This is a genomic window from Streptomyces tardus, from assembly GCF_018101125.2.
Taxonomy (GTDB): domain Bacteria; phylum Actinomycetota; class Actinomycetes; order Streptomycetales; family Streptomycetaceae; genus Streptomyces; species Streptomyces tardus.
The window spans coordinates 807,095-922,437 of record NZ_JAELVF020000001.1 but is presented as its reverse complement, the minus strand read 5'-3'; the positions used below and the strand labels follow the sequence as shown (position 1 = coordinate 922,437).

The 115,343-nt window shown below is 71.5% G+C and carries 89 protein-coding genes and 8 pseudogenes (1 of these 97 cut by a window edge); 47 read left to right on the top strand and 50 right to left on the bottom strand.

The genetic code is table 11. The features are described 5' to 3' along the window. Positions 1-1,044: the final stretch of a DNA helicase PcrA gene (gene pcrA, locus JGS22_RS03970; RefSeq protein WP_211041330.1), read on the top strand. It extends 1,491 nt beyond the left edge of the window; only the last 1,044 of its 2,535 coding nucleotides appear in the window; its start codon lies beyond the left edge, outside the window; its stop codon occupies positions 1,042-1,044. Between the two features lie 355 nt (positions 1,045-1,399). Here the strand turns inward: pcrA and JGS22_RS03965 are convergent, their stop codons facing one another. Both JGS22_RS03965 and JGS22_RS03960 read right to left on the bottom strand, forming a co-directional pair. After that, positions 1,400-3,649 carry a M23 family metallopeptidase gene (locus JGS22_RS03965; RefSeq protein ID WP_308405502.1) on the bottom strand — a complete coding sequence of 750 codons (2,250 nt, stop codon included), beginning with the start codon at positions 3,647-3,649 and terminating at the stop codon, positions 1,400-1,402. A 251-nt stretch (positions 3,650-3,900) separates the two neighbouring features. Further along, positions 3,901-4,761 carry an esterase/lipase family protein gene (locus tag JGS22_RS03960; protein ID WP_211041332.1) on the bottom strand — a complete coding sequence of 287 codons (861 nt, stop codon included), beginning with the start codon at positions 4,759-4,761 and terminating at the stop codon, positions 3,901-3,903. Between the two features lie 314 nt (positions 4,762-5,075). On the opposite strand from JGS22_RS03960, the gene icmB reads away from it, so the two are divergent. Then, positions 5,076-5,486 (top strand): coenzyme B12-dependent isobutyryl CoA mutase small subunit, encoded by a 411-nt coding sequence (gene icmB / locus JGS22_RS03955; protein ID WP_211041329.1) that lies wholly within the window; start codon positions 5,076-5,078, stop codon positions 5,484-5,486. A gap of 194 nt (positions 5,487-5,680) precedes the next feature. Here the strand turns inward: icmB and JGS22_RS03950 are convergent, their stop codons facing one another. Together JGS22_RS03950 and JGS22_RS03945 are read right to left on the bottom strand one after the other, a co-directional pair. Beyond that, on the bottom strand, positions 5,681-7,417 hold the full coding sequence (locus JGS22_RS03950; protein ID WP_211041328.1) for a DUF5691 domain-containing protein: 1,737 nt from the start codon (positions 7,415-7,417) through the stop codon (positions 5,681-5,683). Continuing rightward, the gene (locus tag JGS22_RS03945) at positions 7,414-8,772 is read right to left on the bottom strand and encodes an SWIM zinc finger family protein (RefSeq protein ID WP_211041327.1); all 1,359 of its coding nucleotides are present in this window, start codon (positions 8,770-8,772) and stop codon (positions 7,414-7,416) included. Before JGS22_RS03945 ends, JGS22_RS03950 begins: the two co-directional genes overlap by 4 nt. A gap of 271 nt (positions 8,773-9,043) precedes the next feature. Here JGS22_RS03945 and JGS22_RS03940 point away from each other — a divergent pair, with 271 nt between their 5' ends. From JGS22_RS03940 to sucD, 5 genes are all read left to right on the top strand, one after another. Next, positions 9,044-10,180: an ATP-binding protein gene (locus JGS22_RS03940; RefSeq protein WP_211041326.1), complete on the top strand. Its 1,137-nt coding sequence runs from the start codon at positions 9,044-9,046 to the stop codon at positions 10,178-10,180. Then, positions 10,177-12,630, top strand: coding sequence for a DUF5682 family protein (locus JGS22_RS03935; RefSeq protein ID WP_308405500.1), 2,454 nt, complete (start codon positions 10,177-10,179; stop codon positions 12,628-12,630). The genes JGS22_RS03940 and JGS22_RS03935 overlap by 4 nt, the downstream gene beginning before the upstream one ends. Then, on the top strand, positions 12,627-13,871 hold the full coding sequence (locus tag JGS22_RS03930) for a vWA domain-containing protein (protein WP_211041325.1): 1,245 nt from the start codon (positions 12,627-12,629) through the stop codon (positions 13,869-13,871). The genes JGS22_RS03935 and JGS22_RS03930 overlap by 4 nt, the downstream gene beginning before the upstream one ends. Before the next feature lie 232 nt (positions 13,872-14,103). After that, a complete protein-coding gene (sucC, locus tag JGS22_RS03925; protein WP_211041324.1) occupies positions 14,104-15,276 on the top strand; it encodes an ADP-forming succinate--CoA ligase subunit beta in 1,173 nt (390 codons plus the stop codon). A 45-nt stretch (positions 15,277-15,321) separates the two neighbouring features. After that, entirely contained in the window at positions 15,322-16,206 is an 885-nt protein-coding gene (gene sucD / locus JGS22_RS03920; RefSeq protein WP_211041323.1) for a succinate--CoA ligase subunit alpha, read from the top strand. A 172-nt stretch (positions 16,207-16,378) separates the two neighbouring features. Here sucD and JGS22_RS03915 read toward each other — a convergent pair whose 3' ends face one another. Further along, entirely contained in the window at positions 16,379-17,743 is a 1,365-nt protein-coding gene (locus tag JGS22_RS03915; protein ID WP_211041322.1) for a sigma-70 RNA polymerase sigma factor region 4 domain-containing protein, read from the bottom strand. A gap of 164 nt (positions 17,744-17,907) precedes the next feature. Here JGS22_RS03915 and JGS22_RS03910 point away from each other — a divergent pair, with 164 nt between their 5' ends. After that, positions 17,908-19,806, top strand: a complete 1,899-nt coding sequence (locus JGS22_RS03910) for a cell division protein PerM (RefSeq protein WP_216814829.1) — start codon at positions 17,908-17,910, stop codon at positions 19,804-19,806. Positions 19,807-20,322: 516 nt separating this feature from the next. On the opposite strand, the gene JGS22_RS03905 is transcribed toward JGS22_RS03910, so the two are convergent. After that, positions 20,323-20,673: a SulP family inorganic anion transporter gene (locus tag JGS22_RS03905; RefSeq protein WP_505011421.1), complete on the bottom strand. Its 351-nt coding sequence runs from the start codon at positions 20,671-20,673 to the stop codon at positions 20,323-20,325. A gap of 69 nt (positions 20,674-20,742) precedes the next feature. Between JGS22_RS03905 and JGS22_RS03900 the strand changes: the two are divergent. Further along, a pseudogene (locus tag JGS22_RS03900) lies at positions 20,743-20,910 on the top strand (SulP family inorganic anion transporter); the annotation flags it as partial. 38 nt (positions 20,911-20,948) lie between these two features. On the opposite strand, the gene JGS22_RS03895 reads toward JGS22_RS03900, so the two are convergent. Then, positions 20,949-21,791 carry a hypothetical protein gene (locus JGS22_RS03895; protein ID WP_211042469.1) on the bottom strand — a complete coding sequence of 281 codons (843 nt, stop codon included), beginning with the start codon at positions 21,789-21,791 and terminating at the stop codon, positions 20,949-20,951. A gap of 264 nt (positions 21,792-22,055) precedes the next feature. Here JGS22_RS03895 and purN point away from each other — a divergent pair, with 264 nt between their 5' ends. After that, positions 22,056-22,697, top strand: a complete 642-nt coding sequence (purN, locus tag JGS22_RS03890; protein ID WP_308405499.1) for a phosphoribosylglycinamide formyltransferase — start codon at positions 22,056-22,058, stop codon at positions 22,695-22,697. Continuing rightward, a complete protein-coding gene (gene purH, locus JGS22_RS03885) occupies positions 22,694-24,274 on the top strand; it encodes a bifunctional phosphoribosylaminoimidazolecarboxamide formyltransferase/IMP cyclohydrolase (protein ID WP_211042467.1) in 1,581 nt (526 codons plus the stop codon). Before purN ends, purH begins: the two co-directional genes overlap by 4 nt. A 209-nt stretch (positions 24,275-24,483) precedes the next feature. Here purH and JGS22_RS03880 read toward each other — a convergent pair whose 3' ends face one another. The 3 genes from JGS22_RS03880 to JGS22_RS03870 all read right to left on the bottom strand — a co-directional run bounded on the left by JGS22_RS03880 (position 24,484) and on the right by JGS22_RS03870 (position 27,859). Further along, a complete protein-coding gene (locus JGS22_RS03880; RefSeq protein WP_211042466.1) occupies positions 24,484-25,974 on the bottom strand; it encodes a protein kinase domain-containing protein in 1,491 nt (496 codons plus the stop codon). Continuing rightward, positions 25,971-26,882, bottom strand: a complete 912-nt coding sequence (locus JGS22_RS03875) for an FHA domain-containing protein (protein WP_236073017.1) — start codon at positions 26,880-26,882, stop codon at positions 25,971-25,973. Before JGS22_RS03875 ends, JGS22_RS03880 begins: the two co-directional genes overlap by 4 nt. Before the next feature lie 311 nt (positions 26,883-27,193). Next, positions 27,194-27,859 carry a hypothetical protein gene (locus JGS22_RS03870; RefSeq protein ID WP_211042465.1) on the bottom strand — a complete coding sequence of 222 codons (666 nt, stop codon included), beginning with the start codon at positions 27,857-27,859 and terminating at the stop codon, positions 27,194-27,196. Positions 27,860-28,162: 303 nt separating this feature from the next. Between JGS22_RS03870 and JGS22_RS03865 the strand changes: the two genes are divergently transcribed. The 6 genes from JGS22_RS03865 to JGS22_RS03840 all read left to right on the top strand — a co-directional run bounded on the left by JGS22_RS03865 (position 28,163) and on the right by JGS22_RS03840 (position 36,360). Next, the gene (locus JGS22_RS03865) at positions 28,163-29,017 is read left to right on the top strand and encodes a bifunctional methylenetetrahydrofolate dehydrogenase/methenyltetrahydrofolate cyclohydrolase (protein WP_211042464.1); all 855 of its coding nucleotides are present in this window, start codon (positions 28,163-28,165) and stop codon (positions 29,015-29,017) included. A gap of 3 nt (positions 29,018-29,020) precedes the next feature. Continuing rightward, positions 29,021-29,731 (top strand): DUF3017 domain-containing protein, encoded by a 711-nt coding sequence (locus tag JGS22_RS03860; RefSeq protein ID WP_211042463.1) that lies wholly within the window; start codon positions 29,021-29,023, stop codon positions 29,729-29,731. A gap of 222 nt (positions 29,732-29,953) precedes the next feature. After that, positions 29,954-31,174: an NADP-dependent isocitrate dehydrogenase gene (locus JGS22_RS03855; RefSeq protein WP_211042462.1), complete on the top strand. Its 1,221-nt coding sequence runs from the start codon at positions 29,954-29,956 to the stop codon at positions 31,172-31,174. 324 nt (positions 31,175-31,498) lie between these two features. Beyond that, positions 31,499-33,622: a helix-turn-helix domain-containing protein gene (locus JGS22_RS27285; protein WP_211042461.1), complete on the top strand. Its 2,124-nt coding sequence runs from the start codon at positions 31,499-31,501 to the stop codon at positions 33,620-33,622. 498 nt (positions 33,623-34,120) lie between these two features. Next, entirely contained in the window at positions 34,121-35,110 is a 990-nt protein-coding gene (locus JGS22_RS03845; RefSeq protein WP_211042460.1) for a malate dehydrogenase, read from the top strand. 293 nt (positions 35,111-35,403) lie between these two features. Continuing rightward, the gene (locus JGS22_RS03840; RefSeq protein WP_211042459.1) at positions 35,404-36,360 is read left to right on the top strand and encodes a glycine betaine ABC transporter substrate-binding protein; all 957 of its coding nucleotides are present in this window, start codon (positions 35,404-35,406) and stop codon (positions 36,358-36,360) included. A gap of 177 nt (positions 36,361-36,537) precedes the next feature. Here the strand turns inward: JGS22_RS03840 and JGS22_RS03835 are convergent, their stop codons facing one another. After that, entirely contained in the window at positions 36,538-36,996 is a 459-nt protein-coding gene (locus JGS22_RS03835) for a carboxymuconolactone decarboxylase family protein (protein WP_211042458.1), read from the bottom strand. A gap of 47 nt (positions 36,997-37,043) precedes the next feature. Here JGS22_RS03835 and pdxR point away from each other — a divergent pair, with 47 nt between their 5' ends. Continuing rightward, complete coding sequence (pdxR, locus tag JGS22_RS03830; protein WP_211042457.1) at positions 37,044-38,489, top strand: MocR-like pyridoxine biosynthesis transcription factor PdxR; 1,446 nt, start codon at positions 37,044-37,046, stop codon at positions 38,487-38,489. A gap of 89 nt (positions 38,490-38,578) precedes the next feature. Next, positions 38,579-39,652, top strand: coding sequence for a glycine betaine ABC transporter substrate-binding protein (locus tag JGS22_RS03825; protein ID WP_308405498.1), 1,074 nt, complete (start codon positions 38,579-38,581; stop codon positions 39,650-39,652). 111 nt (positions 39,653-39,763) lie between these two features. Here JGS22_RS03825 and rocD read toward each other — a convergent pair whose 3' ends face one another. Then, a complete protein-coding gene (gene rocD / locus JGS22_RS03820) occupies positions 39,764-41,041 on the bottom strand; it encodes an ornithine--oxo-acid transaminase (RefSeq protein WP_211042456.1) in 1,278 nt (425 codons plus the stop codon). 299 nt (positions 41,042-41,340) lie between these two features. Here rocD and trpS point away from each other — a divergent pair, with 299 nt between their 5' ends. From trpS to JGS22_RS26725, 3 genes and pseudogenes are all read left to right on the top strand, one after another. Beyond that, a complete protein-coding gene (gene trpS, locus JGS22_RS03815) occupies positions 41,341-42,354 on the top strand; it encodes a tryptophan--tRNA ligase (protein ID WP_211042000.1) in 1,014 nt (337 codons plus the stop codon). Positions 42,355-42,561: 207 nt separating this feature from the next. Beyond that, positions 42,562-43,134, top strand: a pseudogene (locus JGS22_RS25920) (2'-5' RNA ligase family protein); the annotation flags it as partial. Between the two features lie 308 nt (positions 43,135-43,442). After that, positions 43,443-44,618 carry a YihY/virulence factor BrkB family protein gene (locus tag JGS22_RS26725; RefSeq protein WP_268980882.1) on the top strand — a complete coding sequence of 392 codons (1,176 nt, stop codon included), beginning with the start codon at positions 43,443-43,445 and terminating at the stop codon, positions 44,616-44,618. On the opposite strand, the gene JGS22_RS03800 is transcribed toward JGS22_RS26725, so the two are convergent. The 6 genes and pseudogenes from JGS22_RS03800 to JGS22_RS03775 form a co-directional block, all read right to left on the bottom strand. After that, positions 44,533-45,807, bottom strand: a complete 1,275-nt coding sequence (locus tag JGS22_RS03800; RefSeq protein WP_372454188.1) for a D-alanyl-D-alanine carboxypeptidase family protein — start codon at positions 45,805-45,807, stop codon at positions 44,533-44,535. The genes JGS22_RS26725 and JGS22_RS03800 overlap by 86 nt on opposite strands. A 143-nt stretch (positions 45,808-45,950) precedes the next feature. Continuing rightward, complete coding sequence (locus tag JGS22_RS03795; protein ID WP_308405497.1) at positions 45,951-47,516, bottom strand: ABC transporter substrate-binding protein; 1,566 nt, start codon at positions 47,514-47,516, stop codon at positions 45,951-45,953. A 184-nt stretch (positions 47,517-47,700) separates the two neighbouring features. Further along, positions 47,701-48,795 (bottom strand): NlpC/P60 family protein, encoded by a 1,095-nt coding sequence (locus JGS22_RS03790; protein ID WP_211041998.1) that lies wholly within the window; start codon positions 48,793-48,795, stop codon positions 47,701-47,703. A 141-nt stretch (positions 48,796-48,936) separates the two neighbouring features. Then, the gene (locus JGS22_RS03785) at positions 48,937-49,419 is read right to left on the bottom strand and encodes a poly-gamma-glutamate biosynthesis protein PgsC/CapC (RefSeq protein WP_211041997.1); all 483 of its coding nucleotides are present in this window, start codon (positions 49,417-49,419) and stop codon (positions 48,937-48,939) included. 59 nt (positions 49,420-49,478) lie between these two features. Further along, positions 49,479-50,732, bottom strand: a pseudogene (pgsB, locus tag JGS22_RS03780) (poly-gamma-glutamate synthase PgsB); the annotation flags it as partial. A gap of 6 nt (positions 50,733-50,738) precedes the next feature. After that, a complete protein-coding gene (locus JGS22_RS03775) occupies positions 50,739-53,372 on the bottom strand; it encodes a HAMP domain-containing protein (protein WP_236073016.1) in 2,634 nt (877 codons plus the stop codon). A 435-nt stretch (positions 53,373-53,807) separates the two neighbouring features. Between JGS22_RS03775 and JGS22_RS03770 the strand changes: the two genes are divergently transcribed. Then, a complete protein-coding gene (locus tag JGS22_RS03770; protein ID WP_211042322.1) occupies positions 53,808-54,758 on the top strand; it encodes a hypothetical protein in 951 nt (316 codons plus the stop codon). A gap of 165 nt (positions 54,759-54,923) precedes the next feature. Here JGS22_RS03770 and JGS22_RS03765 read toward each other — a convergent pair whose 3' ends face one another. Beyond that, positions 54,924-57,503 (bottom strand): bifunctional FO biosynthesis protein CofGH, encoded by a 2,580-nt coding sequence (locus JGS22_RS03765; RefSeq protein WP_211042323.1) that lies wholly within the window; start codon positions 57,501-57,503, stop codon positions 54,924-54,926. A gap of 143 nt (positions 57,504-57,646) precedes the next feature. Between JGS22_RS03765 and JGS22_RS03760 the strand changes: the two genes are divergently transcribed. Beyond that, entirely contained in the window at positions 57,647-58,849 is a 1,203-nt protein-coding gene (locus JGS22_RS03760; RefSeq protein WP_211042324.1) for a GDSL-type esterase/lipase family protein, read from the top strand. Positions 58,850-59,023: 174 nt separating this feature from the next. Here the strand turns inward: JGS22_RS03760 and JGS22_RS26720 are convergent, their stop codons facing one another. After that, the gene (locus tag JGS22_RS26720; protein ID WP_211042325.1) at positions 59,024-61,990 is read right to left on the bottom strand and encodes a serine hydrolase; all 2,967 of its coding nucleotides are present in this window, start codon (positions 61,988-61,990) and stop codon (positions 59,024-59,026) included. Positions 61,991-62,202: 212 nt separating this feature from the next. On the opposite strand from JGS22_RS26720, the gene JGS22_RS03750 reads away from it, so the two are divergent. From JGS22_RS03750 to JGS22_RS26945, 10 genes are all read left to right on the top strand, one after another. Continuing rightward, positions 62,203-62,964 carry a GOLPH3/VPS74 family protein gene (locus JGS22_RS03750; RefSeq protein ID WP_211042326.1) on the top strand — a complete coding sequence of 254 codons (762 nt, stop codon included), beginning with the start codon at positions 62,203-62,205 and terminating at the stop codon, positions 62,962-62,964. A 573-nt stretch (positions 62,965-63,537) separates the two neighbouring features. Next, entirely contained in the window at positions 63,538-64,398 is an 861-nt protein-coding gene (locus JGS22_RS03745; protein WP_211042327.1) for a helix-turn-helix domain-containing protein, read from the top strand. A 274-nt stretch (positions 64,399-64,672) separates the two neighbouring features. Then, a complete protein-coding gene (locus tag JGS22_RS03740; RefSeq protein ID WP_211042328.1) occupies positions 64,673-64,882 on the top strand; it encodes a DUF397 domain-containing protein in 210 nt (69 codons plus the stop codon). A 306-nt stretch (positions 64,883-65,188) separates the two neighbouring features. After that, on the top strand, positions 65,189-65,665 hold the full coding sequence (locus JGS22_RS03735) for a hypothetical protein (protein WP_211042329.1): 477 nt from the start codon (positions 65,189-65,191) through the stop codon (positions 65,663-65,665). Positions 65,666-65,972: 307 nt separating this feature from the next. Then, positions 65,973-66,914 (top strand): DsbA family protein, encoded by a 942-nt coding sequence (locus JGS22_RS03730; protein ID WP_211042330.1) that lies wholly within the window; start codon positions 65,973-65,975, stop codon positions 66,912-66,914. After that, positions 66,914-67,885, top strand: coding sequence for a cytochrome c biogenesis CcdA family protein (locus JGS22_RS03725; protein WP_211042331.1), 972 nt, complete (start codon positions 66,914-66,916; stop codon positions 67,883-67,885). The genes JGS22_RS03730 and JGS22_RS03725 overlap by 1 nt, the downstream gene beginning before the upstream one ends. Positions 67,886-68,134: 249 nt before the next feature. Continuing rightward, positions 68,135-68,665 (top strand): restriction endonuclease subunit S domain-containing protein, encoded by a 531-nt coding sequence (locus JGS22_RS03720; protein WP_211042332.1) that lies wholly within the window; start codon positions 68,135-68,137, stop codon positions 68,663-68,665. Between the two features lie 196 nt (positions 68,666-68,861). After that, positions 68,862-69,662, top strand: coding sequence for a hypothetical protein (locus JGS22_RS26715; protein ID WP_211042333.1), 801 nt, complete (start codon positions 68,862-68,864; stop codon positions 69,660-69,662). A gap of 75 nt (positions 69,663-69,737) precedes the next feature. Beyond that, entirely contained in the window at positions 69,738-70,952 is a 1,215-nt protein-coding gene (locus tag JGS22_RS03710; RefSeq protein ID WP_216814828.1) for an MAB_1171c family putative transporter, read from the top strand. Next, positions 70,949-71,707, top strand: coding sequence for a phosphatase PAP2 family protein (locus JGS22_RS26945; RefSeq protein WP_308405496.1), 759 nt, complete (start codon positions 70,949-70,951; stop codon positions 71,705-71,707). Before JGS22_RS03710 ends, JGS22_RS26945 begins: the two co-directional genes overlap by 4 nt. 220 nt (positions 71,708-71,927) lie before the next feature. On the opposite strand, the gene recQ is transcribed toward JGS22_RS26945, so the two are convergent. Continuing rightward, a complete protein-coding gene (gene recQ, locus JGS22_RS03700) occupies positions 71,928-74,000 on the bottom strand; it encodes a DNA helicase RecQ (RefSeq protein WP_211041906.1) in 2,073 nt (690 codons plus the stop codon). Positions 74,001-74,154: 154 nt separating this feature from the next. On the opposite strand from recQ, the gene JGS22_RS03695 reads away from it, so the two are divergent. Beyond that, entirely contained in the window at positions 74,155-74,661 is a 507-nt protein-coding gene (locus tag JGS22_RS03695) for a DinB family protein (RefSeq protein ID WP_211041907.1), read from the top strand. Positions 74,662-74,796: 135 nt separating this feature from the next. Here JGS22_RS03695 and JGS22_RS03690 read toward each other — a convergent pair whose 3' ends face one another. After that, the gene (locus JGS22_RS03690; protein ID WP_211041908.1) at positions 74,797-75,336 is read right to left on the bottom strand and encodes a hypothetical protein; all 540 of its coding nucleotides are present in this window, start codon (positions 75,334-75,336) and stop codon (positions 74,797-74,799) included. A gap of 664 nt (positions 75,337-76,000) precedes the next feature. Between JGS22_RS03690 and JGS22_RS03685 the strand changes: the two genes are divergently transcribed. Continuing rightward, positions 76,001-76,486, top strand: a complete 486-nt coding sequence (locus JGS22_RS03685) for a peroxiredoxin (RefSeq protein ID WP_211041909.1) — start codon at positions 76,001-76,003, stop codon at positions 76,484-76,486. A gap of 103 nt (positions 76,487-76,589) precedes the next feature. Here JGS22_RS03685 and JGS22_RS03680 read toward each other — a convergent pair whose 3' ends face one another. Together JGS22_RS03680 and JGS22_RS03675 are read right to left on the bottom strand one after the other, a co-directional pair. Further along, positions 76,590-79,340: a SpoIIE family protein phosphatase gene (locus JGS22_RS03680; RefSeq protein ID WP_211041910.1), complete on the bottom strand. Its 2,751-nt coding sequence runs from the start codon at positions 79,338-79,340 to the stop codon at positions 76,590-76,592. A 131-nt stretch (positions 79,341-79,471) separates the two neighbouring features. Then, entirely contained in the window at positions 79,472-80,425 is a 954-nt protein-coding gene (locus JGS22_RS03675; RefSeq protein ID WP_211041911.1) for a LysR family transcriptional regulator, read from the bottom strand. A gap of 74 nt (positions 80,426-80,499) precedes the next feature. Here JGS22_RS03675 and JGS22_RS03670 point away from each other — a divergent pair, with 74 nt between their 5' ends. After that, positions 80,500-81,516 carry a DMT family transporter gene (locus tag JGS22_RS03670; protein ID WP_308405495.1) on the top strand — a complete coding sequence of 339 codons (1,017 nt, stop codon included), beginning with the start codon at positions 80,500-80,502 and terminating at the stop codon, positions 81,514-81,516. Positions 81,517-81,647: 131 nt separating this feature from the next. Here the strand turns inward: JGS22_RS03670 and JGS22_RS03665 are convergent, their stop codons facing one another. The 5 genes from JGS22_RS03665 to JGS22_RS03645 form a co-directional block, all read right to left on the bottom strand. Then, entirely contained in the window at positions 81,648-82,262 is a 615-nt protein-coding gene (locus JGS22_RS03665) for a hypothetical protein (protein ID WP_211041912.1), read from the bottom strand. A 296-nt stretch (positions 82,263-82,558) separates the two neighbouring features. Next, entirely contained in the window at positions 82,559-83,362 is an 804-nt protein-coding gene (locus JGS22_RS03660) for an alpha/beta fold hydrolase (protein WP_211041913.1), read from the bottom strand. Positions 83,363-83,588: 226 nt separating this feature from the next. Next, positions 83,589-84,218, bottom strand: coding sequence for an MOSC domain-containing protein (locus JGS22_RS03655; protein WP_211041914.1), 630 nt, complete (start codon positions 84,216-84,218; stop codon positions 83,589-83,591). A 247-nt stretch (positions 84,219-84,465) separates the two neighbouring features. Beyond that, positions 84,466-85,521, bottom strand: coding sequence for a trypsin-like serine peptidase (locus JGS22_RS03650; protein WP_216814827.1), 1,056 nt, complete (start codon positions 85,519-85,521; stop codon positions 84,466-84,468). 325 nt (positions 85,522-85,846) lie between these two features. Continuing rightward, on the bottom strand, positions 85,847-86,299 hold the full coding sequence (locus tag JGS22_RS03645) for a phospholipase (protein ID WP_211043878.1): 453 nt from the start codon (positions 86,297-86,299) through the stop codon (positions 85,847-85,849). A 454-nt stretch (positions 86,300-86,753) separates the two neighbouring features. On the opposite strand from JGS22_RS03645, the pseudogene JGS22_RS03640 reads away from it, so the two are divergent. Beyond that, positions 86,754-87,008 (top strand): annotated as a pseudogene (locus JGS22_RS03640) (4Fe-4S dicluster domain-containing protein); the annotation flags it as partial. Positions 87,009-87,085: 77 nt separating this feature from the next. Here the strand turns inward: JGS22_RS03640 and JGS22_RS03635 are convergent. From JGS22_RS03635 to JGS22_RS03615, 5 genes are all read right to left on the bottom strand, one after another. After that, the gene (locus JGS22_RS03635) at positions 87,086-87,856 is read right to left on the bottom strand and encodes a succinate dehydrogenase iron-sulfur subunit (protein WP_216814826.1); all 771 of its coding nucleotides are present in this window, start codon (positions 87,854-87,856) and stop codon (positions 87,086-87,088) included. Then, a complete protein-coding gene (gene sdhA, locus JGS22_RS03630) occupies positions 87,856-89,610 on the bottom strand; it encodes a succinate dehydrogenase flavoprotein subunit (protein ID WP_211042005.1) in 1,755 nt (584 codons plus the stop codon). The genes JGS22_RS03635 and sdhA overlap by 1 nt, the downstream gene beginning before the upstream one ends. 20 nt (positions 89,611-89,630) lie before the next feature. Further along, the gene (locus JGS22_RS03625) at positions 89,631-90,083 is read right to left on the bottom strand and encodes a succinate dehydrogenase hydrophobic membrane anchor subunit (protein ID WP_211042006.1); all 453 of its coding nucleotides are present in this window, start codon (positions 90,081-90,083) and stop codon (positions 89,631-89,633) included. 6 nt (positions 90,084-90,089) lie between these two features. Further along, positions 90,090-90,470, bottom strand: coding sequence for a succinate dehydrogenase, cytochrome b556 subunit (sdhC, locus tag JGS22_RS03620; RefSeq protein WP_211042007.1), 381 nt, complete (start codon positions 90,468-90,470; stop codon positions 90,090-90,092). Positions 90,471-90,605: 135 nt separating this feature from the next. After that, positions 90,606-91,148, bottom strand: coding sequence for a 2-oxo-4-hydroxy-4-carboxy-5-ureidoimidazoline decarboxylase (locus JGS22_RS03615; protein ID WP_211042008.1), 543 nt, complete (start codon positions 91,146-91,148; stop codon positions 90,606-90,608). A 313-nt stretch (positions 91,149-91,461) separates the two neighbouring features. Here JGS22_RS03615 and JGS22_RS03610 point away from each other — a divergent pair, with 313 nt between their 5' ends. The 3 genes from JGS22_RS03610 to JGS22_RS03600 all read left to right on the top strand — a co-directional run bounded on the left by JGS22_RS03610 (position 91,462) and on the right by JGS22_RS03600 (position 95,375). Beyond that, on the top strand, positions 91,462-93,078 hold the full coding sequence (locus JGS22_RS03610) for a beta-N-acetylhexosaminidase (protein ID WP_211042009.1): 1,617 nt from the start codon (positions 91,462-91,464) through the stop codon (positions 93,076-93,078). Between the two features lie 417 nt (positions 93,079-93,495). Further along, positions 93,496-94,143, top strand: a complete 648-nt coding sequence (locus JGS22_RS03605; RefSeq protein ID WP_211042010.1) for an RNA polymerase sigma factor — start codon at positions 93,496-93,498, stop codon at positions 94,141-94,143. Between the two features lie 23 nt (positions 94,144-94,166). Next, the gene (locus JGS22_RS03600; RefSeq protein ID WP_211042011.1) at positions 94,167-95,375 is read left to right on the top strand and encodes a hypothetical protein; all 1,209 of its coding nucleotides are present in this window, start codon (positions 94,167-94,169) and stop codon (positions 95,373-95,375) included. Positions 95,376-96,162: 787 nt separating this feature from the next. Here JGS22_RS03600 and JGS22_RS03595 read toward each other — a convergent pair. Continuing rightward, positions 96,163-97,098 (bottom strand): L,D-transpeptidase family protein, encoded by a 936-nt coding sequence (locus JGS22_RS03595; RefSeq protein WP_211042012.1) that lies wholly within the window; start codon positions 97,096-97,098, stop codon positions 96,163-96,165. A 360-nt stretch (positions 97,099-97,458) separates the two neighbouring features. Here JGS22_RS03595 and JGS22_RS03590 point away from each other — a divergent pair, with 360 nt between their 5' ends. Next, positions 97,459-99,024, top strand: a complete 1,566-nt coding sequence (locus tag JGS22_RS03590; protein WP_211042013.1) for an amidase — start codon at positions 97,459-97,461, stop codon at positions 99,022-99,024. A 558-nt stretch (positions 99,025-99,582) separates the two neighbouring features. On the opposite strand, the pseudogene JGS22_RS03585 reads toward JGS22_RS03590, so the two are convergent. Next, positions 99,583-99,738 (bottom strand): annotated as a pseudogene (locus JGS22_RS03585) (HalD/BesD family halogenase); the annotation flags it as partial. Between the two features lie 156 nt (positions 99,739-99,894). Between JGS22_RS03585 and JGS22_RS03580 the strand changes: the two are divergent. Beyond that, positions 99,895-100,050 (top strand): annotated as a pseudogene (locus JGS22_RS03580) (HalD/BesD family halogenase); the annotation flags it as partial. 163 nt (positions 100,051-100,213) lie between these two features. Here JGS22_RS03580 and JGS22_RS03575 read toward each other — a convergent pair. Both JGS22_RS03575 and JGS22_RS26940 read right to left on the bottom strand, forming a co-directional pair. Further along, complete coding sequence (locus JGS22_RS03575; protein WP_211041783.1) at positions 100,214-101,560, bottom strand: MFS transporter; 1,347 nt, start codon at positions 101,558-101,560, stop codon at positions 100,214-100,216. Positions 101,561-101,616: 56 nt separating this feature from the next. Beyond that, positions 101,617-102,465, bottom strand: a complete 849-nt coding sequence (locus JGS22_RS26940; RefSeq protein WP_308405493.1) for a helix-turn-helix domain-containing protein — start codon at positions 102,463-102,465, stop codon at positions 101,617-101,619. A gap of 120 nt (positions 102,466-102,585) precedes the next feature. Here JGS22_RS26940 and JGS22_RS03565 point away from each other — a divergent pair, with 120 nt between their 5' ends. Next, positions 102,586-103,515: a phosphotransferase family protein gene (locus JGS22_RS03565; protein ID WP_211041772.1), complete on the top strand. Its 930-nt coding sequence runs from the start codon at positions 102,586-102,588 to the stop codon at positions 103,513-103,515. 81 nt (positions 103,516-103,596) lie between these two features. Here the strand turns inward: JGS22_RS03565 and JGS22_RS03560 are convergent, their stop codons facing one another. After that, positions 103,597-104,316 (bottom strand): FadR/GntR family transcriptional regulator, encoded by a 720-nt coding sequence (locus tag JGS22_RS03560; protein ID WP_236073376.1) that lies wholly within the window; start codon positions 104,314-104,316, stop codon positions 103,597-103,599. Positions 104,317-104,709: 393 nt separating this feature from the next. Between JGS22_RS03560 and JGS22_RS03555 the strand changes: the two genes are divergently transcribed. Together JGS22_RS03555 and JGS22_RS03550 are read left to right on the top strand one after the other, a co-directional pair. Next, complete coding sequence (locus JGS22_RS03555) at positions 104,710-105,198, top strand: gluconokinase (protein ID WP_236073375.1); 489 nt, start codon at positions 104,710-104,712, stop codon at positions 105,196-105,198. A 264-nt stretch (positions 105,199-105,462) separates the two neighbouring features. Further along, complete coding sequence (locus JGS22_RS03550) at positions 105,463-106,860, top strand: GntP family permease (RefSeq protein WP_211041773.1); 1,398 nt, start codon at positions 105,463-105,465, stop codon at positions 106,858-106,860. Positions 106,861-106,948: 88 nt separating this feature from the next. Here the strand turns inward: JGS22_RS03550 and JGS22_RS03545 are convergent, their stop codons facing one another. Further along, entirely contained in the window at positions 106,949-107,167 is a 219-nt protein-coding gene (locus JGS22_RS03545; RefSeq protein ID WP_211041774.1) for a DUF397 domain-containing protein, read from the bottom strand. Next, positions 107,164-108,000 carry a helix-turn-helix domain-containing protein gene (locus JGS22_RS03540; RefSeq protein WP_211041775.1) on the bottom strand — a complete coding sequence of 279 codons (837 nt, stop codon included), beginning with the start codon at positions 107,998-108,000 and terminating at the stop codon, positions 107,164-107,166. The genes JGS22_RS03545 and JGS22_RS03540 overlap by 4 nt, the downstream gene beginning before the upstream one ends. 339 nt (positions 108,001-108,339) lie before the next feature. Between JGS22_RS03540 and JGS22_RS03535 the strand changes: the two genes are divergently transcribed. Further along, on the top strand, positions 108,340-108,609 hold the full coding sequence (locus JGS22_RS03535; RefSeq protein WP_211041776.1) for a hypothetical protein: 270 nt from the start codon (positions 108,340-108,342) through the stop codon (positions 108,607-108,609). A gap of 30 nt (positions 108,610-108,639) precedes the next feature. On the opposite strand, the gene JGS22_RS03530 is transcribed toward JGS22_RS03535, so the two are convergent. The 9 genes and pseudogenes from JGS22_RS03530 to JGS22_RS27585 form a co-directional block, all read right to left on the bottom strand. Continuing rightward, positions 108,640-109,362 (bottom strand): Lsr2 family DNA-binding protein, encoded by a 723-nt coding sequence (locus JGS22_RS03530; RefSeq protein ID WP_211041777.1) that lies wholly within the window; start codon positions 109,360-109,362, stop codon positions 108,640-108,642. A gap of 442 nt (positions 109,363-109,804) precedes the next feature. Further along, complete coding sequence (locus JGS22_RS03525) at positions 109,805-110,116, bottom strand: hypothetical protein (RefSeq protein ID WP_211041778.1); 312 nt, start codon at positions 110,114-110,116, stop codon at positions 109,805-109,807. A 265-nt stretch (positions 110,117-110,381) separates the two neighbouring features. After that, a complete protein-coding gene (locus tag JGS22_RS03520; protein ID WP_308405492.1) occupies positions 110,382-110,585 on the bottom strand; it encodes a bacteriocin immunity protein in 204 nt (67 codons plus the stop codon). Positions 110,586-110,885: 300 nt separating this feature from the next. Then, positions 110,886-111,899 carry a hypothetical protein gene (locus JGS22_RS03515; protein ID WP_211041779.1) on the bottom strand — a complete coding sequence of 338 codons (1,014 nt, stop codon included), beginning with the start codon at positions 111,897-111,899 and terminating at the stop codon, positions 110,886-110,888. A gap of 175 nt (positions 111,900-112,074) precedes the next feature. Beyond that, complete coding sequence (locus JGS22_RS03510) at positions 112,075-112,578, bottom strand: hypothetical protein (protein WP_211041780.1); 504 nt, start codon at positions 112,576-112,578, stop codon at positions 112,075-112,077. A 464-nt stretch (positions 112,579-113,042) separates the two neighbouring features. Then, positions 113,043-113,621 (bottom strand): suppressor of fused domain protein, encoded by a 579-nt coding sequence (locus JGS22_RS03505; RefSeq protein WP_211041781.1) that lies wholly within the window; start codon positions 113,619-113,621, stop codon positions 113,043-113,045. A 41-nt stretch (positions 113,622-113,662) separates the two neighbouring features. Next, entirely contained in the window at positions 113,663-113,920 is a 258-nt protein-coding gene (locus tag JGS22_RS03500; RefSeq protein WP_216814825.1) for a hypothetical protein, read from the bottom strand. Positions 113,921-114,064: 144 nt separating this feature from the next. Then, positions 114,065-114,421 (bottom strand): annotated as a pseudogene (locus tag JGS22_RS27540) (RHS repeat-associated core domain-containing protein); the annotation flags it as partial. Between the two features lie 502 nt (positions 114,422-114,923). Next, positions 114,924-115,244 (bottom strand): annotated as a pseudogene (locus JGS22_RS27585) (hypothetical protein); the annotation flags it as partial. Between the last annotated feature and the right edge of the window lie 99 nt (positions 115,245-115,343).

The following is a 115,343-nucleotide window of genomic DNA, read 5'->3' as shown; positions in this document are numbered from 1 at the left end:
CCGCTGCGCCGCATCCTCAACGTCCCCAAGCGGGGCATCGGCGACCGGGCCGAGGCGATGCTGGAGGCGCTGGCCTCCCGCGAGCGGATCAGCTTCGCGGCCGCACTCCGCCGGGTCGACGAGGCGTACGGCATGGCCTCCCGCTCCGTCAACGCCGTCAAGCGCTTCAACTCCCTGCTGGAGGAGCTGCGCACGATCGTGGAATCCGGAGCCGGCCCGGCGACGGTGCTGGAGGCGATACTCGAGCGCACCGGCTACCTCGCCGAGCTCCAGGCGTCCACCGATCCGCAGGACGAGACCCGGGTGGAGAATCTCCAGGAACTCGCCGCCGTGGCCCTGGAGTTCGAGCAGGACCGCGGCGAGGACGATCCGGGCACCCTGGCCGACTTCCTCGAGCAGGTCGCCCTGGTCGCCGACTCCGACCAGATCCCGGACGAGGGCGAGGGCGGCGAGGAGACGGGCGTCATCACCCTGATGACCCTGCACACGGCCAAGGGGCTGGAGTTTCCGGTCGTCTTCCTGACCGGTATGGAGGACGGCGTCTTTCCCCACATGCGGGCGCTCGGTGACAGCAAGGAACTGGAGGAGGAGCGCCGCCTCGCCTACGTGGGCATCACCCGTGCCCGCGAGCGGCTCTATCTCAGCCGGGCCGCGATGCGCAGCGTCTGGGGCCAGCCCTCGTACAACCCGCCTTCGCGTTTTCTGGAGGAAGTGCCGGCCGAGTTCCTGGACTGGCGGCGCACCGGCGGCCGGGCGTCGGGCGGCGGCTCACCGCTGGCGCCGGTCGGCGGGCTGCCCGGCGGGATGTCCGTCGGGGCGTCCGCGCCGCGCCGCGGCACGGGCGGCTTCGCCACCCAGCGCAGAGCCGGAGGGCAGCCGGTGGTCGCGCTCTCGGTCGGGGACCGGGTCACCCACGACAGCTTCGGGCTCGGCCGCGTGGTCGGGGTCAAGGGCAGCGGTGACAGCGCGGAGGCGACCGTCGACTTCGGCGACCCGAAGCCCAAGCGTCTGCTGCTGCGGTACGCCCCGGTCGAGAAGCTCTAGCGGGGCGCCGAAGACCGACGCAGTCGTGTGTCGGGCCCGATCGTGGATCGGCCCCGACACCGGGGCCCGACACCGGGGCCCGACACCGGGACCCGCGGCGGGTTCTGGCGCAGTTGCCTGCGTGGCGGCGTCGGCACGGCGCGGGCCGTGCCGACGGGTCGCCTGGATGGTGCTGTCCGGTGCGGTGGGTCGGAGCGGCGACCGGTGTCCGGGAGGTCGGTGAGGGCGCCGGGCGCTGTGCGTGGAAGCTCAGGACCTGCTGGCAGCAGCACCGCGCTGTGCGGCGGCGACGGCTGTGTGCTGTGTGTCGACGGCTGGGTGTGCTGTGGGCTGTTGGCCCACCCGGCGGGGTGTGTTACGTCGGGTCCAGGCCCTTGCCGCGGAACCAGCCGAGCGGGTCGATCGCCGAGCCGCCTCCGGGGCGCACCTCGAAGTGCAGGTGCGGACCGGTGGAATTGCCGGAGCTGCCCGCGTAGCCGATCGTGTCGCCCGCCTTGACCGGGCCGCTGCGGATCTTGCTGCTGCTGAGGTGGCAGTACCAGAGCTCGGTACCGTCGGCAGTGGTCAGTATGATCATGTTGCCGTACGAGATGTCGTACTTGGTCGAGATCATCCCGTCGGCCGAGGCCTTCACCGGTGTCCCGTAGCTGACCGGGAAGTCGATACCGGTGTGCAGCGAGAGCCAGTTGACGCCGGCCTGGCCGTAGTACGCGCTCAACCCCGGCTGGGTCACGGGCAGGGCGAACTTGGGACGCTCGGCCTCCTTGCGGGCGGCCTCCGCCTCCTTGCGCTTGCGCTCGGCCTCCTGGCGTTCCTTGAGGTCGAGCCGCTCCTGGGTACGACTGGCACGTCCGGCGAAATCGCCCGCGTCGGCGCGTACCCCATCGAGCTGGATGTCCAACTTGCTGTTGGCGTCGGACGGTTTGACCGATGCCGGGTCCGGCGCGGCCTGCTCGCCCTTGTCCTTGCTCTCGTCGCCGAGATTGCCCACCGACGCGGCGGCGATACCGGCCACACCCATCACGGCCACGGACGGCACGGCAACGGTCAGCAGCGCGGAACGCCTGGGCTTCGCGGCCCGTCGGCGGCCCCGACTGACGGGGCCCGCGGGGACGGACGGAGAGGCGCCCGGGGAGATGTCCGGAACACCGAAGTCGCCCGCGTCGTCGTCGCGCCGCGAGTCCTGGCCGAGTTCGGGGCCGTCGAAGGGGGCGCCGTCGTCGTGGGCGCGGAGCTCGTGGAGCGGAATGTCCCCGAGGGTGTCCGAGTCGACGGATCCGTTCCGGGCGTTCCCGGCCGGCTCGGTCTCGGTGCCCTGCGGGTGGCCGTTCCCGTGCGAGTGGTCCGTGAGGTGCGGAAGGCCGGAGGTGTGCGGCTGCTCGGCAGCCAACTGCTCGGCCTGCGCTGCCTGTTCGACGGAGCCGGCTGCGGCGAGCGTGGAGACCTGCCAGCCGCCGGTGTCCCATTCGCCGGTGCCGCTGGTGGTGGAGCCGGCGGAACCGGCGTCGGCGAGGTCGGCCGGGTGGTGACCGGTGACCGGCGTGCCGGGGCCGTAGTCGCCGAGGTCCCAACTGCCGGATTCGTACTGCCCGATACCGAACTGACCCGTGTCGTACTGACCCGTGTCGTACTGGCCGGCGGTGTCGTGCTGGCCCGTGTCGTACAGCCCGCTTCCGAACTGGCCGGTGTCGTGGAGTCCGGTCCCGTACTGGCCGACGGTGTCGTACTGGCCGGTGTCGTACTGACCGGCCGTGTCGTGCTGGCCCGTGTCGAACTGGCCGACGGTGTCGAACTGGCCCGTGTCGTACTGACCGGTGTCGTACTGGCCGGGGGCAACGTCGGGGTGGCCCGTGGTGTGCAGCGAGCCCGGGGCGAAGGTGCCGGTGTCGTAGGCGCCCGTGTCGTAGGCGTGGCCGGCGACGTACGGACCCCAACCCTGCGCGTCGCCCGGCATCTGCGGGTGACCGCCGTGGTTCCAGTGCCCGTTGCCGGCGTCCGCCGTCCATTCCGGGCCGGCCTGAGCGGGGATGTCGAGAGGCGAGTACGTTTCGCTGCCCCACTGTGCGCCGGCCTGGCCGGTGTCGTGACCGGCTGCGCCCATGGGGTCGTTGGCGTGGGCGCCGTTGTCGGCGGACGCGTAACCGGTGTGCTCGTACAGACCACCGGCGTAGGCGCCGGTGTCGTACGCGCCGGTGTCGTACCCGCCGGCCTGGTGGGCTCCGCTTCCGTGAGCGCCGGTGGTGTCGTGGACTCCCGTGCCGTGGAGGCCGGTGTCGCTGCCGTACGCCGTCGTCGGGTGGGCCCCGGTGTCGTAAGGGGAATACGCGGCGTGGGCCCCGGTGTCGTACATGGCGGCGCCGGTGTCGTACGCCCCGGTGCCGTACATCGCGGCGGGCTGCTGTTCCTGGCCCGGCATCGTGCCGAAGAGGGGGTCGTCGCCGTAGGCAGGGTCGAAATGCCCGGTGTCCGTGCCGTAGTGCTGCTCCGGTGGTGCGGCATAGCCGGTGGTCTCGTCGTACGACGTGTAGCCCGGGTACCCCGCGAACGAGGTGCCGTGAGGGCTGTCGTGTGAGCCGTAAGGCCCCGACGGGGAAGGGACGTTCACCACCAACTTCTCTTTCACCTCGGAGACAAGTGGGCTGGCGGAGCAGTGCGGCGACTGTACCCGGCGGTATGCGGGGACGACAATCTTCCCTGTGTTTTGTCCTCGCCCAACCCGGGCAGAAGGCCGCCTTTCGGCGGACTACGGACCGGTAGTTGACGCACTGTTCGACAACTGTTCGTCATTCGGCGCGGGTTGGGGCCGAACCGCAGGACCGAGGGGGTCCGTGGCGGTCGGGCGAAACGTGCCGCAGGTCAGGCGGCGCCTCCGGCTGCACTGCGGCGGGCGGCGCTTTCGGCCACGGGCAGCTTCGGGGGCGATTCGCCGGACCGGGCCGCGGGCGCGTCGAGATTCTCCGCCTCGCCGCCGGGCGCAGTGTCCGCCGTGACCAACTCCTCACGGACACGGGCGATGACGGCCCAGTGCGCGGGCAGGGCAAGGTGTCCGATTCCCTGCACCGGCACCTCTCGCACCCGCAGGTCCGCACGCTCGAGGCGGGCGGTCTCCGGGGGCGACATCACCGGATCGAGATCGCTGTGAAGGCTGACGAAACGGGTGCGGCACTCCGGAACCGGCTCCGCCAGCTCCGCCATCACCCGTGAGCCCGGTCGAATCTGCCGCACGATCGGGTGAAGCGAGAGAAGCGGCGCGGCGGACGTGCCCAGATGCGGAGTCCCGAGCGTCACCACGGTGTGCACCCGGGAGTCGCCGCCCAGCCGCTGCACGCAGTACCGGGCGACCAGCCCGCCCAGGCTGTGGCAGACCAGATCCACCTCTCGATGGCCGGTCCGCTCGCAGACGTCCTCGACCACATCGGCGAGCAGCCGGGCGGTGGTCGGCACATCACCCGCGAACGGGGAGTAGTTGAAGCCCGTCACGACCGGCCAGTCGTGACGGCGGAGCGAGCGGCGCATCAGCGCAAAGACGCTCCGGTTGTCGATGAAGCCGTGCACCAGCACCACCGGGCGCCGCCCGGGAAAGCGATCCGCCCTCGTCTCTACCGGGGCGTCGGCCGCCATGCCGCTCGGATAGAGAACGAGGTGACCGGCGAGCGCGGTCGCCTCCAGCACGGTGGTACCCAACGTGCTGAGCAGATCGCTCGCCAACCTCGGCATCGGAACCCGCACGGCAACCCCCGTCACGCCCCACCGCCCGGCCCTGTCCCCGGATCGGCGACTGCGGACCCTCGGTCACACGGTCCGCGAGCGCGGCAGTGGTGCAACTGGACGACCTGGACGACACTGTGCCGACCTGGAACGCAGGCGGATGAGGTCCGCCGAACATTCCCACCCTGAATGTCCCCGTTCGGCGCTGTGGCGAAACTGACGGGTAGGCGGCCACGGAGGGTTAGCTGTCCTTCGGGCTGCGCGTCGAGACGGAGCCGAGAAGGCCCGGCGAACCCAGCGGTCCGGGCGGAGATGAGGCGGCGATGACTGTGTCGGGTCCGATTCGAGTGGTGGTGGCCAAACCCGGCCTGGACGGACACGACCGGGGAGCGAAGGTCATCGCCCGCGCGCTGCGGGACGCGGGCATGGAGGTCGTCTACACAGGGCTGCACCAGACGCCCGAGCAGATCGTGGACACCGCGATCCAGGAGGACGCCCACGCGATCGGGCTCTCCATCCTCTCCGGTGCCCACAACACCCTCTTCGCCGGTGTGCTGGAACTGCTGCGGGAGCGAGAGGCCGCGGACATCAAGGTTTTCGGTGGCGGCATCATCCCGGAGGAGGACATCGCCCCGCTCCGGGAGCTCGGTGTCGCGGCGATCTTCACGCCCGGCGCCCCGACCGGTGAGGTCGTGGATTGGGTACGCGCCCATGTACGGCCCGTGGTCGCCTGACTCTCGGCGCACCGCTCCGGGCTCCCGCGCGCCGCCGTGCGGTCAGCCCGCCCGGCGCCTCCCGCAGCCCGACCCGACCCGATCCACGTGCTGCGGGCCCGCCGGCTCGTACGTGCCGCCCGCGTCCGCTCGCCCCCGCCGGCCGGGGCCCGCCCGGCGGGCCGCGAAACGCTCGCGGCCCGCACTGGCGGCCGTCAGCCCGCCGGCGACGGCCCGGGAAGCTCCAGCTCCTCCCGCATGGTGGCACGTATCCGCAGCGTCAGGACCAGCCGGTCGAACGCGTCCGACCAGTACGCCGCGGCGCCGGGACGGGCGCCGTCTTCGGCTTCGCTCCCGCCCCGGCGGGTCGCCAGCGGTACGAACTGCTCGGCCAGAGCGGGGTCGAGTGAACGCTCGGCCAGACCGAGCACGCCGCTGAAGCTCCACGGGTAGCTGCCGGCCTCGCGGGCGATCTCCAGCGCGTCCATCACGGCCTTGGCCAGCTCGACGGGCCACGGCACCGAGCAGGTGCCCAGCACCCGGAAGGCATCGGCGAGACCGTGCGCCGCGACGAAGCCGGCGGCCCACCGCGCGCGGTCCTGCTGCGGCAGCACCGCGAGCAGCCGCGCGGGGTCGCCCGGAATCTCGCCGCCGGGACGCACCGGAAGGCCGAGCAGCGCCTCGGCCCATGCCGTGTCGCGCTGGCGCACCGCTGCCCAGGCCCAGGCCGCGTGGAGCTCGTCCCGCCAGTCGTCGGCGACCGGCAGTGCCAGGATCTCCGCCGGGCTCCGGCCGCCCAGGTGCGCCGTCCACCGCGAGAGCGGTGCCGACTCCACTGTCTGGACCAGCCACCAGGAGCGCTTGCCCCGTCCCTTGGGCGGCGTCGCCACCACGCCGTCCCGCACCATCGCGGCGTCGCACTCCTGCGGCGGATCCACGGCCACGCGGGCTGCCGCTCCGTCCGCTGCTGCCCCGCCTGCCGCAGCCCCGTCCGCCGGAGAACCTGCCGGGCCGAGGCTCACGCAGCCGCTCGCGCGCTCCCACATGCGGCGGGCCAGCGCCGACTCCGGCAGGGTCGCCAGCAGCTCGGCCGCGGTGGCCCTCACGTTCTTGCTGCGGTCGCCGAGCGCCCGGTCGAGGAAGGGCTCGTCCGCGGGGGACAGCCCGCGCCGCAGGGAGTCGAGGAACATCAGGCGGTCCTCGGCCCGCTCCGAGGACCACGTGGTCAGCAGCAGCTCGCGCCCCGCCGCCGGATCGCGCCGCCGCACCGCGGTCAGCAGCGAAACCCGCTCGGCGAACAGTCCCTCCTCCCAGAGCTGCCGCACGCTCTGCTCGTCTGCCGCCGGCTCCGGGCAGGCCGCCTCCTCGGTCGGCTCCCGGCCGTCCGGCAGCGCCCGCGGGTCGCGGGGGAGGGCGCCGCCGCGCAGCGCGAACCGCCAGTCCGGGTTGAGCCGGGCCAGCCAGGGGGCGCGCGGACCCGCGAAGGTCAGCACTTCGCTGCGCAGGTCGGTGCGGGCCCGGGCGGCGTCCAGCAGCTGCGGCAGCAGCGCCGAAGGGGCCCCGAAACCCTGCGAGTTGGCGATCGCGAGCCACTCCGGCAGCAGCTCGCCCAGGTCCGGGCCCTGTCGGTTCGCGCCGTGCGAGCCGGCGCCGGACGCCGCCCGGTACCCGCCCCGCGAGGAGCGGGAGAGGAACTGGCCCAGCCGGCGCACGGCGGCCGGCGGCAGCTTGCCGCGCGGATCGTGCGGGGCGGGCTCGGGCCGCGGGCCGGCCTGCGCCGGTCGCAGCCCGGCGCGCTGCCGGACGGTCGCGACTGCCGCGAGGTCGAGGAGCGCAGTCGCCGAACCGCCGGGCGGGGGACGGCGCTCCTCGCCGAGCAGAGCCGCCGTCACCAGCTCCTCCCAGGCAACCTCGGGAGGTGCGCCGGCGTCTGTCTGCTTGCCTGTCGTCACAGCGTGATCGCCTCTCCGTCGGACCAGACCGTCTGCGGGAGGAACCCGCCGTGGCCGCACTCGCCGAACACGGTGATCGGTGTGCCGCCCGATATCGCCGCGAGCTGCCAACGGGCGCTCTCGGAAGGGAAGCTGAGCGGTACGGCCGTGTCGCTCGCACTGTCGGCGAGGCGCCAGCCGTCCTCGGCGCCCTCCCGGGGCGGCAGCGGCACGACGTCGTGCAGCACCGCGGGCCACGCCTCGATCCAGGGGTCGCTGCGCAGAGCATCGCCGTATCGCGCCAACGCCGCCTCCACTCCCACTCCTTCGGGCGCGGACGCCGGAACCGGAGCGCTGCGCCCCTCCCCGAGCACCGCCCGCAACGGGCTGCCGCCCGGGTAGTACGCCAAAGAGGCCTCGAACACGGTGCCCACCGGCAGCACCAGCTCCGGCGCCTGCCCGGCCGCGCCGAACGAGAGCACCAGAGCGAACCGCCCCGAGCCTCTCTCCATGAGCCAGACGCGGCGCACGGTCAAGCGCCCCTCCTGACTGTCGCGCTGACCGAGCACCAGCCAGTCGCCGGCCAGCCGGGCGCTGTCGTCGGCCAGCAGCGTGGCGGCGTCGGTGCTGAGCCCCACCTGGGCGCGCACGGTGGCCGCCAGCTCCTCCGGCAGCTCCTCCCGGCGCAAGTAACCCTGGGTCAGCAGGCGCAGCAGCGCGCAGTCCGCGAGCAGCCTGCCCGGCCAGCCCGGGCCCGACCCGGGTATCGAGGCCAACTCCCGCACCCGGGTGGCGAGCCCGGGGGCCTGGGCGTCGACCATGCGGGCTGCCGTCTCGTCCCACTCGGCATAGCCGAGCTGCTCGGCGCCGGCGAGGCCGGTGCGCAGAAGGTCGGTCAGCCGCTGCTCCAACTCCTCGGCGCCCGCGGTGATGCGCTGCGCCCGCCGCTCCGCTCTGCGACGCGCCGCCTCCGGGTCGGCAGGAGCCTCCCCGGCCGGTCGGGCCGTCTTGGACTCCGCGCGCTCACGCCGGCCGCTGAGCCACTTCTCGGCCCAGTCCGGCACGCTCTCCGGCCCCGCGCCGTCCGCGACCACCGGGTCCTTCTCCGCCCAGAGCAGCAGCAGCGCGAGCGCGTGCTTGCAGGGGAACTTCCGGCTCGGGCAACTGCACTTGTAGCCGGCGCCGACCAGATCGACCACCGTCTGGTACGGCTTGCTGCCGCTGCCCCTGCACAACCCCCACAGCGCCCCCTCGCCCTGCGCCGCCAGGGACCAGGGGCCCGGAGTGGCGAGCTTGCCGCCCGCCTTGCGTGACGCCGCGTCGGGCGCGAGCGCCAGCACCTGTTCCGCTGTCCAGCGGACCTGTTGTCCCGTCATGGATCGAACAGTAGATCCAGCCACTGACAGCGGCGCGCGGGTTCAGCGGCCACCGCCCCGGGCGGCCCTGTGCCCGCGCCAGGCCGTCCGCCGACACCCCGTCGGGTCCGGCCCGGGCGGGCTCCGGTCGGACGGCCACAGGTCCGGCGTTCGAATGTCAGTGGCAGGGTGCAGAGTGTGAACCAGCCGATCACCAGCGGGAATTGGCGCTGCTGAAGGCTGCCGTTCGACGACTGTCGTCGATGGCCCATCGGAACGAGGGGGATGGCGAGTGAGCAAGACGAGCGCGGCGGAGGAGAAGGCGGACTCGAGCTCCGCCGAGCAGGGCGCGCAGGCACTGCGTCCGCACGCCGAGGACGCCTTCGCGGACGAGCTGCGGGCGCTGGCCGCCGCCGACGACAGGCCGCGCCCCGAGCGCTGGAAGATGTCGCCGTGGGCGGTCTCCCTCTACCTCATGGGCGGCACTCTGCCGGACGGTACGGTCATCAGCCCCAAGTACGTGGGCCCGCGCCGCATCATCGAGGTGGCCGTGACGACCCTGGCCACCGACCGCGCGCTGCTGCTGCTCGGAGTGCCGGGCACCGCCAAGACCTGGGTTTCCGAGCACCTGGCCGCAGCCGTCAGCGGCGACTCCACGCTGCTCGTGCAGGGCACCGCGGGCACCGCGGAGGAAGCGGTGCGGTACGGCTGGAACTACGCCCAGCTCCTCACCAACGGCCCCAGCCGCCGGGCGATGGTGCACAGCCCCGTCATGCGGGCGATGTCGGACGGAATGATCGCCCGGGTCGAGGAGTTGACCCGTATTCCTGCCGATGTGCAGGACAGCCTGATCACCATCCTCTCGGAGAAGACGCTCCCGATCCCGGAGCTGGGGGACGAGGTGCAGGCCGTGCGCGGCTTCAACCTCATCGCCACCGCCAACGACCGCGACCGCGGGGTCAACGAGCTCTCCAGCGCGCTGCGCCGGCGCTTCAACACCGTGGTGCTGCCGCTGCCCGCGAGTTCGGAGGCGGAGGTGGAGATCGTCTCCCGCCGGGTCGAGCAGATAGGCCGCTCGCTGGATCTGCCGCCGGCGCCGGAGGGGCTGGAGGAGATCCGCAGGGTGGTCACCGTCTTCCGCGAGCTGCGGGACGGCGCGACCGTCGACGGCCGTACCAAGGTCAAGTCACCTTCCGGCACGCTCTCCACGGCGGAGGCGATCTCGGTGGTGACCGGCGGCCTCGCGCTCTCCGCGCACTTCGGCGACGGCCGGCTGCGCGCCGCGGACGTGGCGGCCGGAATCCTCGGTGCCGTGGTGCGCGACCCGGCCGCGGACTCGGTGATCTGGCAGGAGTACCTGGAGACCGTCGTTCGCGAGCGCGACGGCTGGAAGGACTTCTACCGCGCGTGCCGAGAGGTGAGCGCGTGAGCGACCGTCCGCTGCTGCTCGGGGTCCGGCACCACGGCCCCGGTTCGGCCCGTGCGGTGCGTGCCGCGCTGGTCGCGCACGAGCCGAAGGTCCTGCTGGTGGAGGGGCCTCCGGAGGCGGACGCGGTGGTGCGGCTGGCGGGGGAGAGGACGATGGTCCCGCCGGTCGCGCTCCTCGCGCACGCCGTGGACGAGCCGGGTCGGGCCGCGTTCTGGCCCTTCGCGGCGTTCTCCCCGGAGTGGGTGGCGATCAGCTGGGCGATGGAGCGGGGCGTGGAGGTCCGTTTCGTGGACCTGCCCGCGGCTCATTCGCTGGCCCTGCCCCGACAGCCCGGGGCGGAGCCGGAGTTGAAGCCGGAGGCGGAGCACGACGACCGTGCCGCCGGCGCCGGTCCGCAGCCCGGGCAGGCGGTGGGCGATCCCGACGGAGAGGAGGGCGAGGAGTCCTCCTGCGACGGCGGGGGCGAGTCCGACCTGCGGGTCGATCCGCTCGCCGTGCTGGCGCGCACCGCCGGTTACGACGACCCCGAGCGCTGGTGGGAGGACGTCGTCGAGCACCGGGGCGCCGCCGACCGGCGGCACTCGGACGCCGAGCAGGACGTCCGGGAGCAGACACTCGCCCCCTTCACCGCGCTGGAGGAGGCGATGGCCGCGCTGCGCGAGACCCACGACGACGGCGGCCACCGCAGGGACCTGGTGCGTGAGGCCCATATGCGGCTGCGGCTGCGGGAGGCGCGCAGGGAGTTCGGTGACGACGCCGTCGCCGTCGTCTGCGGGGCCTGGCACGTGCCGGCGCTGCGGGAGAAGCACGCGGTCGCCGCCGACCGGGGGCTGCTCAAGGGCCTGCCGAAGCTCAAGGTGGACGTCACCTGGGTGCCCTGGACGCATCGCCGGCTGGCCAGACACAGCGGTTACGGCGCGGGCATCACCTCGCCCGGTTGGTACGGCCATCTCTTCGAGACCGTCGACCGTCCGCTGGTGCGCTGGATGACCAGGGTCGCCGAGCTGCTGCGGGCCGAGGACCACCCGGTCTCCTCGGCGCACGTCATCGAGTCCGTCCGTCTCGCCGAGAGTCTCGCCGCGCTGCGCGGTCGTCCGCTCGCGGGGCTGGCCGAGACTTTGGAATCGGTGCGGGCCGTGATGTGCGAGGGCTCGGAGGTGCCTCTCGCGCTCATCGAGGACCGTTTGATCGTCGGTGACGCGCTGGGCGAGGTGCCGGACGAGGCACCCGCGGTTCCGCTCCAGCGCGACCTCACCAGGCTCCAGCGTTCACTGCGTCTGAAGCCGGAGGCCGCCGAGCGCGCCCTGGACCTCGATCTGCGCAAGGAGACCGACGCCGCCCGCAGCCTGATGCTGCACCGGTTGTCCCTCCTCGGTATCGCCTGGGGCACGCTCGACACCCACCGCAGCCGCAACACCGGTACGTTCCGCGAGAGTTGGCGGCTCTCCTGGGAGCCCGAGCTGTCGGTGCGCACCGCCGAGGCGGGTATCTGGGGCACCACGCTGGCCACCGCGGCGGGTGTCAAGGCGGTCACCAGGGCGAGCGAGGCGCAGGAGCTCGGAGAGGTGACGCTCTGGGCCGAGCGCTGTCTGCTCGCCGGGCTCGACGAGGCGCTGCCGCAGGTGATGCGGGAGCTGGCCGACCGCGCCGCCCTCGACTCGGACGTGGGCCGGCTCGCCAAAGCCCTTCCGGCGCTGGTGCGTTCGGTCCGGTACGGAGATGTGCGCGGCACGGACTCGGCCATGCTGCGGCGGGTCGCCGAAGGGTTGGCCGAGCGGATATGCGTGGGGCTTCCTCCCGCCTGCTCGGGGCTCGACGCCGACGGCGCGGCAGCGCTGCGCGAGCAACTCGACGCCGTCCAGCACTCCATCGCGATGCTCGCCGACGAGGGCCTGACCAGTCGCTGGCGTGCGGTGCTGCGCTCGCTCTCGGCCCGGGAGAGCGTCGCTCCGCTGCTGCGCGGCCGTTGCGCCCGGCTCCTGCTGGACGAGGGCGAGTTGGAGGCGGACGACGCGGAGCGGCTGCTGCGCCTGGCGCTGTCCACCGGCGCCGAGCCGGCGGACGCGGCGGGCTGGGTGGAGGGTTTCCTGTCCGGCGGCGGAATGCTTCTGCTGCACGACGAGCGACTGCTCGCCCTGATCGACGGTTGGCTGGCGAGCGTGTCGCCGACCGCGTTCGAGGACGTGCTGCCGCTGTTGCGGCGGACGTTCTCCGCTTTCGAGCCGGGCGTCCGGAGCAATCTGGGCCAGATCGTGCGCCGCGGCACGGGGGGCCGCGGCGCATCCGCCGACGATACGGCGTACCCCGGATTCGGCCCCGAGCCGGACGCCGGCCGGTCGGCAGCGGTGCTGCCGACACTGCGGCACCTGCTGGGCGGCTCCCTCGCCGTGGGCGGGTCGACCCCCGCCGCAGCAACGCCAGTCCAAGACCCAGTGGGGGCGTCCCGATGACCGACACCAGCACCGAGATCAACGCGGACACCGAGATCAACACCGACGCCGAGACCGCTGCCGCTGCCGAAGACACCGACACCGACACCGACACCGTCGCGTCGCCCCCGCCCACGGCGGAGGAGCGGGAGGAGCGGCTGCGCCGCTGGCGCCTGGTCCTCGGCGACCCGGCCGACGAGGGCACCGGGTTCCAACTCGCCGACCGAGATGTGGAGATGGACCGCACCCTGGCCGCCGTCTACGACGAGCCGCGTTCCGCGGGGCTCGGCGGCAGCGCCCCCCGGGTGGCCCGCTGGCTCGGCGACATCAGGACGTACTTCCCCAGCTCCGTGGTGCGGGTGATGCAGCGGGACGCCATCCAGCGGCTGGGCCTCACCTCGCTCCTCGCGGAGCCCGAGATGCTGGAGGCGGTGGAGGCGGACGTCCATCTGGTCGGCACTCTTCTCTCGCTGGGCCGGGCCATCCCGGAGTCCAGCAAGGAGACGGCAAGAGCCGTGGTGCGCAAGGTCGTCGAGCAGCTGGAGAAGCAGCTCGCCAGCCGTACCCGGACGACGCTCAACGGCGCGCTCGACCGCTCCGCGCGGATCCAGCGCCCGCGCCACCAGGACATCGACTGGGACCGCACCATCCGCGCCAACCTCAAGAACTACCTGCCCGAGTACGGCACCGTGGTTCCGGAGCGGCTGATCGGCTACGGCCGGGCGTCCCGTTCGGTGAAGAAGGACGTCATCCTCTGCATCGACCAGTCCGGTTCGATGGCCGCCTCGGTCGTCTACGCCTCGGTGTTCGGCGCGGTGTTGGCCTCCATGCGGTCGATCAGCACCCGGCTGGTGGTCTTCGACACGAAGGTCGCCGACCTCACGGACGCGCTCGACGACCCGGTCGACGTGCTGTTCGGCACCCAGCTCGGCGGCGGTACGGACATCAACGGCGCGCTGGCGTACTGCCAGAGCAGGATCAGCCGGCCGAACGAGACCGTGGTGGTGCTGATCAGCGACCTCTACGAGGGCGGCATCAGGCACGAGATGCTGCGGCGGGTCGCGGCGATGAAGAGCGCCGGCGTCCAGTTCGTCACGCTGCTCGCGCTGTCCGACGAGGGAGCGCCCGCGTACGACCGCGAGCACGCCGCCGCGCTCGCCGAGCTGGGGGCGCCCGCCTTCGCCTGTACGCCGGACCACTTTCCGGAGGTGATGGCGGCGGCGATCGAGCGTCGGCCGCTGCCGATACCCGCGGCGAACTGACCCTTCGCAGCTGCGAGTTCACCCGGCGGCGCGCTGTTGCCGCCGGGCGCGCGGCACGATCCGGTGCGCGGCTCTGTGACGGGACTCACCGTGTGCGGGCGAGCTGAGATTTATGTCCACCTCATGCACCGGGCTACCCTGCGAGACGGACATGCCGCGTCGACGCTGTCGCGGCCACGCGGCACGCCCACGCTCTCAACGACCGCGACAACTGATTAAGGGACGGACGCGCGTGGACCTGTTCGAGTACCAGGCGAGGGACCTCTTCGCCAAGCATGACGTACCGGTGCTGGCCGGTGAAGTCATCGACACGCCCGAGGCGGCGCGCGAGGTGACTGAGCGGCTTGGCGGTCGCGCGGTCGTCAAGGCGCAGGTGAAGGTCGGTGGCCGCGGCAAGGCCGGCGGCGTGAAGCTGGCCGCCGACCCGGCCGACGCCGTGGAGAAGGCCGGCGCGATTCTGGGCATGGACATCAAGGGCCACACGGTCCACAAGGTGATGCTCGCCCAGACCGCGGACATCGCGGAGGAGTACTACGTCTCCTTCCTGCTGGACCGCACCAACCGCACCTTCCTGGCGATGGCGTCCGTCGAAGGCGGTGTCGACATCGAAGAGGTGGCCGCCACCAAGCCCGAGGCGCTCGCCAGGATCGCCGTGGACGCGATCGACGGCGTCACCGAGGAGAAGGCCCGCGAGATCGTCGAGGCCGCTGCCTTCCCGGCGGAGGTCAAGGACCAGATCGTCGCCGCCCTGCAGAAGCTGTGGGACGTCTTCATCAAGGAGGACGCTCTCCTGGTCGAGGTGAACCCGCTGGTCAAGACCGGCGAGGGCCGGATCATCGCGCTGGACGGCAAGGTGTCGCTGGACGCCAACGCGGAGTTCCGCCAGGCCGACCACGCCGCGCTCGAGGACAAGGCCGCGGCCAACCCGCTCGAGGCCGCCGCCAAGGCCAAGGGCCTGAACTACGTCAAGCTCGAGGGCGAGGTCGGCATCATCGGAAACGGTGCCGGTCTGGTCATGTCGACCCTGGACGTCGTCGCGTACGCCGGTGAGAAGCACGCGGGCGTCAAGCCGGCGAACTTCCTCGACATCGGCGGCGGTGCCTCTGCCGAGGTCATGGCCAACGGACTGGAGATCATCCTGGGCGACCCGGAGGTCAAGTCCGTCTTCGTGAACGTCTTCGGCGGCATCACCGCGTGCGACGCGGTCGCCAACGGCATCGTGCAGGCCCTGGAGCTTCTCAAGTCCAAGGGCGAGGACGTCAGCAAGCCGCTGGTCGTCCGTCTGGACGGCAACAACGCCGAGCTCGGTCGCAAGATCCTGACCGACGCCAACCACCCGCTGGTTGAGCAGGTCGACACCATGGACGGCGCCGCTGACCGCGCCGCCGAGCTTGCTGCCAAGTAATTCCAGACGAGGACCCAAGAGGACAGACGAGGAACCGACACAAAAATGGCTATTTTCCTCACCAAGGAAAGCAAGGTCATCGTCCAGGGGATGACCGGCTCCGAGGGCCAGAAGCACACCAAGCGCATGCTGGCTTCCGGCACCAACATCGTCGGCGGTGTGAACCCCCGCAAGGCCGGTCAGACCGTTGACTTCGACGGCACCGAGGTACCGGTGTTCGGCGGCGTCAAGGAGGCCGTCGAGGCCACCGGCGCCGACGTGACCGTGATCTTCGTTCCGGAGAAGTTCACCAAGAGCGCGGTCATCGAGGCGATCGACGCCGAGATCCCGCTCGCCGTCGTCATCACCGAGGGCATCGCGGTGCACGACTCCGCCGCCTTCTGGGCGTACGCCGGCAAGAAGGGCAACAAGACCCGCATCGTCGGTCCGAACTGCCCGGGCCTGATCACCCCCGGTCAGTCCAACGCCGGCATCATCCCGGCCGACATCACCAAGCCCGGCCGCATCGGGCTGGTCTCGAAGTCCGGCACGCTGACGTACCAGATGATGTACGAGCTGCGCGACATCGGCTTCTCCACCTGTGTCGGCATCGGCGGTGACCCGATCATCGGCACCACCCACATCGACGCGCTGGAGGCCTTCGAGGCCGACCCGGAGACCGACCTGATCGTAATGATCGGCGAGATCGGCGGCGACGCCGAGGAGCGTGCGGCCGACTTCGTGAAGGCCAACGTCACCAAGCCGGTCGTCGGCTACGTCGCGGGCTTCACCGCGCCGGAGGGCAAGACCATGGGCCACGCCGGCGCCATCGTCTCCGGCTCCTCGGGCACCGCCCAGGCGAAGAAGGAGGCCCTGGAGGCCGCCGGAGTCAAGGTCGGAAAGACGCCTTCGGAGACCGCCCGCCTCGCGCGCGAGATCCTCGGCGGCTGAATCCCGCGCTGATCGTGCGTCCGTTCGTTCCGAGCGGGTGCCGGTGCGCGCGGCAGTGACACCACGCGACGACGGCCCGCCCTTCGAGGGGCGGGCCGTCGTCGCGTTTCGGGTGCGCCGCGGCGCGCGTCCGGTCCGTCGTCGGAACGTCGCGGTCACGCAACCGCCCCGGTCAGCGGGCGAGTTGGGCAACCGCGGCCGGCAGCCCGGTGGGGAGCAGATCACCGCTCTCGCCGGTCGCGATGGTGAACGAGGTGGTCAGCACCAGCACCGCGGTCAGCCCGGCGGCGGCCAGGGTGCCGCGGCGGGTGACGTGCTCGCTGGCCGTCCGTACCGCAGGGGTCCGAACCGGCCCGACCCGGTGCACGGCCGCCGCCCGGCGCAGCAGTTCGCCCAGGGCCGCGCCGCGCAGCTCGGAACCGAGGTCGTCGCAGTCCGGCCCGGCGCCGCCTCCGTCGCCCGGACTGCCGGCGTCCGCGACCTCGCGCACCAGTACGGCCACCGCCTCCCGCCCGTGCCGCAGCCTGCCGAGCGTGGCGCCGGTACTCGCCTCCGTCTCCGCCGCGGTCTCGGCCAGGCTCAGCCCGATCCCGTCGTGCAGCAGTACGGTCCGGCGGTAGTTGCGCGGCAGGCCCCAGAACGCCTCGAGCACGGCGCGATGATCGGGAGCGCCGTCGTACGGGTCCGGCCCGCTGTGGCCCGGCCAGAAGCGCAGCCACGGCGAGAGTGCGTACTCGTGGGTCGCGGCCCTCGTCCAACCTGCCGGGTCGGGATCCCTGGCGACTTCGGGCCACCGTTCCCAGGCGCTGTGGAAGGCGCGTTCGACCGCCCAGCGGGCCACCTCGCGGTTGCCGGTGAGGAGGAACGCCTGCCGGGTGAGGGCGGGGGAGTGGGTGACGTGCAGCAGATCGAACGCCGTCGCCGCCGGGTCGGAGCTGCCGGCCGCGGGGGTCTCGGGCTCCACCGGTGCGGCTTCCATGTCCTGCGGGCCCGCTTCGGCGGGCTCGACGCGCGCGGTCCGGGACGCGACGGGCAGCTCGGTCCGGGACGCGGCGGACTCGGCCGGCATCGCGACCGCCGCGTCCCGGTCGGACACGTCCTTCGGGGTGACGGCCACCGCGGCGCCGGCCTTTCCGTCGCTGCCGCTCCGGCCCCCGGAGCTCGGGCTGCCGTCCGTCGGGCCCCCGTCGTTCGGGCCCCCGCTGCTCGTGCCCTCGTCGTTCGGGGTCCTGCCGCTCGGGCCGGGGCCCTTCGGGTCGGAGTCCGAGCGGCGCGCCCACCGGGGGGTTCCCGCGCCGACGAGGCGGTCCGGGTCGGGCGCGCTCGTCCGCGGCCCCTCGAAGCCGGCGGGCGATCCGGCCGTGTTCGCGGCGCGCTTGCCCGCGCTCGGGTCCAGCCCGGCCCGCTGCTTCGCGTGCTGTTTCGCCTGCTTCCGGGCCTGCTTCTTCGCCTTGCGTGCCTTGGCCGGTCGGTCCGCACGTGTGGACTGCCGCCTGTCCGCCGGTGTGGGCGGTTCCGTGCGGTCGTCGAGCGTCATGCCTGCCCCTCGCCGTCGCGTGCATCGACGACCGCCGGGTGCGGTCGTCGGTTTGTCGGGCGCTTACCGCCCATCCGAATAAAGTGCATATCGGAATATTCAACGACACAGCGAGTAATTGCCCGCTACCAGGGCGAAACGGGTGTTGTTGGCAGCATGTCGATGTGAGCCAAACGATGCAACGCCACCTCAGAACGCTGGGTCGGCTGCGGCCCGTGACCTGGTGGGCGGAGGGCGTACTCGCCGCCGCCCTCGGAGTGGCGGCACTCGCCATGCTGGTGCTGATGCTGTGGATCAGCTCTCCCCACGCCCACGGCGGGCCCGACGACGCCCTTCGGGTGGCGGCCGGACTCTGGCTGCTCGCCCACGGCGTCGAACTCGTCCGCCCGGAGACCCTCGCCGGCGGCGCCGCCCCGCTCGGTCTCACCCCGCTGCTGCTCACCGCGCTGCCCGCGGTGCTGCTCTACCGCTGCGTACGGGCGTTGGAGGGTCCGGGGCCGCGGATCGTGGCCTGGGCGGGCGCCGGATACCTGATGGTTGCCGCCCTCGCGACCTGGTACACCCAGGGGGGTCCGTTCCGGGCCCAGCCGGGGAGCGCCGCCGTGTGCGTACCGCTGCTGACGCTGCTGTGCGTGGGCGCAGGCGTGTGGGCCGGGCGCGGGTGGCCGGCCCCGCCGTCCGGCCTGCTGCCCGGATGGCTGCCGTGGCAACGGTTGTTCACCGCGCTGCGGGCCGCGGTGCTGGCCTCCGCGGCGCTGGTCGCGGGCGGCGCGGTGCTGGCCGCGGGGCAGCTGGTCCTGCACTGGAGCGCCGCGACCGAGGCGGGTGCCCAGCTCGCGGGCTCCTGGTCGGGGCGTACGGCGGTGGCGCTGCTCTGTCTGCTGCTCGCGCCCAACGCGGCGGTCTGGGGCATCGCGTACGCGCTCGGGCCGGGCTTCGCCGCAGGGGTCGGGCACGGTGTGGCGCCGCTGGCCACCGCAGCCCCCGCGCAGTTGCCGAACTTCCCGCTGCTGGCGGCACTCCCCGCGCAGAACGCGGGCGTGACCTGGGCGCTTCTCGGCGCCGGCGCGATCCCGCTGGTCGCCGGAGCGGTCGCCGGGCTGTCGGTGGGACGCGGCTCCTCGCCGGTGCGCGGCAGTCGCCACGGCGCCGACGGGGCGCTCGGTACGGCCGGTGCGGTGCTGCTGGTGGGCGTCGGCTGCGGACTCGGCGTCGCGGCGCTCGCCGCGCTGGCCGGAGGCCCGCTGGGCACCGGTCTGCTCGCCGACTTCGGGCCGACCTGGTGGGCGGTGGGCGCTGCCGCCCTCGGCTGGGTCTGCCTCGGCGCGCTCCCGACGGCGTACGCGGTCCGCTGGTGGCGCATCCGCGAGCCGCATCCGCTGCTCGCCCTGGCCCTCGCCCGCCGCCGGGCCGTCGCCGCACTGGTCGGTCTCGTTCCGCGACGTACGCCGCGCCCGGACGGCCTCGCCGTCAACAGGGCCGGGGAGAACGGGAGTACGGAGGACGGCGCCAATACGGCGGTCGCCGCCCCGGCCGGTACGGGCACGGGCGGGACGCCGGGTGTGCAGCGCCCGACGGGCGCGGGTGCGGAGCAGCCCGACGCCGGGGACGCGACGCCCGCGTGGTGGCGCCGCTTCGGGCGTACACGCCGGAAATCGTCCGGCGAGTGGCACGCGACCCGCAGCCGGCGCACCCGCTGGGCAGCGCTGAAGGACGGGTCCGGCGGCCTGATGCCCGACCTCGGGAGCGCTGCGGGAGCGGCTCAACCCGCCGACGGTGCACGGGAATCGACGGCACCGGAACCCGCAGGATCGACGGAACCCGCAGGATCGACGGAACCCGCAGCGTCGACGGGACCCGCAGCGTCGACGGAGCCGGGGGAGTCGGATGCGAGGGCGGCTCCGCGATCCGCCGGGCCGTCGGGGGTCTCCGCGTCGCCGCTCGAACCGGTGCCGCCGGCCGTGCCCCTCGTACCGCCCGCGCCCCTGCCGCCCGTACCGGAGCCGGTGCCGGTACGTCCCGTTCCGCCGCCGGAGCCGCCGCTCACACGCCAGTCGCCCTGAACGGCGGCTCGCAGCCGCCCGGTTCACCCGCACACAGCGGTGCGTGACCACTGCGCGCAACGGCTGCTCACGCTCGACGGGCGGGTTGTCCGAGGTCTCGGCGACGGGCCGTTCGCCGTGCGACGGGACGGGTGTCCGGGATCGCGCGGAAGGGCTGTTCACCACACCGGCGGCAGGTCGCCCGGCAGATTGCCCGCCGTCGCCCGGGACGACCGTCCGGCGTCGAGTGGGACGGCCGCCCCGGCGCCGCGCTCACCGCTGCGGGCAGGGAAAGTGCGCCGTCCGGCCTCGGTCGAGGCCGGACGGCGCACTTTCCCTGCCCGCAGCGGTGAGCGCGGCGCCGGGGCGGCCGTCCCACGCGCACATTGACAGCGAATCAGCTGATTCGGACTCAACGTGGCATGGATCCGATAAGCACATTGATATGACAAGCGGACAACAGCTCATCGTTCACTCATAAGGCGGAAGAGCGACACGGAGCACCCTGGATCACCACATGCCTTCCTTTACCTGTCATTACGATTCATTTACCTCCCCTTGGGGGTAGTTGAATGCACACAAACCGTGATGAACTACCGCGACGGAAACGAGATCGATGTCCGCCTGCGCACGCGTTCCCACCCTCGGCGCCCTCCGGGCCGAGCGGGCCACGCGCACGTAGGCCAGGACGAGTTGGGCGAGCCCGGCGACGACGGTGATCGCGCAGGTGGCGCGCCAGCCGTACTGCTGGATGAGTTCGGCGGTGACCACGGTGAGGCCGGCGGCGGGCCCGCTGACCTGGAGCGGCGCTCCGCCGAACCGGCCCGCGACGATCCCGCCGACGGCGGCGGCCACCAGACCGGCCTGGAGCGGAGCTCCGGTCGCCAGGGCGATGCCCAGCGAGAGCGGGAGCGCGATCAGGAAGACGGAGACGGACGCGGCGCGGGAGGCGGCTCGGCCGATCTCTCCGCGTCCGTCTCCGTCTTCCTGATCGCGCTCCCGCTCTCGCTGGGCATCGCCCTGGCGACCGGAGCTCCGCTCCAGGCCGGTCTGGTGGCCGCCGCCGTCGGCGGGATCGTCGCGGGCCGGTTCGGCGGAGCGCCGCTCCAGGTCAGCGGGCCCGCCGGCACCACCGCCCCGCAGCCGTGGGGAGGAGTCGGCGCTCAGTCGGCCTCGCCGAGGATGGAGCGGAGCTGCGTCGGCAGGTGCTCGTCGCAGGCCTGACGGGTCGGGGTGGTCAGGGCGTTGTCGACGCAGACGTAGTAGTCCTTGTAGACCACCTGGACCGTGAAGGCGCTCATCACGAAGAGCAGCCCGATCGAGCCGACGACGATGCCCACGATCGCGGTGGCGAGCTGCGGGCGGCGTCCCGCGCCGCCGTGGGGGCCCGCCGGGTTCCGGTCGCCGTGGCCGAACCGGGTGTCGCCGCGGGCGTCGCCCGCTCCGCCCTCGGCGTTCTTGCGGGACTGGGCGCCCGGCGCGCCGCGCAGCGAACTGATGCCCCAGTACAGCGCGAGGGCGCCGAGGAGCAGGGCGACCGGCGGGATGTTGAAGAGGGCGAAGAAGACCGACCACATGCTGGAGATCAGTGCGTAGCGCGCGTGGCGCTGGGCCGGGTCCCGGGGGTCCCAGCGCAGCCGGCTGCCGTTGCGGTCGCCGCGCCCCCCGTCGTCGCCGCTGCCGCGGCTGCTGCCGAAGACGCCGTTCCCGCGTCCGGGCTGCCGGGAACTCCACTGGCTTCCCCACTTGGTGCGGCCGGAGTCCTCGCGCTGCTCGTCGCCGCCCCTCCCAGAGGGGCCCCGGCCCCAGGGGTCCCTCCCCGAGGTGTCCTGGCCGGAGGAGTCCTGGCCGGAGCCGTCGCGGCCCGATTCGTCGCGCCCCTCGCCGTTGCCTCCGTGGCCCTGCTGCCTGGGCTGCCACGGTTGGTCGGGGCGGTCCGTGGGCGGCGGCGCCCAGGGGTTGTCCTCCTGGGCGGCCTGACCTTGGGCGCGGCGTCGGTCCGTCATGTGGTGTGTGTCTTCCCCTTCGAGTGTCCCGCGACCGCCGAGACCGCCGGAGCGGCAAAGGGCGCGCAACGGCAGCGATCGGGCCACGGAGCTGTACGCCAGACGCTACCCGTTGCGTCGGCGTACCCGTCCCATGGGGGCTGCAGCTGTTCCCGGTATCGTTGCCGGTGATCGGCGGCTTCGTAGGGTCAACCGGATAGACGCACCCGCTTTGTTCGTTCGATCGCACAGTTAATGTTCCAGCTGCCGGAAAGAGCCTTAGTCGTGGCTGCTTACGTGCCCTCAGCGGGCCCCGCCCGGCTCGTCGTCCTCCTCTCCGGCTCCGGTACGAACCTCCAGGCGCTGCTCGACGCGATCGAGCGGGTCGGGGAGGAGTCGTACGGAGCGCGGATCGTCGCGGTGGGTGCCGACCGGGACGGCGTCGCCGGCCTGGAGCGGGCGCGTCGGGCCGGGCTGCCGACGTTCGTCTGCCGAGTGAAGGACCATACGGACCGGGCCGGTTGGGATGCGGCGCTGGCGGAGGCGACCGCCGCGCACGCACCCGATCTGGTGGTCTCCGCCGGTTTCATGAAGATCGTGGGCAGCGAGTTCCTGGCCCGTTTCGGCGGGCGGCTGGTGAACACCCACCCCGCGCTGCTGCCCAGTTTTCCCGGGGCCCACGGGGTGCGCGACGCGCTCGCCTACGGCGTGAAGGCCACCGGGTGCACCGTCCACTTCGTCGACGACGGCGTCGACACCGGCCCGATCATCGCCCAGGGCGTGGTCGAGGTCAGGGATGAGGACGACGAGTCCGCGCTGCACGAGCGGATCAAGGAAGTCGAGCGTCGCCTGCTCGTCGATGTCGTGGGTCGCCTCGCCCGCGACGGCTATCGCATTGAGGGACGAAAGGTACGGGTTCCGGCATGAGTGCCGAAGCGACACAGCGGCCGATCCGCCGCGCGCTGATCAGCGTCTACGACAAGACGGGTCTGGAGGAGCTGGCGCGTGGGCTGCACGCGTCCGGCGTCCGGCTCGTCTCCACCGGTTCGACGGCGGGCAGAATCGCCGACGCCGGTGTGCCGGTGACGAAGGTGGAGGAGCTGACCGGTTTCCCCGAGTGCCTGGACGGCCGGGTCAAGACGCTCCATCCGCGGGTGCACGCGGGGATCCTGGCCGACCTGCGCCTGGAGAGCCACCGCGCTCAGCTCGCCGAGCTGGAGGTGGAGCCGTTCGATCTAGTCGTGGTGAACCTCTACCCCTTCAGCGACACGGTCGCCTCCGGCGCCGGCCCCGACGAGTGCGTCGAGCAGATCGACATCGGCGGCCCGTCGATGGTCCGCGCGGCGGCCAAGAACCACCCCTCGGTCGCGGTCGTGGTCAACCCGCAGCGGTACGCGGACGTGCTGGCGGCGGCAGAGGGCGGTGGATTCGCGCTCGGCGAGCGCAAGCGGCTGGCGGCCGAGGCCTTCCAGCACACGGCGGCGTACGACGTGGCGGTGGCGAAGTGGTTCGCCGAGCCGTCGGTCGGCTACGCGGCCGACTCCGCCGGCGAGGACTCCGGCTTCCCGGACTTCCACGGGCACACCTACACCCGCGCCGGAGTGCTCCGCTACGGCGAGAACCCCCACCAGGGCGCCGCGCTGTACACCGACGGAACCGGTGGTCTCGCCGAGGCGGAGCAGCTGCACGGCAAGGAGATGTCCTTCAACAACTACACGGACACCGACGCCGCGCGCCGTGCCGCCCACGACCACGACGAGCCGTGCGTGGCCATCATCAAGCACGCCAACCCCTGCGGTATCGCGGTCGGTTCGGACGTGGCGGAGGCGCACCGCAAGGCGCACGCCTGCGACCCGCTCTCCGCCTTCGGCGGTGTGATCGCGGTCAACCGCCCGGTCACCACCGAGCTGGCCGAGCAGATCGCGGAGATCTTCACCGAGGTCGTCGTGGCCCCCGACTACGAGCCCGGCGCGGTCGAAATCCTGGCGCGCAAGAAGAACATCCGGGTGCTGCGCTGCCCCGAAGGCTCCGCCGACAGGCCGGAGTTCAAGCCGATCGACGGCGGCGCGCTGCTCCAGGTCCGGGACCGCCTCCAGGCGGCGGGCGACGACCCGGCGAGCTGGACGCTGGCCGCGGGCGAGGCGCTCCCGGTCGGGGAGCTGGCCGAGCTCGCCTTCGCCTGGCGCGCCTGCCGCGCCGTGAAATCCAACGCGATCCTGCTGGCCAGGGGCCTGGCCACGGTCGGCGTGGGCATGGGCCAGGTCAACCGGGTCGATTCCGCACGGCTCGCTGTCCAGCGTGCCGGCGAGGAGCGTACGGCCGGTGCCTACGCCGCGTCCGACGCGTTCTTCCCGTTCCCGGACGGGCTGGAGGTGCTGACCGCCGCGGGCGTCAGGGCCGTGGTGCAGCCCGGCGGTTCGGTCCGCGACGAGCAGGTGATCGAGGCCGCCGAGGCGGCCGGAGTGACGATGTACCTGACGGGGACGCGGCACTTCTTCCACTGAGGCGCTGCCGGGGCGCCCCCGGTGCGGGCCCGCCCGCTGGGGTGCGCCGGCTCGGGAGTGCCCCGGTGACTGTGGCTCTGGGTGCGGCACGGTGAAGTGACGCGTGCGGGACCGCCGTTGGCCGGCCTGCGCCCCGACTCCGGCTTCCGTGCGAGGAGTTGGGACGCAGCCGCCGGCCCGGAAACCGGCGCCGCGTCCCGACTCCGCCGTCACTGCGGGGCGTTGCGGCCCTTCTCGTACGGGTCGGCGCAGGTGACCTGCCAGCGGTGGGAGGCGAACGTCTGTTCGCCCTCGAGGTTTCTGCGGGTGCCGATCCTGATGCATCCCTCCTCCGCGCCGTACTCCTGCTCACCGAAGTAGAAGACGTCGACGTACTGCTCGCCCTGGTCGGTGTCCTTGCCGTTGTTGAAGACCGACGCCACCTTTGTGTCGGGGTGCCAGCCGCACTTGACCTCGCCCCGGTACCAGTCCCTGTCGTCGCCCCACCAGGCGCACATGTCGCCCTTGCCGTGCGGCTCGGTGAAGAAGCAGACGTTTCCCTCCAGGCAGCGTTGGTAGCCCTGGGGCTCGGAGCTCCCGGAGCGCTCGTAGACCAGTGCGGCCCCGGTCCCCGCCGTGACGGCCGTGGCGACGGTCGCGGTGAGCGCGGCCAGCTGGGCCCGGCGGCTGCGCGGCAGGCGGACCCGGCGTCCGGGTCGCCTCCCGCGACCGCCTCCCAACTCCGCTGCCCGCGCGGCGAGTTGGGAGGCGTCGTACCGTGCGCGCTCCTGGTGCGTACGGGCCAGACAGTGGCCGATCAGCGCCGCCCAGCCGTCCGGCAGCAGCGGGGACAGGCGCAGCTCCTCCTCGCCGCGCGCATAGCGGGCCGCCGCCTCCCGGCGGGCGCTCGCGGTGCCGCCCGGCATCGGGTACGTGCCGCTGAGCACGACGTGGCAGAGCACGCCGTACGCCCAGATGTCGGCGGTCGGCCTGATCTGCTGGCCGCGCGCGCTGAACTCCGACCAGAGCAGTTCGGGCGGGCTGTAGTCCGGTGTGGAGAACGCCGGCGAGTAGGCGTGGCTGCCCTCCATCTCGGCGGCGAGGTTGAAGTCGGACAGGCGTACGCCGCCGTCGTCCATCAGCAGGACGTTGCTGGGTTTGATGTCCCCGTGCACCCAGCCTTCCCGGTGCAGTTGGGCCATGCCCTCGCAGACCTCGGCCAGCAGCCGGGCCGCGCCGGGCGGCGCCGGGCCCCCGGCGTCGTCGAGCACGTCCCTCAGCGAACGGGACGCCAACTCCAGTACGAGCACGGCCGATCCGTCCAGCTCGGGATGGTGCGGATCGTCGACGGTCAGGGTCTCGTACATCCGGATCAGCCGTACGTGCCGGACCCTGCTCAGCAACTCGACCTCGCGCGCCACCAGTTCACGCAGATGACGCAGTTGTCGGGGCGTACTGGTGCCGGTCGGCAGGATCTTGAGCGCGGCCCGCGCCGGGTACTCGGCATCGCCGACCCCGGGGCCGCCGCCGGACGCACCCCCCTCTGCCGAGCGCTCGCCCGTCGGCGCCCCGGCCGTTGCGTCTGCGCCCCTCGGATCACCGCCCGTCGCGTCCCCGGTGCGGTGTGCGGCGTAGACGCTGCCGAACGCTCCTTCCGCCACGGGCGCGTCGACGACCCATCTGCCGATGCGGTAACCGGCAGGCACACAGGAGGTGTTCACCCGACCCCCTTGCGGCCGAGCAGCGCCAGATCGTCCTCGCGCACCAGGTCGAAGCGGAGCGCCAGCGAGACCAGGGTCTCCTTCTTGCCGTTCAACCGCCCGCCGCTGTCGACGGATTCGGGCCCGGGTTTGATCCGCAGCTTCACGGCCAGATAGTCGATGTTCCACTGCACGGAGCTGCGGCCCGCCGCAGGCCACACGGTGCCCAGGCGTTCGGCGACCTGTCCGGTGGTCGGCAGCGGAGCGTGCGGTGCGCCCCTCAGCCGCTGTTCGCAGAGTGCGGCGAGCACCAGGAAGTAGCGCTTGCTGCGGTCCAACGGAAAGACAGGAGCGGTGAGTTGGCCGCCGAGCAGCGGAGCCGCGGAGCTGTCGGCGTACTCGTGCCGCGGCGCCCAGACGTCGAGCGTGACGAGCCTGTCGCGGGCGGGCACCACGACGCGCGAGAACTCGAACGGCACCGGCGCCTCGAGACGGCAGGGCGGAATCTTGATGTGCTCCCCGGCACCCTCCGGGTTCTCCACCACGTACGTCTGGTGGCGGCTGAGATTGCTCAGCGACCAGAAGGATCCGGTGGCGGTGATGGTGCCCGCGAGCCGGGAGACGCCCTCGTGGTCGAGAGCCAGCCGACTTCGGTCGACCGGGTGCCCCGGCTCCGGGCCGCACGGTTGTCGGGCCCGGCGGTCGGCTCCGCGGTCGGTGGCTCCGCGGTCGTCGGCTCCGCGGTCGGTGGTGCGGCCCGATCGGCCGTCCCTGCCGGGCCGCGGTGCGGACGGTTCGGATGACGCGGATGACGAGGTGCGTCGTACGGGGCCCGGTTCGCGGCCGAAGTCCAGACGTTGGCCGGGCTCGAGACGGATCTGGTCGCGAGGTTCCGATTCGCCCCCCGGAACCACGATGATGCTGATCATGCTTTCCCCTCCCCCGAGAGTCGCCCCTTGTCGGGGCGTTCACTTCGCAGAGTAGGGATGAACAGCACGAGGGGAAGCGGTTGCTGCGGAACAGCCGGGAAAGTCGTACGAAAGCTCGCAGAATTCAGCCAACAGCCCGGTGATTCAGGACGACTCGGACGGCTGGTGGTATCCCCGCACACGACGGCCGAACGCTCCGATCGCCGCCGTCGGCCGCCGTTGTGCGCCCCCGGGTCGGCCGCGCGTTCCCGCCCGCGGCCGAGGTGCGAGCGCGGCCACCGGGGGCCGCGCTCGCGCTCCGAGGGCTCGGTTCACAGCTTCGGGCGGTTGAACCACTGACTCGCCTGCGGTCCTGAGCAGAAGACCAGCGTGACGACCGCGGTCGCCAGCCACACGAGCGAGATCAGCGGGCTGCCGGGGGAGTTGGCGGTGGAGCCGCCGTCGGTGAGCGAACCGGCCAGGCTCAGCAGAGCCACCAGTCCGTTGATCGACGCGGCCACGATTGCCACCACCCGGGTGGCGGTGCCGCCCTTGCCGAAGAGCGAGGCGGGCACGATGTGCAGGGCGGCGAGCCCGCCGAAGATCACGAAGAAGAGCAGGCCGATGCCGGCCGCGACATCGGCGAGGTCCTTGAACTCCTCCTCGGCGTCGATGTCGCCCGCGAGCAGCGCGAAGCCGATCATGAACAGCGCCAGGATCGCCCACAGCCCGCCCGCGACGAAGAGCAGCACCCGCGCCGTGATCACCATGCCCGGCATGGACGCGGGCGCCATCGGTCCGTGCGGCGGGTAGGCGTGGCCGGGCGGGCCGTACGGCTGCTGTCCGTAGGGCTGCTGGCCGTACGGCGACTGCGCCTGGGGCTGCCCGTACGCGGGCGGCGCGCCGTACGGGTCCTGGTGCGGCGGCCCGTACGGCGAGGAGCCGGGCGGGCCGCTCTGCGGCGGCGGACCGTACGGGTTCTGGTCGTAATTGCTCAACTTCGTCCCTCCTGGCGATGGTTGGCGGGTCCACGGGCCACGAGACCCAGGAGCCGCCGGGCATGTGCGGGGAGTGAACGTCGAGTGCGGCCGCGCCTTCCCCCGTCAACCGCGGCACTGGGATTCATCATCCGTCTCCCGGGCAAACAGTGTCCAGCCGGCCCCGGGAACCGTGGCAGAGCCGCAACGCGGGGCTTCCGCCGGTACGCCGACCGCGGCCCGTTCGACGTACGTCCGAGGCCCCGGCGCCGTCCGCGGACCCTTGAGTGGAGTACCGGCCCCCGCATCCGCGAGGATGGGCACATGAGCGCCAAGATTCTCGACGGCAGGGCCACCGCTGCCGCGATCAAGACCGAACTCACCACCCGGGTCGAGGCACTGAAGGCCCGCGGTGTCGTACCGGGCCTCGGCACGGTCCTCGTCGGGGACGACGCCCCCAGCCAGAAGTACGTCGCCGGGAAGCACCGCGACTGCGCCCAGGTCGGCATCGCCTCCATCCAGCGGGAGCTGCCCGCGACCGCGAGCCAGGAGGAGATCGAGGCCGTCGTACGGGAGTTGAACGAGGACCCGGCCTGCACCGGGTACATCGTCCAGCTGCCGCTGCCGAAGGGAATCGACACCAACCGCGTCCTGGAGCTGATGGACCCGGCCAAGGACGCGGACGGACTGCACCCCGTCAACCTCGGGCGCCTCGTGCTGAACGAGCCCGCCCCGCTGCCCTGCACGCCCAACGGCATCATCGCGCTGCTGCGCCGCCACGACGTGGAGATCGCGGGCGCGGAGGTCGTGGTGGTCGGCCGGGGCGTGACGGTCGGGCGCTCGCTCCCGCTGCTGCTGACCCGCCGCTCGGAGAACGCGACCGTCACCCAGTGCCACACCGGCACCCGTGACCTCGCCGCTCAGCTCCGCCGGGCGGACATCGTCGTCGCGGCGGCAGGCGTGCCGCATCTGATCAAGCCGGAGGACATCAAGCCCGGCGCGGCGCTGCTGGACGTCGGTGTCAGCCGGGACGAGAACGGCAAGATCGTCGGTGACGTCCACCCGGGAGCCGCCGAGGTCGCCGGCTGGGTCGCACCGAACCCCGGCGGCGTCGGCCCGATGACCCGCGCCATGCTGCTCGCGAACGTCGTCGACGCAGCCGAGCGGAACGCGGGCTGAGCGATGGCCGCCACCTCATCCGACGACCCCGACGCCGCCCGCGCGACGACGGGGCCCGCCTCGCCGCAGAAGCCGGCCGCGCCCGCAGAGCCCGACAAGTCCGCGGAGCCGAGCCCGCCCGCCGAGCCGGCCGCATCCACCGAGCCGAACACGCCCGCCGAGCCCGACGAGTCCGCCTGTGCCGCGGAGCCGAGCACGCCCGCCGAGCCGGCCGCACCCGCCGAGCCGATCGCGCCCGCCGGGTCTCCCGAGCCGGCTGAATCCACCGGGCCCTCCAGGTCCGCCGAGCCGGTCAGGTCGTCCAAGTCCGCCAAGTCGGCGTCCCCGGCGAGGCGTTCGCGGCGCTTCCCGACCTTCACCAGGGACACCGCCAGGCCGGAGGGCGGCGGTCGGGTCGTCGGCGGCGACGCCCCGGCACCGTACCGGCAGTGGCCGATTCTCACCGTGCTCGGCGGTGTGATGCTCGGCCTGCTGCTGACGCTCGTCGAGGCGCGCATCGGCATCCTGCTGGTGGGTGCCTTCCTGCTGCTCGCGGTGGGGCTGCGCTGGTTCATGCCGTCGGTCGGCATGCTGGCGGTGCGCTCGCGCTTCACGGACCTGGTCACCTACGGGGTGCTCGGCACCGCGATCGTGCTGCTGGCGCTGATGGCGCAGCCCGACCCCTGGCTGGAACTGCCGTTCCTGGAGGAGATCATCCGCTTCACGGTGCGGTAGTGCGCCGAGTCCGTGCTCCGGCGCAGGCCCTCTTCGGGCGGCTTCGGATGGGTGATCGATCACCGATCAAACTGATGCAACCTTCTGACCTGCGAAGACGCCGTGCGTTTCAGATGAACCGGCCGGTATGGGTTGCATGGCACGGCGACGGCTGGAGTATCTTGATGGCGAGATATTCAGAAAACCTCTGAAGGACGCGCGCGAGAGGGACACACCACACTCATGTCCAAGATCAAGGTAGCCAACCCGGTCGTCGAGCTCGACGGCGACGAGATGACGCGCATCATCTGGCAGTTCATCAAGGACAAGCTGATCCTGCCGTACCTCGACGTCGAGCTGAAGTACTACGACCTGGGCGTGGAGCACCGCGACGCCACGGACGACCAGGTCACCATCGACGCCGCCAATGCGATCAAGGAGTTCGGGGTCGGCGTCAAGTGCGCCACCATCACTCCCGACGAGGCCCGCGTCGAGGAGTTCGGCCTGAAGAAGATGTGGCGCTCGCCGAACGGCACGATCCGCAACATCCTCGGCGGCGTCGTCTTCCGTGAGCCGATCATCATGAGCAACGTGCCCCGCCTGGTGCCGGGTTGGACCCAGCCGATCATCATCGGCCGTCACGCCTTCGGCGACCAGTACCGCGCCACGGACCTGAAGGTCCCCGGCGAGGGCACCCTCACCATGACCTTCACCCCCAAGGACGGCTCCGAGCCGGTGGAGCTCGAGGTCTACGAGTTCCCGGGCTCCGGCGTGGCGATGGGCATGTACAACCTGGACGCGTCGATCCGCGACTTCGCGCGTGCGTCCTTCCGTTACGGCCTGGCCCGCAACTACCCCGTCTACATGTCCACCAAGAACACGATCCTGAAGGCCTACGACGGCCGCTTCAAGGACCTGTTCCAGGAGGTCTTCGACGCGGAGTTCAAGGACGAGTTCGAGAAGGCCGGTCTCACCTACGAGCACCGCCTGATCGACGACATGGTCGCCGCCGCCATGAAGTGGGAGGGCGGCTACGTCTGGGCCTGCAAGAACTACGACGGTGACGTCCAGTCCGACACCGTGGCCCAGGGCTTCGGCTCGCTCGGCCTGATGACCTCGGTGCTGATGTCCCCCGACGGCAAGACCGTCGAGGCCGAGGCCGCGCACGGCACGGTCACCCGTCACTACCGCCAGCACCAGCAGGGCAAGGCGACCTCGACCAACCCGATCGCGTCGATCTTCGCCTGGACCCGCGGACTGGCCCACCGGGGCAAGCTCGACAACACCCCCGCAGTCACCGAGTTCGCCGAGACGCTGGAGCAGGTCTGCATCGAGACCGTCGAGGGCGGTCAGATGACCAAGGACCTCGCGCTGCTCATCGGTGCCGACACCCCGTGGCTGACCACGGAGGAGTTCCTCGCCGCCCTCGACGAGAACCTCCGCAAGAAGATGGTCGCTGCCTGACCCGTGCACGGCCCGACGGGGCGACGTACACCGCTGTGGCCCGCTGCTCCGACTCGGAGCGGCGGGCCACGGTCGTACCCCGTGGAGGAGTTGCGGACCCCGACGCGGTGTGTTGTCGTGTCCACGACTATCAGGTCGAGTCAGGGGTCGCGGGCGTGCGGAGTTGTTACGCACCCGGATACAACCGAGTGGGCACGAGTCCCGTCGTCCCTAGTGGCACACTTGGGCCAAGCATCCCTCTTCCGTGCCAGGCGTCGAACAGGTCGCCTGGCCGAGTGACGTGAGGGGCAGTGACGACCGCACGTAGGGGGCGAAGGGGAGCAGATGCCTCGTTGGAAGGCGCTACCTGAAGAGCTGGACCCGGAGATCCGCGAGTTCGCCGGCCAGATGCGGCAGCTCGTGGACCGCGGCGGGCTGAGTCTGGCCGCCGTCTCCGACAAGACCGGCTACAGCAAGACGTCTTGGGAGCGCTATCTCAACGGGCGACTGCTGCCGCCCCAGGGGGCGGTCTCGGCTCTCGCCGAGGTCACGGGCACCGACGTACGCCACCTCGCCACCATGTGGGAGCTCGCCGAACGCGCGTGGAGCCGGGCCGAGATGCGGCACGACATGACCATGGAGGCCATCCGCATCTCCCAGGCCAGGGAGGCCCTGGCGAAGGCGAGCGCGGAGGGCGAGGGCCGCAAGCGGTCCTGGGCGGCGGGCAAGCAGAAGCCGGAGAAGCCCGGCCGCAAGGCGGTCAGCGTCGCCAAACCCGCGAACTCGGCGCCCCCCGCGGCCCCTTCGCCGGCGCCGCCCGCTGCACGGACGCCCTCCGCCGCCGTGTCCTCGTACGCGGCCGGCGGCCCGGTGGCGACCGGGGAACGGCCGTCCGGGTCGGCTCCGACGGACGCCTCCCCGCGGGTCGGAGCAGCGAGCGGGGCCGAGGGACGCGCCGGGAGCGGGCCCGGGGGCCGCACCGAGGACCGGCAGTCCGAGGAGCCGAGGAAGGCCCCCTGGCCGAGTGTGCGGGCCTCCGATTCCGATCCGGGCGCCGAGCGTCCGTCGGCGACGGTGCGCATTCCCCGAGTGAAGTCCTCCAGCGCCGAACACGACGCGCTGCTCTCGCCGTTCGACGCGGTCCGGCCGCCGCGCGACCGTACGGCGGCGAACGGACGTACAGCCGAGAGCGAGCGCGCCGAGCCGGCTGATGCGGCGGTCGGTGACCGCGGCGCCTCCGCGGCGAGCCCCGAACCGCCCGGAACGCCCGACCCCGACGAGGACCGGCACGAGCCCGGGGGTCGGCTCCGGCCTCAGGGCGCGGCCGAGCCGGTCGTGTCGGCCGCGCTCGCCGACACCGCGCCTGACGGCGCCGCGCCCGCCGACGCCGGTGCCGCCGAGCCCGCTCCGGCGGACGAGGCCGGCGCCGGTGCCCGTACCGGTGGCGGACCCGAGGGCGGCCCGCTGAGCATGACCAACACGGGACCCGCGGATCTGCGCAAGCGGCCCGGTCGCCCCGAGTGGCCGGAGAGTTGGCCGGTCCCCGAGGACGACGAGCGCGGGCCCGTCCGTACCGACGCGGCGCGTACGGCTGCGTCCACCGCCGACGCACTCCCCGGGGCGACGGCCGACCGCCCCGACCCGGCCTTCGCGAACTTCGGCCGTTCCGGCACCTTCGACGACGCGGGTCGTGCCGGAGTGCGGGACGGCCGACCGGCCGAGTCCGAGGACGGCCGCCCCGCCGGTTCGCCCGCCGACGGCAGGCCGAGCCGTCCCGAGTGGTCCGCCCGACTGTCCGGGGTGCCCGCGAGGCCGCCCGAGGGGTACGAGAGCACGACGGTTCTGCGCCGTTCGGGCGGCGGCGCGGGGGCCGGGTCCTACGCCCCCGCCGCGGCGTCCCCTGCCGCCGGCCGTCCCGCGCCTCCCGGCCCGCCGGGGCCGCCGGCGCCCGCGTCGGACGGTGGACGGCCCCCGTCCAAGGGGCGGCGTACGGCGATGATGCTGGCGGGGGCGGTGGGAGCGCTTGCGGTGATCGCCGGTGCGGTGTTCCTCCTGGACCTCGGTGGCGGTGACGAATCGGCGAAGCCCGAGGCGAGCGCCTCGCCGAGCGAGAAGCGCCCCGAGCTGCCCGACGGCGTCAAATGCGTCGGCGAGGACTGCGCGGGTGAGGACCCGGAGCTGATGGGCTGCGGCGGCCAGTACGCGGAGACCACCTCCGAGGCGATGGTCGGCAACGCCTACGTCGAGGTCCGGTACAGCAAGGTCTGCAACGCGGCCTGGGCCCGGGTCGGCACCGCGACGCCGGGTACGACCGTGACGGTCGAGGCGGGCGGTTCGTCGCAGGACGACGAGGTGGCCGACTCCAACAGCGCCTACACCAAGATGGTCGCGGCCAAGAGTGCGCGGGCCGCCGAGGCGTGCGTCGAGACCGCCGGCGGACTCACGGGGTGTACCAACCCGACCCCGTAGCGCGACGACGGTGAATGAATGTGCGAAGCGGCCCGGAGCCTCTCCGGGCCGCTTCGCCGTGCGTCGGCGTGGCCCGGGTCGGCGCCGCGGGATCTCGCGGCACCTGCGTCGACCTGCAAGTTCCGGCTCTCCTCTGGGAGTTGGCGATGGCTCGGGAATCACTGTTTCGAGGGAGATCGCGGAGTTGGCACGCATGGAACCCCATGGGCTGGGCATGTGCATAACACCCCCCACGGGTGCGGCACCCACGCCATGGCAGCCGCCTGCTCCCCCTCCTTGGCAGGCGGCTGCCGGGCGTAGGAACCGGTTCGGTCCTGCCCCGACGGCGTGGAATCCATCGCAGGGCATGCCGGCAAGCGCCGGTCGTGAGTGCACCGCCGCCCAGCGTTCGAGCGTGGGTCGCGGCACGGTAGCCTGACGGGCGGATCTCTTGATGTAGAGAGATTTCAAGGGATCATCGTGATCCAGCCGCCATCGTCAGGTTCAACGGAGACCGTCATGACTCGCACTCCCGTCAATGTCACCGTCACCGGCGCCGCAGGGCAGATCGGCTACGCGCTGCTGTTCCGCATCGCCTCTGGTCATCTGCTCGGCCCGGACGTCCCGGTCAAGCTGCGCCTGCTGGAGATCACCCCGGCCCTGGGCGCGGCCGAGGGCACCGCGATGGAGCTGGACGACTGCGCCTTCCCGCTGCTCCAGGGCATCGAGATCACCGACGACCCCAACGTCGCCTTCGACGGTTCCAACGTCGCGCTGCTCGTCGGCGCCCGTCCGCGCACCAAGGGCATGGAGCGCGGTGACCTCCTGGAGGCCAACGGCGGCATCTTCAAGCCCCAGGGCAAGGCCATCAACGACCACGCCGCCGACGACGTCAAGGTCCTGGTGGTGGGCAACCCGGCCAACACCAACGCCCTGATCGCCCAGGCCGCCGCCCCGGACGTTCCGGCCGAGCGCTTCACCGCCATGACCCGGCTCGACCACAACCGCGCGCTCTCGCAGCTCTCCAAGAAGACCGGCACCCCGGTCTCGGAGATCCGCCGGCTCACGATCTGGGGCAACCACTCGGCGACCCAGTACCCGGACATCTTCCACGCGGAGATCGCGGGCAAGAACGCGGCCGAGGTCGTGGGCGACCAGGCCTGGCTGGCGGACGACTTCATCCCCACCGTCGCCAAGCGCGGTGCGGCGATCATCGAGGCGCGCGGCGCCTCCTCCGCCGCCTCCGCCGCCAACGCGGCCATCGACCACGTCCACACCTGGGTCAACGGCACCCCCGAGGGTGACTGGACCTCCATGGGCATCCCGTCCGACGGCTCGTACGGCGTGCCGGAGGGCATCATCTCCTCCTTCCCGGTGACCACTTCGGGCGGCAGCTACGAGATCGTCCAGGGCCTGGAGGTCAACGACTTCTCCCGTGCGCGCATCGACGCCTCCGTCCAGGAGCTGGTCGAGGAGCGCGACGCGGTGCGCGGTCTCGGCCTGCTCTGATCGGAGCGGCCGGCCCACTCGGGCCGAAGCGGCGACACACGGCGGTGACCCGTCCTTCCTCCGGCCCTGCCGGCGGGAGCAGGTCACCGCCGTTCGCTGTCCGCGGCCCCTGGGCGTCCTCCGCGGCCGTCTGATCCCGACCTTCACGATCCGGTCGCGAGCGTCAACAGGGCTGCCCCGTACGCCAGTTCTGGCGCACACTGAAAGGTCTCCGGTACGCACGGTGAACCGGGGCCAGACGTGAGCGCTGTCCTGCGAGGGACGGCCGGGGGAGCCGAGGAGTGACGAACCGGATGAGAGCCGACCGGCGGATACGAACAGGCGGCGCGGTGGCGGTCGTTGCGGCCCTGCTGCTGGGCGGGTGCACCGACGGGAAGAAGGAGAAGGACGGCGCCGACTACGACAAGGTGGTCATCGCCGTCGCCCCGTGGGCCGGAGCCCGGGCCAACGGCCAGGTGGCGGCGCATCTGCTCCGCGAGGAGCTCGACGTCACCGTCGAGGTCGTGGAGATGGAGACCCGCGAGGCGTGGGACGCGATGAACGCCGGCAAGGTGCACGCCTTCCTGGAGGACTGGCTCGGCAACCAGGCCAAGGAGGACGCGTACATCGACAGGGCCGGCACCGTCGTCGAGGGCGGCGACCTGGGGGTTACCGGCCGCATCGGCTGGTTCGTGCCGAAGTACTTCGCCGACAGCAACCCGGACGTCGTCGACTGGGAGAACCTCAACGACTACACCGAGGAGTTCGGGGCGCCCGGCACCGGCGACAAAGGCCGGCTGATCGGCGCCGAGAAGAACTGGACCTCCTACGACAAGCACCTGGTCAAGAACCTCGACCTGGAGTACGTGATCCAGCCGGCTGACGACGAGGAGGAGCTTGTCGCCACGCTGGAACAGCACTACGAGGCCGAGGAGCCGTTCCTGACCTACTGGCAGGAACCGCACTGGAAGAACCTCGAACTGGAGCTGGTCGAGGTCGAGTTGCCGGAGTACACCGAGGGCTGCAACGACCCGGTGGAGTTCACCGACTGCGCGTACTTCAACACGCCGCTGCAGAAGTTCTTCAACGCGGACTTCGAGCAGTACGGCGGGCCCGCGGCGGAGCTGCTGCGCAACTTCCGGTGGTCCAACGACGACCAGAACCGGGTCGCCAAGATGATGGCCTCGGACGGACTCAAGGGCCCCGAGGCCGCAGCCCGCTGGGTGGAGGACAACCGCGGGACCTGGCGGCCCTGGCTGCCCAGGTCCTGAGCCCGGCAGGCGAGTTCACCGCCCGCGGCGCGCCGCGAATGCCTCCCGGGGCCGGCGCGGTCGGCGGGTGCGGCGCGGTGCGTGCGTGCGGTTCGGTGCGGCGCGGTGCGCGGCGTTCCCCGTCCGCCGCCGCGCACCGCCGGGAGCGGGCCGAACTCCCCTGCCCGCGGGGCCGGTTCAGCCCAGGGCCGGGGTCTTGCGGGTGGTGACGGCGATCCGGTTCCAGCTGTTGATCGTGATGATCAGCGCGATCACCTGGGCCAGTTCACCCTCCTCGAAGTGGATCGCCGCCCGCTTGTACACCTCGTCGGGTACGAATCCGTCGGTCAGCACCGTGATCGCCTCGGTCAGCTCCAGCGCGGCCTGCTCCCGTTCGGTGTAGAGCGTCCCGGCCTCCTCCCAGGCGCTCAGCAGGTGGACGCGCTCCTCGCGCTCGCCCTGCGAACGGGCGTCCCGCACATGCATGTCGAGGCAGTAGGCGCAGTGGTTGAGCTGGGAGGCGCGGATCTTCACGAGTTCCTTGAGCGCGGGGTCGAGCCCTGCTCCGGCGGCTGTGTCCAGCGCCACCATCGCCTTGTAGAACTTCGGTGCGTGGGCGAAGAAGTCCATCCTGGGGCCGTGCTGGTGTGTGGTCATGACGTCGACGCTAGTGCGCGTGGAGACGGCCGGTATGGTCCACTTCCGTGCGGGAAAAACGGGCCAGTCACGCTGCCGGGCGGGCCACTTCGGGGCTCGGAGTGGACCTGCACCTCGATCTGGACGGCGAGGGCGGGCTGCGAGCCGGCCTCACCCGTTCCCTGCGCGAGGCCGTGCGCGGCGGACGGCTGCCCCCCGGCACCCGACTGCCCTCCTCCCGGCATCTGGCCGCCGACCTTGGAATCGCCCGCAACACGGTCGTGGACGCGTACGGGGACCTCGTCGCCGAGGGGTGGCTGACCGCGCGGCAGGGCGCGGCCACCCGCGTCGCCGAGCGGCACGGGGCGAGCGCCGCTCCGGTGCCGCTGAAGCCGGTGGACCGCGGGCGGCCCGCACCCGCTCCGGTCGGGCGGCACGATCTGCGTCCGGGCCGCCCCGACGTGTCGTCCTTCCCCCGCGCGGCGTGGCTCGCCGCCGCCCGCCGGGCCGTCTCCGCCGCCCCGGCCGGCTCCCTCGCCTACGGCGACCCGCTCGGCAGGCCGGAGCTGCGCCGTGCGCTGGCCGGCTATCTCTCCCGGGTGCGAGGTGTGCGCACCGAGGCGGAGTGCGTGGTGGTGTGCGCCGGATTCTCCGAAGTGCTGGGCGTGCTGGGCGAGTTGATCGCCGGACCGATCGCCGTGGAGGCGTACGGGCTGTGGCTGCACCGGGAGGCGCTGGAACGCGGGGGTGTCCGCACCCGTCCGCTCCCTGTCGACCAACACGGCGCCCGAGTGGGGGAGTTGGCGCACGCCGACGCGAAGGCGGTGCTGCTGACCCCGGCCCACCAGTTCCCCACCGGCGCCGCACTGCACCCGAGCCGCCGGTCCGCGGTGGTGGACTGGGCGCGTGCCGACGGCGGACTCGTACTGGAGGACGACTACGACGGCGAGTTCCGCTACGACCGCCAACCGGTCGGCGCCGTACAGGGGTTGGACCCCGACCGGGTGGTCTACCTCGGTACGGCCAGCAAGGCGCTCGCGCCGGGCCTGCGGCTCTCCTGGATGGCCGTACCGCGCCGGCTGCTCGACGCGGTGCGCGCCGTCAAACGCGAGTCCCGCTCCTCCGTGCTCGACCAACTCACCCTCGCCGACCTGCTGGAGACGGGCGGCTACGACCGTCATGTGCGCGCCGCCCGCCTGCGCTACCGGCGCCGGCGCGATCTGCTGGTCGACACCCTGGGCCGCCGGGCACCCGACTGCCGTGTCTCCGGAATCGCCGCCGGACTGCACGCGGTCGTCCAACTCCCGCCCGGCACCGAGCAGTCGGTCGTCACGGCGGCCCGTTGGCGCGAGGTGGAACTGGAAGGGCTCGGCCCCTACCGCCATCCGGAGCTCCTGCCGGACGCGGGCGACCCCTCGTTGCCGCGCGACGCTCTCGTGGTCGGGTACGGAGCGCCCACCGACCGCGCTTTTCCGTCGGCACTGGACGCCCTGTGCGACGTACTCCCCTGCTAAAGTCTTCGGGCTCGCCAACCCCTCACTCCCGGGTGACTACACCTATGTCTGGTATACGCGATTCGCACAGGCCCTTTCGCGCACCCCGCGTGCGCACCGCGCTGGCAGCGGGCACGACTGCCCTGGTGCTGGTGGCGCTCACCGCCTGCGGGGCGGGCGCGTCCTCCGGCGGACAGAGCGAAGACGGTCAGAAGGTCACACTCATCGCCTCGAAGTGGGTGGGTGGCCAGGCCAACGTCGCGGTTGCCGCCCACATCCTGAAGAAGGAGCTCGGCTACGACGTCGAGATCACGGAGCTGGCCGACCCGCAGGCCTGGAAGGCGCTGGACTCCGGCAAGGCGGACGCCATGCTGGAGGACTGGGACCATCCCGGCCGCCGCGACACATATGTGCGCAAGCGCAAGTCCGTCGTCTCCGCCGGGGAGTTGGGCATCAAGGGCCGGATCGGCTGGTACGTGCCCCGCTATCTCGCCAACTCCGACCGCGATGTGACGCGTTGGCAGAAGCTCAACGACAAGGCCGAACTCTTCGCGGCCGACGGCGGCGGCGAAGAGAACAGCGAAGGCCCGGGCGACGGCGGCCCGCAGGACACCGCCACCGGCGAACCCGAGAGCGGCGGTCCCGGCAGCACCAGCACCGAAGGACCGGGCGCCACGGACGACGGCGAGCGCAGGAAGGGCCTGCTCCTCCAGGGCGACCCCTCCTACAAGTCGCACGACCAGGCGATCATCGACAACCTCGGCCTCGACCTGGAGCTAGAACACCTCGGCAGTGAGGACAAGCAGCTGGAGTTCATGCGCGAGGCCGCCAAGGACGAGAAACCTTTCCTCACCTACTGGTGGACCCCGCACTGGCTCGAGTCCGAGGTCGAGCTCGCCGAGGTCAAGCTCCCCGAGCACTACACCGGCTGCGACGCCGATCCGGAGAAGGTCGCCTGCGGCTACCCGGAGACAGACCTGGAGAAGTTCCACAACGCGGACTTCGACCGGAACGGCGGCAAGGCGGCAGCCTTCCTGCGCAACTTCACCTGGGGCCAGGAGGACCAGAACGAGGTGGCACGCCTGATCGCCGACGACGACATGTCGTTGGAGGCCGCGGGCGCCAAATGGGCGGCGGAGAACGAGGCCATCTGGAGCCGCTGGCTCTGGGACCTGGAGAACTGACAGCCGCGTACGCCGACAGGCTCCGTACGCCGACAGGCTCCGCGCCCCGACGGGCTCCGCGCCCGAAGAGGTGCGGAGCCCGCCGGCGTACAGGGCGTACGGGGGCCGGGTTCAGCCGGCCAGCACCGCGCGCAGCTGGTCGAGGCCCCAGTCCAGGTCCTCCTTGCTGATGACCAGCGGGGGAGCGATCCGGATCGTCGAGCCGTGGGTGTCCTTGACGAGGACGCCCCGGGCCATCAGCTTCTCCGAGATCTCCCTGCCGGTGCCGAACGACGGCGAGATGTCCACGCCTGCCCACAGGCCGCGCACCCGTACCGCCTCGACCTTGCCCGTGCCGGTGAGCAGTTGCAGCTCGCGGTGGAGGTGGTCGCCCAACTCCCTTGCCCGCTCCTGGTATTCGCCGGACCGCAGCATCGCCACGACCTCCAGCGCGACCGCGCAGGCGAGGGGGTTGCCGCCGAAGGTGGAACCGTGCTCGCCGGGCCGGTAGACGCTCATGATCTCGCGCGAGGAGACGACGGCGGAGACCGGCACGACACCGCCGCCGAGCGCCTTGCCCAGCAGGTAGATGTCCGGCACGACGCCCTCGTGCTCGCAGGCGAACGTACGGCCCGTGCGCCCCAGACCCGACTGGATCTCGTCCGCGATGAACAGCACGTTCCGCGCGCGCGTCAACTCCCGTACGCCCGGCAGGTACTCGGCCGGCGGGATCAGCACGCCCGCCTCGCCCTGGATGGGCTCCAGCATGACGGCGACCACGTCCTCGCCGTGCTCGTCGAGCGCGGCCTCCAGCGCGGCCAGATCGCCGTAGGGCACGATCTCGAAGCCGGGGGTGTACGGGCCGAAGTTCGCCCGGGCGTCCTCGTCGGTGGAGAAGCTGATCACGGTGGTGGTGCGGCCGTGGAAGTTGCCGGAGGCGACGATGATCTTCGCCCGGCCGTCCGGTACGCCCTTGACCTGGTAGCCCCATTTGCGGGCGGTCTTGACCGCCGTCTCCACGGCCTCGGCGCCGGTGTTCATCGGCAGCACCGATTCCATGCCGCACAGCTCCGCGAGCTGGGTGCAGAACTCCGCGAACCGGTCGTGGTGGAAGGCGCGCGAGGTGAGCGTCAGCCGGTCCAACTGCTCCTTGGCGGTGGCGATCAGCCGGGGGTGGCCGTGGCCGAAGTTGAGCGCCGAGTAGCCGGCGAGCAGATCGAGATAGCGGCGGTCCTCGACGTCGGTCATCCAGGCGCCCTCGGCGGAGGCCACGACGACCGGCAACGGGTGGTAGTTGTGCGCGCTGTGCTGGTCGGCGGTGGCGATCAGCTGTTCGGTGGTGCCGCGCGGAGCGGTGGCTCCCTGGGCGGCGGAGCCCGACACGGTGGCGTCGGTGCCGTTCGAACGCATGGTGTTGCTCCTACTCGTCAGGCGTGCAGGCGGTGTGCTCTTTCTACCGTGCGCGGACGTCCGAGCGGCACCCCGCGCGGGAGTTGTACCGGCCATCGGAGGGCGCAGAGGCGGAGGGTCGTGCCGGATGTCGTATTCGCCCCGAACCTCGGCGCGAGAACCGAACCCGCGCGCCCCGAGTCCGCGCCCCGTCGCCCAACCGCCTCCGCACGGTGGCCGGTTGACGCCGAGCGGTGCCCGTCGCCGGTACGGTCCCGGGGCGGGGAAGCCTGCCGCGGGGCTCTGAGAGAATGACCCCCATGGCTGACAATCGTCCTCGCGTGCTCTCCGGCATCCAGCCCACCGCTGGCTCGTTCCACCTCGGCAACTACCTGGGTGCGGTGCGTCAGTGGCAGCAGTTGCAGGAGACCCACGACGCCTTCTACATGGTGGTCGACCTGCACGCGATCACGATTCCCCAGGACCCGGCCACCCTCCGGCAGTCCAGCCGGCTGGCCGTGGCGCAGCTGCTGGCGGCGGGTCTGGACCCCGAGCGCTGCACGCTCTTCCTCCAGAGCCACGTGCCCGAACACACCCAGCTGGCCTGGGTGATGAACTGCCTCACCGGCTTCGGCGAGGCGTCGCGGATGACGCAGTTCAAGGACAAGTCGGCCAAACAGGGCGCCGAGGGCACCACCGTCGGGCTCTTCACCTACCCGATCCTCCAGGTCGCCGACATCCTGCTCTACCAGGCGGACCAGGTCCCGGTCGGCGAGGACCAGCGCCAGCACGTCGAGCTCACCCGGGACGTCGCGGCCCGCTTCAACCACCGGTTCGGGGAGAGCTTCACCCTGCCGGCGCCGTACATCCTGAAGGACACCGCGAAGATCTACGACCTCCAGGACCCCTCGTCGAAGATGAGCAAGTCGGCGTCCTCGGAGAAGGGCATCGTCTGGCTCCTCGACGAGCCGAAGAAGACCGCCAAGAAGATCAAGAGCGCGGTCACCGACACCGAGTCGGAGATCCGCTACGACCCGGAGAAGAAGCCGGGCGTGAGCAACCTGCTCTCGCTCTGCGCCACTCTCACGGGTAGCACTGTCGCGGACCTGGAGAAGAGCTACGAGGGCAAGGGCTATGGTGCGCTCAAGACCGACCTGGCAGAGGTGGTGACCGAGTGGGTGGCACCGTTCCGCGCGAAGGCGCTGGAGTACCTGGACGATCCGGCCGCCTTGGACGCCGTTCTGGCCAGGGGCGCCGAGAAGGCGCGCGCGGTGGCGGGGGAGACCCTCGCCCGGGCGTACGACCGGGTCGGGTTTCTGCCGCCGGTCTCCTGACCCCGCTGCCCCGGCGCGCTCCCACCGCGGTGGGAGCGAAGGGGCGGTCCCGCGGTCACGCGTGCCGGTCGTGCACCCCGGCGGCGGGAATCGCGTGACCGTCGTGTGAATCACAACCGACCGGTGCCCCCCGGGGCGCTCGATCGCGGACACTGGCCAGCAGAGGACCGGCCCCGGCGCAGCACCCGGAGCGAGAAGGGAGACACCGTGGGGACACACACGCTCGGCGTGTCCATCGCCGTTCCCGAGCCGTACGGCAGCCTGCTGCAGGAGCGGCGGGTCAGCTACGGCGACACCGCGGCGCACGGCATCCCCACCCACGTCACCCTGCTGCCCCCGACCGAGGTGGACGACGAGGGGCGCTCCCGGATCGAGGCGCATCTGTCGGCGATCGCCGAGGCGGGACGTTCCTTCTCGATGCGGCTCGCCGGTACGGACACCTTCCGTCCCATGTCGCCCGTCGTCTTCGTCCAGGTTGTCGAGGGCGGCTCGGCGTGCGCCTGGCTCCAGGAGCAGGTGCGCAGCCCCGGCGGCCCGCTCGACCGCGAGCTGAGCTTTCCGTACCACCCGCACGTGACCGTCGCGCACGGCATCGCCGAGGAGGCGATGGACAAGGCGTACGAGGAGCTGGCCGATTTCGAGGCGTCCTGGACGGCGACCGGCTTCGCCCTCTACGAGCAGGGCGCCGACGGAGTCTGGCGGCTCCAGCGGGAGTTCCGGTTCCACGACGCGGTCGACGCGCCCGCGAGCCGGGGAGCGGTGCACACCGGTCCCACTCCGGACGAGCCCGACGCCGCCGCCGGCCTGACCACCGTCGAGCGGGCCAACCGTGCCAGCGGGGCGGACCGCCGCAAGCGCCGCCCCCGGCCGACCGCGGGGGCGGGTCGCACCGAGACCTCCGAGGACGGCCACCGCGGCGCGCTGCCGGGCGCGGGCGCCCAGGGCGCCGTCGTTAGCGAAGGCATGCACGGTGGCGTCCCCGCGCAGAGCGGGCCGGTGAAGCCCGCGAGCGGGCCCCGCCCGCCCGCGGGCACGTCGGCGCAGGTTGCTCACCCCTGGGAGCCGGCGAATCGGGTAGACACTCAGCCATGGATTGGCTGACGCGACTTCCCCTGGTCGGACCCCATCTCGCTCGACTGATGCGCACCCACCCCTGGCGCGCGTACGAGCGTCTGGAGGCCACGCACTGGACCCGGCTGGCCGCCGCGATGACCTTCACCAGCTTCCTCGCGCTCTTCCCGATGCTGGCCCTGGCGGCGGCGGTGGGCGCCGCGACGCTGACCGAGGACCGGATGGGACGCCTGGAGCAGTGGATGGGCGACCAGGTGCCCGGCATCTCGGACCGGATCGACATCCAGAGCTTCGTGGACAACGCGGGTGCCGTCGGTTCGGTCGCGGCGCTGCTGCTGCTGTTCACCGGTCTGGGCTGGGTACGGGCGCTGCGGGAGTGCCTGCGCGAGGTCTGGCAGTTGCCCGAGGAGGAGGTCGGTTTTCTCGCGGGCAAGGTGAAGGACCTGCTCGTGCTGGTCGGGCTCGGCCTCGTCGGCGTGCTGTCGGTCGTTGGTTCGGCGTTCGCGGTCAGCGCCGTGGACTGGGCCGTCGACCTGCTGGGAGTGGAGTCCGCGGCGGTGACCTGGCTGCTGCGGATCACCCCGGTGCTCGCCGCCGTACTGGTCGACATGTTGCTGCTGCGCTACGTCCTGACCGAGGTGCCGGGCGTACGGCCCGAGCGCGGCTCGGTCTGGCGGGCGGCGCTGCTGGGCGCGGTCGGCTTCGAGCTGCTGAAGCTGCTGCTCGGCGGCTACCTCAGCGGCGTCGCGGCCAAGAGCATGTACGGGGCGTTCGGCATTCCGATCGCCCTGCTGATCTGGATCAGCCTGATGGCGAAGCTGACGCTCTTCTGCACGGCCTGGACGGCGACGGCCGGCCCGCAGCTGGCCAGGGAGCGCGCGGAGGCGGAGGCGGAGGAAGCCGCCGAGACCGCGGAGGCGGCGCGGGCCATGGAGGCGGTCGAAGCGGCCGGCCGCGACGCGGGCACCGTGCCCCCGTCGGACGTACGCCGCGACGCGGGCCCGGGCGGGGCAGGCCCGGGCGGGGTGGATCCGGCGGAGGATCCGGACGTGCGGGAGGCCGGGAAGGGCACCGCCTCCCCGGCCTCGCCTGCTGCTCCGGCCCCGGTCAGTCCCGCAGGCTCGTCGCCTGACCGGTCGAGGCGGAGCGGTCGGGCTGGAGAGGCCAGCGACGGTGAACGACGTAGCCGGTGAGGCCCAGCACCACCAGTGAGGCGCCGGTGACGCCGATCGCGACCCCCACGCCCCCGGAGGCGCGGTCGGCGTCCGTGGCGACCTGCTCGCCGTTCAGGGGCTCCTTGCCGTCGCCGGGCTCCCCGTCCTGCTTCTCCCGCTCGGCGCGCGGCGGCACCAACTCGCCGACGGCGTCCACCTTCTCGGCGGCCTCGAAGCCCCAGTCGAGGAGGGCCGCGGTCTCGCGGTAGACCTCGTTGCGGTCGGCGCCCTTCTTCTCCTTGTCCGGGTTCATGACCGTCACCAGCAGCTTGCGGTCGCCGCGTTGGGCGATGCCGGTGAAGGTGTAGCCGGCGTTGGTGGTGTAGCCGTTCTTGATGCCGGCCAGGCCCTCGTACGGGTCGAGGCCGTAGTCGCCGCGCATCAGCCGGTTGGTGGTCTCGACGACGAAGTGCTCGCGCTTGCCCTTCTTGCCGTACTCGCCGGGGAACTTGGCGCGCACGGTGGCGGCGTAGTCGCGGAAGTCCGGGTTCTGCATGGCGGCGCGGGCGATGAGGGTGAGGTCGTAGGCGGAGGAGGTCTGCCCCTTGGCGTCGTAGCCGTCGGGGCTGACGACGTGGGTGTCCTCCGCGCCGAGCTCGTGGGCGCGCTCGTTCATCTCGCGGACGGTCTTGGCCATGCCGCCGTTCATGGCGACCAGGGAGTGGACCGCGTCGTTGCCCGAGGCGAGGAAGACGCCGTTCCAGAAGTCGTCGACCTCGTACGGGTGGTCCTCCTTGACGCCGACCGCGCTGCTGCCCGCGCCCATGCCGGCCAGATCCTCCTGGCGCACGGTGTACTTCGTCTTCTTGTCGAACTTCGGCAGCAGGGTGTCGGCGAAGAGCATCTTCAGCGTGGAGGCGGGGGCCAGTCGCCAGTGCGCGTTGTGCGCGGCGAGGATCTCGCCCGACTCCGCGTCGGCCACCACCCAGGCGCGGGCGCTGAGCTTCTTCTTCGGCAGCGAAGGAGCACCCTTTCGAGGGGCGATCTGGGTGCCCGGTTGACCGAGTCTCTCGCCGCCGACGATGGACATCTCGGCGGGCGGCACCGCCTCGTCGGCCTGCGCGGGCACCGCGCCGACCAGCAGCAGGGGTAGCGCTGCGGCGGCGACGGCGGCTGGTCGGGAGGGGCGGGTGACCACCCGATAGACAGTATGAAGAATCTGGCGCACGGTGAGAAAGTACCGCGTGCAAGGGCAGTTGGGGACCGTGGGAGTGCTCGCAGCGTGAAGGACTGGTACCACCGGGCGACGTCTTAGCCCAGCCGACGGATCGGTGGGCCGGGCGGCATCGCCCCGGCAGCACCGTCCGGACACTACAGCCGCTCCAGTTTCCACAGGCGCCAGACGCCGCTGTTGTCGGAGAGATGCTGGCTGCCCGCGATGTCGGGCCGGGTGAGCACGTAGTCCTTCGCCTGCCACAGCGGCAGGATCGGCACCTGTTGGGCGATCCGCTCGTGGATCTTCCGGTAGTCCGCCACCGTCTGGTCGCGCTCGGGCTTGCGTCGGACCTCCGCCACCAGGCTGTCGATCTCCTTGCTGCTGTAGCCGTTGTGCGTCGCGTTGCCCGAGGCGACGAGCGAGCCGGTGTACGTGTCCGGGTCGGGGAAGTCGGCGACCCAGCCGAGGTTGTAGGCGTCGTAGCTGCCCTTGGACAAGCCCTTGAGGAAGTCGTCCCACTCGTAGCCGCGGACGTCGACCTCGAACAGCTTGGTGGCCTCCAACTGCCGCTTGATCTCGGTCGCTTCCCGCGTCGCCGTCGGCCCCTTGCTGTACGCGAGGTCGAAGTCGACCGGGGTGGTGATGTCCGCCTTCTCCAGCAGCTTCCTCGCGGCGGCGGTGTCGGGCTCGGGGTAGCGGTCGAAGAACGGGGTGCCGTGGCCGGTCATGCCCTGCGGGATGAGCGAGTACAGCGGCTCCACCGTGCCCACGTGCACCTTCCGGGCCAGCCGCTGGCGGTCCAGCACCGCGGCGATCGCCTGGCGCACCGGCCGCTCGGCGGCGGCCGAGTCCTCGCGGGTGTTGAACACCGTCATCTGGATGTCGGTGCCGGAGTGCTCGGTGAGGGTGATGTCCGGGTCGGACGGGTTGAGCTCGGCCAGCTCGGCCGGCGGCAGCCCTCCGTCGTTGACATCGATCTCGCGCTGCTCCCACGCCTTCTTGAGCGCGCCGGCCTCGGTGAACCAGCGCACCTCCACCGGCCCCGACGGCTTGTCCTGGGCTCCCCGGTAGCTGTCGTTCGGGACGAGCTCGGCGTGCTTCTTCGCCCGGTAGTCGGCCAGTTCGAAGGGGCCGGAACCGATCGCCCGGTCTCCTCTGAGCAGGCCGTCCTCGGGGTAGCTGCCGCTGGGCACGATGGAACCGGCGGCACCCGCCAGTTTGAACGGGAACGTCGCGTCCTCGGTCTTCAGCCGGAACTCGATGTCCTGGTCGCGGGTCCTGATGGTGTCGAGGGTGTCGAAAAGCTTCGCGGGGCCCTGGGCGTGCTCGATCCTGGTGATGCGCTCGATCGAGTGCCGCACGTCGTGGGTGGTGAGCCGGTCGCCGTTGCTGAACTTCAGGTCCGTGCGGAGGGTGCAGCGGTAGACCTTCGACTCCTGCCCGGCGAACCCGCAGCGTTCGGCAGCGTCCGGCACCGGCCGCGCGGAGCCCGCGGAGAAGGTCAACAGGCCCTGGTAGATGTTGCTGTACAGCGCCCAGGAGCCGTCGTCGTAGGCGGCGGCCGGGTCGAGCGAGGTCGGGTACGCGCCGGAGCCCACCACGATCGGATCGGACTTCTCGCCGTCCGCAAGCAGTTGACGGCCGGTGAAACCCGCTGCCACGAGCAGGGCCAGGCACAGCATCGTGATCCAGAGGGCGCGGCGGCCCCTTTTCCCCCGCACCGGTGTTCTCCTTCTGCCGAGTTGCCCGACGACAGTTCCTTGCAACGGGCAAGTGAACGCCGGTCAGCCAAGCACACGCGTTCGGATGCCGGAACACGGGGGCGGGGGAATTCACCAGCTTGTGACTGATGTGCGCGATGCGTCACATCACCGCCACCATGTGCGGGCCGCCTCGCGGACCGGGTCACAGGCGCCTGGCCATCCGGAACGCCTGTGCGTAGTAGCCCTCGCCGTCGAGCCGGGAGGCGCCGCCGGTGTCGCCGACGGTCGGGCCGTCGGCCTCGGCCCGGCTGGAGATGAAGACCTGGTGCCCGTCGGTGTCCCTGCCCAGGTAGAGCCCCGCGTGGTCGAGACGCCCGCCGTTGCGCCTCAGTTCGAAGAAGACCAGGTCCCCGGGGTGGAGGGTGTCGAGCGAAGCGGGCCGACCGGTGCCTCCCGCGCTGCCGGGGGCCGGTGGGACGACCTCGGCGCCGAGCCCGGAGCGTGCCATCGCGTCGGCGGTGCGCGGCAGTCCGCCGCCCGCCTCGTCGTCCGGGGCCAGCGGGTACCCGCCGCGGTGGCCGACGACGGTGCGCAGATAGCCGCTGCAGTCCAGCGAGCGGTACCGCTGCGGGTCGGGCCGGACGGTGGTGCCGTCCGGAAAGGTGTGGGGGGTCCCGAGGTAGTCGGGGACGTCGGACTGCTTCAGCCGGTCCGAGGCGTTCTGCGAGCCCTTCGGCAGCGGCCCGAACGAGGCGTCGCCCGCGTACGGGACCCCGTCGCGGTCCTTCCGGACCGCGGCGCCCGCGGTGTACTGGAAGGCGTACGCGAAGAGGTCGGCCTCGGTGCTGCCGAGCTGCTGCCGCAGCCAGGCGGTGAACCACCGCTCCCGTTCGGCGCCCTGCTCCCAGGCCCGCGGCAGCAGCCGTACCCAGTCGATGGTGACGATCCGGGCGCCGGTGTGCTCCGGTTCGGTGAAGCTGCGGCTCGGCCCGGTGAGCGTCGCCGTACGGGCGCCGTCGGTGAACGTCGCCAGCAACTCCCCGTCCGCGCCGCGCAGTACGGAACGGTCGGGGTTGCGCAGCCGCTGCCAGCTGCGGTCCAGGGGTTCGCGCTCGGCTGCGCCGGGCGCGGCGAGCGGCGCGGCGAGGGCGTTCTCGGCGAGCGCGGGGGCGGGCGGGGGGCTCCCCGCCTCCGCCTTCCGGAGTTCGAGGGTGAAGCAGGTGCCCGCCGCGAGGAGCGCCAGCGCGGTGACGCTGTGCAGTACGGGACGCGGCTTGACGGTCATCCTGGTGGTCATGCGGGTTCGCTCCGGTCTGTTCCGAGGGCGTGGGGTCCGTGGATCGACACGGCGTGGTCGTGCGGTGCGTGCAGGTGTGCGTGCGCGGGAGTGGGCCCGGGGGTGCGGTCCGTGCGGGCGGGCGCGTGGCCGTACCGCGCGTCAGGCGGTCGGCATCACACCGAGCAGGATTCCGGCCGTCAGGACCACATAGGTCATCAGCGTCACGGAGCCGGTGGCGATGACGGTGGGGAGCCTGGGCTGGCGCACGAGCTGGTACGCGATCAGTCCCGGCACGATGAAGCCCAGGGTCTGGTTGGAGAACATCAGCGGGAACTCGTGCCGCAGCACCAGGGTGAGGGTCGCCTGGAGGATGACGCCGATCAGCACCACCCCGGCGAACAGCCGCTTGCCGTACAGGATCACCCAGCGCTGGACGAGCACCGTGCACAGAAAGGTGAGCGCGGTGACGCCGACGACCATCGCCGCGTGCTGGAGGTCCTCGGCGAGCGTGAGGGCCAGCCAGCCCGGGGTGATCATGCCGCCCGGGGAGAGGTTGGTGGTCAGGTAGCAGACCAGGGAGAACATCAGGCCCAGAGCGATGCCGACGGCGGCTATCTCCGGGGTGAGCACTGCGGGGATCAACGGGGTTCTCCTGGACCGGTGGGGGGATGGTCGTACGGGCGCGGGCCGGGCCCGGGCCGCGCGGGCGGGCTCTCGGAGGGCGACGAGGGGTCCCGCGCGGGCGGGCTCTCGGCCGGGGTGTCGGGGGTGCTGTCGTCGGAGGGGAGGTCGTGAAGATGTTCCAGCAGCGCCTCGCCCTGCCCGTGGATGTTGCCGATCGAGGCCAACGAAGCGCCGTCGGGCAGCAGTTCGAGCAGTGCGGGCACGAACTCCCCGGCGTCCCGCCTGTCTCCGCCCAGGTCGACGACGAGGTGCCGCCAGTCGGCGGGCACGGCGTCCAGGGCGGACCTGGTCGGGTGGCCGATGAGGAAGACGGACTCGGGAGCGAGCTCGGGAACCAGCTGGCCCATCTGCCCGTTGCGCTCGACCCGGTCCGGACGGCAGTTGACGACCACGCTCAACGGCCGCTGGATCGGGCCGAGTTCGAGGAGCTGGTTGATGTTCATCAGAGTGGACTCGGGGTCGTTGGCTGCGAAGACGTTGGCGAAGCGCAGCCGCTTCCCCTCGGGGGTGCGGTAGCGCTCGACCGAGAGGACGCCGGGGTCCGGGGGCGCGTCGTACATGCCCCGCAGTGCGGTGGCGCGGTCGATCCCCAGCAGTTCGGCGACCTTGAGCGCGACGGCGACGTTCTCCTTGAAGGTGAACCAGCTGAAGCCGCGCAGCTCCTCGTCGCTCACCGACTCCGGGTCGGCGTACAGGAGTTGGCAGCGCCGCGCGTCCGCCTCCTGCTGGAGGATCGCGAAGCGGTCCTTCTCCGCTGTGACGCAGATGCCGTCCTCGGGCATCGAACGGCACAGCGAGCGCGCCACGTCGTCCAGGGTGGGGCCCATCTCCTCCAGATGGTCCTCGCGCACGTTGCACAGGACGCCGATGGTGGAGCGGATGAGCTTGCTCTGGTTGATCTCCTGGAGCGCGGGCATCACCGCCATGCACTCGATGACGAGGGCGTCCGGATCGCAGGAGGCCGCCCTGCGGACGATCCCGATCTGCTCGACGACGTTGGCGATGCCGAACTTGCGGTGAACGGGCTCCTCGGTGGCGTCGGGATGGATGAAACGCGCCGCGGTGCCGGTGGTCTTGGCGACGGTGGTGAGCTCCCCGCCGCGCAGCGCGCCCGCGCACAGCCGGGTGATGGAGCTCTTGCCGCGGATTCCGTTGACCAGCACCCGGACGGGGATGTGTTCGAGATTGGCGAAGTGGCGGCGCTGCTCGATCACTCCGGCGACCAGCAGGGCCGCGCAGCACACCACGAGCACGGTGTAGAGGAAGAGCACGGGCGATCAGTTCCTTCCGGCCGGGACGGCAACCGCGCCGCCCCGCTTGTGCTGTTCCTGGAGCTGCTGTCGGACGATCTCCAGGCTGCGAGTGATCGCGCCGACCTCGTCGTGGTGGCGGGGGAAGAGCACGGTGCGGCGGTCGCCGTCGGCCAACGCCTCGGCGCGGCCCACCAGTTCGCGCAACGGGCGGACGACCACGATGTGCAGCCAGCCCAGGCAGGCCACCGTGGCGGTGAGGCCGAGCAGACCGACCAGCACCGTACGGTTCTCCAACTGGTAGGCGGGCAGGGCCAGTCCGTCCGGGGCCTGCCAACTCACTGTGGACCAACCGAGATTGTCGGCGGGGCCGCCGCCGAGCACCGGAGCGGCTGCGGCGATACGGCGGTCGCCGCCCGGCCCGTGGACATCGGCGGTCGGCCGGGGCAGCCGGTCGGCCGCCGCGTTCCGGGCCTCGGCGTACGGCGCGTCCGCAGACGCGCCGTACGCCGAGGAACGCCCTGTGCCTGCACGCGAGTTCGGGGCTCTCGACTCGGCCATCAGCGCGCTGAGCCGGCTGTCGTCCAACTGCTCGAAGGCCACAAAGCCGGAGCTGCCGCCGATGACCCGCTCCGTCTCGTCGACCAGTCTCACCTGGCCGAGGCCCGGCTGGGTCAGCAGCGCGTTCAGATGGGCGATCCGGAACTCCCCGACCACGGTCAGGCCCCGCTCGCCGGCCACCGGGGCGTAGCCGGCGACGACCGGCACCCTGCCGCCCTCGCCGAGCACGGCCAGTCCGCGCTGCGCGGGCCGCCGCCCCGCCGGGTGGCTGGGCGAACTGCCCGTGTGCGCCACGGTGTTGCCGCGGGCGTCGAGCACGTAGAGCGACTCGTAGCGCTGGTGCTCGTGCATGGTGCGCTCCAGCAGCGGCACCAACCGGCTCTGCGGTGCACGACCGTCGACCAGCCGGGCGATCGAGGCCAGATCGGAGTGGCCCTCGTTGAGCGCACGGCGCACCCGGTCGCTCACGGTGCCGGTGCGATCGCGCTGGTCGCTGACCAACTGCGGCGGTACGCCGTCGGTGTCGGCCCGGTTGACGAGGGCGGCCAGCGGCGCGCACCAGACGAGCATCAGCACCCCGCACAGCACCAGCAGGGCTCGGGCGCCGGGGCAGCTGCGCGGCATTCGCGTCCGGGCCACGCCGCGGCCGTCTGCGTCCCGGCGGCCGTCCTCGCCGCGGCAGCCGTCTGCGTCGTGCTCGCCGAGGAGTTGGCGGCGCAGACGTTCCAGTGCCCGCCCCGCCCGGGCCGCCTCGCCGAAGCGCGCAACGGCCACCGGGCGGTTCAGTTCGCCGCGGGCGAGCCTGCGGCTCTCCAGGAACAGTCCCAGCAGCGGACGCTGCACCAGGCCGACCAGCAGCCAGATCGTCAGTGCGCCGACACCGAGCAGCGCCGCCGCGGCAAAGAGCCCGTACAGCGGGTCGATTCCGGCGGAAGCGGTCTCGCTGACGGCGGTCATCGCGACGACGGTCAGGCCGAGTTCACCGGCCGGCGACTTCGGGCCGTCCGGCGGGGCGGTGAGCTGGGCGTAGCCGGCGACCGCGCGGTCGCCCCGTTCGCCGTCGGTCCGCTCGCCCAGCAGATGGCCGCTGGGGCCGGGGAAGCCGACCGCCGTCCCGGTCTCGCCCGGCGCGTGGCTCGCGGTGCGTTCCACCGCCTGCCGCGAGAAGGAGGCCAGTTGCTCCGCGGACGGCGACGGGCCCTCCCCGTCCGCCCGGTCTGCGGCGTGTACCGCGGTGACGGCGTGGGGGTCGTGGTGCCGCCCGGGTGCGTGTGCCGTCCGCGGCGCCGAAGCCCCCGGCACCGCCTCCGACGGTCCCGGGGACGTGCGCTGCGGGGCCTGTGAGGCGTCCTGGGGGTCCCGGGACGTGTCCTGAGTGTCCTGCGGCCCCGGCGCGAACGCCTGGGCGTTCCGGCGGTGTTCGGCGCGGGTGTCCCGGTCTCGGGCGGGCCCCACCACTTCGCCGTGCTCGTCGACGACGGCGAGCGTACGGGCGTTCTCCTCGCTCTCGGCGGCTCCGGCGGCACAACTGTCCGGCAGCCGGAGGCTGTTGGTGGTGACGGCGAGCCTCGGCTCCTGTCCGCGCACGGCCAGCAGGCCGAAGGAGAGCAACCGGTGTTCGCCGCCCGCCAGTTCGACGAGCATCGGCCGCCACTCGTCCTGCTCGGCGAGCTCACGGGCGTCGAAGGAGTTCAGCGGTACGGTCTCGCCGCGTGCCGCCAGCAGACGGCCGGAGCCCAGTTCGACGACGGCGGCGCCGCGGCGCCGCTGGTTGGTGTCGCCGACGGCGTCGAGCACCTCGTCCGCCGAGATCTGCCGCCCGGAGCTCAAGTGGCCGGTGACGCGCCGCAGATCGGTCACGGTCTCGTCGAGCGAGGAGCGCAGCGAGACGGCCGCGTCCTCGGCGATGTGCTGCTGTGAGGTGAGGACGGCTTCGGGCAGCGCCTTGTCCTCGACCGAGCCGAGGCTGAACGCGGTGGTGCCGGCCAGAGCCAGGAGCAGGGCCGACAGCGCCGCTATGGGAGGGCGTATGCCGCCCAGCAGGGACATGTCCGCCCGTCGGCGGATCCGGTGCCGCCGCTCGGGTCGCGAAGCAGCCAACGGAGGGCTCCTCTCGGCGTCCGGTGCTCTGTCGTCGGAAGGCGCCGAAGTCCGGGACGGCTTCTGGGCAGGGCCGGCCGGGGAAGGTCGGGTGGCGTCGGGCGCCGCGGAGGGATCGGGGGCCGCGGGCGGGCGGAGGTGCTCGGGCGATTCACGGGCGTGGGGGTGGGGGCCCCGGTGCCGGGGTGCGGTGTGTGCAGACATGCCTGTCGGAAGGGGTGAGCCGGTGGTCCGGTGCCGGTGGGGCGGACGGAACTGAGGGAACTGACCGAACGGCGGCGCGGATCTCGCCGCCGTGTTCGCAGACAGGATCTTCGACAGTTGTGACTGCCGCACGACGTCCCCGTGAACCGAACATGTGGTTCACAACCACATCACATTTGCGAACGCTTTCGCCTTGGACGTCGAGTGGAAGGGAAGTACCGTCTGAGTGATATGTACGGACAACTCATGCGGGTACGCGTCGTGATCGCGGCCGCAGTGGCGCTCGCGGCGGCACTCGCGGTGATGATCCTCACAACCGGGGAGTCCCGCGATACGGACAGCGCGCTGAACGGCAGTGCCGCCACGGTCGATCTGCGGGAGCGGGTGCGGGAGTTCGCCGCGGGTGTCGCCGAACGCCGTGTCCACCACGAGCCGACCCGCGCCGAGCGGGGCGCGGTGGCGGACGGGGTCGGGCTGCTGCTGGCCGGCGAGCGCGAGCGCGCCGAGCGGCGGCTGCGGGAGGTCGGGTACGCCGTCACCGCACTCAAGGACCGGGAGAGCGGGCGGAGTTACCTGGAGGTCGCCGACGCGCGGGAGCAGGCGGACGGCAGCGGCACCCGCGGCTGGGGGAGGGTCTACCTGGACCGGAACGGGGCGCCGGGCTGGTCGGTGCAGGTGCCGCACCCGGTCGCCGACCTCGACACCGAACTGCTCGGCGCGGAGGTGCTGCGCGGCGCGCCCGGCGGGGTCCTGATCCTCGCCGGGGCACACCGGGACGCGGGCGAGACGGACGCGGCGGATGTCGCGCACCGTACCGACACGGTCTTCCATCAGATCGTGCGGGAGACGGTTCGGCGCGGGCTGCCCGGCCTCCAGTTGCACGGTTTCGCCGACGACAGTGTTCCGGGCTTCGACGCGCTCGTCTCGTCCGGGAGCGGTGGTCACGGCGAGGCGGCTGCGAAGTCGCTGGTCGCGGACCTGGCCCGGCAGGGGTTCGCGGTCTGTCGCGCCTGGTCGCAGAGGTGCCGTCTGGAGGGCCGCACCAACGAGCAGGGAATCGTGGCCGAGCGGTACGAAGTCCCCTTCGTGCACGTCGAGTTCAACAGGGACAGCCGACGCAACCCGGCTCTGCGGTCACGGACCGCGTCCGCTCTCGGAGGCATCGCCCAGCAGTGGCGGTAGGTGCCGCGCTCTGCGGTGAGCGCAGCACCTACCGCAAACCAGTACTTCTCCGTCCGGCGCCGGCGAAGGCATGTGTTCCGTCAGTTTCTTCTGGCAAACAGGGAAACATTCGCCCGCACGGTCCTCTTCCGGTGCACATCCGGCCACCTCGGGAACAACCGGAACTTACTCTTCCGCCAGCGGCAGCAGCTCGGGCAACTGCCCGTCCCGCGCCCGCGCCGCGGCCACCCGCTCCTCGGGCACCGGGCCGTACAGCGTGGTGCGGGGAACCGCCGGACGGCCCGCCAGCTCCGCGATCTCCTCCAGCCCGCGCACCGAGCGGTAGGAGCCGTACGAGGAGCCCGCCATCCGCGAGATGGTCTCCTCCATCAGGGTGCCGCCCAGGTCGTTCGCCCCTGAACGCAGCATCCGCGCCGCGCCCTCGGCGCCGAGCTTGACCCAGCTCGTCTGGATGTTGGGCACATGCGGATGGAGCAGCAGCCGGGCCATCGCGGTCACCGCCAGGTTGTCCCGCATCGTGGGCCCCGGCCGGGCGATCCCGGCCAGATAGACCGGCGCATTGGTGTGGATGAACGGCAGCGTGACGAACTCGGTGAATCCGCCGGTCTCCTGCTGCACCCGCGCCAGCGTCCTCAAGTGGCCCAGCCAGTGGCGGGGTTGGTCGACGTGGCCGTACATCATCGTGGAGGAGGAGCGCAGGCCGAGCCGGTGCGCGGCGCTGACCACCTCGATCCAGGTGGCGGCCGGCAGCTTGCCCTTGGTGAGCACCCAGCGCACCTCGTCGTCCAGGATCTCCGCCGCCGTGCCCGGGACGGAGTCCAGGCCCGCCTCCCGCGCCGCCGCCAGCCAGTCCTCGATCGACATCCCGGTGCGGGTCGCGCCGTTGACGATCTCCATCGGCGAGAAGGCGTGCACATGGATGTCCGGCACCCGCTGCTTGACTGCCCGCACGATGTCGAAGTACGCCGTGCCCGGCAGGTCCGGATGGATGCCGCCCTGCATGCAGACCTCGACGGCGCCCACCTCCCACGCCTGCGCGGCCCGGTCGGCGACCTGGTCCAGCGAGAGCGTGTAGGCGTCCGCGTCGGTGCGGCGCTGGGCGAAGGCGCAGAAGCGGCAGCCGGTGTAGCAGACGTTGGTGAAGTTGATGTTCCGAGTGACGACGTACGTCACGTCCTCGCCGACGGTGTCCGCGCGCAGCTCGTCCGCGATCCGGCAGAGCGCCTCCAGGGCCGGCCCCTCCGCGTGCAGCAGCGCCAACGCCTGGGCGTCGCTGAGGCGTTCGGGGTCGTCTGCGGCGCGACCGAGCGCCTCCCGCACGTCCGAGTCCACTCGCTCGGGCACCATTCCCGGCGCGGCCTGCTCGCGCAGCGCCTCCCAGTCGCCGTAGACCTCGTCGAAGTCCTCCCGGCGGTCGCCGGTGCGGCCCTCGGTGTCGATGGTGCGGTGCAGCTCGGTGCGCCCGCCGCCGGTGAACACCTCGTCCGGCTCCTGCCACGGCAGCCCGCTCGGGCGCACCCCCTCCCGGGCCAGCCCGGTCTCCGGGTCGGCCAACGCCCGTACGTGCGGCGTGAGTCGGGGATCGAGCCAGGGCTCACCGCGGCGCAGGAACTCGGGGTAGACCGTCAGCCGCTCGCGCAGCTCGAAACCCGACTCGGCGGTGCGCTCGGCCAGATCCTCGATCACCGGCCACGGGCTCTCGGGGTTCACATGGTCGGGAGTGAGCGGCGAGACGCCGCCCCAGTCGTCGATACCTGCGCCGATCATCATCGCGTACTCGCGGCCCACCAGATTGGGCGGCGCCTGCACCCGCATCGCCGGACCGAGGATCAGCCGGACGACCGCGATCGTGGCGGCCAGCTCCGTCAGCTCCGCGTCCGCGATGCCCCGCATCGCGGTGTCCGGCTTGGCCCGGAAGTTCTGCACGATGATCTCCTGCAGACCCTGGTACGAGCGCTGGATGCGCCGCATCGCGAAGATCGACTCGGCCCGCTCCTCGTAACTCTCGCCGATTCCGATCAGAATGCCGGTGGTGAAGGGGACGTTGGACCGGCCGGCGTCCTCGATCGCCCGCAGCCGCACCGCCGGCTCTTTGTCCGGCGAGCCGTGGTGCGGACCGCCCGGCTCGGACCACAGCCGGGTCGCGGTGGTCTCCAGCATCATGCCCATCGACCCCGAAACCGGCTTCAGCCGCTGGAAGTCGGACCAGCTCAGCACACCGGGGTTGAGATGGGGCAGCAGGCCCGTCTCCTCCAGCACCATGATCGAGACGGCCCGCACATAGGCGAGGGTGTCGTCGTAGCCGCGCGACTCCAGCCACTCCCTCGCCTGCGGCCAGCGGTCCTCGGGACGGTCGCCGAGCGTGAACAGCGCTTCCTTGCAACCGAGTTCGGCGCCCTGGCGGGCGATGGCCAGCACCCGGTCGGGGGAGAGGAACATGTCCTCGCCCTCTTTGCGCAGCTTGCCCGGCACGGTGGCGAAGGTGCAGTAGTGGCAGCGGTCCCGGCACAACCGCGTCAGCGGCACGAAGACCTTGCGCGAGTACGTGAGCACGCCGGGCCGGCCGACGGCCGCCAGACCCGCGTCCCGCACCCGGGCGGCGACCGCGCTGAGCGCGGTCAGATCCTCCCCCCTAGCCTGGAGCAGCACCGCGGCCTCAGCGGTGTCCAGAGCCACGCCGTCCCTGGCCCTGCGCAGCGCGCGGCGCATCGCGTTGGCGGTTGGTACCTGCGCGTGTGAGGTCATGCTTCGAGCGTACGTGGCACGCCGCCCACCTGGAACAACGCCTTTGCGACGACCGGAAGTCGGGCACCGTGGCCTGTGAGCCGGGCGTGCGCCCCCGGGATACCCGAGTGCGCCCCGCCCGCCGGCTTGGCAGTCTGTGCCCCATGAACGACGAGCACGACGCATCCGGCGCCACGCCGCAGGGCCACTGGACCAGCACAGTCCCCGACGAGACCTATCTGCACGGAGCCCTGGAACTGGAGCGGACCGCGCAGGGCCTGCGCCCCCACCGACTCCCCGCCCGCGCCCGGGCGCAGGTGAGCGACGGCTATCTGAGCGTCGCCGAGTCCCAACCCTCGGGCGTACGACTGGTGTTCGGCACCGAGGCGAGCTCTGTCGAACTGGACACCGTCCGCACCAAGATGGCGTACGAGGGCGCACCGCCGCGCCCGGACGGCCGGTACGACCTGCTGGTCGACGGTGAACCCCACGACACGGCGACCACCACGGGCGGCAACGTCCTCCTGACCGATATGAGCGGCCGGACGCCCGACCTCACCCCCGGGCCGGTCGGCACCGTCCGTTTCGCCACGCTGCCGCCGGGACCCAAGACCGTCGAGATCTGGCTGCCCTACAACGAGATCACCGACCTCGTCGCGCTGCGCACCGACGCGCCCGTCCACCCCGTCGCCCCGGGCGGGCGCCGCTGGCTGCACCACGGCAGTTCCATCAGCCAAGGCTCCGACGCGGCGAGCGCCGCCACGATCTGGCCCGCGCTGGCCGCCCGCAGCGCCGGCGTCCGGCTCACCAACCTCGGCTTCGGCGGCAACGCCGTGCTCGACCCGTACACCGCCAGGGCGATGCGCGACACACCGGCGGACGTGATCAGCATCAAGATCGGCATCAACATCGTCAACAAGGACGTGATGCGGCTGCGTGCCTTCGGCCCGGCCGTGCACGGCTTCCTCGACACCGTGCGCGACGGTCATCCGCACACCCCGCTGCTGGTCGTCTCGCCGATCCTGTGCCCGATCCACGAGGACACCCCGGGGCCGCTGGCGCCCGACCTCACCGCGATCGGTGAGGGCCGGCTCTCCTTCCTGGCCACCGGCGACCCGGCCGAGGTGGAGAGCGGAAAGCTCACGCTGAACGTCATCCGCGCCGAACTGGCCCGCATCGTCGAGCAGCGAGCCGCCGAGGACCCGCACCTGCACTACCTCGACGGGCGGGAGCTCTACGGCGAGCAGGACCACGAGCGGCTGCCGCTCCCGGACAGGCTCCACCCCGACGCCGCCGCCCACGAGCACCTGGGCGAGCGGTTCGCGAAGCTGGTTCTGGGCCCCGGCGGGAAGCTCGCCGAGGCGTAGCCGCGCGGCGCTCGGGCGGGCCTGCGCCGCGGTGCGAGAACGCCGTCCGGTCCCGTGGTTCGGGACCGGACGGCGTTCTGTGCTCCTGAACTCCCGTACGGCGGCAGGGAGTTCGTCGCCCGGAACGCCGGCGGACTCCCGCCCGGAACGCCGGCGGGCTGCTCCGCGGGGCCGTCAGAAGATGCGGGTCAGGCGTGCTCCCGTACCCGGCTCGGTCAGCTCCTCGCGCAGCGTCACCGGGACCTTCACCTGCCCCGGCCCGCTGCCGACCGTCACCCTGCCGACCGCGGTGCCTGCCTCCGCCTCCCGGGGAAGGCCCTTCTTGCCCTCGGCCAGACCGAGTTCGACCTTCAGCCCCGGCCAGCCGACGGCCGCGACCTCCTCGGCCGCGACCAGCGGCGTCCTGCCGCCCAACCCGTCGTCGACCGCTCCGACCACCGCGCCCTTCTTGAGGACGACCTCCGACTCCAGGGCGTCCTGGGCGGAGAGGATCAGATCCTTCCCGGCGGCCAACACCGAGTCGATGATGGGCGGTTGGTGCTGCGAGAGCACCGCACCGATGATCAGCTGCCGGGTGCCGCCGATCTCCTTCTCCGCGGCGAACAGGAGGTTGCCGCCGGCTGCCGTGGTGGTACCGGTCTTGATGCCGACCGTGCCGAACTCGGGCACCAGCCGGTTCCAGTTGTTCTGCTGTTTGCCGTTGCGGTCCTTGTACGAGGGCAGCCGCACCGACTCGCGGAACGCCTCGTGCTTCATCGCCGCCCTGCCGAGCTTCACCTGGTCCCGGGCAGTGCTGACCGTCTCCTTGCGGAGCCCGCTGGGGTCGGTGTACGTGGTGTTCTTCATCCCCAGCTCGTCGGCGGTCTTGTTCATCTTCTCGACGAACGCCTTCTCCGTGCCGGAGTCCCAACGGGCCACGAGGCGCGCGACGTTGTTCGCGGAGGCGATCATCACGGCGTTGAGGGCCTCCCGCTGGGTGAGCGTCTCGCCCTCCTTGACGTCGACCGTCGACTCGCCCTGCGCGCTCAGCCCGGCATCGTCCTCCGCCTGCTTGTCGACGGGGATCTTCTTGCCGTCCGCACCCGCCTTCATCGGGTGGTCGCGAAGCAGCAGATAGGCCGTCATCGTCTTGGCGACACTTGCGATCGGGACGGGTTTCTGGTCGCCCGAGGTGCCGAGCGAACCGAGCCCCTCCACCTCCAGCGCCGCCTGGCCCCGGTCCGGCCAGGCGATGGTCGGCTTCTCGCCGTCGAAGGTGTGCGTCGCCTGCGTCGTCAGCTTCAACTCGGGGTCCGGCAGCGGACGCAGCAACTGTGCCCCTATGACGACGAGAACCAGCAGGCCCAGCAGCGGAGTCCAGATCTTGACCCGGCGGACGAGGGTCCGGATCGGGGTCTCGGGCGGCGCGGGCTTGTTCGTCAACTGGGCCAGCAGATCCAGCGGACGCTGCCCCGGTACGGGCGGCAGTGGCTGCTGGCGGGTTCGCTCGGCCTCCGGCGGCTCGGCCGACGGCAGCGGCGCACCGGCGGGCGGTGCGGGCGGCTGCGCGGGCGGAGCCGGGGGCCGCGGCGGCTCGTCGAGCGACCGCAGCGGTACGAAGCGACTGGCCCGCTCCGGCTCGTCCGCCGACCCGGCGGTGCCGGGCTCGGAAGCGAGCTTGGCGTCCGGCTCGGAGTCTGGCTCGGCGCCGGGCTTGGCGCCCGGCTCGGCGCCCGGCTTGGCGTCCGCCGGTCGGGCTGCGTCGGTGTCCGGGTCGGTGCTGGAGTCCGCCGCTGCGTCGGTGTCGGCGGCGTCGGACTCTGCGGGCTCCGACTTCGCGGAGGGAGCAGGCGACTTCGCCGCCGCGGCGGCGGTCGCCGACTTCTCGGCGTCGTCCGCCTCGGCAGGCTTCTCCGTACCGGAGTCGTCGCTGTCGCTGTCCTTTTCGCTGTCGGTCGCCGAGTCGGCTTCGGGCTCGGCGCCGGCCTCGGACTTCGGCCCGGGCTCTGCCTTCGAACCGGGTTCGGGCTCGGACTTGGCTGCGGGCTTCGGTTCCGCCGCCGCACCGGCAGAGGGCTTGACGCCCGATGGGGTGTCAACCTCCACCTCGGGCTCGGAGTTGGGGGCGCGTTCGGGCTCAACTCCCGAACTCTCCGAGCTTCCGGCCTCGGCATCCGCTTCGGCTTCGGTGTCCGCTTCGGCCTCGGGCGGTGCCTCGGATGCGGAACCCGACCCGGACTCGTTTTCCGGTTCGGGGGACAGGGCGTTGAAGGCCTCTGCCGCGCCGGCCGACTCGGTCTCCTCAGGCTCGGCTACTGGTGCGTCGGTGCCGTCCGCGTCCGCGTCCTCGGACTTCGAGGCTGCCGCGGATGCGGCAGACGTCGGTATACGCAGCATGGTCGTGCGCTCGTCGTGCTTGCGGGCCGTACCGCCCGTACCGGCGGTGTCGTCGTCCGCGCCCCGCGGTTTCTCGGCCTTGGCGCCGGTTCCGGAGCCGGAGCCCGCACCGGCACCGGAACCGGAGCCCGCGCCCGAACTCGCCGTTTCCTTCGGCTTCTTGCCGCTGCTGCTGCTCGTGGAGCGCTTCGATCCCTTGGGCGCCGCCGGGCTCTCCGCGCCCTCGGCGTCGGACGAGCCGTCAGCAGCGTCCTTCTTGGCGCTCCCGGCCGGCTTCGAACTCTTCGAACCCGCTGCGCTCTTCGTGCTCTTCGTGCTCTTCGCGCTCTTGGTCTCCGTCGAGTCTTTTGCGCCCTTCGCGTTCCCGGCGCCCTTCGGCTTGTTCGAGCCCTCGGAGCCCTTCGCGCGTTCGGCATCCCGGGCGCGGAAGGTGAACGCCGTCGTCGGCTGGTCCACCGGGCTGTCTGCGGGGTGCGCCGCGCTTGTGCTCTCGCCGGCGTCCGCAGCGTCGGAGTCCGGCTCAACGGCCGGCTCCGCGTCCGGTCCGGAGTCCGCTTCGGCGCCCTTCGCGGCGTCGGAGTCCGTGCTCCCGCGTTCCTCGTCGGTGTTCCGGTCGCTCTCCCGGCCCAGCAGTGTGCGTGGGTCCGAGGGGGATTTCGCAGGTCGTGGAGGGGCGGAGGGTTCTGGCGGAACCGCGTCGCCCTGTCGCGTCGTCTCCCCCGACGACTGCTGCTGCTTCGACCTGTCGGGGGACTCGCCCGCCACCGTGCCTCCTGAAGTGCCTGCCGTACGCGTAACCAGTTAACAGTGTCCGTTGCTCCGACCCGGGTGGTGGGTGCTAACGGGCGTTATGTACCGCCTCATGGTTGCCAGACGGTAACGACATAACTGGCGGTTCCCTACATTTCGACCAGGCACTCTCGACAGAACATTGTGAGAGGGGTCACCCTGTCACTCATCCACGCGGGGAGGCATGGATGGGCAGGAGCCGCAGAACAATTCCGGAGGAGCTTCTGTTGCTCGCCCTGGACCCAGCCACGGGTACCACGGCGCAGCCGCAGTCGCTCGACCTCGGTCTCGCGGGAGCGCAGCTAGTGGAGCTGGCTCTGGCGGGACGGATAGCCCCAGATGGGGACCGCATTGCCGTGGTCATGCCACGGCCGACCGGAGATCCAACCCTGGACTCCGCGCTCGAGTTGCTGCGCCGTCGCGGCAGCCCGGTGCGCGCCGTCCACTGGATAGGCGGGCCGAGGCTCGGCCTGCGCCAGACATATCTTTCGCATCTGGAGCGGTGCGGCATGGTTCATGCCGTGAGCAGCCAGATGTGCGGAGTGCTGCCGACTACGCGCTATCAGGCGACGGAGACGGCCATCAGCCGGGAGATCAGGGCCCGACTCGATGCGGCGATCCGCACCGGTGTGCCGCCGGACCCACGGACGGCAGCACTCGCCGCCCTGGCCCACGCGGTCGGGCTCGGCAAGCATCTCTACCCGGGCAACGAGGGGCGTTCCTGCCGCTCGCGGCTGCGGGACCTGATCCGGCACGATCCGATGGGCGGCCTCGTCGCCCACGCGGTGATGGACGTGCAGAACGGCGTCGGCGTACAGCCGCGGCGCGCGCCGGTGAACGGCGGCGGAGGGCGTCCGGCTCCACCGGCCGCCGCGCCCGCGGCCACCGCCCGCGCAATGCCGGGCCAGGCCTATCGACACGGGCCGATGGTGCGGGCCGGCGCCCGCTGAGCAGCGCGCCGGACGCACTGCCCGGTACCTCCGGGAGCCGCGAGGCGTGCGGGGTGGCAGCCGGTCGCAGGAGTGCGATCGGCTGCCACCCCGTACGTGCGCCCGGGTCCGTACGCGGGTTCAGAGGTCGTGAGCGTGCGGGTGTGAGTCTGCACCCGGGTCCGTACGCGGGTGTGGGCGATGGGCGTGCGCCCGAGCTCGGGCGCGCGTATGCCCCCCGTCGGGCGCCCCCGGTGCGATCCGGTGTGCGCCCTGCGCCCCCGTTCCGGTGTTCGCCGTACACACGTACGGGTGGCCGTAAGTCGCCGTCAGGGGCGTCGGGTTGCCCGAGGCCGTCCGCCGGCCCGTTTCCGGCCGTGCCCGCGGCCCGCTCCACAGTCGTGACACAAGTACGAGTGGCCGTACGCCAGGCGCTGTCGACGTCCCGGAAGGCGGTCGTACGCCGAGTTCGTACGCATGCGCGGGACTTGACCGACCGAGAGCGGATTCTTTACCAAAGCGCCTTCGAATCCAGACAGTTACTGGCACCCTGCTGAACAGTAATCAACCCACTTCAGTGGAGGTGCGCGTCAAGTGGCGGCCCACATCAACCCCACCGTCAGAAGGCGCCGACTGGGACAGGAGCTGCGCAAGCTTCGCGAGGAGCGCGGCATGACGGCCGAGGAGGTCGCCGAACGCCTGCTGGTCTCCCAGTCGAAGATCAGCCGGCTGGAGAACGGCCGCCGCAGCATCAGCCAGCGGGATGTGCGCGACCTCTGCGGGGTGTATGAGGTCGGGGACCACCGGGTGGTGGAGTCCCTGATGCAGATGGCCAAGGAGTCGCGCCAGCAGGGCTGGTGGCACGCGTTCGGCGACATCCCGTACAGCGTCTACATCGGCCTGGAGACGGACGCGGCCTCATTGCGCATCTACGAGCCGCAGATCGTGCCCGGGCTCCTGCAGACCCAGGGCTACGCCGAGGCGGTCATCGCGGGTGCGCTGCCGGAGGCCTCGCCCGCGGAGGTGGAGAAGCGCGTCAAGGTGCGGATGCGGCGCCAGCAGCGCATCCAGGTCTCGAAGGCTCCGTTGCGGCTGTGGGTGGTGTTGGACGAATCGGCCCTGCGCCGGGTGGTGGGCGGGCGCCAGACCATGATCGAGCAGTTGGAACATCTGCTGGAGCTCTCCCAGCTCCCGCACGTCACCGTGCAGGTGATGCCGTTCGCGCTCGGCGCGCACCCCGGCGTGAACGGGCAGTACGCGATCCTCGAGTTCCCCGACACCGCGGACTCCACGGTGGTCTACCTGGAGGGCGTGACCAGCGACCTCTATCTGGAGAAGGCCAACGACGTGCACAGCTACGGCGTGATGTACGAGCATCTGCGCGCCCAGGCGCTCAACGCGGACCAGAGCCGGGATTTCATCGGTGCCGTGGCGAAGGACTATGCGAAGCAGTGAGGGCCGCGGCCGGCGCGCCGCCGGCCGCGGAGCGCTCTACTCCCTTGCCCTCGACGGGAGTTGAGGCGGTCGTTCGGGCCCGTCCGGCGTGCGGCGGGTCAAGGTACACCCGTGGGAAGTCGGTTGGAAGAGTCACGGGGTATATGCCATCCGGTCGAGTGAACGACCGTCCTGCGAGCGCGCCGATCCCAGTAGCGTCGGGTTGTGCCAGTCAGACCGCTGGTGCTCTCCCCGTAGATCCCTCCTGGGAACGCACAGGAAGACCGGAGCAAACATGGCTATTCAGCAGGGCAGGACCAGTAGTTGGGTGAAGTCGTCCTACTCCGGCGGCAACGGCGCCTGCGTCGAGGTGAAATCGCCGACGGTTCGGGCGGTCGCGGTGCGGGACTCCAAGGTCCCCGCCGGTCCGTCGATCGGCTTCGAGCCGACGGCCTGGAGCGCGTTCGTCGGCGCCGTCGAGACCGGTGACCTCCACCGTTCCTGAGCAACCCCAGCGCGCCCGTCGCCGGCGGCGGGCGCCCCGCACCCGGCCCTCTCGACCAGACCGCCGTCCCGGCCGAGAGGGCCGTCCGCTTCCCCGCGACCGCCCCGGCGCCCGTACGTCGGCCCACGCCCGTGCGCCCGTCCACGCGCCCGCGCCTGCCCCGCCCCCGTACGTCTTCCCGCGCCGCCGGTGCGCGCCTCCGCCGGCTCGTGCGCCCGGCTCGTGGCTGTGCGCGGCCGGGTCCGCTCGCGCACCCCTGCCGCCCGCAGACGGGTTCGCGGGCCGGGGATGCGTATCCTGTCGCCCATGACTCTCCGGCGCGGCGGCAGCAGCGCGCACAGGCTTCCGGCACTGTGCGTGCTGCTGCTGTCGTTGGCGGCAATCCTTCTGACAGGGCCGCTCTCCTCGTGGTCCGGGGCCGTCGGTCCGCCCGTCGCCGAAGCTCGACTCGCCGCTCCGTCCGCCGAGTTGCCGGCCGCCGCGTTGCAGGACGTCGAGCTGCAGGACGTCGAGGAGCGGGCGACACAGCGGGCCGACGTCCGCGACACCGGCGCCGGCGCCGAACAGCGTCCCGAGGCGCCGAGCCGCTGCTCCGGGGTGCTCCCTGAACCGGAGCCCGCACTCGTTCCCGCGCCCACCTCCGAGTACGGCCACGGGCCCTCCTGCCCCTCCTCGCAGGAGGCCGGCGCTGCCGACTCCGCGGCGGCAGACCGAGCCCGTGCCAACGGCTGGCGGGACCGGCCGGCCGCGACACTGAGCCAGCTCTCCGTACTGCGCATTTAAGGGTCTGGCGTTCGGATCCTCGCCCGGCGCGCGACGCCCGGCACGCGCGTCTGTCGCGTTGTCGTCGGCCGGCGCTGCCTCCCCGGGGCTGCTTCCTGCGCCTCGCAGCTGAACGCACCGGCACGCCGCCCGCGCGGCGCCGACTCCCGTACGCCTTCAGGCCGTTGGCCTTCCAGCCCGTTGCCCCTTCAGTCCATTGCCCCTCGGGCCCTGACGCTGCCGCCCGTGCGCACCTCCCCGCGCACGACCGCCGCGCGCGCCCGCCCCAGCCCGCTGCGCTCTCGTGCGCGGCCTTGGAGCGCCAGTGATGTCTCAACCAGCCAGGAACACCGGGAACACCGGGAACACCGGGAACACCGGGAACACCGGGAAACCCGCTGCCTCCCGTACGCCCGCCGCGTCGAAGCCCGCGTCGAAGTCACGGCCCTCCACCGGCGACGGGGGCGGTGGCGGTGGCGGCGGGCGGAAGCTCTCGCTCTCGCTTCTGGTGGTGGCGTTGGTGGGTGTGCTCGCTCTGGCCGCCGTGTCCCTGCTGTCCGACTCCGACAGCTCCGACTCCGCGCCGAGCGGCTCGGGGAACGAGGCGGCCGGCGAGCAGGCGGAGCCGGACGCCGAGTTGCTCGCGCTCGCCCGCCGCGACAAGAACGACCCCTATGCGCGCGGGGCCGCCGACGCCCCGGTGGTGATGATCGAGTACTCCGACTTCCAGTGCCCGTTCTGCGGGAAGTTCGCCAGGGACACCAAGCCTTCGCTGGTGCAGAAGTACGTGGACGAGGGTGTGCTGCGGATCGAGTGGCGACAGTTCCCGATCTTCGGCAAGGAGTCGGAGAACGCCGCGCGGGCCTCCTGGGCCGCGGGCCGGCAGGGGAAGTTCTGGCAGTTCCACGATGTGGCGTTCGGCGAGGAGCGGAAGAAGAACAGCGGGGCGTTCTCGCGGGACGGGGTCGAGGGGATGGCGAAGGCGGCGGGCGTCGAGGACCCGGCGAAGTTCGCCGAGGACATGAAGAGCGACGAGGCCACCGCCGCGCTGCGCCAGGACATGAACGAGGGCTACGGCCTCGGCGTCTCCAGCACCCCCGCCTTCCTGGTCAACGGCACTCCGGTGCTCGGAGCCCAGTCCGCCGACTACTTCGAGCAGACCGTCGAGCGCGCCAGGAAGCAGGCGGAACGCGCAGCCGCCCCCTCTGCCGACGAACGCGACGCCGATGAGCCCGACGCCGGCGGACCCGACTCCGACGGGACGCCCTGATGGGAGAGATCGGCTATCTCACCGCACTTCTCGGCGGCCTGCTGTCGCTGCTGAGCCCGTGCAGCGCCCTGCTGCTGCCGGCGTTCTTCGCCTACGCCTTCGGCACGCCGACCAGGTTGCTGACCCGCACCGCTGCCTTCTTCGTCGGTCTGTGCCTGACCCTGGTGCCGCTCGGAGTCGCCGGTTCGTTCGCCGGCCGGCTCTTCTACGGCAACCGGGACGCCCTGGTCGCGGTGGGCGGTTGGACCGTGATCGCGCTCGGTGTGGCACAGATCCTCGGTCTGGGGTTCGCCTCCCGCCGGATGCAGCAGGCCGCGGCCGGTATCCGCCCTTCCTCGCTGCTCTCGGTCCTGCTCCTCGGCGCGGTCTACGGACTGGCCGGCTTCTGCGCCGGGCCGATCCTCGGTGGGATCCTCACCATCTCGGCGCTGCACGGTTCGCCGGTGTACGGCGGGGCGCTGCTGGCGGTGTACGCGCTCGGCATGGCGGCTCCGCTGTTCCTGCTGGCGCTGCTCTGGGAGCGCTTCGGGCTGGGTCGGCGGCGCTGGCTGCGCGGTCGCGAGCTGCGGCTCGGCCGGCTCAGGCTGCACACCACCTCGCTGCTCTCCGGGGGGATGTTCCTGGTGATCGGCGTCGTCTTCCTGCGGTTCCAGGGCACTTCGACGCTCTCCGGGCCCCTGGGAGTGGACCAGGAGGCGCGCCTGGAGGAGTGGGTGCGCGACGCCGGTGCGGCGGTCTCCGACGTCGGTGTGCTGATGGCGATTGCCGTGCTCCTGGCGGGTGTGCTCGCGGTCCGGCTGTGGTGGCGGCCCGGCGTCCGCGAGAGCGACGACGAGGGCCCGCCCGTGGGCGAGGCCGAGCAGGAGCCCGTGGAACAGCGGGAGCCCGTGGAGTCGCGGGTGGTCGTGGAACAGCGGCCGGAGGCGGCGGAGCAGGACCGGGAGGGCTCGGCGGTCGATGCGGAACGATGAAGGCCCGGCAGGGTCTTCACGACCGAACCGGGCCAACTTCCTCGTAAACGAAAGCACTTCGTACGAACCCCCGTGGCCGTACGCATGTGCCTACTATTTCGTTTTACGTGCCATGCAGAGGGTACGGCGAAGTGGGGCCCTCTTGTCAAGATGGTTTTATGGTGAGGCGCCGGCACCGGGCGGGCGTAAACTTCAGTTGAGACCCGTCGCGGTCGACCAGTCGCGGCGCAGATGTCAGGGGGTGAGGGGATGGCCAGCGGTGCGAACGGTGCTCGACGCACGATTGCCGACAAGCTAGACCATCTGATCAGGGTGGTGCATCCGGCCGGGCGCGGACCGTTGAGCTATATGGAGATCGCCGAGGCGATCAAGGAGAAGGCCGGCGCGGAAGGGCCCACGGTCTCCCACGCCACCATTCAGAAGATCCGCAAGGGCGAGATCACCGACCCGAAGATCAGCACCCTCACCGTGATCGCCGGATTCTTCGGGGTGCCGGTGGCGTACTTCATCGACGACAGCGTCACCGAGCGGGTCGACGCGAAGATCGACAAGGTGAAGAAGCGCATCGAACTCAGCAGGGCCGAACGCGATCTGGTCGCCGCGCTCGGGGACAACGACGTGCGCGATGTGGCGGTCCGGATGAACGGCCTGTCGGTGGCGAGTCTGCACGCGATCCGCGGCGTGATCGACCAGGCCCGGCGCTTGGAGGGCCTTCCGGAGAGCCCGCCCGGCGAGGTGCCCGCTGCCGGTGCGCCCGGGGTGGCTGCCTCCCACGAGTGAGGCGGGCGAAATCCGTATCGCCGATTTCACCGGGAATTCCCCCGGCGTTCGCGACGCGCAGCGGACCGGGGAGCGGGAAGAGCGACGGGGCTCCGCCCGATCAGGGCGGCAGAACAAGCGTCAGTGACTGAATTCATCCGGGCGTTTGGGGAGTTGCCCGGTTAGCTGCCTAAACTACGGCTCCGAAGGAGACCGTATGTCCAAGACCAGTCGCCGTGCCCGCTGCGAGTCCACCGCCAACGAGGTCGACATACCCCGGCCGTTCGACCTCGACGAGCTGTGCGCGCGCATCGCCGCGCGGCGCAACCGCCCGCTGCGCCTCGTGCCGCTCGAAGGAGTGCCGGACGCCGCCACGCCCTGCGGAGTCTGGGTGGCCACCACCACCAGCGACCTGATCTTCTACGAGCCCGCGACGAGCCCGGTCCACAAGCTCCAGATCGTGCTGCACGAGCTGGCCCACCTCCTGCTCGGCCACGGTGCGACCGACCGTGAGCGCCCGAGCTACGTCAGCCGCCTGTTGCAGCGGTCCCGGACCGCCGACCCCGTACGGGGCGGGAGCGCACCGCTCGCGCATCCCGGCGAGGCCCGGAACCCCGCGACGGCCGCCGACGGCGAACCCGTCCGCACCGCCCGCCGCACGGATCCCGCGCACCCGGGCCAATCCGCGCACCCGGGCCAATCCGCGCGTCCGGCCGACCCCGCGACCGCCCCCGGCCCGGCGGGCTCCGTGGGCTCCGCGGGCCTCGGCTCCGGCCTCGGCGCGGAGCTCGAGGACGAACTCGACGACGAACTCGACCTCGACCAGCTGCTGCACGTGCTGGGCCGCACCAGCTACACGGACGAGGAGGAGCGCGACGCCGAGCTGCTCGCGACCCTGCTGAGCGACCGTGTGCTGCGGCCCGACGCCGCCACCCGAGCCACCGACGGCGGCCCGGACGGGCGCGCGGGCGTACTGGACCGGCTCAACGACGCGTTCGGTCACCCGCTGCGCGGCTGACCCAGAGTGGCCGGGCGCCCGGCCCGACCTCCAGCGGCACCGTGTCCCGAGCGGGCCGCACACTCCGGCGAGACGGTGAGGACCAACGTGGACACCCGGCAGTTCGTCGAGTACGCCGTACTGTGCCTGCTCTGGAGCATGGTGCTGTGGCGGGCGCCCGCGGCCCGGCGCATCCCGCGCCAGCGCGCCCTGTGGGTGACGTTCGCCGCGCTGACCCTCGCGATGACGCTCCGGCTGCCGGCCGTGATGGACGTCGTCGACGGCGGCACCGGCGTGAACAACCTCTCCACGCTCTTCAAGCACTTCCTCGGGATCACCGCCGCCGCGGCGCTGCTGGAGTTCGTGCACAGCATCACCCGCCCGGACAGCGCGGACGGCCGCAGACGACGCCTCGCTGCGACGCTGGTCGCGCTGGTCGCGCTGACGACCTTCTTCTTCCTGATGCCGAGGGAGAGCCAGGCCGAGGACTTCTTCGAGGCCAACGTCGGTTCCGGCGCCGCGACCGCGTATCTGATGGTCTGGTTCGGCTGCCTGGGCACCGCGATGGCGACCGCGACGGCACTGTTCTGGGGTGCCGGTCGGCAGGCCGCCGCCGGCTGGCTCCGCACCGGGCTGCGGCTGCTCGGACTGGGCTGCGCCGCGGGGGTGCTCTACTCGCTGCTGCGCGCCGGCTATCTGCTGGTGCGGCTGGTCGGCACCGCGGACGCGGGCACCGACGCGCAGGTCGCCGAGGTCACCGATCTGCTCAAGCACGCGGCGATCGTGCTGATCCTCCTCGGCACCTCCATCCCGGCCGCCGGCGTCGCCTGGCGCGGCTGGCAGCAGTGGCGGCACCTGCGGCGGCTCCGGCCGCTCTGGGGGAAGTTGACGGCCGCCGTGCCCGAGGTCGTACTCGACGAGGGGCTGCGCCGCCACGAACTGCGGCTGCGGCTGCACCGCCGCGTCGTGGAGATCCGCGACGCGCTGCTCGCCCTCCAGCCGTACGTCGACCCGGCCCGCAGGGCGGCGGCCCGCGAGACGGCGGCGGACGCCGAGACGGAGGAGTCGGAGCGGCGGATTCTCGCCGACGCCTGCTGGGTGGAGGTCGCCCGGCACGCCAAGCTGGCCGGCCGCGCACCCGGCAGCGCACCCGCCAGGGAGCCCGACGACGGTTCGACGCCGGTGTGGGGCAGCCTGGACGATCTGGAGACCGAGGCGCGGCTGCTCATCCGGCTGGAACACGCCCGGCACCGCGCGACCGTACGGGAGTTCGTGCGCGAACACACCGACCAGGAGGCGACGCACTCGTGACGACCACGCCACACTCCGCCCCGGAACCCGCACCCGCCGCCGCGTCCGGCTCCGCACCCGGCGCCGGGGATTCGTCCGGTGCAGCGTCCGTCCCGGAGCCCGGCAGCGGCACCGGAGCGAGCTCCGCAGCGGTGTCGGGCCCGACAGTCGGCGGGGAGGGTGCGGACGACGGATCGCCGTCCGAGGGGCGGGCGTTCGCCCGTCGGGTCACCGACGGGCTGGAGCCGAAGAACTGGATCGTCGCGGTCACCCTGATCGTCGGCTGGTGGGCCGACGGCCCCGCCGGTCTGGCCTGGGGCGCGTTCGGCGTGGTGTTCGCCGCAGTACTGCCGGTGCTGTTCATCAAGTACGGGATACGGCGCGGAAGTTGGGCGGACCGGCATCTGGGGGTGCGGCAGCACCGACTGGTGGTGATGCCGTTCATCGTCGGCTCGGTGCTCCTCGCGACCCTGCTGATGAGGGCGTTCGACGCCCCGTCCGAGCTGACTGCGCTGATCGCCTCGATGGTGGCGGCGATGGCGGTGCTACTGGTGGTCACCGTGTGGTGGAAGGTTTCCGTCCACTCGGCGGTTTCCTCCGGCAGCGTCGTCGTACTCGCCCTGACCTGCGGGCCGTTGCTCTGGGCCGGCTTCGTGCTGGTGGCGCTGGTCGGCTGGTCGCGGGTGTCGCTGCGGGACCACACCCCGGCGCAGGTGCTGGTGGGCACCGTGCTGGGAGGCGCTGTCGCGGGAGTGGTCTTCACCGCCCTGCGCTGACCGCCGTCTGCGAAGGCATGGTCCCCGGAAGCGCTGACTGGTTCGGACAGCGGGTGATGCGCTCCTCCGGCACCCGCACCGGCACCACGGGACTGCGCGGGTCCCGCCGACGGGGCGCACACCGAGCCGTCGCCGACCTCCGGTCCCGGCCCCACGTCGCCCGCGCCCATCGCCCGCGCCGCCCGGTGTCGTCGCGGGCGGTGGGCGCGCGGGCGCCGGACTACCGCTCGCCGCCTCCGCCCACCGGCGCCTCCTCCGTGAGGAGTTCCAGAATCTGTTCGCCGTACTTCGCCAGCTTGCTCTCGCCGATCCCGCTGATGCCGCCCAGCTGGGACAGGTCCGCCGGCGCGGTGACGGCGATCTGCCGCAGCGTCGCGTCGTGGAAGACCATGTACGGCGGGATCTCCTGCTCCCTGGCCACTCCGGCGCGCCAGGCACGCAGCTGCTCGAAGAGCGGCGCCAGCTCGGCCGGCAGCTCCACCGGCGCCTTGGCCGCCCGCTCGCCGCCGCCCGAACCTCCGCGCGCACGCGGCGCTCTGGCCGGCACCGGGTCGCGGCGCAGCCGCACCTGCTGCTCCCCGCGCAGTACGTCCTCGCTGGTCGCGCTCAGCACCAGCGTGCCGTACTCGCCCTCGACGGCGAGCAGCTGTCGGGCGAGCAACTGCCGCACCACGCTGCGCCATTCGGCCTCCGCCAGGTCGCTGCCGACGCCGAACACGGACAGCGTGTCGTGGTCGAACTGGATGACCTTGGCCGTCTTGCGGCCCAGCAGGATGTCGATGATCTGGCCGGCGCCGAACTTCTGCCGACGCTCGCGCTTGAGCCGCACCACGGTCGAGAGCAGCTTCTGCGCGGCGACCGTGCCGTCCCAGTCCTCGGGCGGCGACAGGCAGGTGTCGCAGTTGCCGCAGCCGCTCGCCGCGGGATCCTGACCGAAGTACGCGAGCAGCCTCGCCCTGCGGCACTCCACCGTCTCGCAGAGCGCCAGCATCGCGTCCAGATGGGCGAGCAGCCGCCGCCGGTGGGCCTGGTCGCCGTCCGAGCCGTTGATCAACTTCCGCTGCTGGACCACGTCCTGGAGTCCGTACGCCAGCCAGGCGGTCGAGGGCTCGCCGTCCCTGCCCGCGCGACCGGTCTCCTGGTAGTAGCCCTCCACCGACTTGGGAAGATCCAGATGCGCGACGAAGCGCACATCCGGTTTGTCGATGCCCATGCCGAAGGCGATGGTGGCGACCATCACGAGCCCGTCCTCGCGCAGGAAACGCGACTGGTGCGCGGCTCTGGTCCGGGGCTCCAGCCCGGCGTGGTACGGCAGCGCCTCGATCCCCTGGGCGGTGAGGAACTCGGCGGTCTTCTCCACCGAGGCACGGGAGAGGCAGTAGACGATCCCCGCGTCGCCCTTGTGCTCCTCGCTCAGCAGCCGCAGCAGCTGCTTCTTCGGGTCGACCTTCGGGACGATTCGGTACTGGATGTTGGGCCGGTCGAAGCTGGCGACGAAGTGCCGCGCCGCGGTCAGTTGCAGCCGTTCGGCGATCTCCGTCCGGGTCGCCTCGGTGGCCGTCGCGGTCAGGGCGATGCGCGGCACGTCCGGCCAGCGCTCGTGCAGCCGGGACAGCTCCAGGTAGTCCGGCCGGAAGTCGTGGCCCCACTGGGCGACGCAGTGCGCCTCGTCGATCGCGAAGAGCGAGATCCGCCCGCGGTCGAGCAGCGAGAGCGTCGCCTCGCTGCGCAGCCGCTCCGGCGCCAGATAGAGGACGTCGAGCCGTCCGGAGACGAACTCCGCCTGCACCAGGCGCTGTTCGTCCAGGTCCTGGGTGGAGTTGAGGAAGCCTGCCCGGACCCCGAGCGCGCGCAGCGCGTCCACCTGGTCCTGCATCAGCGCGATCAGCGGGGAGACCACCACGCCGACACCGTCGCGCACCAGCGCGGGGATCTGATAGCAGAGGGACTTTCCGCCGCCGGTCGGCATCAGCACCAGCGCGTCCCCGCCGCCGGCCACGTGCTCGACGATCTCCGCCTGCTCGCCGCGGAACTCGTCGTACCCGAAGATCCGGCGCAGCACCTCGCGGGGCTCGGTGGGCAGCTCCCGCTCCTCGGGAGCGGGTCCCGCCGCGGGACCGGCGTCCCACTCCTCCCGCGGGCCGCCGAAGTCCGGCGGGGGAGCGTCGTACTCCGGGTCCGGCGGCGGCTCGAACCCGGGCTCGCCGTACGGGTCGTACGGCTCGTACCCTGCCTCGTACGGGGCGTACGGCTCGGACGAGGGGGGCGGCGCGGAAGAACCCTGGGAAGCCATGCCAGCCACCCTAGGCGCCCCCTCCGACAGCCTCCCCACGCGCACCCGGGTCCACCCCGGCCAAGCCCCGCGGACGCCTGCCGCGGGCGCGGGCTCGTACGGGCGCGCGGCGCGGACCGCTCGGCGCGGGGCGGGAGGACAACCGAGGAGCGAGATGGTCGACGAGCGTCGGAGCCCCGGGCTGAAGGCCGGGGAGCGGGAGATGCTGCGCGGTTACCTGGAGTACCACCGCGCCACCCTCGTGCGGAAGTGCGAGGGCCTGGACGACGAGCAGTTGCGACGCACCACGGTGCCACCCTCGACGCTCTCGCTGCTGGGCCTGGTCCGGCACCTGGCCGAGGTTGAGCGGGCCTGGTTCCGCCGGACCGTGAACGGGGAGGACGTTCCGCTGGTGTGGTCCGAGGACTTCGACTTCCAGGCCGCCTACGACGCGGGCGGGTCCACCCGTGCCGAGGCGTTCGACGCCTGGCGGGCGGAGGTGGAGCACTCGCGCCGGATCGAGGGGGAGGCGGATTCACTGGATCTGGTGGTCTTCGCGCCGCGTCTCGGCGAGGAGGTGTCACTGCGGCTGGTGATGTTGCACGTGCTGCTCGAGTACGCCCGCCACAACGGTCACGCCGACCTGCTGCGCGAGGGCGTCGACGGTACGACCGGGGTGTGAGGCCGGCGCACGGCGCGTGCCGGGCCGCCGCCCGGGAGAGGGGGCGGGGCCCGGCACGCGGGCGCCGGTCGGCGGTGTTCTCGACCGACCGGCGTCCGGGCACCGTCGCCACGGTGGGTGGTGCGGCGGCGAGGGTCAGCCGCGGACCTCGGCGATCATCTCCAGCGCCTTGCCCTCGGCCTGGTCGTAGCGCTCGGGGTAGGCGGAGCGCTGGACGCTCTGCGCAAGCTGGCCGGCGGTGTAGCCCGGGTTCTTGCTGTCGTTGATGATGGCCTGGTCCAGGTACTTGTTGGTGGCGTGGACCGGGTCCATGCACTGTTCCGGCGTGCCCCAGCCCTGGCTCGGGCGCTGCTGGAAGACGCCGAGCGAGTCGCGGTCGCCGCAGTTGAGGTTGTGCATGTGCGACTCGACCCAGCCGGCCTCGAAGGCGGAGAGGAGGACCTTCTCGTTGGCGCCGCGCTGCACCGCGATGTCGTACACGGTGCGGATGATGTTCGGGTCGTGCTGGGGCGGAACGGCGCAGTTGATGCCCAGTTCCGCATTGGCGCGGTGGCGGTTGTCGTCCGCCGCCTGTGCCGAACTCGCGGACACACCCAGACTGGTGGCCGTGAGAAGTGCCGCCGCGAGAGCGATGGCGGGTCTTTTGATTCCACCGGCGGACCTGATTTTCGCCATGGGAAATCTCCTTAGACAGTTCCGCGGCCACGACGTGCGGATGTGGCCGCATGGGGGGGAGGTGTGTCCACGTGGAGCGTGTTGCGTACCGGACGGTACAAGCGGGCTTTTCGGCACGTCAACACGCGTAGATCACGAACAACGCGCCCGTAGAAGAAGGGGAATTGGTCATATCTGACTCGATTTCGCGTGCCAGTGCACGGAAAACCCGGCGCTCCGCCCGGAGTCGTACTCCGGCGGCGGGCGACTGCTGAGCACGGGCGATGTCGGCGCCGCGCGGTTTCCGTCAGTTGTCGAAACCAGTGGCAACGGCCGTTCGAGAATTTTTCGAATCCGCTGTCTCTCGGCGCCGCAATTCTCGTGCGCGTGCCACTGAATTCGCTGACCGGACACCGGGGTTGCTGTTCCGCGGATACGGAATCACGTGTTCCGGAGCAAGCGGGCGCCCGGTGGCCCCGATGCGGGTACGGGCGCGGTCGCCGGGGCGCGGTCGTGGATTCGCGGCTTCGCGGCTTCGCGAAAACACGGCGATCCGTCCGGCGTTCGGCTCCGAATACCCGAGAAGACCCGTTGTCCGTACGGTTGCCACCAGCTCCGGCTCCGCCGGCGCCCGCGGCCCCGTCGGCCGTACCGTCCGCCACCCCTCACCCCACCGGGAGAACCCGTGCCTTCCTCGCCCCGACTCGACAGCCCCGCACCGGACTTCACCCTCCCGGGCGGTGTCCTGAAGGACGGGGAGTTCGCCCGCGCCGACTACGCCTCCGCCGAACACCGGGGCGCGCCGCTGGTGTTGGCCTTCTACCCGGGCGACGACACCTCCGTGTGCACCAAGCAGCTCTGCTCCTACTCCAGCGGGCTGGAGGCGTTCACCGGACTCGGCGCACAGGTGTGGGGGATCAGCCCGCAGGACGTCGACAGCCACGAGGCGTTCGCCCGCCGGTACGACCTGCGCTTCCCGCTGCTCGCGGACGTCGACCGCCGGGTCGCCCGCGAGTACGGGATCGCGGCGCCCGGCATCGGGCTGCGGCGTGCGGTCTTCCTGCTCGCCCCGGACGGCAGGGTCGGCTGGAAGCACATCGCGCTGCTCGGCGCGACGTACCAGTCGCTCGACACCCTCACCGCGCGGCTGGCCGAACTCGCCACCGACTGAACCCGCCCCGCTCGCCCGCCCCGCTCGCCGGGCCCGGTGGGCGGGCCGTGCCGCCGCCGCGCCGTACGGGAGTGCGTCCCAACTCCCGTACGGCGTCCGGCAGTCAGTTCCCCGGCAGCGGCTGCTCGGTCCAGATCACCTTGCCGGCCTCCGTGTACCGGGTGCCCCAGCGTTCCGCGAGCTGGGCGACCAGGAAGAGGCCGCGCCCGCCCTCGTCGGTCATCGCCGCCTGCCGCAGATGCGGCGAGGTGCTGCTGTCGTCGGAGACCTCGCAGATCAGCTGCCGGTCCCGGATCAGTCGTACGCCGACCGGGCCGGCCGCGTACCGGATCGAGTTGGTCACCAGCTCGCTCAGGATCAGCTCGGTGACGAACGCCTCCTCCTCCAGGCCCCATTCGGACAGCTTGCGCACCGCCTCCGAGCGCACCCGGGCGACCGCGGAGGGGTCCGACGGAACCTCCCAGCTCGCCACCCGGTCGGAGTCCAGCGCCTTGGTGCGCCCCACCAGCAGCGCCACGTCGTCCTTCGGCCGGACCGGCAGCAGCGCCCCGAGCAGCGATTCGCAGATTCCCTCCGGCGTGCGGTCGGGATGCCCGGCCAGCGTCTCGCGGAGCTTGGCCAGCCCCTCGTCGATGTCCCGCCGCCGCTCCTCCACCAACCCGTCGGTGTAGAGCACCAGCGTGCTGCCGACCGGCAGGTCCAATTCCAGCGTCTCGAACGGCATTCCCCCGAGCCCGAGCGGCGGGCCGCCCGGCACCTCGGCGAACTCCGCGGTGCCGTCCGGGCGGAGTATCGCGGGCTGGTGGTGGCCGGCGCGGGCCATGGTGCAGCGACGCGTCACCGGGTCGTAGATGGCGTAGATGCAGGTGGCGCCGGTGACCGCGGCGTCCGGACCGGAATCCGTGCCGCCGTTGCGCAGGCCTGTCCAGTCATCGGACTCGGCGAGGTCGATACGGGTGACCAACTCGTCGAGGTGCCACAGGAGTTCGTCCGGCGGCAGGTCGAGGGAGGAGAAGTTGTGCACCGCCGTGCGCAGTCGCCCCATCGTCGCCGCGGCGTGCAGCCCGTGGCCGACCACGTCGCCGACGACCAGCGCCACCCGGGCGCCGGGCAGCGGGATGATGTCGAACCAGTCGCCGCCCACCCCGCCGAGCCCGCCCTGGCTCGCCTGCGCGGGACGGTAGCGGTACGCCGCGTCGAGCGCGTTCTGCTCCGGCAGGCCCCGCGGCAGCAGGCTGCGCTGGAGCGTGACCGCCATGGTGTGCTCGCGCGAGTAGCGCCGCGCGTTGTCGATCGCCACAGTCGCCCGGGCCGCCAGCTCCTCGGCAGGGGACAGGTCGTCCGGCTCGAAGGGGTCGCTGTCCCCGCCCCGCCACAGCATCGCGACGCCCAGGATCACCCCGCGCGCCCGCAGCGGTACCGCGATCATCGAGTGGGCGCCGCGTTCCACCAGCTCCCTGGCGCGTTCGGGGGACTGCTCGTGCCAGCCGCCGAAGGAGCGCAGGTCCGCCTCCAGCACGGCCTTGCCCTCGGACAGCCCCGCGCCCATCGGGGTGGTCGGCAGGAAGCGGATCAGCGAGCCGAGCGGGTAGCCGCCGGCGTGCACGCCCTGCCACCCGTCGCCGCTCCCCTCGCCGCTCTCGTCCAGCGAGCCGCGGATCGCGGTGCGCCGCATCTGCGGGTCGTACGCGGCGCCCGCCGGCTCCTCGCCGCGCAGCACCGCCTCGATCAGGTCCACGGTGACCAGATCGGCGAAGCGGGTCGCGGCGAACTCTGCGAACTCCTCGCAGGTGCGGCCCACGTCCAGGGTGGTGCCGATCTCGGTGCTGGCGTCGAAGAGCAGCTCCAGGCGTTCCCTGGCGATGTCCGCACGCCCGGTGAGCGCGCGCAGCTCGGTGCTGTCGCGCAGCGTGGTCACCGTTCCGGCGGGCCCGCCGGCCGCCTCCGTCTTGCGCTGGTTCACCGCGAGCATCCGTCCGCCCACCGGCAGCACCTCGTCGCTGGCGACCCGGCCCGAGCCGAGCAGCGTCGCGATGCCGGGCTCCAGCCCGAGCCGGGAGACCGGCGTGCCGTCGAAGTCCGGCGGCAGGTCGAGCAGTCGGCGCGCCTCGTCGTTGGCGAGCAGCAGCCTGCCCTCGTCGGAGACGATGAGCACCCCCTCGCGGACCGAGTGCAGGACGGCGTCGTGGTGCTCGTACATCCGGGTCATCTCGATCGGCCCGAGGCCGTGCGTCTGGCGCCGCAGCCGGTTGGTCACCAGGGCCGTACCGCCGGTGGCCAGGAGCAGGACCGCTGCGGCGGAGCCGAAGAGCAGTGGCAGTTGCTCCTCCACCACCCCGCTCACGCGCTCGATGGTGATACCGGCCGAGACCATGCCGATGACCCTGCCGCGCTCGTCCATGACCGGTACCACCGCCTGGACGAGCGGGCCGATGGTGCCGGTGATCTTCTCCGTGTGGGTCTCGCCCGCGCGGGCCCGGTCCAGATCGCCGACGAACTTCTTGCCGATCCGGTCCTCGATCGGATGCGTGTAGCGCGTGCCGTCCGGGGCCAGCACCACCACGAAGTCGACGTCCGAGCCCTTCCTGGCCCGTTCCGCGCGCGGCTGCAACTGTGCGGTGGGGTCGTCGCTCTCCAGCGCCTGCCGCATACCGGGCGAGTTCGCCAGCGTCTGGGCGACGGCCACCGACCGGTTACGCGCCTCGCGCTCGCTGGCGTCCCGCGACTCCAGCACCAGGGCCGTCATCGCCGCTGCCACCAGCAGCACCACGATGACCACCTGAAGGAGGAAGACCTGGCCCGCGACGGACCGCATCCCCAGAACCGAGCGCGGTCTGCCGAACCGTACGGCCATTTTCTTCCACGTCCTTCCACACCTCCTATTACCGTCCGACGATATCGGCGCGCGCTTCCGCCCGCCCCCTCCGTACGCCCCGTGCGCGTGGGCCGTCACCCCGTGTCACCGCGCACCCCCGGGGCGCGTCGCTACGGTTCGGGGCCGCCCTCGGCGGCCCGCACCGGCTCCGGGCCCGGAGCTCGCCCCGGGGGAGCCGCGGCGCGGCGCAGCTCGGACAGGAAGGCTTTCACCGGAGGGGTGGCGGCGCCGTCCAGGGTGGCCGCCGCGACCGTACGGCTGACCCCGGGCTCGACGGGGAGCAGCCGTACCCCGGGCGGCAGCGGGTGCGCCGCCATCTCCGGGACCAGTGAGAACGCCAGCCCGGCGCCGACGAGCCGGAGCATCGTGGTGTAGTCGGCGACCGCGTAGCGCACCGCGGGCTCGGGATCGCCGTGCGCGCGCAGCAGCTGCACCAGCGCCTCGTAGGCGTCGCTGCCCGGCGGACAACTGGCCCACGGCTGCCCACGCTGCTCCCCGAGGCGCAGCACCCGCGCGTCGGCGAGCGGATGGCCGCACGGTACGGCGACCCGCGCGGACTCCCGCAGCAGCAGGGTCGTGGAGACCCCTGCGGGCAGCCGGACCGGCCAGTGCTCCCAGCTCTCCAGGACGACGGCGTCCAGCCGCCCGGTGCTCAGCAGCGGCAGCATGTCGTCCGCCTCGCCGTCCACGAGCGCGGGCTCCAGTCTCGGGTGCCGTTCGCTGAGCTCCCTCAGCACGGCGGGCAGCATCGTACGGAGCGCGGAGGCCACCGCGCCGATCCGCAGTGGACCGGCGACCACGGTGTTCGCCGCGGCCAGCTCCCGCTGGGCGCGTTCGGCGGATTCGACCATCTCCTGCGCCGAGCCGGCCAGCAGCCGCCCCGCGTGCGTCAGCCGGATACCGCGGCCGTACGGCTCGACCAGCCGGCAGCCGGCCTCCTTCTCCAGCCGGCGCAGCTGCTGCGAGACGGCGGGCCCCGTGATGTGGAGGGCCTCCGCCGCCGCGCGGACCGAGCCGGCGCGGGCGACGGCCGCGAAGACCCGTAGCCGCTCCCAACTCAACACATAAGCAACGCTAACCGCGATCGGGTCGAAAGAGTAAGTAGTGCGACACAGAGGAAAGTGGGAGCGTCGTGGCCGTGACTGATGCAGCGAAGGCCACCGCGGCGACCCCGCCGGAGAGCGTTCTGTCCGTGTCGCCCGCGACATCTCCGCTCCCTTCCCCCGGCCCCGGCGAGCAACCCCCGGCGCCCGCACGGTCATCGAGCACCGGCGGTGCCGCGCTGGTGGTCGGCGGCGCCGCATGCCTCTCGCTCACGGCGGTCTTCATCAGCCTCGCCGACGTCGGTGCGGGGACGGCGGCCTTCCTGCGCTGCGCCATCGCGCTGGCCGTCCTGCTGCCGCTGGCACTGTACGAGCGCCGCAGGCACCGTGCGTTCCCCCGCCGGCTCCGCGGGCCCGCGCTGCTGGCCGGCGTCTTCCTGGGCGTCGACTACGTGATGTGGACGGTCAGCATCCTGGACGTCGGCGCGGCCGTGGCGACCGTACTGCTCAACATCCAGGTCATCGCCTTCCCGCTGCTCGCCCGGATCCTCGGCGGCGATCGGATTCCCCGCCGTTTCGCGTACGCGAGCCCGCTGATGCTCGCCGGTCTCGCGCTCGCCGCCGGACTGCTCGACCACAGCGACCAGGCCCGACACCCGCTGCGCGGCGCCCTGTTGGGCCTGGCAGCCGGCGTGGCCTACGCGGCGTACCTGTACCTGATCCGGCTGTGCGGTGTGGCTTCGCCGCAGCACTCGGTCACCCCGGTCTTCCTCTCGACCCTCGCTGCGGCGGCCACCTCGGGGGTGCTCGCGCTCTTCACCACCGGGCTGACGCTCGCCGTACCGCTCGCCTCCTGGGGCTGGCTGATCGCGCTGGCGCTGCTGGGTCAGGTGGCCGCCTGGATACTGATCGGCCGCGGGACCCCGCGGGTCACACCGAACGCGGCGGCGGCGCTGCTGCTGCTCCAGCCGATCATGGCGGTGGCCTGCGCGATGCTGCTGCTCGGCGAGTCGCCCACCGCGCTCCAACTGGCGGGCTGCGCGGTGGTGGTGGCCGCGGTGTGGTTCGCCGGACGCACCCCGGCCCGCCGCCGGAGCCGGCGGGCGCCCTGACCGCCGGGCGCCCTGACCGCCGGGCGCCCAGAGGTACGCGGGCGGGCGGACGTACGCGCCCCGCCCGGCCGGGCGAGGGCGCGCGGTGCCGGCGAGGGCGTGCGGTGCCGGCGAGGGCGTGCGGGTACGGGTCAGTCGCGCGGTGCGGACATCTTCCCGAAGCCGTCGACGATGTCCCAACCCAGCGTGTACAGGCCGGAGTCGGTGTCGTTGATGAAGAGGACCTTGCTGCCGTCCTCCCTGATCGACACGTCCTGCCAACCGTCGAAGCCCTCGGTCATGTCGACCGCCCACTCCGTCAGGTCGCCGGTGCCAACCGCGGCGACCGACTCCTGCGGCGGCTCGCCGTCCGAGCAGTAGAGGCCGAAGTCGGCGATCAGCGAGACCGTGCCGTTGACCTCCTCCAGCTCGACGCCCTGGCAGCGGTCCTCCTTGCTCTTGTGGAGGGTCTTCCAGGTGCTCCACTCCTGGGCGTCGGCCGCCCGGTGGCGCTCCTGCACGCCGGTGCCCTCGACCAGCCGTACATGGACCCGGCCGCCGTCGCTCAGCTCCAGCGTCGACTCGTACCAGTCCTCTTCGGCCGGGGTGCCCGGCGCGTCGGAGTCGGCGCCGGACTGTGCGGCGCCGGACTGTGCGGAGGCGCCGCTCTCGTCGTCCATCCCGTGCGCGGTGCCGAAACCGACGGCGAACAGGCCGAGTGCGGCGACGCCCGCGACGGCCGCCCGGGGACCTCTGAACCTGGCCACGAACCGGCCTCCTTCGTATCGTCTGCTGTGGTCGCGCGACTCCGCGGGACAGCCCGCGGTGATCGCGCGCATGACAAGACGAGAACTCCGGACGGCCGGTTCCCCGAATGGTCCTGTCACCAACCTGCCGTCGCACCACCGGACTCCCCGCCGGGTGCGAGAGGGTGCGCCGGTGCCGTGTCCGGGCGCGCGGGACTCGTGGCGGTGAGCGGCACACCGGTGTCCGGGGCGATGCGCCGTGTCGGGGCGCGCGGGACTGGTGGCCTGCGCAGCCGCCGGCGCCCGGCGCGGCTGTCTCAGCCCTCCGCGGCCAGCGACCTGAACAGCTCGTACACCGTCTCCTCGCTCGGTACGTGCGAGGGGTCCTGCTGCTCGAAGATCTCCGCCCGGGGCAGCAGCGCGGCGGTCGCCTCCACCGCCGCCAACGGGACCTGCTCGTCGGCCGGCGCGTGCCACAGCCGTACGGGCACGTCGACCCGGGAGAGCTCGAAGCCCCACGGTCGGACCTGGAGCTTGGCCTCGCGCGCCGGGCCGAGGAAGTCGTGTGCTCCGATCTCCTCCAACGCCGAGAGCATCAGCGGGAGTTCGGCGAAGACCTGGGCCCAGCGCGGCGCAGCCGCGGCGAACCCCGCCGCGATGTCGGACAGCGGGGCCTGCCGGTAGAACTCCCAGGCCGTCAGCGAGTCCGCCGGGTACAGGCCGCGGATCGCGTCGTCCTGGACGTACGGCAGCCCGCTCAGCACCCACAGCCGCCGCACCCGTCCGGGCAGCAGCGCCGCGAGCGCGTAACCGTACGGGGCGCCCGCCGAGATGGCGGCCACGTCGAACTCCTCGATCCCGAGCGCGTCCATCAGGCCCTCGGCGAGCTCCGCCCACTCGGCCACGGCGCCCATCTCCAGCGGGGGAGAGGCGCCGTATCCGGGGCGTTCGACCGCGATGAGCCGTACGCCCATGCCCCGCCCGTAGACGTCCCAGCGATCGGGCAGTGCGCTGTTCCCGATGAGGCCGTGGTGCAGCAGGACGGGACGTCCGTGCAGGTCACCGCATTCGGCGTACCCGAGTGTCGTCCGCCCGACGCGGACCGTCTGACGTGTTGCCACCACCGTGTACCTCCCAGTCACCGGTGCGACCACGCTAACGCCTCCGCCGGGCGGGCGGTCGGCGGACGGAGCGGCGAACCGGCGCGGGCAGCGGCGGACTGCGGTCACGGACCGCCGCGCCGAGGCCGCGGCCGGGCAACGCGACCCGGCGCGGGCAGGGGCCCGGGGTTAGCGCCCGGCGAGCAACCGGGGCCGGGGGAGTGCGGGGCGGGCGCCGGTCGAGGGCTCAGACGCGTTCCAGTGGCCGGTGGGGGCCGGTCGGCAGCGCGACTCGCACCGGATCGCCGACGCGGACCTCGCCGCCCGCGACCACCACGCTCATGACTCCCGCGAGCCGGACGATCTCGCCGGCGCCGTCCCGGCGGATCAGGCGCTTCATCAGCCCCTTGCTGAACCCGTCGATCTGGAGACACGGGTTGCGCAGGCCGGTCAGCTCGACCACGGCCTCGTCGCCGAGTCGAAGCACGGTGCCGACCGGCAGGGCGAGCAGATCGACCCCCTCGGTGGTGACGTTCTCCCCGAGCAGGCCGGGGCCCACGCTGAAGCCGTCCGCCGCGACCTCATCGAACAACTCCGAGTGGATCAGGTGCACTTGGCGCAGATTGGGCTGGGTCGGGTCCTTGGCCACCCGCGATCTGTGCTGGACGGTCTCGCCCAGATGCGCGTCGCCCTCCACCCCGAGTCCGGTCAGCAGCCGTACGCGGTCCCGCAGGGGCTTGCCGAAGTTGTGCTCCGCATCCCGTGCGAGAGCGACGATGCGGCCGGTCGTGCCGTCGGCCGCCCGGGGGCCCGCCCCGCCCTCGCGCTCCGTGAGCGATCCGGCGTCCGGTTCGCCGCCCGTACTGGTGACCGACATCCGCGTCCCCCTCCTCGTCCTCGGCCGGTCGCGTCCGTACCGGGCCTCCCGGTGGCTGCGTCCGGCCTGCTGCCTGCTGCCTGCTGCCTGCTGCCTGCGCTGTCCGCGGCTGCCTGTGTCGTGCTGCCTGCGGCTGTGCCCGTCGTGTCCGGCGCCGGCCCGCTGTCAGCACAGTACCGGCGCGGGGCCGGCGGGCGGGTCGGGCGCCCGCTCCGGCACATCCGACCCGCCCCACGGCCGCGGAGTCTCAGCTCAGCTGGACGCTCTCGTACAGCGCCTCGGCCTCGGCGCCGAAGTGCGGGCCGAACATGTTCCCCGGCAGGAAGACGTAGCCGAAGCTGTTCACCGACGCCTGGAGGCCGGTCCCGGTCTCCTCGTCGAAGTCGACCAGCCAGGGCCCGCCGCTGGAGCCACCGGTCATGTCGCAGCCCAGTCCGTGCGCGGTGGTCAGCAGCGGATCCTTGAAGGTGGTGCCGCTGCAGTAGATGAAGGTCTCGCCGTCGTACGGGTCGGCGGCCGGGTAGCCGAAGGCGTACGCGTCCAGGTCGTAGCCGGTGTTGAAGGCCAGGCCCTGGCTGCCGACGACCTCGGTGAGCAGCTCGCCGCCGGTCTCCGCCACCTTGGCGGCGCCGACGTCGTAGTTCATGTCCTCGCTCGCCTCCCACTGCGGGGTGGAGTGGGTGCTGAGGGCCGGCCACTCGCCGAAGGGGGCGCTGCCGTCGGTGTAGCCGGGCACGAAGACCCAGTCCTCGTGCCAGGCGCCGTCCAGCTTGACGCAGTGCCCCGCAGTGAGGACGGTGCTGGCGTTGCCGCTGGTCACGGCGTTGCCGGAACAGGAGGCCGCGCGCCCGTCGTAGGTGAAGAAGACGCGGCCCGCGGTGCTCTCGATCTTCTCCCCGACCCAGGGCGCTCCGGTCTGCGGGAATTCGGCGGTGCCGACGCCGCGGTTCGTCACGGCGGCCCGCCCGGAGCTTGCGGAGGTCGGTGCGACCTTCCGCGGCTCGCCCTGCGGCGTCGCGGCGGTGCCGCCCGGTCCCGCGGCGCCCTCGGCGGAGCGTTCGACCGCCGCCCGGAGTGCTTCGGGCGCCAACTCCTCGATGGGCACGGCCGCACGCATCCGGTCGGCCGTCCAGTGCGACCTGACCTGATCCTGCTGGGCGGTGGTGGTGGCGGCGGCCGAGTGGCCGACGGGATCCGGCCCGCTCGCCGGCGCCGCACCGGCCGTGCCGGAGAGGGCTCCGGTGGCGAGCAGGGCGGTTGTGGCGATCAGGGCACCGAGTACCGAACGGGGGGAACGTCTCACGCGAACTCCTTCTGCGCAGCGGCGCGCTGGGCGTACGGCTCAGCTCGCCGGCACGCCCGCACGACTCGACAGGGACACGTCACACGTTGAACCCGGAGGACGATACGCCCGCCTCTCGGAGCGGTCCAGACGGCATCTCGGCCCGGACGGCCTGCCGCACGACACGACTCCGACGGCCCGCCGCCGGCCATCGCCGGGCGCGGGCACGGCCTGCCGGCCGACGCGGTCTGCGAGTGAGGACGCCGAAGGGCGCGGCAACCGTACGGCTGCCGCGCCCCTGGCCCGTCCGTCACGGCCGCCCGTCCCCCGGGCCGCCCGCTCGGCCTCAGCCGAGGTTCTTGACCGCCTGGTAGTACGTCCACGCCAGGCTGGTGCACGCGGTCTTGGTGGCGCCGCTGTAGCTGTTGCACACCCGCTTGAGGTCCTCGTGGAAGGCGTTGTCGATGCGCGCCTTGTTGGCCGGGAAGGCGCCGATCGCCTTGTAGTTGCGGTAGCCGAAGTCGTGTCGGGCGCAGGACCGGTTGAACGGGAAGCCCAGCGGGTTGTCGGGGGACCAACTGCACAGGTCCGTCGTCCAGTTGAAGTTGTAGGCGGACCAGGCACCTCGGTTGCCGTCCGCGGCCGACCAGGCGTTGTAGCTCGACGCGCTGGTCTGGGTGAAGCTCGACATCACCTGGGGCTTGTCGGCGGGCGCGGCGTTCGCCGCGGTTGCCGTTCCCAGCACCGTGGCCAACGCGATTCCTGTGGCGGCCATTCCTGTCATCACCGTACGACGCATGTTCCCGACCTCCGGGTAAGTCTCCGCTCGCTGCCTGTCAACGAGCGGCACGCGGCAGTGGCCTCGGGAGCGGTGGGCAGCTCGGCGAGCGCGAGCACTGCGCGCCGTCGTACCCCGGCGTCGTCCGCCCGTACGCCCTCGATCAGCTCCGCCGTTCCCCGCCCGTCCGCTCTCGAGGCCACTGCCGCGCTGACGGTCGCGCTGAACGACCCCGAACCGGAGGTGCGCCGATGCGCGGCGCTTCGGCTGGCCGGCCCGGGAGTGACGGAGGCAGTGCCGACTCTGGTCGAGATGGTCGTCGAGGGAGACAACGACGTGGGCGCGGCAGAGGCGTTGGGGTCCGTTGCAGCCGACCACCACTGCACACCCGAGGTCGTCGCGGCGCTGAGCGACGAACTCGCCGCGCCCACCACGACCTCGGGTGTGCAACAGCTACAGCGGCGCCACCAAGACCGCGTGCACCAGCTCCTGCCCGGTGTTCTGGAACGACGGGCAGTACTTCGGCCCGGCGGCGATCGTCAACGCCCACCGCTTCATCTTCGACTCGCGCGACGAGGCCGGGGAGCAGCGGCTGGAGATCCTCAACGACCGTGACGGCGTGTGGCGTTGCCGCACCACGTTCAACTGCACGGACGCGTGCCCTCGCGGCATCGAGGTCACCAAGGCGATCCAGGAGGTGAAGCGGGCGCTCATCACGCGCCGCTTCTGAGCCTCCGGGCACGCACTGACCGACGGCCCCCCGCGCCGAAGCTGCGGGGGGCCGTCGGTCAGTGCGTGCCCGGAGGCTCAGAAGCGGCGCGTGATGAGCGCCCGCTTCACCTCCTGGATCGCCTTGGTGACCTCGATGCCGCGAGGGCACGCGTCCGTGCAGTTGAACGTGGTGCGGCAACGCCACACGCCGTCACGGTCGTTGAGGATCTCCAGCCGCTGCTCCCCGGCCTCGTCGCGCGAGTCGAAGATGAAGCGGTGGGCGTTGACGATCGCCGCCGGGCCGAAGTACTGCCCGTCGTTCCAGAACACCGGGCAGGAGCTGGTGCACGCGGCGCACAGGATGCACTTGGTGGTGTCGTCGAACCGCTCGCGGTCCTCGGCGCTCTGAAACCGCTCACGGGTCGGCTCGTTGCCGTTGGTGACCAGGAACGGCATGACGTCGCGGTACGCCTGGAAGAACGGCTCCATGTCGACCACGAGGTCCTTGAGGACGGTGAGGCCCTTGATGGCCTCCACAGTGATCGGCTTCTCCGGATTGATGTCCTTGATCAGCGTCTTGCACGCCAGCCGGTTGCGGCCGTTGATCCGCATCGCGTCCGAGCCGCAGATGCCGTGGGCGCAGGAACGACGGAACGTCAGCGTTCCGTCCTCCTCCCACTTGATCTTGTGCAGGGCGTCCAGCACCCGCTCCTTGGGATCGATCTCGATGGTGAAATCTTCCCAGTACGCCTCCTCCAGCTCCTCCGGGTTGAAGCGCCGGAGGCGGAAGGTGACGGTGATGTACGGGGTGGCGTCCTCGGACCGGGCGGGCCCGTCGCTCTTCTTCTCCAGGGTGGGAGTGCTCATCAGTACTTACGCTCCATCGGCTGGTAGCGGGTCACGACGACCGGCTTGTAGTCGAGCCGGATCGACTCCTCGCCGTCCTCGTCCACCTCGCGGTACGCCATGGTGTGGCGCATGAAGTTGACGTCGTCGCGGTCCGGGTAGTCCTCGCGGTAGTGGCCGCCGCGGGACTCCTTGCGGGCCAGTGCGGAGGTCGCCGTCACCTCGGCCAGTTCGAGCAGGTTGCCCAGCTCGATGGCCTCCAGCAGATCGGTGTTGAACCGCTTGCCCTTGTCCTGGATGCTCACGTTCTTGTAGCGCTTGCGCAGCGAGGCGATCTCGTCGACCGCCTCCTTGAGGGTCTGCTCGGTGCGGAAGACCATGACGTTCTTGTCCATGGTCTCCTGCAGCGCCTTGCGGATCTCGGTCACCCGCTCGGTGCCCTCGGATTCGCGCAGCCGCTCGATCTGGGCGACCACCAGGGACTCCGGCTCCTCCGGCAGCTCGACGAAGTCGGCGGTGGAGGCGTACTCCGCGGCGGCGATGCCCGCACGCCGGCCGAACACGTTGATGTCCAGCAGGGAGTTGGTGCCCAGGCGGTTGGCGCCGTGCACGGAGACGCAGGCGACCTCGCCGGCCGCGTACAGGCCCGGGACGACGGTGGTGTTGTCGAGCAGCACCTCGCCCTGCACGTTCGTCGGCATGCCGCCCATCGCGTAGTGCGCGGTCGGCTGGATCGGCACCGGGTCGGTGTACGGCTCGATGCCGAGGTAGGTGCGCGCGAACTCGGTGATGTCCGGCAGCTTGGCGTCCAGCTGCTCGGGCGGCAGGTGCGTCAGGTCCAGGAAGACGTGGTCGCCCTCCGGGCCGCAGCCGCGCCCCTCGCGGATCTCGGTGTAGATCGAGCGGGAGACCACGTCGCGCGAGGCGAGGTCCTTCATGACGGGCGCGTACTTCTCCATGAAGCGCTCGCCGTCCTTGTTCCGAAGGATGCCGCCCTCACCGCGCGCGCCCTCGGTCAGCAGGATGCCCATCCGCCAGATGCCGGTCGGGTGGAACTGGAAGAACTCCATGTCCTCCAGCGGCAGTCCGCGGCGCCAGGCGGCGGCCTGGCCGTCGCCAGTGAGCGTGTGCGCGTTGGAGGAGACCTTGAAGAACTTGCCGTTGCCGCCGGAGGCGAAGATGACCGACTTGGCCTGGAAGATGTGGATCTCCCCGCTGGCCAGGTCGTACGCCACGACGCCCGCGGTCTTCCTGACCCCGTCGACCTCGCTGAGCAGCACGTCCAGGACGTAGAACTCGTTGTAGAACTCCACGCCCTCCTTGACGCAGTTCTGATACAGCGTCTGGAGGATCATGTGGCCGGTGCGGTCCGCGGCGTAGCAGGACCGGCGCACCGGGGCCTCGCCGTGGTTGCGGCTGTGGCCGCCGAACCGGCGCTGGTCGATGGTGCCGTCCGGTGTCCGGTTGAACGGCAGGCCCATCTTCTCCAGGTCCAGGACGGCGTCGATGGCCTCCTTCGCCAGGATCTCGGCGGCGTCCTGGTCGACCAGGTAGTCACCGCCCTTGACGGTGTCGAAGGTGTGCCACTCCCAGTTGTCGTCCTCGACGTTGGCCAGAGCGGCGGCCATGCCGCCCTGGGCGGCACCGGTGTGCGAACGCGTCGGGTACAGCTTGGTGAGCACGGCGGTACGGCTGCGCTTCGTCGACTCGATGGCCGCGCGCATACCCGCTCCGCCGGCCCCGACGATGACGGTGTCGTACTTGTGGATCTTCATGAGCTCAGGTACCTCAGCCCTCAGATGTTCGGGTCGAAGGTGAAGATCACCAGCGTCCCCAGCAGGACGGTGAACACCGTCGCGGTGTACAGCAGCATCTTCAGCCAGAAACGGGTGTTCGCCCGCTCCGCGTAGTCGTTGATGATCGTGCGCAGGCCGTTCGCGCCGTGCAGCATCGCCAGCCACAGCATGACCAGGTCCCACGTCATCCAGAACGGCGAGGCCCAACGGCCCGCCACGAACGCGAAGCTGACCTTCGTCACGCCGCCGTCGAGCACCAGCTGGATCAGCAGGTGGCCGATGACGAGGACCACCAGCACGATGCCGGACAGCCGCATGAACAGCCAGCCGTACAGCTCGAAGTTGGTGCGCGTCGCCTTGGGCGTCTTGGCGGTGCGGGCGCGCGGGGGCTCGATGAGCGGCGCGGGGTTGTCCACCGAGGGCTCCGTCGGAGCGGTCGAGTCAACGGACATCAGGCATCAGCTCCCGAACACTTCGTAGAAGCCGTGCGAGAGGATGGGCCAGAAGGCGCCCGCCATCAGCACGGCCCAGACGCCCAGCACGGTGTAGAGCATCTGCTTCTGGTACTTGGCGCCCTTCGACCAGAAGTCCACCGCCACGACCCGCAGGCCGTTGAGCGCGTGGAAGAGGACGGCGGCAACAAGGCCGTACTCCATCAAGCCAACGAGTGGCGTCTTGTACACCGCGATCGTCTCGTCGTAGGCCTCGGGTGAGACCCGGACGAGGGCGGTGTCGAGAACATGCACGAGCAGGAAGAAGAAAATGAGGACGCCGGTGACTCGATGAGCCACCCAGGACCACATGCCTTCCCGGCCGCGGTACAGCGTTCCAGCCGGCACGGAAAACCCTCCGGGAACGGGGATCGGGGCCTGCCGGCTTCAGTGTCGGTCGGGCCCGGCCGGGTACGGTCCACCGGCCGGTCGCCATGGTAGCGACGGGCTGTCGGCTACTTGACGCCGGGGGCGCCGATGTGATCAATCAGGCACGGAAGGACTACCCACGGTGACGTCCCGTACGACCAGCCGCAGCAGCCGGCCACGGGCGAGGCGTCGCAGCTCGTCGGCCGTGACGGCGCGCTCCTCGTCCTGCGTGGCGTAGAGCCGGCGGCCGAGAGCGGCGAGCATTCCGTCCAGCCGCTCGGCGGGCGGGAGTTCGTCCAGGCAGATCACGAAGGTGTGGCCGAACTCGCTCTCGTACTTCGCCAGCGCGGCGCGGAGCGCGGTGTGCGCGGCGAGGACGCCGGGGCGGCCGGTCGGGGCGAGCAGGTGCTCGGGGCCTCCGTTGGCAGCCTCGCCGGCCAGCGCCTCGCCGATGTCCTCGGCGGACAGGTCGTAGCTCGCCTCGTCGGCGGCGGCGAGCAGCGACTGGGTGTCCGGGTAAGGCCGATGGGCGGCCAGGCGCGACGCCCAGCGCCTGCTGCCGCAGCAGCGCAGCAGCTCGGAGCGGGCCGCCTGCTCGGTGGCGCGATTGAGCCGGTCGAGGGGCCTGGGCGGGGTGCCTCGCTGGGACGGGAGCATGGACTCCTACTGGCGTGGGACGGGTGCGTGGGACAGGGGACCGGTGCGCGAACCGGGGCGAGGGGGCGCCCTGGGTCGGGGAGCGCCGGTCACGGTAGCGGCGCGAGGGCCCGAATTGGCCCGCAGCGCCGGGCTGTTCACCCGTACGGGTCGCTCAGGAATTCCGGGTTGACGCGACCCGTGGTGGTGCCGGGGCGGGTGTGCGCGGCCCGCTGGTCCGGCGGGCCGCCCGGGCGGATGCTCGGTCCGGTGCGGGAAGTGACCTATCACCCCACACCGGGCCGAGCCGTCATACCGGGCTTAGCGTGACTCTATGGGTTCGACGAGGCGCAAGAGGGCAGCTCTGGGCGTGATAGCCGTCACCGTCGCGGGCGCTGCCGTCGTCACCGCCACCCAGCTCGGCTGCACCGACGGCGGTGGGAGCGGCGGCGAGGGCGGAGCGACCGGCGGTGGGGAGACCGCCGATCAACCGCAGGACGCCGCCACCCACCCGCCGGGCGTACGGCCGCGGGTGATCCCGGCCGTACGCGACTGGGAGGCCGCCCGCGGCCCGGGCTGGAAGCTCGACCGGGACACCCGGATCGTCGCCGAGTCCGGCAGCGCGGTGGAGGACGAGGCGCGCAGGCTCGCCCGCGAGCTGCGCGTCGACTACGCGGACTCGGGTGCGGGCGCGGGCGATGTGGAACTCGCCCTCGACTCCGACCTGGCCGGCGGCCGGGAGGCGTACGAGCTCACCACCGCGGACGGCCGGGTGCGAATATCCGGCAGCTCCGACGCCGGGGTCTTCTACGGCACCCGCACCCTGGTCCAGTCGCTGCGCGAGCGCGATGCGGTGCCCGAGGGCACGGTGCGGGACCGGCCGGACCGTCCCCAGCGCGGCTTGATGGTCGACACCGCTCGCAAGCACTTCTCCGCGGAGTGGCTCGCCGACCGCCTGCGCGAGATGGCCGATCTCAAGCTCAACCAGCTCCAGCTGCACTTCTCCGACGACCAGGGCTTCCGCATCGAGAGCGAGACCAGCCCGGGGAGTGTCTCGGAGCAGCACCTCACCAAGAAGCAGGTGCGCGAACTGGTGCGGCTGGCCCGGTCGCTGCACATCACGGTCGTGCCGGAGATCGACTCGCCCGGACATCTGGGCGCGCTCCTGGCCGAGCATCCCGAACTCGCCCTGCGCAACGGCTCGGGGGAGCTGGTGGAGGGCGCGATCGACATCGGCAAGTCGGCGGCGGGCAGGCTCGTCGACGAGCTGCTGGAGGAGTACGCCGAACTCTTCCCGGGCACGTACTGGCATCTGGGCGGCGACGAGTATCGTCCGCTGACCGCCGAGGACCCGGAGGCCAACCACCCGCGGCTGCACCGCATCGCGCAGCGCAGGTTCGGCGAGGAGGCGACCGTCCGGGATCTGGCGACGGCCTGGCTCAACGACCGGGCGAAGGCGGTGCGCAAGCTCGGGTACACGCCGCAGGTGTGGAACGACGGGATGCACGCCGGTGGGGTTGTGACCCCCTCGAAGGGCCGGGAGGTCACCTACTGGACGGGCAAGGAGATCGGCGCCCGTCCGCCGGGGGAGTACCTGGCGGAGGGCTGGAAGTTGATCAACCTCAATGATGAGTACCTCTACTACGTTCTCGGTGAGCCGCAGCAGTTCACCTATCCGACCGGCGAGCGTATTTACCGCGAGTGGACGCCGGCCGTGCTGCGCGGCTCCCGTGCCGAGCCGGCGGGGAGCACGACGCCCTCCCGGGTGCCGGGCGCGCGGCTGGCGGTCTGGTGCGACCTCGCGGACGCGCAGTCGGTGCAGGAGGTCGCGGCGGGGATCAGGATGCCGCTGAGGGCGTTGGCGCAGAAGGTGTGGGATCCGCGCGAACCGAAGGAGTCCTGGCAGGAGTTCCGGGAGCTCGCCGACGAGGTCGACCGCGGCGACGGCTGAAGTCCCAGGTGGGTGGCTGCGGTTGGGCCGCTCGGTGTGCGGCGGCGCGGCGGCCGGCGCACGGCGGCGCGGGCGCGGAGGGCGTACGGCGGGGGCGTACGGAGCGGGACGTGAAGACGGCCGAGGTCGCCACCCCCCACAGGAGAGACCCCGGCCGTCGTCGAGTACGGGCTGCGCAGGCAGGCCCGTACTCCCTACAGCGCCAGGGCTCCACAATGTGTTACTCGGTAGCTACCCTCGCCAGCGTAAGCACACCTGCACGTACATCTGCAAGTACATCCTCGGTCGGAGAGCATGGACGAAGGGGCCTCGGAGGCCGTACGGTGCTGGACGCATCGATAGATTGTCGAAGCTTGAACTAGGCGCCGGGCAGCTGAGCCCGGGGACCGACAGGACCTCACACCTAGGGCAGGAACCGTGCAGGGGGACGACGCGGAACTGACCGCCGCCGTACGCGCGGCGCAGGAGGGCGACGAAGTCGCCTTCCGGGGCGTGTATCGCGCTGTGCACCCGCGGCTGCTCGGGTATGTCAGGACGCTGGTCCAGGACGCCGACGCGGAGGACGTCACCTCCGAGGCGTGGTTCCAGATCGCCCGCGACCTCCACCGCTTCTCCGGCGACGCCGACAGGTTCCGCGGCTGGGCCGCGCGGATCGCCCGCAACCGCGCGCTGGACCACCTCCGGGCCCGCGGCCGGCGACCGGTCAGCGGCGGCGACGAGAGCGAACTGACCACGATGCCCGACGGCGTCGACACCGCCGACGAGGCGCTGGAGGCGCTCGGCACCGGCCGCACGATGGAGCTCATCTCGCGGTTGCCCAGGGACCAGGCCGAGGCCGTGGTCCTGCGGGTGGTGGTGGGGCTCGACGCCAAGAGCGCGGCCGAGGTTCTCGGCAAGCGCCCCGGTGCGGTGCGCACCGCCGCCCACCGCGGACTGCGCAGGCTGGCCGAGCTGTTGGAGGGCGACGGGGAGCCCGCGGCAACGGACGGAACAATTCCAGATCAGCGCTGGAACCAGGCGCTCGGTGTGACGCCAAGGCCCGCGCGGACGCTGAGGGGTACGTGAGGGCTGAGGATCGATTCGGTTGGTTGGACGACGAGGCCGCGGAGAATCTGCTGCGCGGCTCCGTCGGCGACGGCGCTTCCTCCTGCCCTTCTCCGAGTGCCCAGGAGCTGGCCGGCGTGCTGGACGGGCTGGCCGAGAGCCACCGTTCCGCCGAGCGTTCGGGAGAGCTGCCCGGTGAGGCCGAGGCGCTCGCCGCGTTCCGTACCGCACGTACCGCACGGGCTCACGACTGCCGGGGCGGCCGGGCCGGTGCGCGCTCCAGACGTGGCAGGTACATGACCCGAGTCTCGGGTACGCCGCTGCACGTCGGCTTCGCCATGGCCATCGCGGGCTTCGCCCTCGGCGGCGTCGCGGTGGCCGCAAGCAACGGCGTACTGCCCGCCCCCTTCGGTGGCGGCGAGGACCCCGGCGCCTCCGGCGGAAGACCCCCCGCGGTCGAACCGCTGGAGAGCGAGAGCCCCTACCTCGACAACTCCAGCGGCGGAAACTCCGACCGCCCCGACGAGCGGCTGCCCGGCTGGGGTTCGCCCTCTGAGCGCGGCGCCGAGCGGCCCGGCGGGAGCCACCGGGACATCGCCGGCGCCCTTCGCGGCAACGGCGACCACCAGGGAGTCGGCACCCCCTCGCAGAGCGGCCCGCCCGCCGACGACAGTCCGAGCACCTGGCCGCACCGGCCCGACCCGGACGGCGGCAGCCAGTCCCCCGAGCCCGACAACTGGCCGCCCACACCGCCCAGTACCAAGCCCGGCGCCCCCGACCCCACGGTGGTCGTCGCACTGTGCAGGGCGTACGAGGGCGACAAGATCGAGCACGGAAAGCGCTGGGAGCTGGAGCAGGTCGCCGGCGGTCCGGAGCAGGTCGAGAGCTACTGCGAGGAGTACGGAGACGTCGGCGGTGGCGGCGGTGGCACCGAGGGCGGTGACAGCGGCAACGGCGGCGTCGGCATTCCGGAACAGCCGGACGAGCCCGGCACTCCGACGACACCGGGCGAGCCGGGCGACGGCTCGGGCGGCGGCTCGGGCGGCGGCGCCGGAGGTGCGGGCGGTCCGGACGGCCCGGGCGACGACACGGGCGGTGCCGGTGGCGGCGGTGCGGCCGGTGGCGCCACCGGGGGCGGTGCGACCGGCGGTTCAGGCGGCGGCAGCGGAACGGGCGGAAACGGCGACGGGGGGACGAGCGCGGGCATCGATCCGGGCACGGACCCGGCAGAGGACGGTGGTGGCGGCGCCTGACGCGCGTACGGCACCTGTGTGAACAGGTGCCCGCAACTCTCCACACCCCGCCGGCCGCACCGATGGGCACGGTCCGCGCGGGAACCGCGCGCCGTCGGCCACCTCGGCCACGAGTCGCGAAGCAGCCGCGGTCCGTTCGTCCTGCGATCGGTAATCGCGAGTCGGTAATCGCGAGAGTGTGACACTTTCCGGGTTCATGGCGCAGTATGGAGTGAGCCGACTGGTCATCGGCGAGCGCGCCACCCGAGGTTCCCCCCGTACCTACGGGTCCGCGCGATGGCGCGGGCGGGATATGTTCCCCCGATTCCGCCCGCGCCCCTTCTCTCTGCTTCTCCCTCGCGGCTCGATTCGCGCGCTTCTCGCCGCGCTTCTTGGCACTCCAGCGTCTGTTGACGCGCTCTGTCGGCTCTCGACGGCACCGCACTCCGAGCCCGTACGGCCTTCGTCGTGCCATCGATCCGGTACGTCCGTCGATCCGGTACGTCCGTCGATCCGGTTCGCGCGTCGAGTCGGTTCGCGCGTCGAGCCGAGCAGGACGTCGAGCGGGGCGGCGTGCCGGGGCGGTCCCGAGACCTCCGTGCGCGGGCCGTGGCCCAACTCCGAGCTGGGGGTGGCTGTTTGACGCTCGTCCCCCCGTGCCCGCTCTGTCCGGAAGCAGCTCCGTACGGGCGCTCGGCAGGTGTCCGTGCGGGGGTGCGGGGCGTTCCGCGAGGGCTGTGGAGCCCAGGGCGCGGCGGGCGACACTAGGGCGGCCCGCCCGGGCGCCGGATGAACGGGCGGCGCGGGGTCAGCTGTAGACGATGACCTTGTCGCCGGCCTTCACCTGGGAGAAGACCTGGGCGATCTTCTTCTTCTCGCGCACGTTCACACATCCGTGCGACGCGCCGGAGTAGCCGGCCGCGGCGAAGTCGTCGGAGTAGTGCACCGCTTGGCCGCCGCTGAAGAACATCGCGTACGGCATCGGGGTGTCGTAGAGGGTCGAATGGTGGTCGCGGCTCTTGAAGTCGACCTTGAAGGTGCCTTCCCTGGTCGGCGTGTACTGCGAGCCGAAGCGCACGTCCATCGCGGCGCGCACCTCGCCGTCGACCATCCATGCCAGGGTGCGGCTCTCCTTGCTTATGCACAGCACCCGGCCGGAGGTGCAGCGCTTGTCCGGGTCGGCGAGCGGATAGCTGGTCTGGGGGTTGAGCTGTGCGGCGCCGGGGGCTTTGGTCTGCTTGCGCAGTGCGGCCCAGGTCCCGGGGTCGGTCGTGCCGCTCTGCGCCAGGCCCGCCTTCTTCTGGAGCGCCTTGACGGAGGCAGTGGTCATGGTGCCGTAGTAGCCCGAGGGGTTGCGCTCGAAGAGGGCGAGCTGCTGGAGCCGGGCCTGGGCCTCGCGCACCTGCTTGCCCTCGCTGCCGTCCTTCAACAGCGGTGTGGGCAGGCCCGCGTTGGGGTCGTCCGGTTTCGGCTCCGGCTTGGGCTTCGGATCGACGGCGGGCTTCTGGTCGTCGGTGCCGGCGTCCTTGCCGTCTGCGCCGCCGCTGTCCGTTTCGGTGTTGTCGGTGCCGCCGGAGTTGCCGCCGGTCGCGCCGCCGCCGGAGGAGCCGGCCGAAGCGCCGCTGGTGCTCTGACCGTTGGCGTCGGTCTCGATGTGTATCTCGTCGCACCCGACGGTCAGGGAGAGCGCGGCGACGGCGACAACGCCGCACAGTGCGCGAAGTGCCCTGGTATCAGCCCTCATTGCCCGAAACCCCCTGGTGATTCACCTGTTCGTGCCTGTGGTGTGGCAGACGGCGCTCCAAGAGGAACAGTTCCCCGTATTCCGGCGGCGATACGCAGTCGTGACCGCGTTCTGGCGCGGAACCGCTGTCGCCTGGCCGAGGGTCTGCCCCAACTCCGTTCACCCGCACCTGAGTTGTGCGTGATGTGGATTCGGAGGGCGACTTCGGCGCCGACGCGGATCGCCGGACCGTGTCCCGGTGACGGGCGAGGGCTGTGACGTACACCCGGATGACGGTCACGGCCCCGGACTCGTACGGTGGGCTCGTTGACCTACTAGTCAGTAAGAAGCTCCGGACGGGGCGGGGAGAGGCGGTGGGTGATGGCGCGGGACTCTTCGTCCGCACCGGACGCGGGGCGCGGCGCGGCAGACGGCGCGGGGCACGAGCGAGCGGGCGGCGACCGGCGGGACGCGGCGCGCGGACCGGAAGGCGGCTCGGCGAGCGGCCACGGGGGCGGGCGCTCGGTGCACAGGGCGCGACCGCTGCCCGGACTGGTCGAGCAGGCCCGGATGTTGGCCGCCGGCGAGGCGGGGTCGCGGGAGCTGGTCACTCGCAGCCTGGACGCGATCGCCGCCACCAGTGGCGAGTTGAACGCGTTCCGGCTCGTCACCGCGGAACGTGCGCTCGCCGAGGCCGACGAGGCCGACCGGCGTCTGGCGGCGGGTGAGCGGCTGCCGCTGCTCGGCGTTCCGGTGGCGGTCAAGGACGACACCGACCTCGCGGGAGAGCCCACCGCCTTCGGGTGCGAGGGGTCGTTTCCGGCCAAGCGGGAGGACGCCGAGTCCGTACGGCGGCTGCGTGCGGCGGGAGCGGTCATCGTCGGCAAGACCAACAGCCCCGAGTTCGGCCAGTGGCCGGTCACCGAGGGCCCGGCGTTCGGCGACACCCGCAACCCCTGGAACCTGGACCACACCCCGGGCGGATCCTCCGGCGGTTCGGCGGCGGCGGTCGCCGCGGGCCTGGTGCCGGCCGCGCTCGGCTCCGACGGCGCCGGATCGGTGCGCATCCCGGCCGCCTGGACGCAGTTGGTGGGGATCAAGCCACAGCGGGGGCGCATCTCCACCTGGCCCGACCCCGAGGCGTTCAACGGGATCACCTGCCACGGCCCGCTCGCCCGTACGGTCGCCGACGCGGCCCTGCTGCTCGACGCCGCCGCCGGGAGCGCCCCCGGGGATCTGCACCGGCCGACACCCGTCGAGATGCTGCCCGCCGCGTACCGGGAGCCCGGCCGGCTGCGCATCGCGCTCTCCACCCGCACGGCGTTCACCGGAACTCCCAAGCGGCTGGAGCCCGTTGTGCGCTCGGCGCTGACCGCGCTCGCCGAGCGGCTGGCCGCCCTCGGCCACGAGGTCGAGGAGGCGGAACCCGCGTACGGGCCGATCGGCGTCACCTTCGTACCGCGCGCGACCGCCGGTATCCGCGAGTGGGCGGGCAGGGCGCCCGACCCCGCTCTGCTTGACCCGCGCACCCGCGGCGCCGCCCGCACCGGCGGGCTGCTCGGCGGTCCGGTGCTGCGGCTGGCCCGCTCGGCGGAGGCGCCGCTGCGCCGCCGGGTGGGGCGGATCTTCCGCCGGTACGACGTCGTCCTCACGCCGACCACCGCGACCCCGCCGCCCCGCATCGGCGCACTCGCCGACCTCAGCGGCTGGCAGACCGACCGGCGGATGATCGCGCACTGCCCGTACGCCTGGCCCTGGAACGTACTCGGCTGGCCCGGCGTGAACGTACCCGCGGGGCGTACGCCCGAGGGCCTCCCGCTCGGTGCGCAGCTGCTGGGACCGGCCGACTCCGAACCGCTGCTCGTCTCGCTCGCCGCCCAACTGGAGGCGGACCGCCGGTGGTTCGAGAGCTGGCCGGGCGGCGACGGGCAGCCCGAGGCGCAGTAGCCGACGCCTCGGTGCTGCCCGTCGCCGCCCGGCCAGCTCTCGAACCACCGGCGGTCCGCCTCCAGTTGGGCGGCGAGCGAGACGAGCAGCGGTTCGGAGTCGGCCGGTCCCAGCAGCTGCGCACCGAGCGGGAGGCCCTCGGGCGTACGCCCGAGGGCCTCCCGCTCGGTGCGCAGCTGCTGGGACCGGCCGACTCCGAACACCGGCACAGCCGCCGCCACAGCCACCCCCGCCGCGACAGCCACAGCCCCCACCACCTTCGCCCACGAGGACACGCTGCCCAGGGTCCCGCTCCCCGGTCTGGAGGAGAGCTGTACGCGCTTCCTCCAGTGGTGCGCGCCGGAGGTGAACGCAACGGCCCGGGCGGGGCGGCTGGCACCCGACCCCGCGCCCGGGGCCCCGGGCGCGTGCCCTGCTCGCGGGCTTCGGGTGCACGGACTGCGGTGCACGGGTCGGCTCGGTGGGAGTGCCGCGCACCGCGGTCCGTGGTGAACGTCCGTCGTGCGCCCGTGGTTCAGCGGCGCGACGGCGGCCGGTCGGCCGTACGCCCCGGACGACTCAGTCGAGCAGTTGGTCGACCCGTACGGCCCTCGCCCGGCCCTCCTCGGCGGCCAGATGCTCGGGCAGCACCCGCCCGAAGAGCTGACGGGTCCGTGCCGGGCTGCCGATGACGCCGGGGCGCTCGCTGTAGGCGAAGATCGCCGAATGGCGCGAGATGGACAAGCTGCGGGGCAGGGGCCGCGCGCCCGACCCGCCGCCGGGTCTCGTACCGGACCCGAACCCGGGGCCGGCGCCGGCCCCGGGTTCGGGTCCGGTACGAGACCCGGCGGCGGGTCGGGCGCGCGGCCCCTGCCCCGCAGCTTGTCCATCTCGCGCCATTCGGCGATCTTCGCCTACAGCGAGCGCCCCGGCGTCATCGGCAGCCCGGCACGGACCCGTCAGCTCTTCGGGCGGGTGCTGCCCGAGCATCTGGCCGCCGAGGAGGGCCGGGCGAGGGCCGTACGGGTCGACCAACTGCTCGACTGAGTCGTCCGGGGCGTACGGCCGACCGGCCGCCGTCGCGCCGCTGAACCACGGGCGCACGACGGACGTTCACCACGGACCGCGGTGCGCGGCACTCCCACCGAGCCGACCCGTGCACCGCAGTCCGTGCACCCGAAGCCCGCGAGCAGGGCACGCCCCGAGCGGTTCACTCCCTGCCGCCGGGCTCCCTGCCGCCGGGCTCGCGTTCGTCGCGGCTGCCGCCGGGCGGACGGCTGTGTTCCTGGACGGGCACGGGCCCCGGCGCCGGCCCCGGGTTCGGGTCCGGTACGAGACCCGGCGGCGGGTCGGGCGCGCGGCCCCTGCCCCGCAGCTTGTCCATCTCGCGCCATTCGGGCCGCAGCCCGCCGAGGTTGGTGGTCAGGAAGTAGAGCGTGCCCGCGACGACGAGCGCGGGGGAGAGGCCGATCGTGCTGATGGCCGCGCCCGCCAGCAACCCGCCGAACGGGATGCCGGCCCAGGCGACCGAGTCGCCCAACGCGTTGACCCGGCCCAGCAGTCGACGCGGTACTCGCTCGAAGGCGATGGCGCCGAGGATCGGATTGAGAAAGCCGGAGCCGAAGCCCGCGATCGCGAACACGGCCAGCATCGTCACCAGTGGCACGTCCATGGCGAGAACCAGGAAACGCGGTGCGCCCACGAGCGCGAAGCCGATGAAGAAGACGGGCCGCCGGCGCATCCGGTGGGCGATGGTGGCGGCAATGAGGCTACCGAGGACCGCGGCACCGCCCATCGTGCTGACCAGCAGGCCGAGGACCGCCGCCCCGTTGTCCGACTCCTTCGCCCACACCGGGAGCAGTACGGTGGCGAACGCCGCGTCCAGCAGGTTGGTGACGCCGACGACCAGGATGATCGCGAGCAGCAGCCGTTCGCCGCGCAGGAAGGCGAAGCCCTCCCGGAACCGTTGCCAGTAGCCGGGCTCCGGCTCCTCCCCGGTCGACTCCGGTCGGATCGGTTGGCCCATCCCGCGCGGCAGCAGCAGCCAGATCAGCAGCGAACCCAGGGCGAAACAGGCCGCGTTGACCGCGAGCCCGGTCATCGGGCCGAGCAGCGCGACCAGCGCACCGCCCGCGGCGGGGCCGATGGTGGAGGCCAGCCGCTCGGTCGTCCCGGAGAGGCCGGTGGCCCGCTCCAGCGGCACCCGGCTGCGGTCGGCGGCCTCGGGGATCATGATCTCCTTGGCCAGATCGCCCGGGCCGCGCGCCGAACCGATCACCGCGACCAGCGCCAACAGGCCCCAGAACGGCAGCAGATCGAGCCAGTGCAGCAGTGGGACCAACGCGACCGCCAACGCGCTGACGAGGTCCGTCGTCCAGGAGATCAGCCGCGGCCCGACGCGGTCGACCAGCGGGCCGGAGAACATCTTGACCAGCACGTACGGCGCCATCTCGCAGAACGCCACCAGGCCGGTCTGCGTCGCGCTGCCGGTGGTGACCAGGACGAACCAGGGCAGCGCGATCGTGGAGATCCGCGTACCGGTGATCGCCACCGACATCGCCGCCAGAACTCCCGCCAGCGGACGGAGACTTCGGCGTTCCCCGGTGTTCGCCGTCACGACGCCTCGCTCTCGGAACGAGAGGCCCGCGCGGGGCTCTCGTCGCGCTCGGTATGCGTGGCGTGGGTGGGGTGCGTGGCGTGCTCCGTGCGGTGCTGCTCGGGCTGCTCGGACTGTTCCGGCTGTTCCTGCTGTTCCGGCTCGGGGAGGATCTGGATGGCGACGGACACGTGCTCGGCGCCCGTCGCCGCGACCGGTGTCGCCGTCGCCTCGAACGGCCCCTCGGTGCGCTGCGTTTCGCCGTGCTCTTCGGCGCGGTGCAGCCCTTCGCCGGGCGGCCCTTCGCCAGCCGGCGGCTGCCGGTAGCGCGCGACGACCTCGTGCAGCTCCTCGCGCAGCCGTACCGCTTCCTCGGGGGTGAGCCGCAGCGTCCAGTCGCTCATGTCGGACGCCTTGCGCCACTTCCGCGGCAGCGTCTCGTAGTTGTTCAGCATCTGCTGAAGGTGGAGGGTGCGACCGGCCACCACGGAGTGGAGTACGGCGTTGACGGCGGCGGGGTCCTGCTCGACCAGGTCCGAGGTGTCCAGATGGGTCTCCTCGTGCAACGCGCGCCACCAGCGCTCGCGTGCGTTGCCGCGCTCGGTGTCCTCCTCGACGTAGCCGTGCGCGGCAAGTTGGCGCAGGTGGTAGCTGGCCGCGCCCGAGTTGATGGAGAGCCGCTCGGCGAGACGTGTGGCGGTGGAGGGCCCGTACTGGCGCAGCAGGCCGGTGAGCCGCATCCGCACGGGGTGCGCGAGCGCGCGCATCGCCTTCGCGTCGGGGTGGAAGGAGGAGCGCGAGGTGGGCTCGGCCCGTCCGGGGTCCGCGGATGTGATGTGCTCGGCACGTTCGGGGGCTTCGGTCACGGGAGGCAGCCTAAGACCGCAAAGGATTCTTTGCAAAGAGTTCTTTGCGGTTGATTCCGCGGTGCGGTGCCGCCGGAAAACCCGTTGCGATCCCGTCCGTCACCCTGGTTCGCTGCCCGGATGACCGACCTGCCGACGGCCGCAACCGTGGAACAGTACGAGGCTGTCGGAGCGGAGGAGCTGCACGCGGCGGTCGCCCACCTCTGCGAACGTCTGGGCCTGCCCACCGAGCGGATCGCCCGCTTTCCGCAGGGCTCGTTCCCGGTCTACGCACTCGGCCGGCATCTGGTGCTCAAGCTCTATCCCGAGGTCCACGCCGACGAACTCGCCGTGGAGAGCGCCGCGTTGCGTGCGTTGCACGGCCGACTTCCGCTCCTCACCCCCGGCGTGCTCGACACCGGGTACTCCGGGGGCTGGGGTTACCTCCTGATGGAACGGCTCTACGGCGAGAGCCTGGAGGACGCCTGGCCGCACATCCCCGAACAGGGCCGGCTCGACCTTCTCGACCAGCTCGGCCGCACCCTCGTCGCCCTCCACCGCGTACCGCCACCGGCCGAACTGGGCCCGGACGACTGGCAGTTGTTCCTCAAGCAGCAGCGGTCCGCGTGCGTGGACCGGCAGCGCGCGCTGGGTGTGGGCGAGGAGTGGCTGAGCCGCATCCCGGAGTTCCTCGACTCCGTGGCCCTCCCGGAGCCCGCTCGACCCGCCCTGCTGCACACGGAGTTCATGCCGGCCCATGTGCGAGTGGAGGAGACCGTGGAGGGCTGGACGGCGACCGGCCTTCTGGACTTCGAGCCGGCGATGCGCGGTGCGCCGGAGTACGACCTCGTCGCCGTCGGGATCTTCCTCACCCGCGGCCGACCCGTCCTGCTCCGGCGCCTGTTGACCGCGTACGGATGGCCGGACGACGAGCTCGCCGAGCTGCCGAGAGTGCTGATGGCGTACACCCTGCTCCACGCACAGTGCCATCTGCCGTGGTTCATGCGGGAGTTGCCGCCGGGTGGGGCGAGGAGCTTCGAGGAACTGGCCGAAGTCTGGTTCGGCGTCTGACAGTTGGCGCTGCGGGCGCCAAGGGCCGCCGCCGTGAACGGGGGCGGGCAGGGCTGTCGAGGACGCCTGCGAACCGCGCTCTCACTCCTCCGGCGTCAGAATGTCCAGCTCCGCGAGCGCGCCGACCGCGATCTCCCGCGTCAGCTCCTCCGCCCGCGCCGCGTCCCGCGCCCGTACCGCCTCGGCGACCCGTACGTGGAGGGTGACCGCGGCCGGATCGGGGTCCACGAACATCACCTGGTGCTGGGTGCGTCCGGTCAACACCGCCGCGACCACATCGCCGAGCTGGGCGAACATCTCGTTCCCCGAGGCGCGCAGTATCACCCGGTGGAACGCCACATCGTGCACCAGGTACGCGTCCAACTGCTGGCCGCGCGAGGTCGCGACCATGCCGAGCGCGTGCTCGGTCAGCTCGGCGCACTGCTCCGCCGTGGCGAGTTCGGCGGCCAGCCGCGCCGCGACCGGCTCCACCGCGGACCGCAGCACCGTCAGCGAACGCAGCTGCCGCGCCCGGTCCGAGCCCGCCAGCCGCCAGGTGATCACCTGCGGGTCGTAGACGTTCCACTCCTCGATGGGGCGCACGGTCGCCCCCACCCGCCGCCGCGACTCCACCAGCCGCATCGACTCCAGGACGCGCACGGCCTCGCGGACGACCGTGCGCGAGACCTCGTACCGCTCGGCCAGCTCGTCCGCCCGCAGCACCGAACCGGTGGGGTACTCCCCGGCGGTGATCGCGGGACCGAGCTGCGCCAGCAGCCGGGCGTGCAGCCCCTGTCGCGCCCCGCCCCGCTCCTGCGGCAGCTGCGGCTCGCGGCCCAGGTCGGAGGGGCTGTCGAGGGCGTGGCCGGTGGTCTCCTCGGCGTCCTTGGTGGTCACCTCGTCAGCCTACGGGGTGAGAGGGAGCGGAAAATAAGTATGACGATTTCGAGTCGAGATATTGAATACGTGTGATGTATCGGGTTGAGTGTGCGCGGCATCGAGGTCGCACGGCCCGTCCGCAGCACGACCGCCCGCCGCAAGTGGTACGGCGGCAGGGACGGCAAGCGGCCGGCAGGACAGCAGGACAGCAGGACAGCAGAGGACAGCGAGGTACCGATGCGAGCGTCAGCAGCCGAGCCACCCGAGGACGGGGACGGCGCCGGCCCGCCCCCGCACGCCGACCCCGGCGCGCACGGGCCGCCGGTGGTGGTCGTCATGGGTGTCTCCGGCACCGGCAAGACCACTGTCGGCGAACTGCTCGCCGAGCACCTCCACGTCCCGTACGCCGAGGCCGACGACTTCCACTCCCCGGCCAACATCGACAAGATGAGCCAGGGCGTACCGCTGGAGGACGCCGACCGGTGGCCCTGGCTCGACGCCATCGGCGACTGGGCGCGCAGCCGCGCCGGACACGGCGGCGTCGTCAGCTGCTCGGCGCTCAAGCGCAGCTACCGCGACCGGCTCCGCGCCGCCGCCCCCGAGCTCTTCTTCCTCCACCTCACCGGCGACCGCGCACTCATCGCCGACCGACTCGCCAACCGTCGGGGGCACTTCATGCCGCTGAACCTGCTCGACTCACAGCTCGCCACCCTCGAACCGCTCCAGGCGGACGAGCGAGGCGCCGCCGTACCGGTGAACCCCGGCCCCGCCAGCGTCACCGCACTCGCCCTCGCCGCCCTCGGACCGCAACCGCGCGCCGGCTGACCCCGGCCGGAACCGGTACGCGCGGGGGCTTCGTACGCACCCGGCGCCCGTACGCACCCGGCGCCCGTACGCACCCGGCTCGCGGGCGCGCACCCGCTCCGTACGCACCGGCGGCCCGTACGCGTCCCTCCACCACCGGAGCGCGTCGCGCCACGCACGACCCCGAGCCCGTACCACCACCCGCGAGCCCCGTACCTCCGCAACCGGGTACGGCCGATCCGTACACCCCCGCTCCCAGCCCCCATCCCTGTGTGAGGAACTCCCGTGCGCCATCTCAGTGTTGAGATACTTGCGGCCGACTCTCCCGAGATCATCACCTCGGCGGGCAATGCCCAGTTGGGCCTCGCCGTCCTGGCCGGTATCGCCGTCATCGTCCTGCTCATCACGCGAGGCAGGCTGCACGCCTTCCTCGCACTGACCATCGGCTCCCTCGTGCTCGGCGCGCTCGCCGGCGCCCCGCTGGACAAGGCCATCGAGGGCTTCTCCAGCGGACTGGGCTCCACCGTCGCCGGCGTCGGCGTGCTCATCGCGCTCGGCGCGATCCTCGGCAAGCTCCTCGCCGACTCCGGCGGCGCCGACCAGATCGTCGACACCATCCTCGCCAGGGCGGACGGCAAACGGATGCCCTGGGCGATGGCGCTCATCGCGGGCGTCATCGGGCTGCCGCTCTTCTTCGAGGTCGGCGTCGTCCTGCTGATCCCCGTCGTCCTGCTCGTCGCCCGACGCGGCGGCCACTCGCTGATGCGCATCGGTATCCCCGCGCTCGCCGGCCTCTCCGTGATGCACGGGCTCGTACCGCCGCACCCCGGACCGCTCGCCGCGATCGACGCCGTCGACGCCGACCTCGGCATCACGCTCGCGCTCGGCGTCCTCATCGCGCTGCCGACCGTGGTGATCGCCGGACCGGTCTTCGCCAAGTACGCCGCCCGCTGGGTCGACGTCAGCCCGCCCGAGGGTCTGGTGCCCGAGCGGCCGTCCGAGGAGCTCAAGCACCGTCCGAGCTTCGCCGCCACGGTGGGCACGGTGCTGCTGCCCGTCGTGCTCATGCTCGGCAAGGCGCTCACCGACGTCGTCATCGACAACCCCGACAACACCGTTCAGCGCGTCATGGACGTCGTCGGCTCACCGCTCATGGCGCTGCTCGCGGCCGTGATCGTCGGCCTCTTCACCCTCGGCCGCGCGGCAGGCTTCACCAAGGACCGCCTGGCCACCACCGTCGAGAAGTCGCTGCTGCCGATCGCCGGCATCCTGCTGATCGTCGGCGCCGGCGGCGGTTTCAAGCAGACCCTGATCGACGTCGGTGTCGGCGAGATGATCCTGGAGTTCGCCGAGAGCTGGAACATCTCCGCGCTGCTCCTCGCCTGGCTCATCGCCGTCGGTATCCGCCTGGCCACCGGCTCCGCGACCGTCGCGACCATCTCGGCCGCCGGTCTCGTCGCCCCGCTGGCCGCCGACATGAGCACCACCCACACCGCCCTGCTCGTCCTGGTCATCGGCGCCGGCTCGCTCTTCTTCAGCCACGTCAACGACGCGGGCTTCTGGATGGTCAAGGAGTACTTCGGCATGACTGTCGGCCAGACCATCAAGACCTGGTCGGTCATGGAGACGATCATCTCCGTCTGCGGCCTTGTCTTCGTCCTGCTGCTGTCCCTGGTGCTGTAGCCCCCGCCCAGCGCCTGCCGTGCGCCGGTCAACACCGAGGGCCCGCAACGGAGTTGCTCCGTCGCGGGCCCTCGGGCCGTGCGCAGGCTCAGGCCGTGGTCGACTCCTCGCGCACGGCGTCGACGAAGGCGCCCCACCCCTCGCACGAAAACGTCAGCACGGGACCCGCGCACTGCTTGGAATCCCGTACGGGCACGACCCCGCGGGCAACAAGGCCACGACTGAACTCCAGGCATTCCCCGCCGTCGCCTCCGCTGTACGACGACTTCGTCCACTCGTTGGTGTTGGTTCTCGGACAGGTGCTCACTGTCGATACTCCTCCAGTGCGGACATCAACTTGGCGCGCGATTCAACGATTCCCAGTGCATCGGCCCTCAACCGGTCGTAGGAGTCACGGTAGAGCGCGACCGTCTCCGCGGAGTCGTAGAGGCGCCCGCCCTGGGGGCCTTCGGAGTAGAGGACGGACGAGCCGTCGGCCATACCCAGAAGAGCGAACGGCCGCATCGCGTTCTGCGCGGGCGCACCGGCCGAGAACGGCAGAATCTGGATATCGATGTGCGGTGAGCGGGAGACGTCCAGAAGGTGGGCGAGCTGCCCCCGCATGGTCGCCCTGTCGCCCACCACGGTGAGCAGACTCGCCTCGTGGAGCACGATCCACAACGAGGGCGGGTTGGCTCGTTCGAACACCGCGCGACGCCGAACTCGAGCTGCGGCCTTGGCCCTGACGGTCTCGTCCTCGTCACGCGGGTTCGAGGACCGAAAGATCGCGTACGCGTACTGCTCGGTCTGCACCAGGCCCGTCACGAGGGACGCGGAGAAATGCGCTATATGCATCGCTTTCTCCTCCATGTGCAGGTACGGGACGAACCACGAGGGGTGGTCGCCCTCGTCGATCCGGCGGAGCTGCTCCTCGAAGAGGCCGTTGGTGCCGAAGGCGAGATCACACCCTCTGGCGAACTTGACGCTCGGGCGCGGCAACATCAGACCCGCCTCGACACGACTGACATACGCCTCGGAATAACTTGCCGCTTTTGCCAACTGCTTCTGGGTGAGGCTGCGCCCGAGCCTCACTCTTCTGACGTCCTGACCGAATCGCTGGAGCGGGTTCAACTGCGTGAGGACCTCTGACTCTTCCGACACCGTCACCTCTCGACACCGTGTTTTCAGGAGGCGTTCGCGCAGTTCAGAGCCTCCACGGCGCCACCGGAGCAGATCCGATACTCGGGGCGCCCGAGCTCTATGGGTGAGCGAATGGATGTAGTGGGTACCTTATTTCTGGCGCCCAACCACTTAGTCGTTCAGGGCAGTTGAGGGTTCACCGAAATCCACCACGAAAGAGTTCACTGGCCGCCGAATGAATGCGAATGCCCGATCCGGGCAGACGAGAAGTACAGGGCGTTCGGAGACCATGCCGCCACCGACTGCACCGTTCCCCTGTCCCGTCACCGGGCCGCCGTAGATCAGCTGGAGGTCGCAACCATGAAGGACCAACCAGAGGGGCCGACTGCTGCCGAGAACGAAGGTCCCCCCACCGCCGTACCGCGTACGACTCACCTGCACCGCCCGACCTGCACCCCGCCCATGCCCGGCGCCGCCGGTGACGCGCCGGTCTCTGCGGGCGCCGCGGGCTCTTTGGGCGCTGCCGGCCCTGTCGGCCCACAGAGCCCGGGGTCGAACCTCGCCCAGCTCGTCGCCGAACTCGGCGAGACCGTACGCGCACACCTGGCCAGCCTCAGACGCCCCCGCTGACCGGTGCACGGCCGGGCGGGAGCGTTCCCGCTACTGGTTCGCCTCTCGCCACCTGGCGATGACGTCGGCCGGGACCCGTCCTCGGTCGGGCACCTCGTACCCGTTCGCCCGCGCCCACGCGCGCACCTCGCTAGTGCGCACGGGAGGTTCGGGGTCGAGGCGCGGGGCCTCCTGCGCTCCGCTGCCCGGGGGCGACGAGCTGTCCGGAGATGGCGAGCTGTCCGGGGACGACGACGGGACGAACGGGGTTCCGCCGTCGAGCAGTCCGGTCGGGAACAGGTCGATGGCGAGCCGGCCGCTCAGGACGCCTGCGAGGAAGTCCGTGAGGTTGCCGTCGTGGGTGTACCAGCGAGGGCCGCGCGCTTCGTTGACCGCCACCCGCCATGTGTCGGGCCGGTCCTCGGGATCGGTGACCCAGAAGAGGTAATTGCCGTTGTCGGTGACGCCGACCGGGAACAGCAGCTGCGGATCGTGCGGCGGGCGATACGCGCTCGACGCCTGATCTCGTTCCATCTGTGCACGGACGATGGCGGGGACAGGGCCGGTGAGGTCGACCCACGGGGTCGGCGCCGCCGGATGGTGGATCCGAATGAAGCCGCCGAACGCGCCGGGACCGTACCGGGACGCCAACTCCTTGTAGTACCCGGGCAGTTCGAAATCGACAGCCTCCTCAACCGCCCTCCAGTCGACAACCGGCACAGCTGACGGGGACGGCGGCGGGCAGATCCCGGCCAGGTGTTCCAGCGATGTCATGGCTCGGCTCACCCCTGCTGCGCGTGTACGGACTGCTCAGCACAGTACCTATTAGCACGCTCCAGCCCTGGCAGTGAGATTCACTCGATGATCTCGAGTACCGAGCCGAACCTCGCTGCCAGGGACCGGTGTTGCCGGGCCATGCCGTGCTTCGAGGGAACGATTGAACCTTCGAGGACCCACCCAGGTGTCGCAGCGTCGGTGAACTCTTCCATCTCCCGCAAGTCTGCTTCCGTCAGGCGATCCCGCACGGGTACTCCCTTTTGGTTGCTCATAGCGTTCGCTCAACTGGCCTGGCCAGCCGATACTCTTGTGGGTGCGGTGGTGCATGGCGTGTTCGCCGGTGGTCGGTGGGGCAGCCGAGGGGGTTTCCAGGTGTGGGCGACGGGGCGAGGGAGCCTGCGGGGTGGTCCCGGGGCGTCGCCCGGGGCGGGGCCCGAGGTCACGCGTCCGGATTGATGGTCCACATCGGGGAGTTGCTGGGTGGGGGTTCCTTCACCTGCCACTGTGACCTGTCCGCTGCTGCTTCCCAGTACGGCACGTCCCCCACGTAGTAGATGGCGTACGCCCAGTGCTCCGGAAGTTCGTGGCCGAGCAGAATCGGCTCCTCGTCGAACGACTGCGTTCCCCACGCCTGATTGATGCGGGCCACCGCCTCCGCGCGCGAGATGTGAAAGATCGTCACCATCTCCTCAGCGATGTCGAGGAGTATTTCGTGCGCTTCTTCCCCCGCGGGCATGATGAATTCACTCACGTTGTGGGCACTTTCCCCTCAAGGATCGGGTGAACACCACCTGGCGATGATGTCGGCCAGGACTTGTCCTCGGTCGAGACGTGGGGCCTTCTGGGCTCCGCTGTCCAGGGCTGACAGGCGTGCTGAGGTCGTCACCGCCGGCCTGCTGCTTTCGCCAAATATGTACACGAACGCCTGTGTCTGAGCCGGCCGTTGACGGCTCTCGAGCGGCTCCTCTCCGGATTTGCCCCTCGTTGCGCTCAATCTTCCTTCAGCTCGGCCGTGCCTACAGCTCGAACGCCCTGTAGGTCAGCGCTGCGTCCACCACCTCTTCTGCGGATAGCTCTGGATCGGAACAGAAGATCAAACCCAGCACTCGCGGGTGCGGAAAATGCTTTTCCAGCAGCTCGATCAGCGCATCCTGCTCTTCCTCAGTGCCCTCCACGTTCATGATTCTTTCTACAATCCGCACCAGCTCTACCCGTTCCACTAAGTCCCACCCCTGTTGTCATCAACTACCCCCATGGGGCAGCCCTGCTGGAAAGGACCTGCGCGTACTCGATCAGGAGGGAATCGGGTACGGCTGCTTTGATTCTCCACGCTGTCCACATCTGAGCATTGCGCATCGGACGTGTCCCCCTCCCGAGCCGTTCGAGCATCTCGATCCCCCGGTCCGTCGTTCGCTGAGGTACCTGAATCACCGATGCTCGGGCAGGTATCGCCAAGTCCTCTGAATCGGATGTCACGGCTGGATGCCCTCGGCACCTTGCCTGGCTCTTTCGGTTAGTCGTCAGCCGGCCCATCGCCGGACGGAATTATTCTCGATTGTCAGCCAAGATCCGTCCCCCAGCGGAAGGGGGCGAGCGGAAACTTCGGATGGGTAGGAGACCCTCGCCCAGGGGATCAAGGTTTGGGCATCGAGGAGCAGGTGCTCGGACTCAGCCGACCAGGTCTCTTCGGCTACCGCAGCGAGCACCGTATTCAGGTCGACAAAACCTGGCTTTCCAACGAACTGGTGATCCGGGTATTCGTTCAGATCCGATGTTCTCGCTTCGGCTTTCTCCGGGCAGGAGCCGTCTCTGCGATGTTCGCAAAGTGTGAGCCAATCTCCGCCCACGTCGATCTTTAGGAAATGAGAACCATCGAGGCAGTTGCCGGTTAACGGGTCACCAACCTGTCCCGCCTGTGTGATATTCAAATCACCGCTGAGGGCATTGATGATGAGCGAATAGGTGTCGTTCTGGCCGTGAGCGGCGTTGAGGAAAACATGATTGGAGTGTTCCAGTGAGTGGTTGAACGAGTACACGCCGGAATACACTGGAATGATCTCCTGGCCTACGAGATCGCCCGATTCTGAATCCAGCACTGCACAAACGTCGCCTGCGTAACGGCCCTCCTCGTCGTCCGGTCCACGCAGGGTTGCAAGTACGTGAGACCCGGAGGGCGTGAGCGCACACGCGCCCTTGGCAATTGCGGAGTCTTCCCAGGGGGCGTGATCAAACTGCCATCGAATCGAACCGTCGGAATTGATGTAAGTCACACTCCCTGCGGCACTGAAAAGGAGTCCGCCTGCAGCAGGGGATGCATACCCTTGAACGTCGAGCTGAGATGATCGCCACGAACGTTCTTCTGCTACTATTCGAGCCTTGCCTGAGCTGATGCGAAAGCAAGAAACGGTTGCACCATCTCGACGAACAAGCCAATTCGTGCCCTCGCGAACCTGGAATCCATCTGGCCGATCCAGCGCATCCCTGAAGCACTCCAGTCGCTCCTCTGCGAGCATGCGTGCCGAAATTTCCCTCATCTCGGAATCCTTTCCTGCGCACTTGTTCTGCGCGGTCAGACTCGTTCCCAGACTCTTGAGCCAGCTACGGTGAAAGATGTTCGTGGTCCTGTATGAGTGGATGGCGTACCCGGGCCGCCGGTCGGGCAGGTCGATCCGTTGTCGTGTCGTCGGCTCGCCGAACCGCCAAGTGGTCTCACGTCAGAAGGTGAGCCAGTGTCTCCCCGCTTGCGGACTTGATCGGGTAAAATTTCCTGTCCCAATCGCCTGTTACCAGAGCACGTGCCGAATTCTCGAAGCCATGTGCGAACCATTGGATTCCGGCATCGGAGGCGAACAAGAAATCGCCATTGCGCGCGAGGAGCAGAGCGTCCTCCGTCTCGAAAGCGGCGCCGACCGGCAGGACGGGAATGCCGATTCGCTTGCTGTAGACACGCATGCTTCTGGGAGTCGCGTGCGGTGCCTCCAGGCAGGCTTTTACCGTCGTGGACAGCGAGCAGACTCTGTTCATGAACGGGTACCGGATGGTCAAACCTTCATATGAGTCGAGAAAAGAGCGGAGCCACTCCGTCATCTCGAATCCATCTTCCGCGTACCACCGCTCGATATTCGGTGCCGACGTGGGGTTGACCGAGAGGGAGCCGAGTGAAGCAATCGCCGCTAGCACCGAGTCGACAGACCTCGCGTGTTCTTCCTTCATCCTGTGAGTGTTACCGTCGAGTCCACCGCGCAAAGCGCTTGTTCCGCTCGTTGATCCAGCTATGGACGTCTCGTTCGATCTCGACGCCGTGGTGCGTCGAGTGGCGAAGGATGTTCGACGTGATGTCCCTGTTCAGGGCTGACACGAGAAATTCGGTGCACGACATGTCGTATGTTTCCCAAACGTGCTACTCGCGTCGGTGATGAGGACGCGCCATTCTTCCGGCGATGAGAGCTCCGGCGAACTCCTTCATGATGGCGGCCGGCATCACTACGGAGACACGTCTGCCATACTTGGCACCTCAGAAAGTGGCTCGGAGAGTCAGTGCCACGTAAAGTCATAGCAGTTCTCTGTGTGGTCGAACTCCACGGCGATCGGCGTAGGTTTCTCATCTGCTATCAGCGAGATTGCAGGGGTGTGAGTACGTCGTCCCGTTGCAGAGATTTCCAGAAGGTCAACTCGCGTCACACGGTTGGCGGTCGTAGAGGCTCAAGCCGCTGCCAATCCATACGGGTCAGGGCATCCACACCGTGCTTCCAGGCGTAGTCACGCTCTGACATGTGCAGCGGGTAAACCTGAATCAACTCAATCTCGCGAAAAGGGAACTCTTCGTCTGGGTTTTGCGAAATAGTCAGTGTGCTCGGTCCCAGCTCGCTGCTGGGTTCGCCCAGCATGCTTGCCCTCATCTGTGATCCTGGAATCAGAGGCTCCACCTGGCCGATAACCTGCCCGGGCCCAAATGGCCTGAATCCGCGCAATGCTCCAACAATCTTTGCCGGAATGCAGGCCCATTCGACTTCCCGTGAATGCATCACGATTGCCAGCTCGCAGGGCTTCCTCTTCTCCGTGCTGTGTCGAAATCCGGAAAGACCGTACGACGCACCTGTAACGTAGCCGTTCTGAGGAAAGTCCCGGTATATGAGGGAAATGGCAGGACCTTCATTCGGGTTTCTTCTCTCGGCGTCCTGTAGTTCTGGCTCCCGACCTGTTCTGGATAGCCAAGCCGCCAGATACGCATCAAATACCTCGCGCTGCCGCTTCATCTCGAACTCCCTGCTTCAGGAATTGGGTTCATCTAAGTGATCTATCTACGATTCGTGGGTGGGTAGAAGCTCCCCAGGGCGGCATCCCACCACTCCGTTCTGTCGTGGTCGATATATGAATTGAATTCGTCGAACCGGTCGGCGGGTATTCTCCATTCGGTGACGTTTTCGAGGCCGTTTTTGTTCTCCAGGGGGAATTCCAGGTCCCCGAAGGCCTCCCTGAACCCCGGTTTCATTGCGAATCGGTGGAATCCGTAGTCATGGCCGTTTCCTGCATACTGGGCAGCTCCTTCCGGCATGTTCGACAGATATGCAGTCGGGTGCTGGCCTCCGTGGTTCTCCGGTCGCAGACCGAATGCCTCACTGTCTCGATTCCCCTCTCCCGGTGAACGGTAGAGGATGTCAGGTTCTCCGTCACCTGCGCCGTTCGGCGTACAGCCGTCCGGTGCGAGTCCGAGGGGGTCGGTGACGGCGTGAGGGTTGTAGTGGAGGGCGGTTTCGGGGTCGGCGTATTGGCCGGGGAAGCGGAGTGGGGTGTGAGCGGTGGCGTCGCGGTTCCAGGTGGTGGTGCCCCAGAGGGTGGTGCGTGCGTAGGCGGCGATGTGGCCGGTGTGGTCGATGAGTTCGGTGGGTGTGCCGACGAGGTCGGTGATGATGGCGAAGAAGCGGGAGTCGTATTCGCTCTGGGTGCGGGGTTTGCGTTCGAGTTGGGTCAGGGGGCGGTGGCCCTGGTGGTCCCAGGTGAGGGTGACGCCGGTGGTGGTGTCGGTCTGTTCGGCGAGGCGGGTGCCGTCCCAGGTGAGGGTGACGCCGGTGGTGGTTGTAGTGGAGGGCGGTTTCGGGGTCGGCGTATTGGCCGGGGAAGCGGAGTGGGGTGTGAGCGGTGGCGTCGCGGTTCCAGGTGGTGGTGTCGGTCCGGCCGGCGTGTTGGATGCGGGTGCCGACGTAGGTGCGGTTGCCTCGGGCGGCGCGGTTGGGGGTGCGGTCGGGCCAGTCGGCTGAGGTTTGGTTGCCTGCGGTGTCGTAGGCGTACGTCTCCGACCAGTTCTCGGCGGTGACGGTCAGCGGGCGGCCGATGGCGTCGAGTTCGTAGGTGGTGGTGTCGCCGGTGAGGTGGTTGGTGGTGGAGGTGAGGTAGCCGTCGGCGCGGTAAGTGTGGGCGCGGTGGCGCAGGGTGTGGTCGCCGGTGGTGAGGTGTTGGTCGGTGAGGCGGCCGAGGGTGTCCCAGGTGTGGGTGAGGGTGACGGGGTCGGTGTCGGGGGAGAGGGCGCCGAGGGTGCGGGTGGTTTCGCGGCCCAACTCGTCGTGGGTGAAGGTGAGTTGGTGGCCGTCGGTGGTGAGGGTGGTGCGGTTGCCGGCGGCGTTGTGGGTGTAGGTGGTGGTGGCGCCGGTGGGGGTGGTGCGTGAGGTGCGGCGGCCGAGGATGTCGTAGGTGAAGTGGGTGGTGCGGTTGTCGACGGTTTCGGTGAGGACGCGGCCGAGTGTGTCGTAGGTGCGGGTGAGGGTGGAGTGGGGTGCGGCGGCTTGGGCGAGGCGGCCGGCGGTGTCGTAGGTGTAGGTGGTGGCGCCGTCGGGGGTGGTTTTGGTGGTGGGTCGGCCGGCGGTGTCGTAGGTGAAGGTGATCTGGTCGCCGAGGGGGGTGGTGCGGGTGGTGAGTTGGCCGAGAGGGTTGTGGCTGTAGGTCTGGGTGCGGTTGTCGAAGTCGGATTCGGCGATGAGGCG

Coding starts and splice junctions, on each gene's coding strand:
- sdhA (WP_211042005.1), bottom strand. CDS start 89,610: ATGAAGATCCACAAGTACGACACCGTCATCGTCGGGGCCGGCGGAGCG.
- JGS22_RS03575 (WP_211041783.1), bottom strand. CDS start 101,560: ATGTCGGTGGCGATCACCGGTACGCGGATCTCCACGATCGCGCTGCCC.
- JGS22_RS03790 (WP_211041998.1), bottom strand. CDS start 48,795: ATGACCACCAGGATGACCGTCAAGCCGCGTCCCGTACTGCACAGCGTC.
- JGS22_RS03760 (WP_211042324.1), top strand. CDS start 57,647: ATGAACGACGAGCACGACGCATCCGGCGCCACGCCGCAGGGCCACTGG.
- JGS22_RS03845 (WP_211042460.1), top strand. CDS start 34,121: ATGACTCGCACTCCCGTCAATGTCACCGTCACCGGCGCCGCAGGGCAG.
- JGS22_RS03730 (WP_211042330.1), top strand. CDS start 65,973: ATGTCTCAACCAGCCAGGAACACCGGGAACACCGGGAACACCGGGAAC.
- JGS22_RS03590 (WP_211042013.1), top strand. CDS start 97,459: ATGGCGCGGGACTCTTCGTCCGCACCGGACGCGGGGCGCGGCGCGGCA.
- JGS22_RS03625 (WP_211042006.1), bottom strand. CDS start 90,083: ATGTCCGTTGACTCGACCGCTCCGACGGAGCCCTCGGTGGACAACCCC.
- trpS (WP_211042000.1), top strand. CDS start 41,341: ATGGCTGACAATCGTCCTCGCGTGCTCTCCGGCATCCAGCCCACCGCT.
- JGS22_RS03695 (WP_211041907.1), top strand. CDS start 74,155: ATGGTCGACGAGCGTCGGAGCCCCGGGCTGAAGGCCGGGGAGCGGGAG.
- JGS22_RS03615 (WP_211042008.1), bottom strand. CDS start 91,148: ATGCTCCCGTCCCAGCGAGGCACCCCGCCCAGGCCCCTCGACCGGCTC.
- JGS22_RS03680 (WP_211041910.1), bottom strand. CDS start 79,340: ATGGCCGTACGGTTCGGCAGACCGCGCTCGGTTCTGGGGATGCGGTCC.
- JGS22_RS03690 (WP_211041908.1), bottom strand. CDS start 75,336: ATGGCGAAAATCAGGTCCGCCGGTGGAATCAAAAGACCCGCCATCGCT.
- JGS22_RS03530 (WP_211041777.1), bottom strand. CDS start 109,362: ATGACATCGCTGGAACACCTGGCCGGGATCTGCCCGCCGCCGTCCCCG.
- JGS22_RS03750 (WP_211042326.1), top strand. CDS start 62,203: ATGGGCAGGAGCCGCAGAACAATTCCGGAGGAGCTTCTGTTGCTCGCC.
- JGS22_RS03645 (WP_211043878.1), bottom strand. CDS start 86,299: ATGCGTCGTACGGTGATGACAGGAATGGCCGCCACAGGAATCGCGTTG.
- JGS22_RS03930 (WP_211041325.1), top strand. CDS start 12,627: ATGACCGACACCAGCACCGAGATCAACGCGGACACCGAGATCAACACC.
- JGS22_RS03565 (WP_211041772.1), top strand. CDS start 102,586: ATGACCGACCTGCCGACGGCCGCAACCGTGGAACAGTACGAGGCTGTC.
- JGS22_RS03855 (WP_211042462.1), top strand. CDS start 29,954: ATGTCCAAGATCAAGGTAGCCAACCCGGTCGTCGAGCTCGACGGCGAC.
- icmB (WP_211041329.1), top strand. CDS start 5,076: ATGACTGTGTCGGGTCCGATTCGAGTGGTGGTGGCCAAACCCGGCCTG.
- JGS22_RS03945 (WP_211041327.1), bottom strand. CDS start 8,772: ATGACGGGACAACAGGTCCGCTGGACAGCGGAACAGGTGCTGGCGCTC.
- JGS22_RS03500 (WP_216814825.1), bottom strand. CDS start 113,920: ATGCCGGAAGGAGCTGCCCAGTATGCAGGAAACGGCCATGACTACGGA.
- JGS22_RS03915 (WP_211041322.1), bottom strand. CDS start 17,743: ATGACGCTCGACGACCGCACGGAACCGCCCACACCGGCGGACAGGCGG.
- JGS22_RS26715 (WP_211042333.1), top strand. CDS start 68,862: ATGTCCAAGACCAGTCGCCGTGCCCGCTGCGAGTCCACCGCCAACGAG.
- JGS22_RS03505 (WP_211041781.1), bottom strand. CDS start 113,621: ATGAAGCGGCAGCGCGAGGTATTTGATGCGTATCTGGCGGCTTGGCTA.
- JGS22_RS03765 (WP_211042323.1), bottom strand. CDS start 57,503: ATGACCTCACACGCGCAGGTACCAACCGCCAACGCGATGCGCCGCGCG.
- JGS22_RS03860 (WP_211042463.1), top strand. CDS start 29,021: ATGGCCGCCACCTCATCCGACGACCCCGACGCCGCCCGCGCGACGACG.
- JGS22_RS03555 (WP_236073375.1), top strand. CDS start 104,710: ATGGGTGTCTCCGGCACCGGCAAGACCACTGTCGGCGAACTGCTCGCC.
- JGS22_RS03635 (WP_216814826.1), bottom strand. CDS start 87,856: ATGAGCACTCCCACCCTGGAGAAGAAGAGCGACGGGCCCGCCCGGTCC.
- JGS22_RS03865 (WP_211042464.1), top strand. CDS start 28,163: ATGAGCGCCAAGATTCTCGACGGCAGGGCCACCGCTGCCGCGATCAAG.
- JGS22_RS03875 (WP_236073017.1), bottom strand. CDS start 26,882: ATGATCAGCATCATCGTGGTTCCGGGGGGCGAATCGGAACCTCGCGAC.
- JGS22_RS03510 (WP_211041780.1), bottom strand. CDS start 112,578: ATGAAGGAAGAACACGCGAGGTCTGTCGACTCGGTGCTAGCGGCGATT.
- JGS22_RS03655 (WP_211041914.1), bottom strand. CDS start 84,218: ATGTCGGTCACCAGTACGGGCGGCGAACCGGACGCCGGATCGCTCACG.
- JGS22_RS03895 (WP_211042469.1), bottom strand. CDS start 21,791: ATGACGGACCGACGCCGCGCCCAAGGTCAGGCCGCCCAGGAGGACAAC.
- JGS22_RS03720 (WP_211042332.1), top strand. CDS start 68,135: ATGGCCAGCGGTGCGAACGGTGCTCGACGCACGATTGCCGACAAGCTA.
- JGS22_RS27285 (WP_211042461.1), top strand. CDS start 31,499: ATGCCTCGTTGGAAGGCGCTACCTGAAGAGCTGGACCCGGAGATCCGC.
- sucD (WP_211041323.1), top strand. CDS start 15,322: ATGGCTATTTTCCTCACCAAGGAAAGCAAGGTCATCGTCCAGGGGATG.
- recQ (WP_211041906.1), bottom strand. CDS start 74,000: ATGGCTTCCCAGGGTTCTTCCGCGCCGCCCCCCTCGTCCGAGCCGTAC.
- JGS22_RS03610 (WP_211042009.1), top strand. CDS start 91,462: ATGGGTTCGACGAGGCGCAAGAGGGCAGCTCTGGGCGTGATAGCCGTC.
- JGS22_RS03735 (WP_211042329.1), top strand. CDS start 65,189: ATGACTCTCCGGCGCGGCGGCAGCAGCGCGCACAGGCTTCCGGCACTG.
- JGS22_RS03515 (WP_211041779.1), bottom strand. CDS start 111,899: ATGAGGGAAATTTCGGCACGCATGCTCGCAGAGGAGCGACTGGAGTGC.
- rocD (WP_211042456.1), bottom strand. CDS start 41,041: ATGCGTTCGAACGGCACCGACGCCACCGTGTCGGGCTCCGCCGCCCAG.
- JGS22_RS03840 (WP_211042459.1), top strand. CDS start 35,404: ATGAGAGCCGACCGGCGGATACGAACAGGCGGCGCGGTGGCGGTCGTT.
- JGS22_RS03770 (WP_211042322.1), top strand. CDS start 53,808: ATGTACGGACAACTCATGCGGGTACGCGTCGTGATCGCGGCCGCAGTG.
- JGS22_RS03960 (WP_211041332.1), bottom strand. CDS start 4,761: ATGCCGAGGTTGGCGAGCGATCTGCTCAGCACGTTGGGTACCACCGTG.
- JGS22_RS03535 (WP_211041776.1), top strand. CDS start 108,340: ATGAAGGACCAACCAGAGGGGCCGACTGCTGCCGAGAACGAAGGTCCC.
- JGS22_RS26725 (WP_268980882.1), top strand. CDS start 43,443: ATGGATTGGCTGACGCGACTTCCCCTGGTCGGACCCCATCTCGCTCGA.
- JGS22_RS03740 (WP_211042328.1), top strand. CDS start 64,673: ATGGCTATTCAGCAGGGCAGGACCAGTAGTTGGGTGAAGTCGTCCTAC.
- JGS22_RS03725 (WP_211042331.1), top strand. CDS start 66,914: ATGGGAGAGATCGGCTATCTCACCGCACTTCTCGGCGGCCTGCTGTCG.
- JGS22_RS03835 (WP_211042458.1), bottom strand. CDS start 36,996: ATGACCACACACCAGCACGGCCCCAGGATGGACTTCTTCGCCCACGCA.
- purH (WP_211042467.1), top strand. CDS start 22,694: ATGAGTGCCGAAGCGACACAGCGGCCGATCCGCCGCGCGCTGATCAGC.
- JGS22_RS03595 (WP_211042012.1), bottom strand. CDS start 97,098: ATGAGGGCTGATACCAGGGCACTTCGCGCACTGTGCGGCGTTGTCGCC.